We start from the raw sequence: 114,725 nt of genomic DNA, 5'->3' as shown, positions 1-114,725 counted from the left end.
GGCGATGCGCCGCCACGTATTTTCCGGAAGCCAACGTGCTGGTGCCGCTGGGTCATTTCGCGGACAAGAGCCATACGCCGGCATCGAAGAGCGTGGTGATTAGTATTCGAAGCTCGGAAGAAAATGGACAGGATTAACGGGATTCACAAGACTTGGATCTGACATTCTGTGCATTATATTAATCATGTCCCGTCTCTTCGTGACTAAGTAAGGCAAGGCATCCAAACTATTGATGACGACTTCAAAGTCCGAACTCTACGACCAACTCGCGGCGCAACTCTCTGCTCTGCTCGCCGGTGAGCGCGACCTGGTCGCGAACGCGGCCAACTTCTCTTCCGTTGTCTTTCACTCATTGCCTGATTTGAATTGGGCCGGATTCTATTTTGTGAAGGACGGTGAGTTGGTGTTGGGACCGTTCCAGGGCCAACCAGCGTGCGTCCGAATAAAGATTGGTCAGGGCGTGTGCGGCGCGAGCGCAGCGAAAGGTGAAACGGTAATCGTGCCGAACGTGCACGAGTTTCCGGGCCATATTGCCTGCAACAGCGCTTCGAACTCCGAGATCGTGGTACCGTTGCTGAAAGATTCGCATCTGATCGGTGTGCTCGATCTCGACAGCCCCTTGATGGGAAGGTTCGATACGGTCGATGGTGAGGGGCTGGAAAAGTTGACAAGAATTCTGGTTGATGCGAGTGGCTAGTTCGCTCCGTAGGAGCGATAAAGGAGCTAATGATTTAGTCAGCGTTGGGGTTCTATATACATTACGGCCCTAACGGGCCTCCAAACGTTATTGAGAATGAACGATCGCCGTCCCATCATCGTCGCTGTCAGCGGCTTGTCGTCGAACACAGGCAAGACGACGCTCGTGTGTGAATTGCTTGCACGGCTATCAATTGGTACGCATGCCTCCGGCATGCTGCACGCCGGAGGCGTGCGTACCGAATGGGAAGCGATCAAACTGACGCGTGGCCATTACCGTTCTTGCGGCAAAGATCCGAGCGGCTGTTGCGTTAGCGAACTGCTGCGCGATGAGCCGCTGATTCGTTCGGGACGGGCCGGCAATTACGAAACCGGTAAAGATACGGGACGCTTTTGGGACGCCGGCGCGGTGAACGTGCACTGGGTCATCGTCGGCGAAGATCAGGTTGAAGCGGGAATCAACGAGGCGTTATCCCGCGTGCAATCCGCCGGCGTGATCGTCGAAGGCAACAGCTTTCTCGACTATGTCGAAGCGGATTACGCGATCATGTGCGCGCGCGCTGGCGATAACAAATTGAAGACGTCATCAAAAAGAATCCTGGCCAAGGCTGACGCGATGTATCTCTCGACCATCGACGATTCAGATCGAGCGACGGCAATGCGAGACTTCGACCAATGGCGCGCAGGTTTATCGATTGAGTTGGATACTGAAGGGCTGGAGATTTACACGCGCGCGGACTTGTCGAAACTAATCGAGGCGATTTGCGACGTCGCTCAAATTTCCTCGGTGCCCTCTGTGGTTGCTGTTTAATTCGCAGGCAAGATGCCTGCGCTCCGCCCGCAGGGATGCGGGCGCTCCATCATGATTAAAATTCGCAAATCAGAAGAACGCGGCCATTTTGATCTCGGCTGGCTCGACACTTATCACACCTTCTCGTTCGATCAGTATTACGATCCCGCGCATACGCATTTTCGCAGCTTGCGCGTCATCAACGAAGATCGGGTCGCCACGGCGAAGGGTTTTCCGACGCACTCGCACCGCGACATGGAAATCATCACGTACATCCTCTCAGGCGAGCTGGAGCATCGCGACAGCATGGGGAATGGTTCAGTAATTCGTCCCGGCGATGTGCAGCGCATGAGCGCCGGCACCGGTGTCGCGCACAGCGAATTCAATCCGTCAGCGACTGAGGCGGTGCACCTGCTGCAAATTTGGATTATGCCGCGGGCGCGAAATCTGCCGCCAGGCTACGAACAGAAATTCTTTTCGGAAGAAGAACGCAGCGGAGGCTTGCGCCTGGTGGCATCCGAAGACGGTCGCGACGGCTCAGTCACGATTCAGCAGGACGCGCGTCTGTATGCGACGATCTTCCCACCCGGCTCATCGATTGAGCACACGCTAGCCGACAAACGTTACGCCTGGATTCAAGTCGCGCGCGGAAACCTTAACGTCAACGGGCACGAGTTAAAGCAAGGCGACGGCGCCGCGGTCAGCAACGAAAATCAATTGCGACTCGCGGCTAACGACGGAGCGGAAGTGCTCCTGTTTGATCTCGCTTAAGTACGCCGGGGGCTAGCTTTGATTGTTGAGTGCAGTGGATGGCGCCTGCACCGCCCGAAGCTCTCCCACTATTTGTTCGATCCTCTTCGCCTGACTCTCGATAGTTTCCGCGCGCCGCCGCGACTTCTCGCTCAGGTCTTCTTCACGCAAAAGCAACTGCGCCTGGCCCAACAAAGCTGCCAGTGGATTGTTAATCTCATGCCTGACGTGCGCGACTAACGTGGCCGCCTCGGAGAGTCTGTTTTCGTAATCTTGAACAGTGACCCGCAAGCGGTCCAATTCGGTGTCGGGGGATTCTGTTTGGCTCATTTGTCGGGGTAGAACCTTTGAAGTCGACGACCGTGAAGAGTCGGCAAAATCGATGAGGGTGCCGCCACCTCATTCTGCTGATTGTCGGTCTAACGCGCAAGACTTTTTTCACGCACTGTGACCTCGCAACCGCGCACATTTCGCAAGGAATTATGCGAGCCACAGGTACGCGCGCGCCACGCGCGCTAAGCGCCGGCCGAAAAGGACCGCCGTGAGTAACTCCACGGTGCGTCGGTGCGCTGTAATGCAAGTGGTTTGACTTTGGCAGCGTGGCGCTTGTAAATTCGATTTCGCTGCTGGGAGGTCGTCCAATGGTAAGACACCAGACTCTGGATCTGGCTATCGGGGTTCGAGTCCCTGCCTCCCAGCCAATTTCTCGCCTGCTAAAACAATAACTCGCCTGCTAAAACAATAAGAAGAGAAGTTAATGACCCGGGATTTGATCGACGGCGTCAATGACGCGTTCGAGTTGCGTGAGGTACGCGCCGAAGAGCTCGTTTGCCTCAGCTTCATTTAGTTTCGCTTTTGGCGAACCGCTGAGTTCGAGAATCCGGTCAAACGGCGCCACATCCAGACCCAACTCATTTGCCGTGGCATGGATCGCGTCCCGTTTGGCGACGGGAACTTCCCTGCCCCGCAGCATCAACACCGCCCGAAACAGAGCTGCGAAACTGGACAGGCTTTCGACCATCAGCGCGGCCAGCTTTTCCGCTGACTGTGACGCGGGAAAATAGAGCCGCCGCAGCTGGAGAAACTTCGTTCTGAGTTCGTATTCAAGCTGGTGACGCAGGTTGGCGTCCGAAGTCTCGACTAACTCCAACGGATCTGACCCGTGTAGCACCCGCCGCGCCTTCTGCATTTGCAGAAACTCAATGGGAAAAACGTCAGCCGCGCGTTGCAATTCATCGAGCGAGAAATAGACAGGCAGTGGCTGCCTCGCTTTCGTCCAGACGCGTTCCGGCTCAACTGATCGCTGCAGGTCTTCTACAGCCACTCGACGCAGTACCACCAGCACGTTGTGATGTGCGCGGTCGTCAGTTGTTTCTTCAACCGCAGTTGAGCCATACACCGTGATTGAAGCGAGGTTCTGCCCGTGCGCGGCGATTAAGTCTTCGACCAACCGCTGAAGAACCTTAGAATTTGTCTCTTCGGCCATAGTCATCCAGGGAACCCGTCGTCGTTTAGAGCCGGGCTACTTGCCCGACTCTACTCGGCGAGCGGTAGCCGCCTCTAAACGTTAAATACGCATAGCACGCCGCCTCTAAACATTCGGCCCTTTGCGGCTACTTGCTGAAATCGACCGTCGGCGCGCGTTGCGCTCCCGGATCCGCTTGAAAGTACGGCTGCGCTGGAAATCCCAGTAGCCCGGCAATCAGCACGGTCGGAAATCTGCTTCGCGATGTGTTGTAATCCTGCGCCGCCAGAGTGTAGTCGCGCCGGGATGTGGCCAGCCGGTTTTCGGTCCCGGCCAATTCATCCTGCAATCGAAGAAAATTTTCATTAGATTTCAACTGCGGATAATTCTCGGTGATCATCAGAAAGCGGCCACCTGTGCCCAGCAGGCCTCCATCGCGCATCGCGGTGGTCAAATTCTGATCGGCGGCGATCTTCTGTTCCGTGGTGGCGTTCGGATTCTGAATCGTCGAGAGCAGTTGCGAGCGCGCTTCGGCGATTCGCGTGAATACTCGCTCTTCGAGACCAGCAATGCCTTTGACCGTGGCTACGATATTTGGAATCAAATCAGCCCGCCTCTGCATTTGGTTCTGCACCTCGGCCCACTGAGCATCCACATTCTGCCTCTTCGTTACCAGTCCGTTGTAGCTGCCAATTCCCCAGATGGCGAGGATCAGCCCGACCACCACGATGACACCCAGAACGATCAGACCAACTTTCTTACCCATTTGCGAATCTCCTTTTGATGTAGCTTAACTTAACCGCTGTATTTGCTGTAAACGACGCGAATTCGTGTCGTAATGATTACCAGCTAACTCCGGCTCCCCCGCCGCCAAAATCTCCGCCGCCGCCGAAGCCACCGAAGCCGCCGCCTCCACCGCCGCCGCCTCCGCCCCCGCCAAACCCGCCAAATCCGCCGCCCGACCAGCCACTCGAGCTTGAACCCCCGCGGCCACTGAGCAGCATGCTCAAGACCATCCACCCGAGCCAGCCGCTGCCGCCGCCGCTTCCGGGCCCGCCTCTTCCGCCTCTACGCGCCGCGGCGAGAAGCGCGAGTACGACGATCACGATGACGCCGATGACGATGATCGACATGCATCTGTTCGTCTGCGGACGCGCCGCGCGAACCGGTGGCTGCGAGGTGGTTCCGGCAGGAAAAATCTTGTCGGTACTGAATCCCTGTTTCCGCGCCACTGTCCTGATGTATTCGTAGATCGTGTCTCGTATCCCGCGGCCGTACTCACCCGCACGAAAGGCGGGGATGATCTTCTCGCGCTGAATCTGCCCGGCGAGTCCATCCGGAATGTCGCCTTCAAGGTGACGGCTGATCTGCGTGAAGGCATTTCGATCTTTGAGAGCGACAACCAGGAGAAGGCTGGGCTTCTGGGTATCCTTCGAACCCAAGCCCCAGCCACGCGCGACGGCAAGCGAGTAGTCAAAGATAGTCTGACCGCCCGCAGTCTCGACGACCGCGACGGCGAACTGAATTCCCTGCTGGCGATCCAAATTCGTGAGCGTCGCTTCCAGTTCACTCTTTGTCGTGCGATCGATGGCGCCAACGTAATCGTTGACATAGCCAGTGGGCGGCGGCAGTGGCGACTGCGGTGTTTGCGCAAACGAATTCAAGGCCGTGCCCAGAAGCACGGCCAGAATAAGCCAAACGTAGTGTCTCGTTTTCAACGGCAAATAGCGTTCTGGGCTATTGTCCGCAATTTAGATGCCGCGGCAAAACGCAGACGGGATTTGGGGCCTGAGGGCGCGAAAAACCTAAAACTTCCAGATCGCTCCTAATCCCGCGTCCCACATGCGCTTGTTCAGTGCAGGAATGTCTCGGTCGAGAATTTCGGTGGCTCGGGCTTTCAATGAAGCCCACTGCGCGTTCAACTCTCTCATCCGATCGAGCGACGGTTGATTGACTCTGGGTATGTCGCTCTCCGTCGCATTGATCATGAAAAGATAATTGGCGGTGAACTTGTTCGGAAAGTTCTCGACGTCGTCGTACGCCTTCGATTTACGCTGCACCATCTCTTCGTCCCACGCTTTCATCTTCCGGAGAAGCGCTTCGCTCTCCTTCTTAATTGCCGCGTACTTGTCGCCGGAGGGAATCGAGTTGATGAGGGACTCTAACTGTTTCTGTTTCTCGTAGAGGTCGTTCACCATTCGATGCATGGTCGCCAATTCAGTTTCCATGCTCAACATGGTGCTGTGGTACTCGCGGTACGTCGCCGCGTCAGTCGGATAGAGCGGGTTCGCGAGGATCTCGACTTCAGTCGAGAGAGTCTGGCTGCCACTCTTCAACGTGAGCGAGTATCTGCCCGGTGGAGCTTTGTGTCCTGCATAGCCGGCTTCGATGTAAACGCCTGGAATGCCCGGCATCGTCGCGTAACGCGTGTCCCAAACGAAACGGTTCAGGCCCTGCTTTTTTGGAAGCAGTGGTTCGGCTCGTGGACCGCCGTCCCAGCGCCTGAATTTCTCATCGCCTTTGGAAGAAAGAGTGCGCACGAGATTGCCCTCGGCGTCTTTGATCTCGAGCGAGATGTGCTCATCCTTTTTCAACTCTGGCAGGTGATAATGAATGACTACGCCCGTGGCCGGATTCACGCCACGGAAGGTGTTAGCGCCGGTGAAATCTTCGCTGGTGCCATCCTGTTCGCTGGAGCCATTTACGACATAGGGGTTCGCCGGCCGGTAGAGGCTGAAAGCCGGCGTGTCCTTCTTGTACTGGCGCAGCACATTCAAATCGTCAAGTATCCAAAACGATCGGCCCGAGGTCGCGGCGATCAGGTTTCCTTTGTGCACGCGCAGATCTGTTATCGGCGTAACCGGCAGGTTCAATTGAAATGGTGACCAGTTTCTACCGCCGTCCCACGAAATGAACACGCCGAGTTCCGTCCCGGCAAACAGCAGATCTTTGCGGACGTCGTCCTCGCGCACCACGCGCGTAAAAGCGTTCGCCGGAATGCCGTTGTCGATCTTCGACCAGGTCGCGCCATAATCAGTGGTCTTGTAAAGGCCCGGACGGTGATCGTTGAACTTGTAGCGCGTGGTCGCGATGTACGCAGTGGCTTTGTCGTACGGCGAAACCTCAATCGCATTGATGAGAGTCTCGGACAAACCGCGAGGCGTCACGTTCTTCCAATTAGCGCCGCCGTCTCGCGTTAAATACACCAGTCCGTCATCGCTGCCCGTCCAAATCACGCCCTTCTCGTGCGGCGATTCTGTGATGTACGCGAGGGTGCCGTAGTTCTCTGCGCCGACGGCTTCGTTGGTGTACGGGCCGCCGCCTTTCCCCTGCTTCTCTTTTTCGTTACGCGTCAGGTCGGGCGAAGCTTCCTTCCATGTCTTGCCCCAGTCGCTCGTCTTCAGAACGTACTGCGCGCCGTGATAGAAGGTGTTCGGTTCGTGCTTGCTCCAGATGATCGGCGCGTTCCAGTTGAAACGATACTTCAGATCCTTTGCGTCCATTCCCAGGTACTGGATGGGTGCGGCCATGATGCTGGTGCCGCCTTTTGCATTCACGTTTAGCACTTCGATGGTGCCCTGATAACTTCCCCCGAGGACGAGTTTCGGATCGTCAGGATCGAAGGCAAGGAAGGCGCTTTCTCCGCCGGCTGAGTAAGTCCAACTGTTAGTCGAAATGCCTCCGCCGCCAAGTTCGCGGTGGGCAATCGAGACTGAGGTGTTGTCCTGCTGTCCGCCGTAGATACGATACGGAAACTGATTGTCCACGTTGATGCGATACATCTGTGCCGTCGGCATATTGGTCTGCGTGCTCCACGTCTTGCCGCCGTTGAAAGTTATCGCCGCGCCCCCGTCGTTCGAGATGACGAAGTTCTTCGAATCGTCCGGATTGATCCATAGGTCGTGAAAATCGCCATGGGTGCCCGACAACGTTTCCCAGGTTCGGCCGCCATCGATGGATCGCAGCGCGGGCGCGCTTAACACATAGATGGTGTATTCGTCTTTCGGATCGATGAACAGCTCGATGTAGTACCAGGCGCGCTGCACGAGACGATGATCGTTCGTGATGCGGCTCCATTTCTTTCCGGCGTCGTTTGAAACGAACAGGCCACCCGCTTCTTTGTCGGAATCGCTCTCTATCAACGCATAAACTTTTTCCGGATTGGAACGGCTCACGGTGATCGACATCTTGCCCATTTCTTCCGGCAGGCCTTCCTTCAATCTTTCCCACGTCTCGCCCTGATCGGTCGATTTGTATAGTCCGCTGCCCGGGCCGCCGCTAATGACTTTCCAGGGCAAACGTCCGTGTTCCCACATCGCCGCGTAAAGAATTCGCGTATTCGTCATGTCCATGGACAATTCCGCCGCGCCGGTTTTGTCGCTCACGAACAGAACGTTCTTCCACGTCGCGCCGCCGTCAGTTGATTTGTAGATGCCGCGTTCCTTCGAAGAACTGTAAAGCGCGCCCTGCGCGGCGACGATGACAATGTTTGGATTCTTCGGATCAATGACGATGCGAGCGATGTGTTGCGTCGCATCAAGGCCCATCTTCTTCCATGTCTTGCCCGCATCGGTCGATTTGTAAACGCCATCGCCGTGGTGCGTCATCACGCCGCGCACTGCGTGCTCACCCATGCCGACGTAAACCACGTTCGGATCGCTTTCCGCGACGGCGATCGCGCCGACTGAACCCGTCTTGAAATAGCCGTCTGAAATGTTCCGCCAACTCAGGCCCATGTCGTCGGTCTTCCACACACCGCCACCGGTCGTGCCCATGTAGTACGTCTTCGGATCGCCTACGACGCCGGTGCTACTCACTGAGCGTCCGCCGCGAAACGGCCCGATGGAGCGCCACTTAAGCGATTTGAAAATCGCGTTGTAGTCATCAGCCGAAGGCGTCTGTCTGGTTTGCGCGGACAGGGTGGTCAGAAAAAAGCACAGGACGAGCAGGGAAAGGAGACGCTTGGTCATGGATTGATCCTCGAAGCAGCAAAATTTCGCGGGATGATACACCAATCGCTGAAGAGTTTGCAGGGAAACGTTTAGTGTCCGGGGTGTCCTACTTTGCGGCTTCGCCCAATAAGTCTTAGGTGATGCTAAATGCTCTTGATTGATCGCTGATCACTTCAGATCTGGCTGACAGTATTTCAACGAAGTCCCGATTTATCGGGACGGTTGTATTTAAGCCCAAGGCGAAGCTTTGGGCTTAGCTAAGACCGCTGCTACGCAGCTCGGCGAGTTTGTTCGCTCACCCCGGCTTATTAGGCTAGTTCGGAGGCGGGTGACGCCGCGATGGTTGAGTCAATATCCGGAAACGAGTTGCGTCCAAAGAAGACGTGCCACGCAAACGAACGCAACAGTGGCAGACGCATTACTCCGCACCCCAATTCAACCAGCGCTGGTTGGTTAATCGTCTTGAGCACGCGTCGCAACCAAAGACGCGAGATGAATCGCGCGCGAAACTGCTCACCGGAATATTTGGCGAGAGAACAACGTCCGGCCGTCCGTAGATAGTTGGTGATCTCGTTAGCAGCAAAAGTCGAGAGCCTCATGCAGGGATCGAGGCCACCGGCCGTCAGCGGGGAAACAGCACCGGCGGCGTCTCCGACCAACAAACCTTGCTCGTTCGCAATACGTCGCATGACGCCACCCACGGGTATGCGCCCGCCGCGCTTTTCCACGAACCTCGCATTCCTCAGATCAAGAATGCCGTTCAGACTTCCCTTGAATTCCTCCAAAGCTTCCTGCGGATCAAAGCGCGCTGAATAACCGCCGACGCCGACGTGTACCTGCTCTCCATCATGGACCGCCCATGCGAGATAACCCGGCGACAGCCGCGGATCAAGAAAACAGTGAAATCTCGGTGGGCCGTCCAGCGGCACGTCCTCGAGGACTTCCTCGATGCCGACAATCCATTCCCGATTTTGATCGAGCCCGAGGGCGCGCGCCACGCGCGAATTGGCGCCATCAGCGCCCACGATCAAACGCGTTCGCACCTGGTGCGTGGATCCCCGGCCCTCAAGATGCACAACGCGACCGGCTTCAGAGTCAGTCAGGCCGGTAAAACGAGTTTCCGGCATCCATTCGACGCCTGCCTCGAGACAGTGCTCCAGGAATCGTTCGTATAACAAACCCATCCGGCCCACCCGGAACTCATCGTGCGGACTTGAAAGCTCCATCGACCTCCGCGCCGGCGAATAAAGAGTGACGTGCCGCACGGGCGGACCGAGGCAATCTTCGGGAAACTTAAAGTCCTCAAGGGTCCGCCGCACGAAGATTCCGGTCGTATGTACTGAATGCGCGAGCGTCGGTTTTCGATCAACCAGCAGTATGCGAAAACCCTGCGCCGCCAACAGGCGCGAGCACTGTAATCCTGCCAAGCCGGCTCCGATCACCACTACGTCGAAAGTCTTCATCGCTGTCGAATATTAAAGCCTCGTGAAGAAGAATCTTCGGCCGTCGCGGGGTACGCAACAATGTGGGTGCCCACACCTGCGAGGTGTATGCGGACGGAGATCGGCTCGTGAGATTTGCGCGAGACTGAATTTGAATGTGGCCACAAATCGGTGGGAGACGGACGCGCCCGCTATGCATCCGCTGTCGCCGACTTCGAAAAACTGCACTGCTTGCCACAAGCGGACGGTCACGTAAAAAGCTAAGGCACGAGGACAACCTTGCCCGTGTTCTTACGCTGTTCCATGTGCCGGTGGGCGTCGGCGATTTGATCGAAAGGAAATGCTCGATCGACGTGCGGGCGAATCCAGCCTTCAGCGACACCGCGCATGATCTCCTGCGTCCAGTCGCGCACCTTTTCGCCTTCGCGCCACATGTGACCCAGATTCAGACCGAACACGCCTTTGTTTCTGTTCATCAGTCCAAGCGGACTAAAGCGGGGCATTTGCGCAATCGCTTTAAAGGCGCGCAGCTTGCCACGAATTCCTGAAGCCGAAGCCACCGACATTCCAAAGACGCCCATGCGACCCGTGGCGCGGAGGGCGCGATAACTTTTCTTCCAGCTGGGACCGCCTAACGGATCGATAACCAGTTCCACGCCCCGGCCGCCCGTCAGATCCATGAGCACCGGCAGCCAGTCCTGATTGCGATAGTCAATCGCATGATCCAATCCGCGCTGATAAAGAAACTCGTGCTTCCCGGGGCTGGCCGTGCCGATAGTGCGCGCGCCGATGTGTTTGGCAATGTCCAGGGCCGCTAATCCAACACCGCCCCCCGCGTTATGAATCAGGATGGCCTCGTCCTTCCTCAGACCGCCCATCGTCACTAGCAGCGCCCATGCCGTTAAGTAATTCACTGGAATGGCAGCGGCTGCTTCGAATGTGAGCGCGTCAGGTTTCGCAAACACTTGCGCGGCCGAAACGACGAGGAGTTCGGCCTGACCTTTGAAGCGCGTCATTGCGATGACGGCCTTACCCATCAGATTTCGATCGACACCTTCGCCCACGTCCTCGATAATGCCGGAAGCTTCATAACCCATTACGCAAGGCTTGGGAGGGCCGTCGGGGTACAAACCCTGACGCGCGAGGATGTCGGCAAAGTTCAGACCGGCGGCTTTCACGCGAATCAGGACTTCGCCCGCACCTGGTTTTGGATCGGGCGCCTCTTCAACGCGCATCACTCCAACGTCACCGTTTCCGGTGGTCACGATCTGTCGCATTTGTTCCCCCTTCGTGGTTTTGGTGCGAAAAGCTGAGCAAGATTACTCGCAAACCACGTCTTTGTCTTGCCACTCCGCGTGCGTTAGATTGACGGCACCAGTCTGGTTCGAAGAAGGAGATCCTTGATGCTGAGAAAATCATGTTCTTTACTGTTGGCCTTTTTGTTTTGTGGCTTCGCATGCTTGCCTGCACGCGCGCAAAACGCTCCGCACAATCTTGCGCATCTGACGGTTTACAACGCGAACATTGCAGAGTTTCTCGACGAGCGGATGATCGAGTTGCAGCCAGGGCGCAACACGATCGTTTGGCGCAGCTTGATGCCGCGCGCCAGCATCCGCACCGTGCGCGTCATCGCCGAGGACGCGGAAGTCTTACGGCAGGACGTGACCTATGACGGTCCACAGGTGAATAACGAAAAATCGCCGGTGTTGCATCTCGTCATTCAAAATCGCGGGCCTGCGGGGCGCAAACGAGTTCAGGTGGACTACCTCGCGCCGGGCATCTCATGGCAGGCGGATTACTTGCTGGTGTTGGAACCAACGGCCAAGGGCGCGCCACCCACCGCCGCGATGCTGGATTCGTGGGTGTCACTGAACAACAACACCGGCGTGGATCTCGACGCCGGGACAATCGATCTGGTAGCGGGCGAAATCTCGCTGTTGTCCGACGGATCAAGCGATGGTTACCGGCGGGAATACACGACGCAGGCGCAATCAAACATTTCCCGCCCGGACGAGGACCGGCCTAGTGGAACCTCATTCGCGGATGTCTCAACCCTGAGCGCCTTCGATCGCTTCACGCTCGGTAACAACATAAGTCTGAACGCCAATGCCATCATTAGCCGCTTTCCGATTTTTCAGCGCGCGCGGCTGGGGGTCGTCCAACGAAACATCTTCGAGAACACCTACGACGCGCAGACGATGGGACGCGGCGGCTTCATTCTGCTGCCGCGCGGGTTAGAAGTGCGGCTGGTATTGAAAAACTCTGCCGGCGCACCGATGCCCGCCGGACTGGTTACGATATATCAGCGCGAAGGCGCCATTTCGCAGATCGTCGGACAGGATCGCATCGGTTTCGTCCCGCCCAATGGGGAGTTCAGCCTGAGCCAGGGCCGTTCAACCACAATCTTCGGTACCCGGCGGATCTTGGAACGTCGGGTCGTAGACAAGCGCTTAGCAAATGAGAGCGATAACAAACTGGTGACGAGAGTCGAGATCGTTTTGATGAACCGGGGCTCTGCACCCGCCGAGGCTTTCGTGCGGGAGGGCATCGAACGTTACGACGACAACGAATGGAAGATCACCGAAAGTACCGTTGCCGCTGAGACCCTCGGCGCAAACACGGTCCAGTTCAAGGCAACAGTCCCCGCCGGTGGTAAGGTGACGATTACCTACACGGTCGAAAGTGACTAGACCGGCACAGACAGACACAAAAAGGCGCAGAGGGCATTGCCACTCCGCGCCTTTAATTTTTTTGGATTGAGTCCGCTTACGAGCCGGCCGTGGCCGTGTCACTCTTCTTCTTGTTCGGCTGCGGAACGACGCGCAGGTAAGGCTTGATCGTCTTCCAACCGTCCGGAAATTTTTCCTTCGCCGCTTCGTCGTTCAGCGCCGGCACGATGATTACGTCGTCGCCGTCTTTCCAATTCGCCGGCGTCGCGACACTATGATTCGCCGTCAACTGAATCGAATCGATCACGCGCAGAACTTCATCGAAGTTCCGGCCCGTCCCCATCGGATAGACGAACATCAGTTTGATCTTCTTGTCCGGCCCAATGACGAAGACGGTCCGCACCGTCATGTTGTCTGCCGCAGTGCGCCCTTCAGCAGTCCCGGACGTCGAGGCGGGTAACATGTCATAAAGCTTCGCCACGGCCAGGTCGGTATCACCGATCATCGGATAATTCGGCGCGTGACCAGTCGCATCTGCGATATCAGTCGACCAGCGCGCGTGGTTTTCGACCGGGTCGACGCTTAGTCCCATGACCTTCACGTTGCGCTTGTCGAATTCGGGCTTGATGCTGGCCATATAGCCGAGTTCAGTCGTGCAAACCGGGGTGAAATCCTTCGGGTGCGAAAACAAAACCGCCCAACTGTCGCCAATCCATTCGTGAAAATCGATTGATCCCTCAGTGGTTTGGGCCGTGAAATTCGGCGCCGTATCTCCTAAACGTAATGCCATGATGTACTCCTCCTAAAGAAACTTTTTTGAGAACGAAATGCTTCGGAAAGCTGATGATGACCGGGTTATGGTCAGCCTTTTATTCCCATTCGACGCTTAAGTCAAGCTGGTCCTCCGGCCCTAAACAGCCACAATCGCGATCTTGTTTTTGTCCGCGAGCTGACGCATCTGATCCCGTTCAAACATCAGAGTCTTCCCGGCGGTCAGACATAGACAGGTCGCGCCAGCCTCAATCATCGTTTGAATGGTTGAGAGGCCGACCACGGGCACATCGAATCGCATGTCCTGACCGGGTTTGGCGATCTTGACGACGGTTAACCGGCCACGCACCAGTTGGCCGGCGCGACTAATCACGGCGTCCGTGCCTTCCATCGCTTCAATCGCGACACACGCCCGATCGCGAACCACGATTGTCTGGCCGAGATCGAGCCGCGCAATTTCGTGCGCTACTTCGAGTCCGTATTCGATATCGCCCCGCTCGCGTTCGTCAGGTTTCCGTTTGGTCAGGCTCCCCGGTTGCGGCAGATGCTCCTGCAAAAAATAGGTGGAATCGATCAGCTCAATTCCTTCGCTGGCCAGTTCATTCGCGACCGCGCCGATCAAAGCGTCAGTGTTCTTGCGCGGCAGACGCAGAAGCATCTTAACCATGCGCAGATCGGGAATTGAGCTGCTGAAGATCTGAACGTGCTTGACCTGGCCGGCCATGATTGCCTTATCCACGCCTTCCTTTTTGAAAAAGCGCAGCATCTTGCCGAGCTGGCCGACACCAACCCAGGTTACATTGTCCGAAACTTTTTCGATTTGCGGATCGGTCTCTTCACGAATGGCGGCGACCGCGACCTGCGCGCCGGCTTTCTGCGCACCTTCAAGGACCAGGAACGGAAATGTACCGTTCCCCGCGATGAGTCCCAGCTTCATTGAACTGCCATTGCTTTCCGTAGCCCAGGCGTTTACGCCTGGGGAGAAACGAGCAAAAAACCGAGCCTCCTTTAGGAGGCTTCTAAGGCTAATTCAAAAAGCCCCATAAATGGGGCAGAAACTTTCGTCCACGCTTTCCCAGGCGTAAACGCCCGGGCTACGCAAAAGCTCAGAGTCTTACGCCTCGCCGTTTATCACTTCACTACTCCACGTTGCGAAGTCTCGATAAACGCGATCAGTTCCTCAACTTCGGGGATGCCACCAATCTCCGCGCGAATCCGTCCAACGGCTTGTGAAGTGTTGAGTTTTGCAGTCAGCAATAAGTGAAAGGCGTGATGGAGCGCGTCCATCGTCTCACGCGAGTAGCCGCGCCGGCGCATGCCGACTTTGTTCAAGCCATAACACTTTGCGTGATTGCCCACCGTGAGCGCGAAGGGCAGAGCGTCTTTCACCACCACCGAGTAGCCACCGACATAGGCCTCACGGCCGACGCGACAGAACTGGTGCACGCCTGAGTACGCGCCGATGTTGGCGCTGTCCTGCACGATAACGTGGCCCGCAAGCGTTGCCGCGTTGGCCATGATCACGTTATTGCCGATCAGGCAATCGTGCGCGATGTGCGTTTGCGCCATCAGGAAGCAATCGTCTCCGGTGCGCGTGATGCCGCCACCGCCTGTGGTCCCGCGATGAATGGTAACGAATTCACGGATGCGATTGCGGCGGCCAATTTCAGTCTCAGTATCTTCGCCGGCAAATTTCAGGTCCTGCGGCGGCAGGCCAATTGAGACAAACGGATAAATGTGTGTTTCATCGCCGATGCGCGTGCGCCCGTCGATCACACAGTGCGAGTCGATGCGCACCCCGTGGCCGAGTTCAACGTCGTCGCCAATCGTCACGTACGGGCCGATGTAGCAGCCGTCGCCGATGCGCGCGCGTGGGCTGACGATGGCAGACGAATGGATCTGATTCGATTGCGACTGTTTCTCGCTTTGCATGAATGGAGAACTCATCGTGGGGTTTACGGTTCTCGATCGGCGATGACGCTCGTAAGTTCGGCATCCGCGCAAATCTGTCCGTCGACTTTTGCTTCGCCGCGCATGCGCTGAATGCGCGAGCCGGTCCGCAACGCCGTCACTTCCAGCACCAGGGTGTCGCCGGGCACCACCGGGCGTCGAAAGCGCGCTTCCTTTATGCCGGTAAAGAGCACCAGCTTTTGATCGCGATTTTCGATTTCACGCAGCGCCAGGATCGCGCCGCATTGAGCGAGCGCTTCAATTACCAGAACGCCGGGCATTACCGGCGCGCCCGGAAAGTGGCCCTGAAAATATTCTTCGTTGATGCTGACTTGTTTGATCCCGACGACGCGCGTGCGGGGAATGAGTTCGATGATCCGATCGACGAGCAAAAACGGATAGCGGTGCGGGAGGAGTTTTTTTATTCCTTCAGAGTCGAGAACGGTTTCCATTGGAAAGCTCATTTTCCATTTGTCATTTTCTATTTTTCATTTGCTCATTGGCACCACAGCATCTGCTGACCGGGCAATGGCAAATGAAAGCTGTCAAATGACGAATGGGAAATGGTTAGTTACCGGGGCGTTGCTGCTGTAGTCGCCGGGTTTCGGCGGTTGTAATCCGCGATGAACGCCTTGGTTATGTCGATGGTATCGGCAGCGTAAACCAGCGGCACCTGAGTCCCATCGATAATCATGGTAATGCCATTCGCCTTGCCGAACACGTCGAGTGCCTTGCCGACATCTTCCTGTAACGGCATCAGCAATTCGCCGCGGCGTCTTTGATAATTTAGCCGGGCGTCTTCACCCTTGCGATCGTAAGCCTTCTTTTGGGTGTCAAACTGTTCAATCTTCGCCTGAATCTGCTGCGGAGTAGCGGGCGTCGTGCCTCCCTGCATCTTCTTGATCTCTTCCTGCAGGGCGTTCAATCTTTGCGCCGTCTGGTTCAGTTCGTTTTGAATCGGCTGAAACTCGGCGTTCAGTTTGGTAACAGTCGCAGCAAACCGGGTGATGCCCTCTTTCGCATCCTGGAAGGCTCCGGAATAGATGACCGCGATCTTGCTGCGCGGTACCGCCGCCGTTTGTGGTGGGGCCGAAGTGGTCGTGCCGGGCGTCTGGGCAGACGCGGCTGCTGAGATCGTAACGAGCAAAAGTGGCAACAAAATTCGTTTCATGGTTAGTTACTTAACGGCGAAATGCGGAGAGAGGCAACCGGCCAATCTCCGCATCTGTTCGGTTCCTCAAGCTCCGGTTACTTCGGCGCTGTCAACGACGCGGTGGCCGGGTTCTTACTGTTGAATTCAGTAATGAAGGCGCGCGTGATGTCCATCGCGTCCGCCGCGCTCACGATACCCTGAACTTTCGTGACATCCAGAATCAGGGTTATGCCCCGAGCCTTGGCAAAAACGTCGAGCGCTTTGCCGATGTCTTCGTAAATTGGACCCAGGACTTCCTCAAGACGCTTATTGAAAGCCGCCTGCGCGTCTTCACCCTTGCGCTTAAAGTCTGTTTCCATCACGGCGATGCGGTCCTGCTGCTGTTGAGTAACCTTCGCATCCTGTACCGGAGCAGCCTTCTGCAAATCGCTTTTAGCTTTTTCGATTTGTTGTTGCAGGTTCTGCAGCTCGGTCTGGCGCGGCTGAAACTCAGCATTCACTCTCTTCAGTGCGCTGACGAACTTGGCGATGCCTTGCTTCTCATCGGCGAAGGCCGAGCTATCGATCAAAGCGACTTTGCTATCCGGGACGCTGACCGTTGATGGAGCGGTGGGCCCGGGGGTAGCGGCTGGCCGCGGTTGCGTGCCGGTGCCGGCGGCCGGGCGCGTCTGCGCGGAAACCGAAGCGACCGTCAATGCCACGAAAAAAGCGACCGCGGCTGTCGCACGAATTACTTTCATAACCTGTCGTACTACTCCTTAAATTCAAGAGGCGATTGGAACTGAAAACTTAGTTGTCCTGATCGCCGGATTGGTTTGCCTCTGCGGCTTAAGCGTTGACGTTCTGAAACTAGAAGGTGCGGCCGACGCTAAACCGAAACGTGGTTTTCTTCTCGTTGAAAATAAACGGCACGCCGTCAATAATCTGGAAGTCGCCGCGCGCCCTCGGATTATACGCATAAATCAGCCGAAAAGGCACGTTTAGAACCGGCACTTGCACCCGCAGCTCGCCCCCGATACTGGTGTGAAAATCGCTGATTTTGGCGAACTTGGCTTCACCCAGACGCGCGACGGTCGTCGTCTGCGCCTCGCCGCGAAAGAATACCGGCTGAAATCCCGGCGGAAGCCCTGTTGCCGGGTTAATTATCCCAACCTGATTCTCGTCAAGTTCCGTCTGCGTTACGAGGCGATTGTCTCGCGCGACGAGAGCGCCGAAGAAAGGTTGAACCGCCAATTGTGGATTCTTGCAGAAAACCAGCGAACTGAGGGTGACGGGTAGAGTCGCGAGGGGCCCAAACCTGGGGCAAGGCACCGAGCCGACGGTTTGTAGAAACGGCAGATCCGGTAGAAACTCGCTGGAAAAACTTTGGTCGCCACCGGTGCGCCAATTGAAAGACGATCCAATGTCAGCAAACAAGGCGGCCGAGACCGTACTGCCAAAGATGGGAATGCGATACTCAAAATTCCCAAGCAGTTGGGAATCGCCACCCAGGCGGAAGTAACTTCGGCCGAGCTGCGCCACGTTGTTTCCTTCCGGTCCGGTGAACAATCCCATCAGAGCCAACTGCGGCGGCAGTCCCGCGGAAGCGGCCGGGCCTGACGAGTTGGTGGCGATCACAACGTTTTGCGAAGTTATATAAGTGTCGAGCGGATAGAACGGGCTGATACCTCGCGGTGGATACCCGCGAATCGAAAACTCATCGCCGAGGAAGTAGCGCTCGTAAACCGGGACGCCGTCAACAAACGCGAGCGAGTTGGCGCCGCTGACTTTATTGGAAATCGCGAATGCGCCAACGGTGCCGGCCTGAATGCGGAATGCGAAGACCTGCGGGTTATTGCTCTTCTTGTTGCGGATCGGATAAAACTGAGTGAATTCAACCGTCGGTTGATACGTGCGCACGTCGCCGAGCAATCCGGCGAAGGCCAACCCCACCGACAACGAACGGCCCGAGGTCGCGTCGATGCCGCCTTTGTAATCGCGCACGTCGTAGGCAAACGTTCCGGTAATGCGGCTCGTGATGATGTTCGGCTGCCGGTAAACGATGGGAATGAACGCTTCCGCCACCCCGCTCTCGTTAACTTCCGGATCTTTCGTGCTGGACATGCTGAACAGGTACGAAAGTCCGACCCGCGAAAATTGCGTGAACGGCCGTTTGCGATAGAACTCAGACAGCGGCGAACTAGCGAAGACTGAAACGCCGTACGAGTCGCGGGTGAAGAGGTTTTCTGAACTGGCCTGCGCAAAGTCCAAAGCCGAGCCGAATAGCCCCTGTTGCGCGTCGATGTTCGAGGAAAGCGCCGTGCCTTCGCCAAAAAACTTCTGCGAATAGGCGAAGATAGAAAAGCCTGCGGTAATGGGTCGGTTCTTGATGTACGGCTCGGTAAACGAAAGGCTGAAGCTGCGCTGGCGATTGCCCGCCGCCAAATCAATTGAGAGCACTTCGCCCCGGCCGAACAAGTTGTTCGTCGCGTAGTGCAGACCGAAAAACGACCCGCCGATGCCCGATATGCCGCCGTTGAAGGAAATTTCCTGGCGGCCTTTCTCCGAAACTTTCAGAGTGATATCAACCAGCGCTTCTTCTTCATTAGTGCGATAGTCGGCGTCCTTGTCCTTGTCGATCGGGTTGAAGTAGCCCAGCTGGTTCAACCGAATGATCGAATACTCGAAGTTGTTCTGGTTGTAGATATCGCCTTCGTTGATCAGCACTTCACGACGAAGCACGTTGTCGCGCGTGAAGGTGTTGCCCGTGAACTCGAGCCGGCGCAACGTAAACTGCTTGCCTTCGTCGATCGTAACTAGAAAATCCGCGACGCCTTCATCGGGCTTCTGCGGATTATCTTTAAACGTCGGTTGAATTTCAGCCGTGTATTGAATAAAGCCCTGCGCGCCGTAAGCCTTCTTCAAATTCTCGTACAGCGCCTTGCTGATCGCCTCGCCGTTTGCGATGTCGCCTTTCTGAAGACCAATCACGGCCTTGATGAACTCTTCGGAGTAAATCGAGTTGCCTTCGATCTTCATGTCGCCGAGGCGAAACAGTTTTCCTTCGTTGATGGGAACCGTGATGCGCAGCACGTCATCCGTAGAAGAGAGGAAGGGCAAGGGCAAAATCGGAAAGCCCGTGCGGCGACGGCCGAGGCCTTCGATGCGCGGCTCGCCGTGGCGCGCCTGCAGATAACCTTTCGACCGCATAAAGTTATCAACCATATGCAGGTCATAGTCGAGCTTCTCACGATGCAGAATGTCTTGTTCTTTAATTCGTGAGAACAGGCCGGCTTCTTTAACGTACTTCATCTGGCTGCGAAGCTGCCCGCTCTTAAAAACTTTGCTGCCCTCAAACTCAATCTCCGCCACACGCACGCGCGCGCCTTCGTCAATGCGGAAGGTGATCGCCACTGACGTCGCCGAAATCTGCTCTTTCTCTTCGGTGATGACCGCGTTCGGGTAGCCCTTGGCGGCAAGCAATTGCTTTAGTACGCGGATCGCATTGCGAGCTTTGACCGGATCGTAGATGGCTTCTTTGGAAACCCCGACGCGCTGCTCACGAAATGCTTTTAAGACATCTGACTCAGGAACGCTGCTGAGGCCGGCGAAAATAATGTCGCGCAGGATCGGGAGTTCTTTGACATAAAACGTAACGACAACGCCGCCTCGCGGTCCAACCTCTTCGGTGACTCGCGTTTCGACCTTATCAAAGAACCCGTACGAGAGAAGTGCCTGCAGATCCCGCTGCACCTGGGCCGGGTTATAGACGTCGCCGGGACGGGTCTGTACGTAATAAAGGATGTCGTCTTTGCGCAGCCGGCGATTGCCGATGATGTCTACGCTTTCAACGATACGTTGCTGCGGGTCTTGGGCGTACGCGGTTTTCGCGAAAGCCAGTGAAGAAATGCAGATGATGGCGCTCAGAAAAGCGAGCCAAACAACGCGATATGAATGCATAGGTGCCGGTCCCTGGAGGTCTCTTCCGGATACTTATTAGTCAATCCATCTGAGTTTCCAGATGGGGCAAAGCAAGAGCGCTAGTTTGTGCCATTCCACGCCGACGAGCAATCGGGGTTCCGGCACTTAAATTAATCAGCGTTTACTGGGAAAACCGTAACACAAACCTGGGCGTCGCGCAGCCTGGGGAGCACTTGGATTCACCGCCGCCTTCGCTCGTTGCCAGTTTTCAGCTCAACAAAGTGGCGCATTATACCGGCAAAATAAAGCGAAAGTCCAAAGTGGAGCACACTTTGGACAATAGAAACACTTGAATTGCAGTGCGTCTTTACTGCGTCAGCAGCAAATCGCTGGGCTGCTCGACTCCGTTTTCATCGATCATGATCGAGCGAAAGCCGAGTTCGCCACTCTCAACATACATTTCCACCAGCGACGCCTCTCCGAGCTGGCCCTGAATCAAGGCTTCCGAAAGCGGATCTTCGACGTATTTCTGCAGCGCGCGGCGGAGCGGGCGCGCGCCGTATGAGCGATCGGCGCAGGTCTTGTCGAGTATCCAGCGCTTCGCATCGTCAGCCAGGCGAACGATAAAGCCGTGATTCGTCATCGTCCGGTTAATCTGATCCACTTGCAGCTGCAACACGTCGAGCAGATCCGGATCGCCGAGTTCGTCGAACACAATAATCTCGTCGAGCCGGTTGATGAACTCAGGATTGAAGGTCTGGCGCACCGAACTCATCACCATTTCTTCCATCTTCGTCCTCGACATGTCGGCGGTCCCCTGGAAACCGAGCGATGCTCTCTTCTGAATGAAGCGCGCGCCGATGTTCGACGTCATGATGATGATGGTGTTCTTGAAATCAACGGTGTTGCCGAGCGCGTCGGTCAGGATTCCGTCTTCAAAGACCTGGAGCAAAATGTTGAAGATGTCCGTGTGCGCCTTTTCGATTTCATCGAACAGCAACACGGCATAGGGCGAGCGCTTCACGCGTTCCGTCAGTTGCCCGCCTTCTTCATGCCCGACGTAACCCGGCGGAGAGCCGATTAATTTGGAGACAGAATGCTTCTCCATGAACTCGGACATGTCGAAGCGAATCATCGCGCGCTCGCTGCCGAACAGAAACTGCGCGAGTGACCGGGCCACTTCCGTCTTGCCGACGCCCGTGGGCCCCAGAAACAGGAACGACCCGACGGGCCGGTGCGGGTTCTTCAAGCCTGCGCGCGAGCGTCGAATGGCGCGCGCGAGCGCCGAGATTGCCGGGCGCTGTGAAACGACGCGTTTGTGCAACTCGATTTCGATGCGAAGAAGTTTCTTTGACTCGCCCTCTTTCAGCGACGTGATGGGGATGCCGGTCCACCGCGCAATCACCTCTTCAACGTCGCCGCGCGTCACCTCGCCTACCACGATGGGATCTTCTTCTTCGATGGGCGCTTGCGCGCGGCCGTAGGTAGCGCGCTCCCATTCGGTTAACGACGCAGTCAACGCATCGATGCTTCCCTGCTCAGCGCGCACGCGCAGCTTCACTCGCGCTCCCGCTTCGTCGATCACGTCGATAGCCTTATCCGGCAGGAAACGATCGGGAATATAGCGGCTTGACTGGATCACAGCGGCGGCCAGCGCATCATCGGCGTAATGCACCTGGTGAAAACTCTCGTAGCGCTCGCGCACGCCGGACAAAATCTCGATCGCTTCAACCTCGGATGGCGGTGCAACCTTGACGGCCTGAAAGCGTCGTTCCAGCGAGCGGTCGCGTTCGATCGATTTGCGAAACTCCGCCGGTGTGGTGGCGCCGATGCACTGAATCTCGCCGCGCGAGAGCGCCGGCTTCAGGATATTCGCCGCATCAAGCGACCCTTCCGCCGAGCCCGCGCCCACCAAAGTATGCAGCTCGTCGATGAACACGATGTACTGCGGATTGTCGATCAACTCGCGCATGATTTGCTTGAGCCGCTCTTCGAACTGACCCCGATACTTCGTACCCGCGACGATCAAACTGATGTCGAGCGAGAGAATGCGTTTGTTCTCGAGGAACGATGGCACCTCGCCGCGCACGATGCGCTGCGCGAGGCCTTCGACGATTGCAGTTTTGCCGACGCCAGGTTCGCCGATCAGAACCGGGTTATTCTTGGTGCGCCGGCAAAGAATTTGCACCACTCGTTCGATCTCGGGCTCACGGCCGATCAACGGATCGAGGCGATCGTTGGAAGCGTCTTCCGTCAGATCGCGCGAAAACTCGAGCAGGTGCGGAATGTCTTTGCGATGACGCGCGTCGGCGCCGCTCTGTCGCGCGATCTCGTCGCGCACCGCGTTCAGGCGCAAGCCGCGCTCGAATAGAATCTGCGCCGCCATCGAACGTTCTTCACGCAAAAGTCCGAGCAGCAAATGCTCTGTGCCGATGTGCCGGTGCTGCAGGCGATCAGATTCCTCATGCGAGTAATGCAGCACACGCTTCGTTTCCGGCGCCAAAGGTAATTCGACGGAAGTTGGAATCCGTTCGCGCAGCAACGTGCGGCCTTCAATCTCCCGGCGGATTGCTTCGATGGTGATCTGCGCGCGCGGGAAGAAGCGCCCGGTGAGCGTCTTGTCCTCGCGCATCAGGCCGAGCAGCAGATGCTCCGGCTCAATCGCGGGCGCGCCGAATTGCGACGCTTCGTAGCGAGCGAAAAAAATTACCCGTCGCGCTTTTTCTGTGTAGCGTTCGAACATTCGTCTAATTAGTTATGATTGCCGCGGCGTGGCCTGCCACCTCCACGCGCGGGCATTATAACCTAACCACCAAACCCTAAGAAGCCTTTCAATTCCGAAGCCATCGGTTGCGGGGTTAGATGCGCGTATTACCACGCGCGCTTCTCCATCTTAATTTGGCATTCGGTCCATCGCTTAATCACGATGCGTGGTTGAAATGTGGAACCCGTTCCTCGGCTGCGAAACTACCCTTCCCTGCTGGTCGGCGAGCCAGTTAGTTTGACTGCCACCTCGGTCAGCGTGACGAGATTGTGATTGAACCGCGCGGTCGAACTCAGCCCTAATTGCCTCTCTGCTAACGACTTAACTATTTCCAATCAGATGGCACGACCTTCGCACAAGGAATCGCGCCCGTGGAGTGTGGTCTGCGAGCCATGTTCAGGATGCGAAGGATTGAATCAATGATGAGAACACGAACTGCCCCCGCAGTTGCCTTGCTAGTGGTTACGGCTTTACTGCTTTCGATGTCCGCCGGTTTCGGCCTCACCCGAGCCGCAAACGCCCAAGTCTCAGTACCCACGCTTTCGAAGGATGATGCACGCGCCGTGCTTTTCGCGTATGCGACGGACCTTTCCGAGGAAGCGTCGCAAGGAAAGTTCGAATCCGTTCGCGGCTTCGACGCGGAAATCGATAGCGTTATTGATAATCTGGCGAACACTTCAGCGAGAGCGCCGGTGGTGATTGGCGCCTCTGACGTTGATCGCGCGTCGGTCGCACGCGGCGTTGCCTTGCGTATAGCGTCCGGCAATGTCCCCCTGCACCTGCAGGGAAAGCGGGTATTTAGCCTGAACCTCGACGCGCTTGCGAAAGACGCAAAAACGTCCGAGGACTTCAATCTGCGCATTCATTCTGTGTTCGCCGCAGCCGCGGCCACACATGACACAATTATTCTCTTCGTCGATCAGCTGCATCAATACGCGGGCGCACGCGCCACGGCCGCAGCCACCGCGACCGTGCGATCGGCAATAACCGCGAACCACATTAGCGTCATTGGTGGCGCCAGTCCCGAAGCCTACGACTCTTACATCGGCACAGACGAAACGGTCGCCGTCCTTTTCGAAACCATATCTCTGGACGCAGTTGATTCTGCTGAAAACACAAACTCACTCAAAGACAAACGTAAGAGCCCAATCAACCAGAACTTCGAAGGCGAGAAGATCGCGCCTGACATGCGCGACTTGATGGCGTCCGCCGGCCCGAATGGCCAGGTGTCTGCAATTGTGCAGGTCAGTGATGTCAATAGTCGCCAGGTTCGCGCGCTGTTGGCGCGGTACGGAGTTGCCATCGGTGATGGCATGCCGAACCTCGGTGCGATGAAAGTCGATCTGCCGGTCGCAGCAATCGATCCGCTCATGAAGAGCAACTCGATGAATTACATCTCTCCGGATGTAAAGGTGGAGAGTCTTGGTCACGTCACTGCGACGACAGGAACAGATCAGGTTCGCAACGCGCCGGGACTTCTCGCCGGCTTGCTGGGCGCGACGGCCATCGATGGAAAGGGTGTGGGCATTGCGGTGCTGGACTCCGGTTTGGATTCAAGCCACCTGGCATTCACGACCGGGACAAACCGAGTCAAATTCAGCAAGGATTTTACCGGAGAGAAGAACACTGCGACGGACCCCTACGGGCACGGTACTCACGTCGCGGGCTCGGCCGCCGCCGCCAGTTACTCGGACGGAACAAAATATCAGGGTATAGCGCCGGGGGCCTCAGTAATTAACCTCCGCGTTTTGAACAAGAACGGTGTCGGAACGGCTTCAGGATTACTGAGCGCGCTCAACTGGATTCTCAGCCCTGCCGATCCCACCAAAGCGGTTAGTTCGACGAATCCATTGAATAAGGACAAGTACAACATTCGCATCGTTAACATGAGCCTTGGGGCGCCAGCCATTAGCAGCTACAAGAACGATCCGATTTGCCGCGCCTCTCGCGCACTGGCCGATGCTGGCATCGTGGTGGTAGCGGCCGCCGGGAACAACGGCAAGGACGCGAGCGGTCGAAAAATCTATGGACAGATTCATGCGCCGGGCAATGAGCCCTCCGTGATCACCGTCGGCGCCACGAACACGTTTGGCACTGATGTGAGAAGTGATGACGGCGTCGCTACCTACAGCTCGCGCGGGCCGACGCGGAGCCGTTGGACTGATGCCAACAAGACGACTCACTACGACAATATTCTAAAGCCGGATATCGTTGCTCCTGGTAACAAGTTGATCTACGCCGAGTCCGACGCCGGCAGCTCGGGTTTGCTGGGCACGGGACTCCTGGGAAGCGTGGACAAGAATTACCTCGTCACCAAGTATCCCACTCTGGATGCGGGCGTATCGAACAACGAGAACCGCCGATTGATGTACCTCAGCGGCAGCTCAATGGCGACCCCGATCGTTTCCGGCATTGCCGCCATGATGTTGCAGGTTAATCCGAAGCTCACGCCCAACATGGTCAAGGCGATGCTGATGTATTCGGCGCAACCACTGCGGGGCTGGAACACGTTCGAGCAGGGCACCGGTCAAGTGAATGCTGAAGGCGCAGTGCGACTTGCCAAACTGGCGCGCACCGATTTCAGCACGACAACGAGGCCCGGCGATCCGCTACTCACCGTAACGACGGCGCCCACTCCCAGCACGACTATCGCCGGCCAAAAGGTTAACTGGTCCCAGGGAATCATCTTCGAGCACTGGTGGGCCAGGGGCTCGGCTTTGATTACGAAGTATCAGAGCTATTACGCGAAGGGCGTGGTGCTCGGCGACGGCGTCGTGCTCGGAGATGGGGTTGTCCTTGGGGATGGAGTGGTCATCGGCGACGGTGTCGTGATTGGCGATGGCGTGGTCCTTGGCGACACAATTTTCAAGAGCGACGGCGTGGTCATCGGTGACGGCACTATGTTTTGCAGCGGCATTCTGCTAGGTGACGGTGTCGTTATCGGCGATGGCGTAGTTATCGGTGATGGCATCCTCCTGGGCGATGGTGTGGTAATCGGCGATGGCGTAGTTATCGGCGATGCTATCTGGGCGATGTCTTTACAAGCGATGATCTACGGTGATCCCGGTCCCTCAATGCGGCCCTAGGTCCGCTCGACCCGCCGGCAAGGAACAACCATGGCTGTAACTTTGATGAAGCATGAGGCCTCCCCCGGCTCGGCCCACGCGATGCTCGGCGACCGCACATGCAATCAGCTGCAGCCTGGCGAGGAGCCTGAGGCCCTGCGTTTTCTTGCCGAAAGGCCCATTCATGCGGTCTTTCTCGCCACCATCCTGCGGGACAACGGGGCGGTGAGCCCCAATAATCGAGGCACTTTTTACGTCTGCCGCAACGGATCGAAAAAAATTGAAGGCATAGCCCTAATCGGGCATGCTACTATCGTCGAGGCGCGCACCGATCACGCGGTCGCCGCCTTTGCCCAACTGGCTGCTCACAGCCGACACGCTCACCTCATTCGCGGCGAACGCCGCACCGTTGAGACCTTCTGGAAGCATTACTCCGAGGGCGGACAACAGGCGCGCCTTGTGTGCCGTGAAATGCTGTTCGAAAAGATGGAACAGACGCCCCCGTTTGAACCGGTCGCTGAATTACGGTTGGCGACGCTTCAAGAGACCGAGCACGTCGTCGCGATTAACGGGCTGCTCGCTACGCAGGAAGGTGGCAGTGATCCGCTTGAACGTGACGCAGAGGGGTTTCGCGCCCGCACGCGGCGGCGCATCGATCAACAGCGCATTTGGATTTGGATGCGTGATGGAAAAGCGATTTTCAAAGCCGACATCGTGGGCCATACGCCAGAGATGATCTACCTCGAAGGAATTCACGTGCACCCCGACGAACGGAAAAAAGGCTACGGCAAGCGATGCTTGTTGCAGCTCTCGTCAATTCTCGCCCGCCCCGGTCGATCAGTCTGCCTCACAATCAACGAACGAAGGGCAAACGCCGCCGCGTTTTACGTGCGCGCCGGGTTCGACTATCACAGTGAGTACCTAACGATCTATCTGGGTCAGGAATAAGTTCCGCGAGGTTTCCCCGTTAATGAGCGCATCCCCCGTCAGAGGAAAAATTTCTACCGCCTTCCGTTACGTCATCGTCGCGTGCGGCGTTGTATCGCTCGCCTATGCGATGTGGCGCATGCCGTTACCACATCTGGACGTACGGTTCGTGCTGCTGGCCGCGATCACCATGGTCGTCAGCTCGCGCTTCGCGGTGAAAGTTCCCCGCGTCAATACCAACGTCACTGTTTCTGACACCTTCATTTTTCTGGCCTTGCTGGTTTACGGCGGCTTTGCCGGAATCTTTTTGGCGGCGGCGGAAGGGCTGTTTTCCGGAATTAGAATCAGCAAGACGACGCTGACGGTCGCATTCAACTCAGCCATGATGGCTGTCTCGACGCTCCTTACGGTTCTGATCGTCGAGTTCTTCTTTGGTCCCATTGGGAACCTCAGGTTCCAGGAGTGGCAGCACTTCATCCCTGCGGTCGGCGCAATGGCGCTGTCTCAGTACTTCATCAACACAGGCATCAGCGCAATCGGTCTGTCCTTGAAAAAGTGGGACCACATTCTCCGCACGTGGCAGACACATTATCTCTGGACTTCGATCACTTACATCTCGGGCAGCACGGTGGCGGCGATCACTGCCAGCCGTTTCGACAAAGCCGGACTGGCGATCCTGATCGTCGGCACCCCGGTGATTTCGATCGTTTACTTCACCTATCACAAGTATCTCGACGAGATTAAAGCCAGCGCCGAACAGGCGGAACAGGCTGAACGTGAACGAGCTGAAGCTGAGAGCGCCCGCGCCGAAGCCGAGCGCGCGCGCGCGGAACAGGCCGAACGTCACGTCGAAGAGCTGAACCGGCACATCGCCGAACAGGAACGGATCGGCGCACAGCTTCAGGAGAGCAAAGACCACTTCCGTCACGCGGCTTTTCACGACACGCTGACGAACCTGCCGAACCGCGCGCTACTCGCTGAAAACCTGAAGTTCGTCATCGAACGCGCGAAGCAGCACGAGGATTATCAGTTCGCCGTGCTCTTCCTGGACCTCGATCGCTTCAAGAACGTCAACGACAGTCTGGGCCATTCGATCGGCGATCAACTGCTGATTGCGATGGCCCGTCGATTGGAGCATTGCATTCGCGAGAGTGACATGGTGGCGCGGCTGGGCGGCGACGAGTTCGCAATTTTGCTCGACGGCATTGCCGACTCCGGCGACCCGACCAGTATGGCGCGCCGCATTCAGGCCAAGTTGGAGTCACCGTTCAACCTGAGCGGCCATGAAGTTTTCACCACCACCAGCATTGGCATCGCGATGAGCTCAACCGGGTATGACCATCCGGAAGCGATGCTGCGTGACGCCGACACGGCGATGTATCGCGCCAAGGCCCAGGGCAAGGCATGCTACGAAGTGTTCGACAAAGGCATGCACGCGCGCGCCGTTTACCTGCTGCAAATGGAGAACGACTTGCGCCGCGCGATCGACCGTGAAGAGTTCCGCGTCCACTATCAACCGATCGTTTCACTCGATACGGGACAGCTCGCGGGCTTTGAGGCTCTGATTCGTTGGCAGCATCCCGAGCGTGGCTTTGTCAGCCCGGGCGACTTTATTTCCCTCGCCGAAGATACGGGCTTGATTGTTCCGATTGGGATGTGGGTGCTGAAGGAAGCTTGTCAGCAGCTCGCGAAATGGCAGTGGCAATCGCACACGACGCGAAACCTTTTCATGAGCGTCAATCTGTCCAGCAAGCAGTTGGCGCAATCGGCGCTAGTCAATCAGATTCGCGACGTCTTGCAAGACACGCATGTTGAGCCGAAGCATTTGAAACTTGAAATCACCGAAAGCGCCGTCATGGAAAATGCCGAGACCGCCGTGCAGCTTCTGCGGCGACTGAAGGCACTGGGCGTGCAACTGAGCATCGACGACTTCGGCACGGGCTATTCGTCGCTCGGTTATTTGCACCGCTTCCCGGTGGACATTTTGAAGATCGACCGGTCGTTCGTCGGTCGTATCGGCGAGGCCGCTGAGAATATTGAAATCGTGCGCACCATCGTGTCGCTGGCCGACAACATGGGCATGGAAGTCGTTGCCGAAGGCGTTGAGACGCTCGCGCAATTCGGCCAGCTGCGCGCGCTGAATTGTCAGTTCGGTCAGGGCTATCTGTTCTCGCGTCCGGCGGAAGCGAGCGCCATTGACGGCTGGATTGCCCGCACACCTGACTGGCAAGTCGCACTGTTTCCCAAAGGTGAGTTCGCCGCTCCGGCCGCTGCGCCGGTGGTGCAACTAAGATCAGCGTAGTTGTTCGCACTCAAAAACACTTCTTAACCTCTTCCGGACGATTCTCAGGCAACAACTTTTCCAGATGCGGCCGATCTGTCGCTGAAGTGTCATCCGGAAAACGTATCTCGAAAATCGTCGGCGCTAGCTGACGAAAGCGAAAGTGTGGCTCGATCACAGCGAGTTCGCGTATCTCTCCGCTTTGCCACGAGCACGGCTGCCACCAGCGCGGATCGACGTCAATGAAGACGCGCTGATTGGAACGCAAGTGCTGTTCGATTGTCTGTTGCAGTCTGCCGGCGGGAAATCCGGCGCCGGTGCCGATGTGAATCCACTGGCCCACGCGGATGCCGCGCCAGTAGGTCACCGCGACGGTAGCGAACCCGGCCATCACCACCGCGTCATTCGGCAACATTCGCAATCGTTCGATGTAATCCCTGGCGAAGACCAGCCGCTCGCGATAGTCGTAAATGCGCGCGCGCATTAGCAGGCCCATCGTCAACGCGACGACAAGTATCAGTGTGGTTATCGACGCAACGGCGTAACGCGGACTCTTTAGTTTCGTTGTTCCGAGATTTAGAAGATAGTTCGCGGCGAGCGGCGCCATCGCCGGCAAACCCGTCACGAAGTAACGCCAGTTGATTACCGTGCTGTAGTTAAGAATCAGTATCGCGTTGGCGAGCAGACCGACGCCCGCCGCCAACAGCAAGATCGTCAAGCCCCGGCGGCGCCATTCGCTGACGAATGCGAACGGCAGGCTCGCGAACACAACCGGCGAAACGAGGAAGAAGAACGCGAAAAACGGTTTCAGGTTCGCGAGCCCCAGCGGATGACGTGCGGCTTCGCTGCGGCCCGATTCGAACCAGATGTGCCACTGCGCGCGATAGCCCGCGCTCAAAGCGAACCACAACGCGAATGGGCCGACGGCGAACAGAATGAATGCGAACAGCGAAGACGCGACCATCCCAATCGTTCGGCGATCGAGTTTCCATCCAGTAACAAACGGCGCGAACAAGAGCCACGGAAAATAGAATGCGTTCGTCTCGCGCAGATTTACCGCCAATCCGAGCAGTGCCGCGCCCGCTAAAACCAGCCCCAGGCGCCCGCTTCTCAGTCCGCGTAGATGCACGATCAAGGCTGCCGCCAACAACCAAAGCGACGGCACCTCGGTCATTACCTGACTGCCGTAAAGCACGACCACCGGGCACACCGCGATCATCAGCCCGGCAAGCGTCGCCGCTAACAACGAACGCGTCAGATCGCGCGCCAGAATCCAACACATAACGATCGCCAGCGGCACCTGCGCGACCACCGCGAATTTGAAAAGCAGGTAAGCGTTCTCAGGCCCGACGCCGAAAACTTTGTGTGCGAAGGTGTACAGGGCGAAGTTGAAAAGCGTGAAAAGCGATCGCCCCAAAGCCATCGGCGAAGGCTCACCATTTAAAGACGCAATCGTGTAATCGAGCGCGTCCCAATCGCCGATGAACGGGTTCAGGTAAACAACGGCAAGCGCGAGGCCGAGCAACGCCGGCGGCACCCAGTAAGGGTAAGAACTCCAGAACGCCGGCAAGGAAGCATTCGTTTCGGAATGGTCTGAGGCGGGCGACACGGAAGTGCGCTTAATTATCGTGAGGCTCGGCGGCCGAGATTTGATGCAGCACGGACGGGGGCGGTGCAGTGGGCCGTGAAGTCTTGCGGCGGAGGTACTTCAGCGGCCGAATGAATTTCACGTACTTGCCGGCCGCGGGACCAAACATCTTGCCCATCGTTTCCGGATTCATGTCTTCGAATGAATGCAGCCAGAACGGCACGGCACAGCCACAGCGATCGCAATCGGCCTTGGGCCCCAGGATGCACTTCTCTTTGCGATTGCCGCTCACGTCCCACGAGGCCATCTTTGACTCAGCCAGACAATTGTCCGTCACGGCGCGGCAGTTTTCCGAACGCAGCAGTTCCAACGCGTGAGTGGTGCACTCAACCAGGTCCGGATACTTCGCTTTGATCGCGAGCAGGCGATCGATTACGCGATCGCGCTCTTCATAGTTCAGCCAAAGCTTGTCGGCCTCAGGCTGGCCGTGCATGTAAGTGTAGAACTCGAAAATGATGCCGCTGTTGATCGGTTCGTTCTTCCATTCTTCGACGAACTGTTCCAGCTCGCCCTCGTTCTCGCGTGTCAGGACGGTAGCAATGCCAATGCGCAGTCCGCGCTCGGCCGCGTCGCGAATCATTCGCTTGATGCGCTGATAAGTTTTCGCTCCACGCAGACGATCGTGGCGGGCTTCGACGCCGTCAACCGACACTTTAAAGTTCACATGTGGCCAATCCGGAATGCGAATCGTGCCGTTCGTCACGACCATGTTGCGACGAAAGTAGCGCGAACCCATCTCGATGATTTCCTGCCGCATCAATGGCTCGCCGCCGACCCAGGTGCATGAGAAAAAAGGGAAGCCTTCGGCTTTCAACTTGTCGAAGAATGCGCGCCAGCGCTCGACGGCGAGATTTTCGGGCTGCTCGTGCTCAAAGAAGTAGCAATGATGACAGCGCAGGTTGCACTGGTTGGTCACGTCCACCGAACACACAGCGTCCTGGGGGATGCCTTCGAGCGCAAAGCGCGTGAGCTGGCGAATGGGATTGGCTTTACCGGTCATTGAGGTCGCGAATCGAAGTCTAATACAGACGGATGCGGACGGGAAGCTGTCGTTGACTTGATCGGATTTCTCATTCTCGCCGTCGCTTTAGCGCGGCGATCAGCAGCGCAAGGGCGGGAGGAATCCGTTGAAACGGTTTCCGGTTGCATAACCGCGGTGTGCGCACCGGGCTAAAAGCCGTGTGAATGGAAAACTCAAAGTGAACCAGCGGCTGACACCGAGAATTATAAACCCGCGAGTTCGATGCGCTACACTACGCCGTCTTCAGTCTCCATGGCCAAACACGGACAGATCCGAACGAATCTCGAATACTGGCTGGCGCGAACCATTCTCTGGTTCTTTTCGCTGCTGCCGTTGTCGTCCGCGATTCGTGCGGGGCGAGCGTTCGGGCGCTTCGGACTCGCGTTTGGCAAACTGCGACGGACTGGCCGGCGGAATCTCGAGCTGGCTTTTCCCGAAGCCTCACCGCAAGAACGCGAAGAACTTCTGCGCGGTTGTTTTGAGAATCTTGGCCGCGCGTTAGGCGTATTCAGCCACCTTCGAAAAGAGTCGCCGGAATCGTGGCGCAAGTTTGTCGATTGCGATGGTCTCGAGCGGTTGGCGGCGGGACGCGAAACCGGGCGCGGGGTGATTCTGTTCACCGGCCACATTGGCGCCTGGGAGTTGTCGAGTTTTGCCCTCTCGCTGTTTGATCAGCCGTTGAGTTTTCTGGTGCGGCGCATTGATAACCCAAAGGTTGAAGCGCTGGTCGATCGGTATCGCATGAGCCGCGGCAACCGAACGATCGACAAGATGAACGCCGCCCGCGAGATGCTTCAGATTCTGCAAAGCGGCGGCACCCTGGGAATCCTCGTCGATCTGAACACGCTCGATCGCGAAGCAGTGTTCGTTGACTACTTCGGCGTGAAAGCCGCCACCACTTTTATTGTCGCGAAGCTAGCGTTACGAACCGGGGCAGACGTCTTTCCGGTATTCGCCCCGTGGGACAAGGCGCGCGGCAAGTTCGTCGTGCAGGTCGGTGAACCGCTGCGCGTCGATCGTTCTAGCGACGAGACAGAAGACGTGCACCGCCTCACGCAGGCGATGACCGGTGTCGTTGAAGATTACGTGCGCCGTTATCCCGATCAATGGCTTTGGATCCATCGGCGCTGGAAAACGCGCCCGCCTGGCGAACGCGAAATTTATGGTTGAGCATGCCGTCTGTAGCTAACATCGAACGGGCTTATGCGCCTTCCGATCTCTCCTCATATTCGTTCCTTGAACGGATGATGATTCGCGCCATCGGGCTGACGCTATATGCCGTCATGAAACTGCTTGGTTCGACCTTGAAGTTCGAGGTCGAGGGTTGGGAAAACCTGGAAGCGGCATCGGCGGGCAGCCAACTGCCCATCTACACCACCTGGCACAATGGCGTTTTCCTTTCGACGTATTTCTGGCGCGACCGCGGCATCGTCGTCATGAGTTCACGCAGCTTCGACGCGGAATACACGGGGCGTTTGATTAAGCGATTCGGTTACGGGACCGTGCGCGGCTCTTCCACGCGTGGTCATACGGGCGCGACGATTGAGATGATCCGGCTCTTGCAGGTGGGCTGTCCCGCGGGCTTCACGATCGATGGCCCGAAGGGTCCGCGGCACGTCGCCAAAATGGGCGCCGTGTTGATAGCTAAAAAGGCCAGCCAACCGGTCCTGCCATTCGTGATCGTGCCGGCGAAGTCCTGGGAGATCCGCAAGAGCTGGGATCAGACCCAGATACCCAAACCGTTCACCCGCGCTCGGGTAATTATCGCGCCGCCGATCTACGTGGAAGCCGATGCCGCGCCCAGCGTGCTCAACGCAAAACGTGATGAGCTGCAGCGCACCCTGGAGGCATTAGCACAAAAGGGCGAGCAGTGGCGGGCCAGTATTTCCTGAACCTCACTTCGTGTAGTAGGATTGCGGCACCGCAAGTAAGTTCCAAGTTCCAAGTTTCGAGTTTCAAGTTCGCGGCGTTGACTTGAAACTGGGAACTTGTAACTTCAAACTGCGGTAGCGGAGGCCCGATGATCAACCAGGAACGCATCAAAAATCTTCTGCTTGAGTTCGTGCAGATCGACAGTCACTCGCGCAAGGAACGCGAAATCGCCGAGCGCATCAAGAAGTACTGCGAAGAAATGGGCGCACAGGTCGAGATTGACGACGCGGGCGAGAAGGTCGGCGGCAACAGCGGCAATGTGATTGCCCGGTTTCCCGGGACGATCGCCAGCGCCGAGCCGATCATGATGAGCGCGCACATGGACACGGTCGTTCCCGGCGAAGGCGTAAAGCCGATTGTGGAAGGCGACATCATTCGCACGGACGGCACGACGGTGCTCGGCGGCGACGACAAGAGTGGCTGCGCCGTGATCCTCGAAGTGATTCGCTCGCTCCAGGACCACAACATTCCGCACACACCTATCGAAGCGATCTTTTCCATCTGCGAAGAAGTCGGGTTGCTCGGCGCGAAGAATGTTGATGTAACGAAGATCAAAGCCAAGTACGGAATTGTTTTCGATTCCGACGATCCCGGATTTCTTTTCACTAAAGGTCCTTCCGCCAATCACATGGAGTACCGGATTCACGGTCTCGAATCGCACGCCGGCGTCGCGCCCGAGGAAGGCATCTCGGCCATCAGGATTGCGGCTGAAGGCATCGCGGCAATGAAACTCGGACGCATCGATGAAGAGACCACTGCCAACATCGGCCAAATCGAAGGCGGCATGGCGACCAACATCACCCCGAACCTGGTCGTCATGAAAGGCGAGGCCCGCTCGCACAGCGAAGAAAAACTCGAGGCGCAAACCGCGCACATGACTAAGTGCTTTGAAGACGCCGCCGCCAGATACGAAGTCACCGTGGCCGGAAAAACTACGAAGGCATCCGTTGAAGCTCACGTCGTTCGTGAATACTCGTCAATGGACGTTCCCGATGCATCGCATGTAGTTCAACTCGTTCTCAAAGCGGCGCAACGCATGGGTCTCGACGTCAAAACGATGGCGTCGGGCGGCGGCTGCGACGCAAACGTTTTCAATCGCAAAGGGATCGAGTGCGCCAACCTCGGCACGGGCATGCGCGCCATCCACACCGTGAAAGAGTGGCTCGACGTGAAAGACATGTACGCGTCGGCTGAGATGACTCTGGAGATCATGAAGCTGAACGGCGAGCTGGCGATGAAAGCGTCGGCGACGGGCGCTTAGGTTTCAATCTTCTGTTTACCTCGAAAGCGAATATACTGCCGCCGGCGTACCCTGATCTGAGGCTGAACGTCGCCGGATAAAATATGCAGCCTTCCACTTCCACTCGGAACAACATCGAGGTAAACCATGATTCGATTTCACTTGATCCTCCTAACCCTGGCAGCCGCGGTATTCTTAGGCAGTTCGCATGATCCAGCTCAGGAAAAGTCCGCCCAGCCGAAGCTTGCGATAGAGATACTCGACGGCCGTAAAAGGATTCCCGCGCCCATATTCGAAGCTCCTTCTGGGGGTGTAATGGAAATGGGCACGACCGATCCCATTCCCGATTTCAAACCAACTGGCGCTCCGCTCACGCGCATACGGATCCGCGCGGTCATGGAAGGCGACGCGGCCAGAGTCAAGATCGCAGGCGTATTCGACGACTCTGAGCCGGCCGATGCGCCCGGTCCAAAGTACGGTCCGGTGGAAAGACCAATCGGTTCATACCTCGCGCGCGAAGGGGAGAAAATCGAAGTCAATGAACTGAAGTCCCTTGGGTTCAAGCCGCTCGCGCTTAAAGTCGTCCGCTTCGTTCCCGAAGTTGAAACTCCGGGCCCGGCGTTTGCGCCGGTGGTAACTAATAAACTCAAATCAGTTGAAGTCGTAGTTCTATCACCGGTACCGGATACAAGTGCATACCGCCTGACCGTGCGAAATATTTCAAGCAAGAACATTGTCGCGCTGGATGTTTATGTGCCTAAAGAGCGTGGCCGCAGCGGTGTAACGACCAACGGCTCCGCCACGCGTCCGGTGATGAAACCCGGCGGCACGTCTGACACTTTGATCCACGAGAACCGCGGCCGTCGTTTAACCAATCAAGGTTATGTTGCTGAAGAGCCCTCGAACAAAATCATAGTCGGAACGGTGGTATTCGATGACGAGACTTACGAGGGAGAAGCTGCGACAGCATTGCAGGTAATCGGCAATCAAACAGGCCGTCGTTTGCAATTTACCCGAGCCGTGCTTTTACTGAAAAACATTCTGGAGGCTCCCGATCAAGATTCCGCGGCAATGCTTGGACGCGCAAGAAGCGAAGTGTCACAACTTACCATTGATGTGGACAGTAAAACTGTGGACGAGTTGCTTGCTCGTTTCCCGGAGCTTCCCGCGAAATATGATCGTAAGACCCTGGCTTCGATCATGATGCGCGGGTTCCTGGAAGCAAGACAACGCCTGCTTTCCGAAATTACAGAAATCGAGAACGCAGCCCGACGCGATCCAGCCTCAACCACTCTTGTCTGGCAGCGAATCAGTTCCTATAAAGAGCAACTGGAAACCGAGGTACGCGCCACTAAGCAGGCCACGACTTATTGACGGGGGCCCGTGAGTTCTATTTCGTGAAAAGTTAATGCCTCCGCGCTGGACCCACATCACGATCAACTGTAGCGACCTGGAACGGTCAATCGATTTCTACACTTCGCTTTGCGGCCTATCGATCGTTCGCGACCGTCGCCCGGAAGGTCGTCACAACGTTTGGCTGGGACCGAGGACGCCTGCCGGGCAGGATCCCGTCTTCGTCCTGGTCGTGGTGCAGGATGAGGTGAAAGCCCGCCTCGATCATTTCGGATTTCAGTGCGAGTCGCGCGCAGACGTCGATCGCATTGCTGAACTGGCGCGGCAGCAAAACATTCTCGTCGAGCCGCCGGTGGATATTGGCGGAGTCGTCGGTTACTTCACGATGGTGCGCGATCCCGACGGACATCTGGTTGAGTTCACGGCGGGGCAACCGCTGAAAGGATTGTGATACGAAGGAGCTACGAGTGTCATTCACACCGCGCTTTAGCGCGGTGGGTCCCCAGAGCAAGGTTCGGAAACCGTTTAAACGGTTTCCCGTCAGGCCACCACTTCGCAGTCACTGCGCTGAAGCGCGGTGTGAATGAAAAAATCATGATTCGACCTTTCCGCGGTGTTCATCCGCAAATTCACGAAACGGCTTTCATCGCCGACAGCGCGCAAGTCATCGGTGACGTCCACGTCGGCGAACAGGCATCCGTCTGGTTTGGTTCGGTCGTGCGCGGCGATATGTTCTACATCCGCATCGGAGACCGCGCGAACGTCCAGGACAATTGCGTCATTCACACGCGCACCGGCGAGAAGCCCACGATTCTGGAAGAGGAAGTCACCGTTGGCCACAGCGTGACGCTGCACGGCTGCTACGTTGAACGGAAATCTCTGATTGGAATTGGATCGATCCTGCTGGACGACGTTCGTGTCGGCGCTGAATCATTGGTCGCCGCAGGCTCGCTAATTTCGCCCGGCACAATCATTCCGCCGCGAAGCTTAGTGATGGGAATGCCCGCCCGGGTGAAGCGGCCTCTGACCGATGAAGAAGTCTTGAGTCTCGATCGCTTCTGGCAGAACTATGTAGAGTATTCGGCGGCGTATTTGAAGGAGTGACGTTGGGAGTCAACTCGTTTTCTGTAGGAGAGACGTTCACACCGGATGCGTCGAAAGATTTCTGTAGCCCAGGCGTTCACGCCTGGGTCAACGGCGAGATTCCTCAGCTCCTTCAGAAGCTTTAAAAAACTAAAGCCTCCTGAAAAGGAGGCTAATCAAAATTTTCGACACCAGTTTTCCCAGCCGTGAACGTCTGGGCTACATAAAACTCACGCGCGCTTCTCTTGAGTCGGTTGTTCGGGCGGGCTAAGTGGCATCAACTCACTCTTGTATCCGCATCCTTCGGCGTCGGAGCAGTACTTAGTGGTTCCCTTCTTGGTCGTCTTCTCCAGCACAAACGGTTTGCCACATTGCGGACACGGTTCCTGCACCGGCTTGTCCCAATAGACTTCCTCGCACTTAGGATAATTCGCGCAGCCGTAGAAAACTTTTCCGCGGCGCGACTTCTTCACCACGATCTCTCCGCCGCAACCCGGCCTCGGGCACTTCATGCCGATGGTTTCCTGCTTGATGTATTTGCACTTCGGATAATTCGAGCACGAAACGAATTCGCCGAAACGGCCTTGCCGGCGCACGAGTTGCGCGCCATCAACGGGACAGTTTTCATCAATCGGCACCGGCGCCGCGGTCATCTTGCCGCTCTTGGAAATCTTTCGAATGTTCCGGCATTCGGGATAGCCCGAACAGCCGTAGAACGGTCCGAAGCGGCCGCGCTTAAGCTGCATCTGTTTGCCGCAAAGTTCGCACGCTTCAATTTCTTCTTCACCGTCAGCGGCCGGAGCGGAATCCGCCGGGGCTTGCGGTTCAGCATCGCGCGTCGCGCTGCAACTGTTACACTTCAGGTACTTTCCAAAGCGGCCGAGCTTCTGCACCATGCCGGGCGTGCCGCACTTCAGGCACACTTCATCGGTAGGTGTTTCCTTCTCTTTTACCGTCTTTGCGTACTTCTCGAATTGCGCCAGATCTTTGCTGAAGGTCCCGTAGAAGTCTTTGATCGCATCGGTCCACTTGAGCTTCCCCTCTTCGATCTCGTCGAGCTCTTCTTCCATGCGCGCGGTGTAGGTCTCGTTGAAGAGATCGTCAAAGCCGCCTTCGATCAAAACGTCGTTGACGGTCTTCCCGAGTCCGGTGGGATGAAAGCGTCCTTCTTTCTTCTCGACGTACTCGCGATCCTGGATCGTCGTCATGATCGCCGCATAAGTTGAGGGCCGTCCGATACCTTTTTCCTCGAGGGCTTTCACCAGCGTCGCTTCCGTAAACCGCGGCGGCGGTTCGGTGAAATGCTGTTCCGGATCGATTGTGTTCAGCGCCAGGGTCTCGCCCTTTGTTACCAGCGGCAGCGTGCGTTCATCCTCTTCATCTTCGGCCGGTTTCTCATCGCGGCCCTCCTGATAAACCTTCAGGAAGCCGTCAAACTTCTGCACCGATCCGCTGGCGCGGAAAATAAACCGGCCGGCTCCTATGTCGATAGTCGTCTGATCAAAAAGGGCGGGTGTCATCTGGGATGCGACGAACCTTTGCCAGATCAAACGGTAAAGTTTTAGTTCTTCAGGTTTGAGATACTGCGCCAGCGAGTCGGGCGTGCGTGTGACGTCAGTCGGCCTGATCGCTTCGTGAGCATCCTGCGCGTCTTTCTTCGACCGGTAATGAACGGCTTTTTCGGGAAGATAATTCGCGCCGTACTGCTGACCGATAAACCCGCGCACTTCGCCGAGAGCTGTTTCGCTAACTCTGATCGAGTCCGTGCGCATGTAAGTGATCAAGCCGACGGAACCTTCGCTGCCCAGCTCAACCCCTTCGTAAAGATGCTGGGCAATCATCATCGTGCGCTTCACCGCGAATCCGAGTTTGCGCGATGCTTCCTGCTGTAACTTTGAAGTGATGAAGGGCGGAACCGGATTTCGTTTCCGTTCCTTGGTGGTGACTTCGTTAACGACAAACTTTTGTTGCCTGGCTTCGGAAACGATCTCATTCGCCTGCGCATCGTTGCCGATAAGAATCTCAGATTTCTTCAGATCCTGGTCGAAACCGCTGGTCTTAACAGTTTGCTCGCCAACCTTCAGCAAGCGCGCGGCGAACGGCGGCGGTTGTTTACCGGTCAAGTTCGCCGCGATCGTCCAATACTCAGTCTTGACGAACGCCTCAATCTCGCGCTCGCGCTCAACGACCATTCGCAATGCGACGGATTGCACGCGCCCGGCGCTCAAGCGTCCGCCGATCGTGCGACACAGCAGCGGCGAGACTTTGTAGCCGACCAAACGATCGAGTATGCGCCGCGCCTGCTGAGCGTCTACCAGGTTTTCGTCGATTTGCTTCGGATGGTCGAACGCGGCCTGCACCGCGCGCTTCGTAATTTCATTGAACATCACGCGATACGTCGGGACGACCGGTTTCTTGGGAACAATCTCTTCCGCGAGGTGCTGGCAAATCGCTTCCCCTTCACGATCCGGGTCGGCCGCGAGATAGATCGCGTCCGCGGTTTTCGCCGTTTTCTTCAGGTCGGCAACAATTTTCTTATTATTTCGCTTCCTTGTATCGGGGATAACTTCGTAACTCGGCTCAAAGTTGTTTTGGATGTCGACGCCGAGACCCTTCGAAGGCAGATCTTTGATATGCCCAATTGAGGCCTTCACGATGAAGTCCTTGCCGAGATATTTATTGATCGTTTTCGCCTTGGCCGGCGATTCGACGATTACGAGGTTCTTTGCCATTTATCTGTTACGCGCCGTCTCTCCAAAAACTGACCGTGATTCCATCTAATTGCGACATCCGATTAAGTGCGCCCGTCCGGTCACGCACAAATGTTGGTTGGATGACCGGGTTGCTTTGCCGATTTACGCGGGGTCGAAGGCGGCATGAAAATACCACTAACCTTGACTCGCGTGTCAAACCGGCGTCACCGCAAGCTGCGAAATTATGCCTAACAGTGTATTCTCAGTCAGGCTTCCCTAACACATTCAGCTACGAGGTAAGACATGGCAAAACCTTTAGGAATACTAGGCGTTCTGGTCCTTTGCGCGTCTGCAATTTTCGCGTTGAGTCCGGCCGAGCCACCCGCAGTCGGGAGCGTTGCTCCGGAATTCACCCTCACGACCAATGAAGGCAATCAGGCCTCGCTGAAGGACTTTCGCGGAACCTGGGTCGTGCTTTATTTCTATCCGAAGGACTTCACCAGCGGCTGCACGCTGCAAGCCCGCAACTTCCAGATGGATGGGGAAAAGTACAAAGCAGCCAAGGCCGTCGTGCTCGGAATCAGCGTCGATACTGCGGAATCGCACAAGAGTTTCTGTCAGAAAGAAGGCCTGACTTTCAAACTGCTTTCCGACACCGAAACCAAGGTCTCTGACGCGTACGGCTCCTTGATGGAGTACAACGGGATGAAGCTCTCGGCGCGCAACACTTTCATCATCGACCCGCAGGGCAAGATCGCTAAGGTCTTCCTGAAAGTGAAGCCGCTGGGCCACAGCGCAGAAGTTCTTGCCGCACTGGCTGAACTCCAAAAGTAACTTCGGCTACATCCGGCGCACAAAACACTTGCCTGGCAATGCGCGAATTAACTCGCGCATTTCCAGCGCGAGCAGCGCGCTGGTGAGTTGGGTGATCGAGAGCTTTGTCGCATCCGCGAGCGCGTCGATTTGCTGCGGCGTATCCGTCACCAGCAACCTGAAAATCGCCCGTTCATTCTCTGACAAATCCGCAGGCGTAAGTTGGAGCTGATCGACCAGCTCGCCCTTCTTTGTGCGCTTCCGACTTGGCGGCGGGAGAAGTTGCGCTGCGATTTCCGCCGGCAATTCGCCTGCGACATCCTGCCATTGCTGCACCAGCTTGGCTCCCGCCCCTTTGATCAGATAGTTCGTGCCGAAGGAATTTCGTGAAGTGATGTTTCCGGGGACCGCGAACACTTCGCGGTTCTGCTCCATCGCGAGGCGCGCAGTGATCAGAGAACCGGAATTCTCGGCCGCTTCAATGACGAGCACTCCCAGACTCAATCCGCTAATCACGCGATTGCGATAAGGAAAGTTTTCTGACACGGGAGGTGTGGCCAGCGGAAACTGCGTCACTAATGCGCCGCCGTTTTGCAGAATCTCCAATGCCAGTTTGCTGTGATCGCGCGGATAAAACCGATCGAGGCCGGTTCCCATCACGGCGACAGTTTTCCCGCCGGCCTCCAACGCGCCGCGATGCGCAGCCGCATCGATGCCCCGCGCCATTCCGGAAATGATCGTGACGCCGCGCTGGGCCAATTCGCGAGACAACATCAACGCGGCGTTTTGGCCATACGTCGAACAACGACGCGACCCGACGATCGCGACACATGGCCGCTCGAGGCATTCTGCCCATGGGCCGCGCACGTACAGCACCACCGGTGGATCGTAAGTCTCGCGCAGAAGCGTTGGATAGACCCCGTCGTCAAGCACAATGATGTCGCCGCCGAGCTTGCGGACGCTTTCAATCTCACGTTCAGCGCGTTCGAATAGCTCGCGGCTCGCGATGCTCTCGATTGCCTCGGGTGTCAGACGCAGCAAGGCGAGCTCTCGTCTGGGCGCATCAAAAATCGCTTCCGCCGATCCGAAATGTTCCAGCAGGCGCGCAGTCACACGCGGGCCCACACCGGGAGTCATGTTGAGGGCAATCCAGTCTTTCATGGTAAGGCGTGAGTTTAGCGTTTGTGCGTGATTCTTTCGGGCGAGCCGGCCGTTTCACTTCTAAGTGTCGGGCGCGACCGCAGTTCCTTTCGTTCGACAAAATCAGCGCAAAGTCGTTAATCTATCCACCCATTTCCGCAACGGAGGCGCATCTGTTCTGGTGAATGGCGCGGTCTTCAAAACCGTTAGTGAGACTGCGAGAGCAGGCTCAGGTAGGTTCGATTCCTACACGCCTCCGCCAATTTTCTTTCGCCAAAATCTCTCCGCCCTGCGTCTGAAAGTCTGATTGTCACGATCAATAAAGCGGCAACCGTTTAGAGGCGGGCTGCCGCCCGCCTGAGCGATTTCCAGAACTGCGGGCAGTAGCCCGCCTCTAAACAAGCATTCGTTATTTAAATGCATAAGGAGAGAACATGAAGACCTACTTTTCGAGATTTGCTTTGGCTTTGGCAGCTGCCTTCCTGCTGGTTCCCGCTATTACGCAGGCACAACCGCGCGTCGCGCGTGGGCGCGTCCACACCAAAGCCGACGTGGATCGCATCATCAAGCGCGTCGAAGATCGTGGCGACAAGTTCGAAAAAGAGTTTGACAGGGCTCTGGATCGCAGTCGCCTCAACAACACGCGGCGCGAAGATCAACTGAACGATTACGCAGAGGATTTAGAGAAAGCGACCGATGAACTGCGCCGCGAATTCGATCGTCGCGATGCGTGGGCTGAGAACAAGGCTGAGGTGCGAAAGTGTTTGGACATCGCGACGAAGCTAAATGTCGCGATGCGTAGCCGGCGTTTGGGACCAAAGGTCGAAAGTACATGGTCCGCGCTGCGTTACGAGTTGAACACCCTGGCCGGCGTTTACAACCTGCCGCCGGTTGGCTCGGCCCAATACTGAGTGACACAGACTTCAGTCTGTGTTTTGAAGATCAGAAGACATTTCAATCGCAGGCGCGGAGTGACTCTCAAAGTTCACTCCGCGCTTTTGTTTTGGAGTGCTGGTTCAGTTTGAGAGTGTCTCATTCCGCCGTCGCTTTAGCGCGGCGATAAATTGTCGACGGGAGAAGGAAACCGTTTAAACGGTTTCCCTTGAATGGCCGCAGGCAGCCACGGGCTAAAGCCGCGGCGTGAATGAGAAAGCTTCAAGCCAACCAGGCGTCTGTTTACCGCCGCTTGACCCGCCCTCCTCGTTCTCCTATCATTCTCGTTTTCGAACGAGCGTTCGAATTTCGGCACAGACTTTAATCTGTGCCGCGCTTGAACGCAGATCACAGACTGAAGTCTGTGCCACATACATGATTAACTTTCAAACTTCTCCGGACCAATACAAGCACTGGAAGCTGTCGTTTGGCGGCGCTGTCGCAAAACTTTCCATGGACGTCGCGGAAGACGAGACGCTGGCAGATGGCTACAAGCTGAAGCTGAATTCGTACGACCTGGGCGTCGATATCGAGCTCGCTGATGCGATTCAGCGAATTCGGTTCGAACATCCCGAAGTGCGCGCCGTCGTGGTCACCAGTTTGAAGCCGCGCATTTTCTGCGCCGGCGCCAACATCTACATGCTCGGCACGTCGTCGCACGCGTTCAAAGTCAATTTCTGCAAGTTTACAAACGAAACGCGCTGCGCGATTGAAGACGATTCAAGAGCTTCAGGACGGCGCTACCTGGCGGCCTTGAATGGAACCGCGTCCGGTGGCGGTTACGAACTCGCGATCGCCTGCGACGAGATTTACCTGGTTGACGACGGCAACTCGGCCGTTTCCCTTCCCGAAGTTCCTTTGCTCGGCGTGTTGCCGGGTACGGGCGGACTGACGCGCCTCGTGGATAAGCGCAAGGTGCGGCGCGATCGGGCTGATGTTTTCTCCACGCTGGCCGAAGGTTTGAAAGGCAAACGCGCGAAAGAGTGGGGGCTAATCGACGATTCGTTTGCGACCAGCAAGTTTCAGGAGTCGGTTGATGAACGCGTAGCCCAGATTGTGGGAGCTGATGGTCAGCCAAAGCCTGTTACTGGAATCAAACTTAACCCTCTCAAATTCGAATCAACTGACAACACCCGCGATTACAAATACGTCTCGTTAAAGCTTTCGCGCGACAAACGCTATGTCGATTTGACCCTGCGCGCGCCTGAAGGCGACCTCCCAACTTCAGCCGATGAGATGCAGAAGCTGGGCGAAGATTACTGGCCGTTGCGCGCGTACCGAGAGCTGGACGATGCGCTCCTGCATCTGCGCGTGAACGAAGCCGAGATCGGTTTGGTTTGTATTCGCACCGAAGGAAACATTGAAAGCGTTCTCGCGGTTGATAAGGCCATCGCGGCCAATCGCGATAACTGGCTGGTGCGCGAAATCATCCTTTACATGTCGCGCGTCCTCCGCCGGCTCGATCTAACGGCCAAGAGTTTCTTCTCGATCATCGAGCCCGGCAGTTGCTTCGCCGGTAATTTGTTCGAGTTGGTGCTCGCCTCTGACCGCAGTTACATGCTGAACAATCCGGATGACGAGGTTGAGGTCGCCTTGAGCGAACTGAACACCGGCGCGTTTCCGATGAGCAATGGATTGACGCGTTTGCAGTCCCGGTTCCTGGCCGAGCCCAAGAAAGCTTACGAAGCGTTCGCGCGCGAAGGCTCGTTCGACACTGAAGCCGCGGACGAAGCCGGGCTCGTAACTTTCGCGCCTGATGATCTGGACTGGGAAGACGAAATTCGTTTGGCGATTGAAGAGCGCACTTCGCTTTCGCCAGACGCTTTGACCGGCATGGAGGCGTCGTTGCGCTTCGCCGGACCAGAAACGATGGACACGAAGATTTATGGGCGACTGACCGCCTGGCAGAACTGGATCTTTCAGAGACCTAATGCCGTTGGCGAACATGGGGCGCTGACAAATTATGGAAAGCCGACGCAGGCGAAGTTTGATTACAAGCGGACCTAGCTAGTGATGTCCGGAAATTTGATTATCACTGTCTGGGATCGCGATCCTGACTACCTGGGCATCGATATCCGAGCGACGAACGAAAGGTACTCCGGCACGGCGCGACTCTATGCTGGAATCAATGCAATGTCGGAACTCGCGGATGTCATTACCGGGTTTCCCACAACGCCGCACGACGAACGAGAGTATGTGTTCGGCACTCAGAAGCCCGGCTTTGCTGGCGGTTTTTGCTCTTTGCAATTTCGATGCACCGACGGGGTGGGCCATGCGCACGTCGAAATTATGATGCAAGACGATGCTACCTATCACGAGCCGGCGAATGCCAGCTTTGGTTTTCCAGTGACCGCTGCCGGCATAGATCTCTTTGTGCCGAAGCTGCGCCAAATTGATCAGAACCTACTTAATGAGGCTGAGCTTTCATAACGAGTGTTGAGATGAACTTAAACGAACGCATTCCTAACAACGTTAACTTGAGCGAGGACAAACGTCTTCAACGCGCTCTCGAGAAGTGGCTGCCGAACTTTCTCGATTGGTGGCAGGACATGGGGCCGGAAGGTTTTCAGCAGAAGGATGTCTGGTTGCGCACGGCGATCGACGTGGGCAGTGAAGGCTGGGCCCATTTCGATTACGTGAAGATGCCCGAGTACCGCTGGGGAATTTTTCTCGAGCCCGCGCAGCCCGACGCAAAGGTTGGCTTCGGCGACAACTTTGGCCAGCCCGTTTATCAGGAAGTGCCGGGCGAGTTTCGCAACCCTTTGCGCCGCATCATCGTCACCCAGGGCGATACCGAACCGGCTTCAGTCGAGCAGCAACGCCTTCTCGGCAGCACCTGTCCGTCGCTTTATGACATGCGGAATCTGTTTCAGGTGAACGTTGAAGAAGGCCGGCATCTCTGGGCGATGGTTTATCTGCTACACGCGTACTTCGGTCGCGACGGGCGCGATGAAGCCGATGCATTGCTCGAGAGGCGCAGCGGCAATCCGGACAAGCCACGCATCCTGGAAGCGTTCAACCAACCGTGCGATGACTGGCTGAACTTCTACGCGTTCACGATGTTCACGGATCGCGACGGCAAGTATCAGTTGTCGGCCCTCGCTGAATCGGGCTTCGAACCGCTCGCGCGCACGTGCAAATTCATGCTGACTGAAGAAGCGCATCACATGTTCGTGGGCGACACGGGCTTGAGCCGCGTCGTCAAACGCACGGCGCAATTGATGAAACAGAGTCCGAACGAAGAGGTGCGCGACCTCGGCGGCATCCCGCTCGAAATTATTCAGAAGTACATCAACTTCTGGTTCAGCTATTCGCTGGATCTGTTTGGCGGTGAAATCAGTTCGAACTCGGCAGACTTCTTCGCGGCCGGCTTGAAAGGCCGTTTCAAAGAGCAGGAGCAGTACACGGATCACATCGCGGCCGAAGGCTCCTTCACGATGAACGTCGTCGAAAATGGCAAGCTCTTGCCGCGTGAAGTGCCGCTGCGAAATGCTCTGAACGAAGTCCTGCGCGGCGAGTACGTGAAAGACTGCGAGAAGGGTTTGGCGCGTTGGAACAAGGCGCTCACGGATGAAGGCCTCAGCCAGCGTCTGTACCTGCCGAATATTCGTTTCCACCGGCACGTCGGCGAGTACGCGGGGCATCACTTCGATATCGAGGGCAATCTCATTTCGAAAGGGCAGTTTGAGACTATGAAAGATCAATGGCTGCCGACAATGGAAGATCGTGAATACGTGCGCAGCTTGATGAAGCCGGTGACGGAAATCGGCAAAATCGCGAACTGGATCGCGCCACCGACCTCAGGAATTAAAGGCAAGCCGTTCGAGTTTGAATATGTAAGATTGTAGCTGGGAACGCGGGCGCCCTCGCCCGCATTGAGCGGGAAGCGCGAACCAGCTTTGTGAGTTAATGGCCTAAGTGTGCTGCGCACGGTTTGCGGACGAGGGCGTCCGCGCTCCCAAACTAAACATGAGTGACATTTCGAAGTACGACAAAAAGCTCGAGCACATCCTGCGCACGTCCGCGCGTATCTTCGCCGAAAAGAGCTATCACTCAACCTCAATGCGCGACATCGCGCGCGAGACGGAAGTGAGTCTGTCCGGACTCTATCACTACTGCAAATCCAAAGAAGAGCTGCTTTACCTAATCCAGGATCATTGCTTCGGACGCGTGTCTGAGCGGCTCGAAGAGCGAATCAAGACGGTCAGCGATCCGTTCGAGAAGCTGCGGATTCTGATCGACAATCATCTGTCATTCTTCGCCGCGAACATGGCCGAGATGAAGGTTTTGTCGCACGAAGCGGAATCGCTCGCGGGCGACCTGCACAAGCACGTGACCACGAAGAAAGAGCGTTACGCTAGACTCGCTCGCAAGATTCTCAGGGAGATTCAGGAACAGAATGGCAAAGGCGCCGGCGTAGATGTGACGATTGCGACTTACGCGCTCTTTGGCATGATGAACTGGATTTACAACTGGTACGATCCGACGGGCAAGTTGTCTGTGCACCAACTCGTCGATAACATTACGCGGCTGTTCCTGAACGGATTTCTGTCTTCGTCAAACGAACGCGTCGCGATGCCGGCGCCGCGGGCTGAGAAAGTCAGCGTCTGGCGCACAGCGTAGTCTCAATTTTTTATGTCAACACAACCAGCAAAACAAAGGCTCATCGATTACTCCGTTAACGAAGGCGTCGCGCTCGTCACGCTGAATGATCCGCCGGCTAACACATACTCGTACGAGATGATGCAGCAGCTCGACGCGCGCATTCTCGAAGCGCGAATGGATGAGAATGTGCAGGTGATCGTCATCACCGGCGCAGGCGAGAAATTCTTTTGCGCGGGCGCAAACATTGCGATGCTCAGCGAGGTGACGCCCGAATTCAAATACTACTTTTGCCTCCACGCGAACGAGACGCTGGGTCGTCTCGAGCAGACGCCGAAGCTCGTCATCGCGGCCATGAACGGTCACTGTGTCGGCGGCGGTTTGGAAGTCGCGATGGCGGCAGACATCCGCCTTGCGCGGCGTGGCGCGGGCAAGATGGGTCTGCCGGAAGTTTCGCTCGGCGTTCTGCCGGGAACAGGCGGCACGCAACGTTTGGCACGTCTCGTCGGCAAATCCAAGGCGATCGAGTTGATGGCCACGGGCGAGTTGTTTGACTTTGAAAAGGGCGAGCAACTTGGTTTGGTTAACCGAGTCATCGACGCGGCGGACGGCGCAGATTTCATGAAGCAGGTTATGGACTACGCGGGTCAGTTCACCACGCCGAACAAAGCGTCGCGCGCGGTCGGCCGCATTAAACGCGCGGTGCAGACCGGCGCCGAGATACCGTTCGAATCCGCGCTGGCCCTGGAGCGCGAGCTTCAGCAGCAGTTGTTCCAGTCAGAAGATGCAAAAGAAGGACTGGACGCTTACGTGAACAAGCGGAAAGCGCAATTCAAAGGAAAGTGATCGCGAGGCAATGCAGTCAGTACCGGGAGCGGTAGCGACCGGGTGTGGCGCTGTCACAGGCACGCGTAACACATGACGTGACCGCTTCCGGTACTGACCTCGTACATCGCACCCTCTTATGTCTGACGATTTCATCAAAGTCACGGAAGACTCCGGTATCGTCACAATCACTTTGAACCGGCCTGAACGCCTCAACTCGTTCGTCGGTCATATGCGACGCGACCTGGCTGAAGCTCTCGAAGAAGCCGGCAGCGATCCTGCCGTCCGCGTCGTGATCATCACAGGCGCGGGCCGGGCGTTCTGTGCGGGCGGCGACGTGAACTTCATGGCTGAGCTGGTCGAGCGTAACGACTCGGAAGAGTTTGCGCGCCTGCTCGGCGCCTCGCGCCGTGTGATCCTTGCGATTCGGCACATGAACAAGCCGGTGATCGCTCAGATAAATGGACCAGCTTCCGGCGCCGGGTTCAATCTGGCGCTGGCGTGCGATCTGCGATTTGCTTCAACCGACGCCACCTTCAGTCAGTCATTCGTGAAGATCGGTTTTCATCCTGATTGGGGCGGCAGCTATTTCCTGCCGCGCACGCTGCCATCGAATATCGCGTGCGAACTATTTTTCCTGGGCGATTCGATTGACGCGCAGAAAGCCTTTGAACTTGGGCTCTTGAATCGGGTCACGGCGCCGGAAGAACTCGAAACGGAAACCCGCAAGTTTGCTGAGCGGCTTCGCGATAGCGCTTCTGTTTCAATCGCCGCCGCGAAGCAAGCGGTGTACGCAGGCGAGCACAATTCGCTCGAGCAGATGCTTCAGTACGAGGTGGACGCGCAGCTTCGCTGTTTTGAATCAGAAGACGCGCGCGAAGGCCTGAGCGCGTTCCTTGAGAAGCGTCCGCCGAAATTTACGGGAAGATAGAATTCAGTTTCGAGTTTTGGGTTTTGAGTTTCGGGTTCCGATCCGAACTCGGAACTCGAAACTCGGAACTCGAAACTATTCATGAAACTTGAGGGACGATTAGCATTCATCACCGGTGGCGGCCGGGGTATTGGTCGCGCGATCGCGCACGCCTTTGCGGCTGAAGGCGCCGGCGTTGCCGTCGCCGCGCGCACACTCGACGAAGTGAATGCGGTCGCGAAGGAAGTTGCCGCGGAATTCAAAACTGACGCGTTGGCCCTGCAGTGTGACGTGCAGCAAAGAGAATCAGTAAACGAAGCTCTCGACAATTTTCGCGCGCACTTTGGCCGCGGTCCCGACATAGTCGTCAACAACGCGGGGGTGGCCAAGTCCGAATTATTCGTCAAAACCGACGAACCTTTTTGGGAGCTTCACCTCAACACGAATCTCGGCGGCACGTTTCGTTGCACGCACGGCGCGCTGCCGGAAATGCTCGAACGAAATTGGGGACGGATCATCAATGTAGCTTCCATCGCCGGGAAGACGGGCGCGCCCTATGTTTCGGCGTATGCGGCTTCAAAGCATGGCGTGCTGGGATTGACGCGGTCGCTGGCGTTGGAAGTGGCGACAAACGGGATCACTGTGAATGCGATCTGCCCGGGTTATGTCGAAACCGACATGACCACACGCGGGATTGAAAACATCGTGGCGAAGACCGGCAAGTCCGCCGATAGCGCGCTCGACATGCTAAGAAAGATGAGCCCGCAGAACCGTCTGGTGACGCCGGAAGAAGTTGCCGCCGTGGCGCTGCTCCTCGCTTCCGAAGAAGGCCGCGGCATTAACGGGCAGGCGATAAATGTTGATGGCGGAACGGTCCTTTTCTAGGAACTAGCAGTTGTCAGTAGTCAGTTGTCCGTCGCTCCAGCCCACAACTGACCACGGACAACTGACAACGGACTATCTATGATTGAAAACCTCGGAAACCTGCAACGCACGCATTCATGCGGCGCTCTGCGTAAAAACAACGTCGGCGAACGCGTGACGTTGATGGGCTGGTGCGGGCGGCGGCGTGATTTCGGTCCGCTGACGTTCATTGACCTGCGTGACCGCGACGGCATCACGCAAATCGTCGTCAACCAGGAAAATGCGCCGGAAGCGCACGCGAAGGCCAAGGACGTGCGCGGCGAATATGTGCTGGCGGTAATCGGTGAAGTGGTGCTGCGCGACGAAAGCGCCCGCAATCCTAAACTCGAGACCGGCGATGTTGAAGTTCAAGCCACAGAGATTCGCATTCTTAACGACGCGCGTACGCTTCCTTTTCAGCTCGATGCTTCGGAAACAGCGCTCGCCGCCGAAGACCTGCGTTTGAAATACCGTTATCTCGATTTGCGGAGGCCGCAGCTTCAATCGAACCTGCGACTTCGTCACCGCCTGCTTTTGGAAATCAATCGGTACATGGACGAACAGGGCTTCACCCAAATCGAAACGCCGAACCTGATCAAATCCACACCCGAAGGCGCGCGCGACTACGTCGTACCGTCGCGGGTGCAGCCCGGGAAGTTCTTCGCTTTGCCGCAATCACCGCAGATTCTGAAACAGATTTGCATGATTGCGGGACTCGACAAGTACTACCAGATCGCGCGCTGCTTCCGCGATGAAGACCTGCGCGCCGATCGGCAACCGGAATTTTCGCAGCTCGACGTTGAGATGAGCTTTGCGACGCCCGACCAGGTCTACGCCCTCGTCGAAGGTCTCTTCGCGCGCATATTCCGGCTGATTGAGGTCGAGTTACCGACGCCCTTTCCGCGCCTCACTTATGCGGAAGTCATGCGCCGGTTCGGCTCAGACAAACCGGACCTGCGCATTCAGGGAATGGAGTTGCAGGACTTTTCAACGGCACTTGCCGAAACTATCTTCGCGCCCTACGAATCGGTTTTGTCGGCCGGGGGAAAGATCAAAGGAATCGTGGTCAGCGGCGGTGCTTCGATGTCGCGCAAAGTCCTGGATGAATTGCAGGAGTTCGTGAAGAGGTATGGCGCGACCGCTCTGGCCTGGATCAAACTTGGCGATGAAGTGTCGTCATCGCTTCTGAAGGCGCTCGGCAAAGACAAGGTTATCGAACTCGCGGGTGTCGCAGGCGCGCAAAAAAGCGATGCCGTTCTAATCGTGGCCGGTAAACCGGATGTCGTCACGGCGAGTCTCGGCGCTTTGCGCAATGAACTCGCGAAACGTGAAAACCTTATTCCCGAAGGCGTGTACACACCGCTCTGGGTGACCGAGTTCCCGATGTTCGAGTATCACGAAGACGACGATCGCTACTATGCGATGCACCATCCGTTCACTTCGCCATTAGATGAAGACGTGCCGGCGTTGGAGCGCGCGGTGAACGGAACCAGGGAACTATTCGGACAACTTCGCGCGAAAGCGTACGACGCTGTCATCAACGGCGTTGAGGTGGCCGGCGGCTCGATCAGAATTCACCGCCGCGACGTGCAGGCACTAGTCTTCAAAGCGCTGGGGATGACTGAAGAACAGGCGCGCGCGCGGTTTGGATTTTTTCTCGACGCGCTGGCTTATGGCACGCCGCCCCACGGCGGCATTGCTTCCGGTATTGAGCGCACGATGATGGTGCTGGTGCCGACCGACAACATTCGCGACGTGATGGCCTTTCCCAAAACTGCTTCTGCTCAGGACCTGATGATCGACGCCCCGGGCGAAGTCGATCCGAAGCAGTTGGCAGAGCTGCATCTAAAGATTGTTGATGAGGATTAGCCTGGGCGTCGCCCCGTAGGGGCAGGATGTTTATAGCCCAAAGTTCAAATTCAACTGTTAGCTCCGGAGGAGCGCAACGTCCCTTTCTTGATTGCGCTCCTAACGGAGCGCTTTCATGTTGGGTCGAGGTTTCTATAAACATTTCGCTCCTGACGGAGCGAAACGACGTGCCTAATTCGTGATGAAGATCCAGCTCTCCAAAGTCCAGTTCGACCAAATCATCGCGCATGCACGCGAAGCCTCGCCGCAGGAATGCTGCGGCCTAATCGGCGGCGCCTCAGATGGCCAGGCCCAGACGATTTACCGGTCACGGAACATCGCAGGGAATCCTCTCACCAACTACGAAGCCGCCCCCGAAGATCTATTCGCGGCGCAGCGCGCCATGCGCGAAAGCGGAGAGCAACTGCTGGCGATTTATCACTCGCATCCGCGCTCAGCCGACCCGCAACCGTCGGCGACCGACGTCCGTCTTGCCTACTACCCTTCAGCGGTTTACCTTATTGTTGGACTCGGGGACCCGGAGCCTTGCCTGCGCGCATTCCGCATCGATGAACGCGAAGGACAATGGACGCGAGTCGAATATCAGATAGTAACGAGTTGAATCGCGGAAACCTGAAACAACCGGCGCTCGTAGAACTCTCCAATGCAGCCAAAGCGCAGTAAGTACGACACAAATCCGCTGGACGGAAACGTCGCGGAGCGCGCCGAAGAGGACTGGGGTCGAGATACCGGCACGCGCGACGATCCGCCGACGCAGTCGATGAGTGGCGGGGTGACGAGCGAAATCGGCCGCACGTCCCACGACGCAGCGCGCAGCAACCCAGAGACTGAAGCTCCCACGCGTCGCATAGACGATTCGTATCGTTCGGTATTCGCGTATGGCCAATCTCAGGCCACGACCTATCAGCCACCGCGCATGCCGGACGCGAACATCTATCAACCGCCACCGGGGCCACACCCTCAGATTTATCAACCACCGCCAGCGCCGGCTGGAGCCAAGCCCGGCTCGCATAAAGTTGCCGGCTTGGGCATCCCTGAAAAATGGGCGGTGATGATTCCTTACATTCCGTTTTTCCTCGCGATGATCGGCTCGATAATCGAACTGCTGCTTGTCCCGCGCACGGAGAAGCGCGTGCGATTTCACGCGGCGCAGGGACTGGTGCTGCAAATTGGTGTCACCGGGATCAGCACTATCCTCGGATTTGCCAATTTATTTTCCGGCAGATTCACCGGAGCAAGTCTGTTTTCCGGAGCCACTTTTGTGTTTCTGATTATTTCGATGATTCGGGTGTGGCAAGGCAAGCCGCACCACATCGCGCTGCTGGATCCAGCCACAAATTGGGTCGAGGATAAGATCAATCCGCGGAAGTAGTGGCTCCTTAGCGTAGCTCTATGCCCTGGACGAAGCTTTGCCCAAAAAGTCTTAGGTTACGCTAAACGCTCTTGATTAATCGCTGCTCACTTCAGATCTGGCTGACATATTCAACGAAGCTGCGAAGCCGCGGATCTATTTAAGCCCAAGGCGCGGCTTTGCGAGCCTTGGGTTACGATGGTTAATAAATTTTGGAGGAGCCGCGGAGCGGCGACCTTGAGTTAGGCTATCGGAAGGATCGTGGAGCAAAGATTTCTCTTCAGAACGGACCACTCAATGAGGCACTCGCGTTGGTCTGACTCGAAACTCAAGGCTCTGGACTCGGGACTGAGATGTCGCCCGCTTCGCGGGCTCCGCTGATCTATAACGGCATGGTTCCCAAGGCCCGCAAAGCCTCGCCTTGGGCTTAGCTAAGACCGCTGCTACGCAGCTCGGCGAGTTTGGTCGCTCCCCCCGGCTTTTTGGCAAACCCACTGGACGACGCACGGCAGTTGTGCGATGCTCACCTTCCATTCCTCGTAAGTAGTCTGATTTAACGTCCGCTTTCACGCACCGATGAGTACCGTCTTCGACGAAGCAGTTCTCGAAGAGCGACCTGAGATAGATCTATCGACGCTGCCTTCCCTGCGGGCGGAACCAGACCCAGTCGTGGTCCTGGCTCTCGACATCGGCACGTCCGGAACGCGCGCGGCCTTGTTCGATCGCCGCGGAGATCAAATCGAAGGCTCGTTCCTGCACGTGGCGGCCGGCGAATATTCAGAGCTGCTTTCCGGCAATGACGTGAACGCCGACGCGCTGGTTGCGTCGGTCGCGGATCTGCTTGATGTCGCGGTCGAGCGCGCAGAGGAGTTTGTCGCGCGCATCGACTACGTGGCCGCGGCGTCCTTTTGGCACAGCCTGATCGGAGTTGACGATGCCGGTCGCGCCATCACGCCTTTGCTCGGCTGGGCCGACACGCGCGCTTCAGCAGCCGTGCATGAGTTGCGCGAGCTGCTGCCGGAAACTGAAACGCACGCGCGCACGGGTTGTCGTTTTCATCCGAGTTATTGGCCCGCCAAGTTGCTGTGGCTAAGAAAATCTTCTCCCGACGTTTTCGGTCGCGTCCGCGTGTGGCTGTCGTTCGCTGACTATTTGTATCTGCAGCTCTTCGGGAATTCGGCGACCAGTGTCTCGATGGCGTCGGCCACCGGGTTACTGAATCAGAGCTCATGCGAATGGGATCATAAAACACTGGCCGCTTTGGAAATCGACGAAAGTCTCTTGCCGCCAATCGTCGCGCCGCGCAGGACTGCCGGGGGATTGCGTGACGAGTTTATGTTGCGTTGGCCGATCCTTGAACGCGCCACCTGGTTTCAGGCAATAGGTGACGGCGCGGCAAATAACATCGGCGTCGGATGCGTATCGCGCGACCGCGTCGCGTTGACAGTGGGAACATCCGGCGCGATGCGCATGCTGTCCAGCCGTGCCGCTCCGACAACCTTGCCGCCCGAATTGTTTTGCTATCGCGCCGATCGCGAGCGTGTCGTGATTGGCGGCGCGTTATCCGACGGCGGTGGATTACTGCGATGGCTTCAGGAGTCGCTCAAGCTGTCTGCCGACGCCGCCGAACTCAACCGTTTGCTCGAAGAGTATGAGCCTGACTCGCACGGCCTCACGATTCTGCCCTTCTGGTCAGGCGAACGCGCGCCGGGTTGGTCGAGCTCGGCCACCGGAACCATTCACGGCCTGACCGCAGCGACGAAACCGCTGGACATAGCGCGCGCGGGGCTTGAATCGATTGCTTACCGATTCGCGTTGCTTGCGGATCCGCTCCAGTCCTTTGCGCCGGCCGCTTCGATCACGATCGCCGGCAAGGCTTTCTTGTTATATCCGTTCTGGGCGCAGATGATGGCCGACGTTCACGGCCAGCCGGTCGAGCTTTCTGCCTTTCCCGAAGCCACAATTCGGGGCGCCGCTTTGCTTGCGCTCGAAACGATTGGCACAATAGACACTCTCGAAACAATAAAGTCCGAGCCCGTCCGAACTTTTCAGCCTGACATGCAGCGGCATGAGGTTTATCGGCGAGCGATAGAGCGACAGCAGGATCTGTATCGTCGCCTGCAACCTGAAACTTGAAACCTGGAACCTGGAACTTAACTAATGAGCGCAAGAATGCAGCAAACACTCGAGACGACACCGGAACTGGATCAACTGTGCATTAACACGATCCGCACGCTGGCGATTGACGCAGTGCAAAAAGCGAACTCGGGCCATCCCGGCTTGCCTTTGGGCGCCGCGCCGATGGCTTATGTTCTGTGGACGCGCTTTATGCGCTACAACCCGAAGAATCCTAAATGGGAAAACCGCGATCGTTTCCTCTTGTCCGCGGGCCACGGCTGCATGCTGCTCTACGCGCTGTTGTATCTCACCGGGTATGAACTTTCGCTTGATGACATCAAGAATTTTCGCCAATGGGAATCGCAGACGCCGGGCCACCCGGAGAATATTTTGACTCCGGGCGTAGAAGTCACGACCGGCCCGCTCGGTCAGGGTTTTGCCAACGGCGTGGGCATGGCGATGGGGTCGGCGCATCTGGGCGCGAAGTTCAACGAAAAGGATTTTCCGCTCGTCGATCATTATGTTTACGCGATCGTGTCAGACGGTGACTTGATGGAAGGCGTAGCTGCCGAAGCCGCGTCGCTCGCGGGCCATCTGAAGCTGGGCAAGCTCATTTACCTTTATGACGACAACAAGGTAACCATCGAAGGCTTTACCGACCTTGCTTTTTCGGAGGACGTGCCGAAACGATTTGAGTCATTAGGCTGGCACACTTCAACCGTTGAAGACGGCAACGACCTGGCCGCAATCGAAGCAGCCATTCGTGACGCACAAGCGGTCGCCGATCGGCCCTCGCTGATTTCAGTGCGGACGACGATCGGTTACGGCATGCCGACAGCCGGCACGCGCAAAGCTCACAGCGATCCCCCGGGTGCAGAGGCCGTACGTGAGACGAAACGACATCTCGGCTGGCCGGAAGACAAAGAGTTTTATGTTCCCGAAGAAGCGTTGACGCACTTTCGGAAGGCGATCGATCGCGGCGCGCAGCACGAAAGTAAATGGCACGCGCTGGTCGATGAATACCTCAAGAAGAACCCGGAACAAGGCAAACTTTGGCAGGAGATGATGAGCGGCGAACTGCCGGCTGATTGGGAGAAGCACCTGCCTTCATTTGCAGATGCTGAGGCGATGGCCACGCGCGTCGCCAGTGGCAAAGTCATCAACGCACTTGCGCCGCATCTGCCGATGCTGATTGGCGGCTCTGCCGACCTCGGCGTTTCGAACAACACCGACATCAAAGATGGTGGAAGTTTTGGAGCCGGTAACTACGCAGGCCGCATCATTCACTTCGGCGTCCGCGAGCACGCGATGGGATCGACGATGACGGGAATGTCTCTGAATGGCGGCTTGATTCCGTTCGGCGGAACGTTCATGACGTTTTCCGATTACATGCGGCCGGCGATTCGGCTGGCGTGCCTGTCTGAGGTGCAAGTCATTTACGTCTTCACGCACGATTCGGTCGGCTTGGGCGAAGACGGCCCAACGCATCAGCCGGTCGAACATCTTCCCGCGTTACGCACCATCCCACACTTGTTTGTTGTGCGGCCTGCCGACAATCACGAGGTCCGCGAGGCATGGCGGCTGGCAATTCTGCGACGCGAAGCGCCTACCGCGCTTGCTTTGACGCGCCAGAAAGTACCTTTGATTGATCGAGAGAAGTTTGCGCCGGCTGAAGGATTGAGGCGCGGCGCTTACATCCTGGCGGAAGCCGAAGGTGTCGCTGGCGATGAGGTCAGTACCGGGAGCGGACCGGGGTCCCTGCGCGGGCAGCCCGCGCGGGGTGGTGGTAGCGACCGGGTAATGCCCGCGTTGATCCTCCTCGCCACGGGTTCAGAGGTTTCACTCGCACTGGAAGCCCGCGAACAACTTCAAAGTGATGGGATTCCCACCCGCGTCGTCTCAATGCCCTGCCTCGAACTTTTCGAAGAACAATCGAAGGAGTATCGCGACGAAGTCCTGCCTCCTTCAGTGACCGCGCGGCTGTCAATCGAAGCGTCAGTCGGACAGGGTTGGGATCGTTACGTGGGATTCAAGGGAGACAAGATTTGCCTGGATCGCTTTGGCGCGTCCGCGCCGGGCGACGTGGCGCTGAAGAACCTCGGCTTCAATGTCGAGAATGTAGTGAAGCAAGCGCGGGCGTTGTTGTAGTGCTAGAATGCGCCCACGCTTTTATTAACTGAGTCTTTCAGGGGGACAACATGGCAGACGTTTCTATTCGTCCGAAACCAAATGGCCCGTATCTCGTCGAAGGGGACGTCGATATTTACGACACCGCAGGCAACAAGATTTCCACCGAAGGCCGGCCGAAGATTGCACTGTGCCGGTGCGGTGCCTCATCAAACAAACCCTTCTGCGACGGCACACACAGCCGGATTGGCTTTCAAGCCGCTGAGACTATCAATCCCGAGAGCGCCGAGCCGCAGACGTAACTAATGCGCTTTCTGTCAGAATGGCGAGCGGACCGGGGTCCCCTCGCGGGCAGCCCGCGTGGGGTGGTGGTAGCGACCCGATCAAGGTGACACTTGAATGGATGGTCCCATCGCTATCGCTCCGGGTTCTGACACACCGCGCGCCCAAGCCCCGACTAAAGCCGGAACTCTGACGCCTTTTCTTTTTCGCCTCGCAGTTCTCACCGCATTCTTCGTTCTGGTTCCCCACGCTTTTGCGAAAACCATCCGCGTGATGACCTACAACATCCATGTAGGCATCGGCATGGACAAGAAACTCGACCTGCAGCGCATCGCCGGCGTCATCAACAAAGAAAAGCCTGACCTGGTTGGTTTGCAGGAAGTCGATCGTGGCGTTCAGCGCACGCAACGAATCGACGAGATCGTCGAGCTGTCCAAGCTAACGCGCATGGAGTACGCCTTCGCCTTCAACCTTCCGTATCAAGGTGGACAATACGGCGTCGCAATTCTTTCGCGCTTTCCAATCAGAGCCACCGAGCACCGGCTGTATAAGAACCTGCGCGAAGCCGAACGACGCGGCTTCATCCGCGCAGAACTTAGGATAGACGGGCGCGTGGTCCATTTTGTGACTACGCACCTGGACTATCAGCACGACGACGGCCGTTTGTTTGAAGCGCAACAGATGCTGGCGTCGCTCAGTGATGTGAAGGGGCCTTTGATTGTGGTCGGCGACTTCAACGACCTCCCCTCGGGCCAAACGTATCAATTGATGCGTAATGCTTTTGACGACGCCTGGATTGACGGTCGTGGAACCGGTGAAGGATTCAGTTATCCCGCGGACAAACCCGCTAAGCGGATTGATTACATCTTCACGCGGCGGACCGATGGATTTAAAACTAAGCGGGCCTGGGTGGTTAACACGCTGGCTTCCGATCACATTCCCGTCGTGGCGGATCTGGAACTCACTAAACCCTAAGTTGTTTAGAGGCGGGCTACTGCCCGCCCTGCTCGCATTTTCAGGACGGCGGGCGGTCGCCTTTAAACGACTCGGAAGGCCTGATTTCAGAGATCAGCCACCCGCTACCGCAGGTGGTTCCGACACTCTCTCAAACGGCCACTCTCCGCGCATCCGCGCACGGATGAAATAGATCGTCAAACCGACCACGACCAGCACCGCTGCATAGCGCACTTCTTTCAAGAAATTCCGGCGCGAGATAAGAACGTAGATAAATCCTGCCAGCGCGAGCAGGGCCGGCAACGGATAAAGCCACATGCGAAATGGTCGCGGCAAATCAGGGCGGCGCACGCGCAGGACAATCACGCCCACGATCTGCGCGAGGAATTGCACCAGAATCCGAATCACGACGAGGGCCGCGATCACGTCGGCCAGGCGGAAGAAACAGAACACCGCCGCGATGCCGCCCATCACCAACAGCGAGACATAGGGAAAGCGATGACGCGGGTGGACTTTTTCGAATACGCGGAAGTAGTTCCCATCGCGCGCGGCGGCGAACGGCACGCGCGAGTAGCCCAGCAGCAGTGAGAACACTGACGCAAACGCCGTCCACATGATCAGCGCAGTGACTACGACGCCCGCCTTGGTCCCATAAAGTCTCTCCATAAACGACGAGATGACGTAACGCTGCGCCGGCGTGTTCGCGGTGCCCGCAAACTCGCGCCAGGGGATCACGCCCAGAATCGAAATGTTCATCACGATGTAGATGATCGAGACGAACAGAATCGACAACAGCAGAGCGCGCGGAATTGTCCGCGCCGGGTCTTTCACTTCGCCGCCGAAGAAGCAGACGTTGTAATAACCCCAATAGTCGTAAACCGCGACCAGCAGCGCCGCCCCAAGTCCGGTAAAGAACTCAGGCCGCAGCGTAAATGCGTCCGGTGGAAAATCGAGTGCGAGTTTCAGGTCGAAATGTGTGACGCCGGCGAAAATAATCCAGAGGATGGTGAGCATCACACCGATCCAAAGGAACTTTCCGAGGCGCTCAATCAAGGTGATCCGCCGATAAAGCAAAAAGACGGCGATGCTCACTGCTCCTATCGCAACCAGAATGACTGGGAATGCGTTGATTTCAACATTTCCCAAAATCGGAATCGCCACTCTCGTTTCGTGACCCATGCCGGGGAAAATGTAGGTCGCGTATTGCGCCAAGCCGATGCCGCCAGAAGCAATCGACAGCGGCGCGCTGAAGGTGAGCTGCCAGATGAACAGAAACGACATCATGCGGCCCAGCTTTCGTGGACCGTAGATCTCGGAAAGATAACGATAAGACCCTCCGGAACCCGGGAACGCCGCGCCGAGCTCCGCCCAGACAAGTCCGTCACAGGTGACCAATATCGCGCCGATGATCCAACCGAGCATCGCCTGCGGTCCACCCATCGCCGCGATGATCAGCGGGATGGTGATGAACGGGCCGACGCCGATCATGTCAATCATGTTCAGTGTCGTCGCGCCCCAAAGTCCGACGCCACGAATCAGTTGCGGTTCATCATGGCTCGACGTCGTCGCGGCCGGCGGCTCAGTTTGGTTGGACATTTTTGACAGACTGTTTACGTGAAAAACTGGGAGTTGTCGAGTGGTGTGACGGGTAGGTATTGACCTAATCTAACGCGATAAGGTCAGTACAGGGAGCGGTAGCGACCTGGTAAGACTTACGGTAAGGTCGACTTAATTGGCAACTTAAACCCGGTCGCTACCGCGCCCGGTACTGACTCCATGACGTGGCCGGCAACCACCTGGCTAAAGCCAGGTATGACTAACAGACTCGACCCGCGATCTACATTTCGCTCCTAAAGGAGCTTCATGTTGTAATTGGCGTTCGTTACTATAAACATCTCAGTCCTAAAGGACTAAAAACCCGGAACGCTCGTCATGAGAATCCTTAACAGGAGAATTAGATTTGTCGTCGTCGCAGCGCTTGCATTCGCATCGATCGTCGCCTCATCACGCGCGCAACAACCGGCCGTAACTCAACCCACTCGCGACGATCGCATTGCCCTTTATCAAGCCCTGCTGGATCTCACAAATCCCTGGACAGTCATGTGCGTCGCCGCGCATCCGGACGATGAAGACGGCACTTCGCTGGTCGTGATGCGGCGCAAGTACGGCGCACACACAGTCAGTCTGTTTTCGACGTTCGGCGAAGGCGGACAGAACGCGATTGGCCCGGAGCTTTACGAAGAACTCGGCGCCATTCGCGCGCGCGAAACCATGGCCGCGTCTGAGATTCAAGGCTCAGAGCCTTACTTCCTCGGCTTAAGAGACTTTGGTTTTTCGAAATCGCGTGACGAGACTTTTCAGAAGTGGGGACAGGAAGAAGCTCTCCGGCGAATGGTCCTGCAGATTAGGAAGCTTCGTCCCGACGTCATCATCACGAATCATTCAACGACAAGCAACGATCACGGTCATCATCAAGCGACCGCGCGGTTGGTTGTCGATGCTTTCGATGCTGCCGCCGATCCAACTAAGTTTGCTGATCAGTTGAAAGATGGTGTGACGACCTGGCAGGTACAGCGACTGTTTGTGCGGCAACGTGGGACGCAGGCGACGCCGGCCGACGCTCAACTTGTGACCATCGATCCGAATGAACGCGATCCTGTTCGCGGCACCTTGTTCGCCGAACAAGCGCTGTCCGCTTTGCAAAAGCACGCGACGCAGGGCCCCTGGCCAAAGACCTTCGCTGAATTTACGGCGCGCTTCCGCGCCTTTAGCGGGCAAGGCGGTGCGGCGGGCCAGATGCCTTTAATTCGTTACCGGCTTGAACGTGAAGCGAAAGGCGCGGCTCCGCTAGGTAAACAGTCGCCGACCTTCTATGCTGGCCTAAGACTGCCTGAAGATTTCAACCGTGAGATACAGCTTCCCACAATTGGCGGCCAGCCTCTTATCGAATTCATTGACGATCGAACGAAAGTCCTGGGGGAACTGGTAAAATCCGCCTCACTCTACTATGGCGCCCCATCGCCGCTAAGTGCTCGTGCTTCACTAATGAGGGCGCGAATCAGCACTGCAGCAGGGGTGGCGGCGGGCGCAAACTTCGAGGTGGAGACAACTGATCCATCACTTGTCGCCGGAACAACCTCGGCGGTGAGGATTACATTTAAAAACACATCGACTCGCCCTCTGAACGTGTTCGGTTGCAGTTCGACCGTTCCGAGTCTCGGCATTAGTGACTCTCGACGTCGTGGGCAAAAGCGTCATCCATCGATAGTCGGGAGCTGGCAAATCAGTTCCGGCGCATCACATCAAGAAGGCCATCCGCTCACCATTCCGGTGACTGCGCCGGTCAATCTTCCAATCTCCGAACACCTATACCAGCCGACGGCTCTCGGCCACGAGGTGAAGACTCAGTGCACGATTGGTTTGCGCCAGGGGTCTGCGGATCGATTTGTCATCAGTCATACCAGACGCATCGGCGTAGCTCGGTCGCTCGACATCGCGGAAATCAGTCCCGCTCCCCTGGTAATCATGCGTCCTCGAGTCGGCGTAAGCAGCGCCGGGACAGACATCTTTCCCGCGACACCGCCGAAGGTCAGCATAAAACTTATCAATCACCGGAAACAATCTTTCAAAGGAGAAGTCGCTTTTGGCTTTGAGAATCGATCGCCGGAAACCAGAGTGCGAGTCGATCTTCTTCCGGAACAAACTACCGCGCTCGAGGTCACGATTCCTAACACCGAAGAAAATCGCGCCGCGCACCTGCGTCGTCCAGAGTTGGCCAATAGCTTGTGGTTTAGTTTGCGGCACCCCGGCCTGCACGAAAACCTGATCAAACGCAGCGTGCCAGTGGTTTGGCTTGACGCTCGGGTTGCCGGAAGCGTCAGCGTGGGCTACGTCCGCGGGTTCGATTTCAGTTTGCCCAATGCCTTGAACGCGCTCGGCGTCGAATCAAAAGAGCTTAGCGTTGATGAAGTTAAGACTTCGGATCTGTCGAAGTACTCATCCATCATCGTTGACAATCGTGTCTATGAATCACAGCCGGAACTGATCGCGGCGAACCAGAAGCTGCTTGATTATGCGAACGCGGGCGGCAACCTGATCGTCTTTTATCACCGGATCGATGAATTCAATCCGAACCCGCAGCGCAACCGGCCGCAGCTATCGCCTTACAAACTGATTCTCGGCAACGAACGCATCACGGATGAGAATGCGCCGATCAGCTTTCTCGAACCAGAGCATCCCCTTCTAAACAGTCCGAACAAGTTGAACCAGGATGATTTCAAGGATTGGATTCAGGAGCGTGGGCTCTATTATCCGCGAGAGTGGGACCCGCAATTCAAAGCGCTGCTGCAATCAAACGATCCGGGCGAGGCGCCTTTGAAGGGTGGATTGCTCGTGGCTGATTACGGGAAGGGTCATTACATCTACTCGAGCATGGTCTGGTATCGCCAGTTGCGCGCCGGCGTGCCGGGCGCGTATCGCATGCTGGCGAACATGATTAGTTACGGGCGGTGATGGGAACGCGGACGCCCTCGTCCGCAGTTATCGAATAGCTCGAACTCCGGAGTTAAGCGGGCGAGGCGCCCGCGTTCCCGGCCTCCAGCCTCTCTTTCACACGCAGCAGAAAATCATCGACGGCCGCGTCAATCCGCCTTTGCAAAGCTGAATTCAATCGCGCCTCGCTCATAAAAGCCACGCCGGGATGCAGTTCCCAGGCACGCTTCCGTCGCAGCTCCACCTGCTGCGAGATGTCCACGCGAGTTAGGCCTTCGCTGTTTTCAAACTTCAGTGAGTAACGCAAAAGGTTCTGCGTTTCATTTATCGCCGGCGACCACTCAATCGTGTTCAGGTTGGGTGACGTATCGCGCACCGGAAAAGAAAAACGAATTCGGCCCACCGGCGTGTCAGTCGCAATCGTCCAGCGCGCCAGCCCCGGCTCGCGATGAATGCCTTCAATGCCCCAGAGCATGTCGGCGAGGTTGTTGAGATTAGCGAAAAAGTCGCGCACCTTCTGGAGCGGCGCTCTTATTTCGAGTTCCCTTTTGAATGAAGATTTGACGCGAAACATGGAAAGACAGAGGTCACAGATCAGACATCAGAAGTCAGTGGTCAGACATCACAAGTAAATCCGATGTCTGACGTCCGACGTCTGATGTCTGCCGTCTGACGTCTGACGTCTGATTTTCAAGCTTGTCGCGACTCACCGCCCTTATCCTCGTACCAACAGCGCGTGCACCAACGATGACGGGCAGATCGTTCTTCAATTGAATAGTCTTTTGAAGCGGGCAGACGCAACGCGACTTCGCGCTCTTCGTCGTTGAGTTCGCTCCAGCCGCGTAATCGGCCGGTTTCGCATCGCCGGCATTGGTTTTCAGGCTCTATCATAAACTCAATCCAACTCGCATGATTCGTTCGTAGGCCGCGCGAATGTCTTTCATACGCGATCGCAACTCAGCGCTCAATGTCTGCTCCGATTCACAGTCGAGTCGTCGCGCGATGTCGGCGAACGCCGCATGAGACGTATCGGGCAACGTCGCCGATCGTCCCACTACCAGCCGCGTTTCGTGATCAACCGCACGCAGCAACCGGTAACCGTCGCGCAACGCGCGAAAATTCTCGTCATCGATCGAACCCGCGTCGCGCAACCGCTTCAACATCCCGAGCGTCGTTCGATCCTCTTCATCATCGGGCACGTTGTCGCGCAACTGCAAGTAGCGCACAGCAAAGTAAACGTCGAGCATGCCGCCCGCGCCATACTTGATATTGATGCCCGACTTGCGACGAGACGTCTTCTCTTTCTCCAGCCGCGCCCGAACGCGATGAGTTTCTGCCAGCAACTCAGCCGCGTCAGTTTGGCTGGCCAGGTCGTGAATGCAGTGCCGCGCTTCCGCTTCCGTGCTCGCGCCAAAATCCCGGTCACCCGCGACCGCGCGGAGCTTTACATACGCCAGCCATTCCCAAATTGCCGCGCGCTCTTTCAAATAAGCAGGGAAACTTTGGGCGCTGGAAACGATTGGTCCTTTCTGACCGTCCGGACGCAGACGCAGGTCAACACGGTAGAGCGAGCCTTCGCGCGTCACGTTCGCCAACGCCGCGATCATCAGCTCGACAAGCCGCGCGTAGGTTTCATCATGAGTTTGTCCCGCCACCGGAGATGGCGCCGCCGCGTCGTAAACGACGACCACGTCGAGATCCGAGCCGTAGTCCATGCCGCCACTGCCAAGCCGCCCCAGGCCAAGAACCGCGACGCGGGGCTCAGCCGCGAGCTCTCCGTAACGACGCTCGAGTTCGTCTCGCGAGATCCGCAGCGCAACATCAATGCTTTCGGCCGCCAGGGCCGTCAGCCGGTGATTGACTTCATCGAGAGCCATGTCACGCGCGGCATCGCGCGCAGCAATCCGAACCAGAGCCTCGGACCAATGACGGCGCAACGCGTCAAGTTCCGCGCGAAAGCTGTCCTCCGGTAAAAGGGATCTTTGAAATTCGCGCGCGTAGTTTCGCGGTCGAACCGAATCGCCTTTTGTTTCGACCGCGTGAATCAGAACGGGGCGGCTGGCGATCATTTCACCGAAAACGTCTGAAACGCTGCAGAGCTGAATCGTCGATTTCAGCTCCGACAAAGTAACCTTGGCGTGTTCAGCTTCCTTCTCCAGCGAACGGGCAATTCTCAGGGCGAAAGACAGACCGCGGCGCGGGTCAGTTGCCGCCGCTGTACTGCGCAGCCACGCCGCGAGTTCATCAACGCCAGCCAGCGCGCCTGCGCTTTCAGTATCAGACGGAGCGACATGTTGGATTAAGATCGAGGCGGCCTTAGCCGCGGCCATGGCTTCAGGATCAGGTGAGTGCGCACTGGCCCGCGACAACCGGCTCAGGTGCTGCTCTTCAACCGCGCCGGGGTCTGTGTCGGCGAACACGCGATCAAAGACGACGCGTACATTAGTCGCATGACGTGTCATTGCGGCGTCAAAACCGCTGGTCGAATTTTTCTCCGCGAAACCCATGCGCCGGGCGATCAATTCCCGTCGCGCTTCATCCTTCGGCACCGAGTGAGTTTGCAGGCCGTGCTCCATTTGCAGACGGTGTTCGAGGCAGCGCCAGAACTGATAAGCAGCGGACAACTGCGTGTGTTCGAATTCTGTTATTAACGATCGATCTGCCAGGCGCGCGAGACTGATCAAAGTATGGGGAGTGCGCAGCCAGGGGTCACGACCGCCGAAAGCAAGTTGAAGCGCCTGGGCGATGAATTCGATTTCGCGGATCCCGCCGCGGCCGAGCTTTACGTTAAAGCCTTTGTCGCTGCGCTCACGTTGAATGTCGATCTTTTCCTTTGAGAGCCGAACATGGGACAGCGCGGCGCTGACGCTGACGTCTGTGCGATAGATGCGATCAATGACTGAGGCTGCGAACCGGTGGAAAAGCGCTTCGGAACCGGCGGCAGAGCGCGCGCGAATCAACGTTTGTAACTCCCAATCGTCGGCCCGCTTCTCGTAATAGAGAGTTGCTTCATTCAACGCGCAGGCCAGTGTGCCTTCGCGGCCATGCGGTCTCAACCTGACGTCCGTGCGATAGGCGGCGCCTTCGCCGCTCGGTTCGCCAACCAGACGCAAAATGTGTTCAGCCAGCTTCACGTAATATTCTCGATTCGTGACCTGCCCACGCGTCCCGCCCACGGCTGTCATCCCTTCATCCGAAAAAAGGAACATCAAATCGATGTCCGAAGCATAGTTGAGCTCCCGGGATCCGAGCTTTCCGAGCGCGATAACGCAAAACTCAGTGGCGACCACGCGGCCTTCCGAATCAATTCGTTGGGGTGATCCAAATCGGTTGTCCAATCTTTGGCGCGCTAAACGGAGCGCATATTCAAGAATTGCGTCGGCAAGATTCGACAACTCCTCAGTTGTCTCGGCCACTGTGTGCGCGCGGCGGATGTCGTGCAGGTAAATCCGCAGCAGCTCGCGGCGCCGAAAACGCGCGAACACATCGTGCGGATCGAGCTGTGAGTGCGTGAGCGCAAATCGCGCCAGCGCTTCGCCGATGTCTTCGCGACTGCGAACACGCGGGTCGAGGCGTTCGCGTTGTAACCAGCTCAGGTAGTCCGGATTCTGTTCCAGCGTTGCCGCCAACCAGGGGCTCCAAGCCGCCAGCGCCAGCACATCCAGGAACAGGCCCTTGTCGCGCTCAAGCAATTTCGCGATCGAGGCGTCGCGTTCGACGAGCCGATCGTAGAGAACTTGCGGCGTGTGCGAGTCAGGTAATTTGTCGAGCTGGTCGAGCATTCACGCCATTCTACGCGGACGTGAGAAACCAGCGAAGCAGGGGTCGCGTAAATGGACCCCCTTAGTGTCTCGGTGGTCTCAGTGTCTCTGTGGTGATCTCATCATGCGCGGACACACACCACAGAGTCACAGAGCAATCACAGAGACACAAAGAAAAAGAGGCAGAAGGCGCTTGCCTCCTGCCTCAGAAAACATCAACTCACTCGCAAATTACACGTCGTAGTACATGGAATACTCCAACGGATGCGGCCGCATGCGCAGCACCTGAATCTCACGCTCGCGTTTATAAGAAATCCAGCGATCGATCATTTGCGGTGTGAACACGTCGCCTTTCAAAAGGAAGTCGTGATCGTTCTCCAATGCGGTGAGCGCATCATCGAGCGAGCCGGGAAGACTCGGAACATCCTTCAGTTCTTCGGGTGAAAGATCGTAGATGTCCTTGTCGAGGGGCGCGCCGGGATCGATGCGGTTCTGGATGCCGTCGATTCCCGCCATCAGCATCGCCGCGAACGCGATATAAGGATTGCACGACGGGTCGGGCGGACGAAACTCGAGGCGTTTCAGCTTTGGATTCGTCGAGAACATCGGAATGCGAATCGCAGCCGAACGATTCCGCGCTGAATAAGCCAGGTTTACCGGCGCTTCGAAACCGGGAACCAGACGCTTGTAGCTGTTGGTGGTCGGCGCGGCAAAGGCGACGATGGCCGCCGCGTGCTTCAGCAAGCCGCCGATGTAATGCAACGCAGTTTCCGACAATCCGGCGTAGCCGTCTCCGGCGAACAAAGGCTTGTCGCCTTTCCAAAGCGACTGGTGGCAGTGCATGCCCGAACCGTTGTCGCCATACAGGGGCTTCGGCATAAACGTCGCAGTCTTGCCATACTCGTACGCGGTGTTCTTGACGATGTACTTGAATAATTGCAGGTTGTCGGCCGTACCCAGCAGCGTCGCGTAGCGGAAATCAATTTCGCACTGGCCGGCGGTGGCAACTTCGTGATGATGACATTCGACATTGATGCCGCACTCAGCCAGCGTCAGTGAAATCGCCGAACGAAGATCGGCGAGCGTATCGATCGGCGGTACCGGCACGTATCCCTCTTTCGCGCGAATACGATGACCGAGGTTCGGTCCCCACGTATCGTTGCCGTCACGGCCCGTATTCCAATGCCCTTCGTCTGAATCAATTGCGTAGCCGGCTTTGTGCGGCTCGTTATGAAACTGCACGCTGTCGAAAACAAAGAACTCGGCTTCGGGGCCGAAGTTTGCGACATCGGCAATGCCTGAACTCTTGAGATAGCTCTCCGCACGCACCGCGACCATGCGCGGATCGAAGGCGTAGCCCTGACGCGAAAGCGGGTCAACTGCATTCGCAACCAAACACAGCGTGGGCTCGTCCGCAAACGGATCCATCCAGTGGCGACTAGCGTCCGGGACCAGGAGCATGTCTGATTCGTGAATGGCCGCCCAGCCCCGAATAGACGAAGCGTCAAAGCCGAATCCGTCTTCGAACGAATCTTCGTTCAGCTCGCTGATCGGAAAAGTCAGGTGCTGCCATGAGCCGGGTAAGTCGGTAAATCGCACCGAGACAAATTTCGCCTTGTGCTCAGAGGCGTACTTCAACACAGTTTTAGCGTTCATCTGATCTCCTGTCTGGAAAAGTGAGTGATGTGCTTGACCTTCGCCCCTTACGGCTGTTTGGTGCGAAGACTTTCGTGGACCGGACGGTGTGTAGCGCGCGAAGAAGCGTCATGAACCGCGCATCAAAAAACGTGCATTATAACCTCGGAATTAGTTCTGTCAACAGTCTGTTTGGGTTTTATTTGCGGACTACAGATTATGGTTCGCGCTGACATGTCTTCGGCAAAACATACGAGTTTTTGCATTTAGCGAAGAAAACAACACACTAGTGGCGGAAAAAAGTTATAGACCGACCCCCCGTTTTCTGTTAAATTTTCCGCTTAAGGTTCCAACCCCAACATATCCGCTCGGAAATGCAGTCCCGACCGTCGGGATTGTTGCGCGGACAAACGCGTTAAAGAGAACTCCAGGGAGAAACCGCTAGTTGACCACAGCTATCGAACAGACCGTCGAAACCTACGGAATAGAGAATTGGGGCGCAGGCTACTTCGACGTAAATCGCAAAGGAAATTTGATTGTCCGGCCCGCCGAAGGCGATCCCCGCGCGGCGGACGTGCGCGAGATCATCGAGGATCTGACGCGCAGAGGAATTTCCGCGCCCGTGCTGCTGCGGTTTCCCCAACTGGTCGCCGGGCAAGTGCGCAAGCTGCAACGCGCCTTCAGCAAATCAATTCGCGAATTTGAGTACCAGGGCGCGCACATGTGCGTGTATCCAATGAAGGTGAACCAGCAACGTGCGGTCGTCGAAGAGTACCTGCGCGAAGGATCGCGTTACGACTTTGGCCTCGAAGCGGGGTCGAAAGCTGAGTTGTATGCGGCGATGGCGCTCGAGCAATCGCCGGACAGCCTACTCGTGCTCAATGGTTTCAAAGACGAAGAGTTCATCCAGTTGGCGTTCGGCAGCGCGAAGTCGGGCAAGCGGGTGGTCATAGTCATCGAGAAACTGAGCGAGCTCGATCACATTCTCAGGATCGCCGAAACCCATGAAGGCAACTCGCCGATCATCGGCATGCGCGTGAAGCTCTATTCGAAGGGCTCAGGGCGCTGGGAAAAATCAGGCGGCGAAGCGGCGAAGTTCGGATTGACCACGACTGAGCTGCTCGAAGTTATCAATCGGCTAAAGGAAGCCGACCGCATCGACATGCTGAAGCTGCTGCACTTTCACATCGGTTCGCAGCTCACCGACATCAAGCGGATCAAGAACGCGATGAAGGAAGCCGCGCGCGTGTACGCGAAGGTCTTCCAAATGAAAGTGCCGGTTGAGCTGCTGGACGTGGGCGGCGGCATGGCCGTGGATTACGACGGCTCGAAAACGGCGTTCGATTCATCGGCGAATTACACGGCCCAGGAATTTGCGAACGACGTCATTTACACGATCAAGCAGGTCTGCGAAGACGAAAACGTGCCGCATCCGACGATCATCCAGGAGTCAGGCCGTTTTCTTTCGGCTTACCACGCGATTCTCGTGACCAACGTGCTCGACGAAATCGAAACGGTGGTCGAAGACATCACGCCGATCGAAATCGAAGAAGACGATCCCCAGGTGGTGATTGAACTCGCCGATCTGCGCGAAACGATCACGATCAAAAACTATCGAGAGTACTACCACGACGCCCTCGAGCATCGGGAAGAACTGTTCACGATGTTCAACCTCGGTTTGATTTCGCTGGAAGACCGCGCGAAAGGCGAGGTGCTTTTCTGGGACGTCTGCGAGCGCGCGGATCGATACGCGCAGCAATCGAAATACGTTCCTGAAGAATTCGGCGAACTGCGCCGGCTGTTGTGCGCGAAATACCTGACGAACTTTTCCGTTTTTAAGTCCGTTCCCGATCACTGGGCGTTGGATCAGCTGTTTCCCATCGTGCCCATTCAGATGCTGAACAAGCCGCCGACTGAATTTGCCACGCTCTGCGATATCACCTGCGACTCAGATGGTGTGGTCGACAAGTTCGTGGACCTGCACGACGTCAAGCAGACTTTAGAGCTGCACAAGCTCGATCCGAACGAACCGTACTATCTCGCATTCATGCTGGTCGGCGCCTATCAGGAAGTGATGGGCAACAATCACAACCTGTTCGGCACGCCGAATGAAGCGCAGATTCATATCGATGAAGAAGGCTATCTGATCAAGAAGGTGATTCGCGGAACGACGGTCGGCGAAGCCGCGGGGCGCGCGCGTTACGAGCGCGGATTGCTGCACGATGGCTTTCGCCGGCAGGTAACGCAACGAATTAAAGACGGTGAACTGAGCGAAGCGGAAGGCGCGGAACTTGTAGATTTTTACGAATCGCGTTTCGACGCATACACCTATGTGGCAGTTAACGGTAACCGAAACAAGGGCCGCCGTCGTCATGATTATTAGACGTCCCAGAGTTTAGAGCGGGCTACTGCCCGTCGGCGGGCGTGAGCCAGCCGCTAAACGTTTTTCAAAGAAGCGAGAAAATTATGGTAACCCAACGTAAACCTAAACCAAGCAAGTACCTGACAATCCCCACTCGGCCCGTGCAAGTTGATCGCGATCGGTCTGTCGCCGGACTGCTGGAAAAGATGGAAGGCGCCGGCTTTGGCGGACGACAACTCGCGGAAGCACACCGTATCTGGCTCGACATGCTGGGCGACGCAACCACGATCACCGTCACTGCTTCAGGGGCATTGATCCCGGCGGGCATGCGTCGCCTGCTGGCTTATGTCATCAAGAACCGTTTCGTGGATGTGCTGGTGCTGTCCGGTAATGTGATTTTTCACGACCTGCACGAAACGCTCGGGCGTCATCACTTTCAGGCGCACCCAAACATGACTGACGCTGAGTTGGAAGTGGCTCAGATTAATCGCATGTGGGATTTGCTGGCGAGCGAAGAGGAGTATCACGAAGCGGAAGAGTGGGTCGGCGGGTTTGCCAGCCAGCTTGACCAGTCGCGGCCTTATTCAACCCGTGAGTTCCTCCATTTGCTCGGTCGTGAACTGGCTGAGATCGCCGCGGAAGATGGCGTGCTGACCGCGGCTTACAAATCGCGCGTGCCGGTCTTCTGTCCGGGTATCGGTGACAGCGGGATCGCCGTAGGCATTGCCGGCTCGCGCTTTGAAAAGAAGAACAACTTCACGTTCGATCTGGTTCAGGACGTGCTCGACCTGACGCAGATCTCCCTGCGCGCGCGCGTTTCGGGCCTCATCAGCCTGGGTGGCGGCATGTCGAAGAGCTTCCTAAAGCAATCGGAAATGGCGGCGCACATCTTCAAACAACAGGTGCTCGGGCACAAGTACGCGATTCAGATCGCGGCTGACTCGCCGCATCCCGGCGGCCGCTCCACCGCTGTGCTCTTTAACGAGCAGGAGATCTACGGAAAACTTGCCCGCAATGCGCTGACGGCTTACGTTAACTGCGACGCCACGATCGCTTTGCCGATCATCATCACCGCGCTTTCCCAGACGGCTGCGAAGTACATGAAGGGCCGCCGGCGACCGAACTTCACGTTTGCCGGTAAAGACCTGATGATTGACGTCCCTTAAGATTACTGATTGATTCATTGAGCCATTGAGTCATTGAATCAGTGAGGTTGGTAAGAACTTGATGAGTCAATGAATCAATGACCCGATGACTCAATCTTATGTCTGAATCGCAGTCCCTACCGATGAACTTCGGCGGTATCGCCGAAGAAGAATTTTCCAGTTTCGAAAACTCACGCGTCCTGGTTTGGCCGATTGCGTACGAAGGCACTGTGTCTTACGGCGGCGGCACGGGCAAAGGCGCCGCGGCAATCATTGACGCTTCGCGGAACATGGAGCTGTACGACGAAGAGACCGACGCTGAAGTTTACAAGCTCGGCATTCACACCCTGGATGAGTCGCCCTCAATCGATCCTCCGGAGCGAATGATGAATTCGCTTTACGATCGCGCAAAGGAACTTATTAGCAGCGACAAATTCGTCACCATGATCGGTGGCGAGCATTCGGTGAGCGCGCCCGTGATTCGCGCGCATGCCGAGAAGTATCCAAACCTCTCAATCCTGCAGATCGACGCGCACGCTGACTTAAGAGACACCTACGACGGCACACCCTATTCACACGCTTCCATCATGGCGCGCGTGGTCAAGGACCTTAACATTCCGGCGGTGCAGGTTGGCATCCGATCCATTTCCGTCGATGAAGCGCGCGTCCTCGATCAACTGCCGACGCGAATCTTCTGGGCCAAAGACATCGTCGGTCGCGACGATTGGTGGGATGAAGCGGTCGATGGGCTGACTGAGAACGTCTACCTCACCGTGGATATCGACGGTCTCGATCCCTCGCTGGTCTCAGCGACGGGAACGCCTGAACCGGGCGGTTTGGGTTGGTACGAGACGATTGGGCTGCTTCGCACCCTCGCGCGCAAACGCAACGTCATCGGGATGGATCTGACTGAGTATTCTTACGTCGAAGGCCAAAACGCTTCCGCGTTTCTATGCGCCAAGTTGATCTATAAGACGCTGGGGTTTGTTTTTGAAAAAGAGACTGAAAAGATCCGAAATGTTTAGAGGCAGGCTACCGCCCGCCTCGTTCCAAACCATGATGGCGGGCAATAGCCCGCCGCAAAACAGCCCTAGGACCTAAATCTCCTTCTTTTTGTAGCTCTCCTTCAAGCCTTCCTGGGCCTGTTCGTGCGCGTCGTAGACATTCGGACGGGAAAGCACGGCGCGATACTGCGTTAGAGCGTCATTTCGTTTTCCACCCAAATCCAAAGCACGACCGGCGTAAAGCAGGGACATCGTCGCCAAGCCCGGATGCCCGCCAGGAGCGCTGGCGGCAGCCATAAATTGTTTCGCCGCCCGATCGTGCTGGCCCGCCGTCATCAGCGCTTCGCCATATTTGAAGTGAATCAGATCCAGGGCCTTCCCGGCCGTCTCACGCAATGTCTTGTCGCGCAGAAGGGTTTCAAATGTCGCGAACGCTTCCGTCTCAGCCGCACTCGTCGCCGACGCCTGATTCGTTTTTCGTTCGAGCGCTGCCTGCGAAACGAGCGCCTCAGCGGTTTCCAGCTTATACAGGTAATTTCGCGGATACTTCGCGCCTAACTCACGCCCGAGCGCGACGGCATCAGTGAATCGGTTCTCGCGCTTGTACAGCATGATGAGCAACGTCTTCGCGTCTTCCTTGACCCAATTGCCTTCGCGTGCGACGCGCTCAATCGTAGCGATGCCGCGCTTCTTCGATCCGCGATGTCCCATGAAACCGACTGCGATCTTCGTCGGCAATGGCAGTGCGCCAATCGTGTAGTCGTAAAGGCCGATCGTCATTTCTGCGTCCCGGTAATTCGGGTCGAGCTTGATCACTGTTCGATGCTTATCAACCGCATCGTTGCCGTCTTTCAGCGCCGCTAGATGCCGGCGCTCAACCGTTTCTTCAAACGATGCCTTCAATCCTTCAATGGCGCCGAAGAAGTACAGCGCCTCAGTGTCATTTGGACTCTGCTTGAGGCGCGCTTCCACCATCTGACGCGCCTGACGCGTGTAAGTGCGAAACTGATCGATCAGCTTCGGATCGGCCTTGTCTTCGTTCTTCGAATAAAACGAATCGCTGTTGTAAAGCGACGCCTGCAAACGCCGCGTTTGATACAGCGCTTCAATCAGCAGCGTGTCCGCCAGAAACTGCGGACCGGCAGGATAATCCGGAAAAGCGACGGCCATCTCCTTGAAGATCTTGCGCGCGCCTTCGTAATCAAGGTTGTAGAGCGCTTCCGAGCCCGAGATGCGAAGCTCCTCGAATTTCGCGCGCTCGGCCTGGGTGAGCCAGGTCGAATTGGCGGGTTGCGCTTGCGCGACAAAAGCCAGCGTTAGAATTAGGCATACAATGTAGATGAATTTCATAGAACCTATCCTGTTTCTCAATTGAAGATTCCCGTCGCGATCTCAAACAGAGCTCCGACACCGGCGGCGGTGAACATGATTCCCTGCCAGGGCTTGTCGAAAACGCCGAGCTTTTCCTTTTGCCTCGAGACCCGGAACACCTCCGCATAGGCAATGGCTGACGCGGCGCCTTTGGAATCTGTGACGACGAAATGATCGGGAGCAAAGCCGGTGATGCGACCGTTGGCCTTTTTCCCGTCCTTTAACTTCACATTCACGCGCTTACCGAAACCCAGTTTGGTAATTTCGGCTTTGGCTGAGGCCGCGTCCGCGGCGAACGAACGTTGACTTCGATCCTGAGCCACGATCGCCACCGTGTACAGCAGGCAAAAAAGAAATACGACGATTGTAGCTGTCACTTGCTTCCCCATTTCTGTTTCGTGTCAGGACCCGGAGCGGTAGCGATGGGATCGTCCACTCAACTTGAATCATGATCCGGTCGCTACCGCTCGCGGTTCTGACACCTCCTAGGAAAAACTCTCTACGTACTTCACGCCGCTGCCGGTGTTGAAAAGCACCACTCGCTCGTTCGGTTTCACCGCGCCTTCAGCCATAAGCCTCTTTAAGGCCGGCAAGCACGCCGCGCCTTCGGGCGCGCAGAAGATTCCTTCCGCCGCGCCGATCTCTATGGTGGCGGCAATCAATTCATCGTCTGTAACCGCGAGCGCAGTCCCACCGGATGAGCGCAACGCATCAAGAATCAGAAAGTCCCCGATCGCCTTCGGCACGCGCAGGCCTGACGCAGTGGTATGCGCATTGGGAAACTCATCTGCGAAGCGCTTCCCTGCTTCGAAGGCGCGCACGATTGGGGCACACCCGGCCGCTTGCACTGTCACCATCCGCGGCCGCTTCGAATCGATCCAGCCCATCTGCTCCATCTCATCAAACGCTTTCCACATCCCGATTAATCCTGTGCCCCCGCCCGTGGGATACATGATCACGTCCGGCAACTGCCAATCGAACTGCTCGGCAAGTTCATAACCCATCGTTTTCTTGCCTTCGATTCGATAAGGCTCTTTCAAAGTCGAAACGTCGAACCAGCCTTCAGCTTCTTTCCGCCTGCCGACTTCAGCGCCACAGTCCGTGATCAAGCCATCCATCAAAGTCACGTGCGCGCCCGTCTGTTCACATTCGATCACGTTGGCGCGCGGCGTGTCCTTCGGCATGAAGATGTGCGCCTCCAGCCCTGCGCGCGCGGCGTACGCGGCCAAAGCCCCGGCCGCGTTACCCGCCGACGGGACCGCCAGTTTCTGCGCGCCTAACTCTTTAGCCATCGAAACCGCCGCCGTCATGCCACGCGCTTTGAAACTCTGTGTCGGGTTCTGGCCCTCGTCCTTGATGTAAAGCTCGTCCATGCCCAGCGATGCGCCGAGCCGCGACGCGTGCACGAGCGGCGTGAAGCCTTCGCCCAACGTGATTACGTTCTCGGACCGGTCGACCGGCAAAACCTCGCGGTAGCGCCACAGATCGGCCGCACGGTGCCTGAGACTCTCCTTTGTCAGAGACCGCCCCGCCTGCGCCAAATCGTACCGAACTAACAGAGGCTTTCCGCATTGCGTGCAAAGGTTGTGCAACCGTCGTGCCTCATGCCGCAGGCCACACGCGCCGCATTCCAGATGAGTAACATTCATGAAATTCGCAGAGTCCTTTCGCAAAAACGCCCGCGTCATGATAGCCGTTTGCAGCCGTGTCCGTCAGGTGGAGCATGGATGCTGCGCGTCGGCGTGCACTTTCCCTGCGCACCAGCTAATCTTGTCAAAACCAAATTAAAACAGGAGAAGCAAATGGCAAATCGCACTGCAGTTATTGAGACCAACAAGGGGACTATTAAATTCGAACTGCTGGAAGAGGACGCACCCAAAACGACTGAGAATTTTCGCTTGCTCGCGGAAAAGGGTTATTACGACGGCATTATTTTTCATCGTTGTATCAACGGCTTCATGATTCAAGGCGGCGATCCGACGGGTACCGGACGCGGCGGCGCGTCGGCGTGGGGCGGAAAATTCGATGATGAAATCAATCCTTCATCAGAAGTTTACAAACGCGGCTACAAAGCCGGGACGGTAGCCATGGCTAACGCCGGCCCGAACACCAACGGCTCACAGTTCTTCATCATGCACGTAGATTATCCGCTGCCGCCGAGCTATTCGATCTTTGGCCGCGTGACCGAAGGTCAGGATGTGGTGAACGCGATTGCGACTACAAAGACTGCCTCAGGCGATCGGCCGGTGGAGGAAGTGCGGATGGAGAAAGTTACGATCGAATAAGTTACTTTGTCAGTCGGCAGTTAGTTTCAATTCGAACCTCGGATTCGGGCGGTAACGAAGCGCTTGGCGGCGGCCACGGATTCTTCTAACTCAGCGCCTTGGGCCAGGCCCGCGGCGATCGCTGATGACAGCATACAGCCGGTGCCGCGGACGTTCGGCGCTTCGATCCATTCGCTGCGTAAAATGGTCTCTTGACCATTGTCATCCAAAAGGTCAACCGCTGCTCGCTCAGTTCGCTCTGACCTCTGACCTCTGATGTCTGATCTCTGCTGCACGAGGTGGCCGCCTTTGATCAGCACAGCCAGCGCGCCAAGTTCGCGGATCCGCGCGGCCGCTTGCCGCATCTCGTCTTCATCACGAATGTTCATGCCCGCAAGCTTTTCAGCTTCGGGAATGTTTGGCGTGACTACTCTCGCCAGCGGTAATAGTTCAGTCACGAACACTTCAAAAGCGTCGTCTTCCATTAACTTGCCGCCGCTCGTCGACTCAATTACCGGATCAATCAAGGGCGCGGGCAGCTTTTTCTCGCGAATGAGTTGAGCCACCGCGCGCACGACTTCGGACGTCGGGAGCATCCCGATTTTGACTGCCGCAATTGTCGTCGCCCCGATGATCGCTTCGACCTGTGCGCGCACAGAATCAGCCGACTGATGATTCGCGCCGAAGAACTCCTCGGCGTTCTGAAAAGTCACTGAGGTGATTGCGGCCACGGCGGTGCAGCCGAACGATTCAATCGTCCGGATGTCGGCGATGATTCCCGCGCCGCCGGACGGATCGAAGCCGGCGATCGTCAGCACTACAGGTTTAGATTGTTCAAGAGTCGTCATTCGCTCCGCAGCTTCCCAACGACCTCACCGATTCTGTCAGGTTCTGCAAAAAGACTGATTCCAGCAATGCCGCTCGCGCCGGCTCGCAAACACTCGCGCGCATTCGTCACCTCAACTCCACCGAGCGCCAGTACCGGAAATGGCGTCAGATGATTGGCTACACTTTCTAAGTTTCCGAGTCCGGCCGGCGGGCCGTAGTTTTCTTTCGACGATGTCGCGAACACGGGACCGAAGACGACAAAGTCGGCGCCATCTTCGTTCGCAACTTCGGCCTTGGCAAGCGAGTGCGTTGACACACCGATCAGGAAATCTTTCCCGAACGTGCGGCGGACTGTCCCAGCGTCGATTGAATGCGTCGTCAAATGAACGCCGTCAGCGCCAGCCGCCGCGGCGACGTCAGCGCGATCATTCACCAACAAACGCGTCGCCGACCCACGCGTCAGCGCCACGCTCTGCTGAGTCAACTCAAACAGAACACGCGCCGTCAGACGCTTTTCTCTCAGTTGAATTAGTTCGAGGCCGGCAGCAACCGCCGCGGACACTTGGGCGAGGATTTGCCTGAACTCAGGACTCCGGGGCGTCGTCGCTTCCGTGCTTGCGCCGCGGGTAATCAGATAAAGGATCGGTTTGGACAGGTCGAATCTCATTGGGTGCGACGGCTTGTGACCGCGGTTGGGGCGAGCTTTCCACAATAGGACCGCCGCCGTCCAGCGCGTGCACGGTCTTGCGAAAGTGAAACAGCTCCCCAAGTCCCATCGCGATGTTCAATAGTCCGATGCCCGTGACGGTCCCACGCACCCACCCCGAAGAGACGAAACGCTGTAGGCCGTAACCGGTCTTACGCGCGGCCAGCAGCAGAAAATAGTTGTTGCCCCAGTCGCTCAGACCCCACCAGCCGTGCGGCACCCAGGGCAGAACGGTGAGCACAATGCCGATCTCAAGGCATAAGATTATGTAGAAAACTACCGTGAGTCTTGATGACATCGTTTGAGACTGGAGCGCCAGCGTCCTCGCTTGCATGCGCGGTAAGGTCAGTACCATCTGCGTGAGCAGATGGAATGAAGACTCAATTCGCATTTCGAGTCTTTAACTCAAGTGCTTACGCGGATGTATGGACTTCGCTTGAGCAACCGACACGGTTGCGCTCCAGTCGTATGATGCCGAATAAATGCAGGAAAGAGAAATGCTCAGTTGACCAGGTGCTCTGAGTGACTGACAGGTGACGCAATCGTGCTCTTTTCGCCAAGGCGCGCCTTCAATGTCTTCAGCCGCTCTTTCACGTTCCGGTATGAAACGTTATTTCCGTAAACTTCGGTAAATGATTCCAGGGCGTGATGCAAATCGCCGGCTTGTTCATAAGCAGCCCCAATCTCGTACGTCAGCGCCATGCGCTCTTCGTCTGAGGCGTTCGCGGCGCCCAAGCCTTTCGCAAACCATTTGACGGCCACTTCGGGCGCTCCGGTCTGCACGAAACAATGTCCCAGCAGGTTGCAGCATTGCAGATAGCGCCCCGTGCCGTCTGCCGGCGACGAGAGATTCGCGGCCATCTGAAATTCTTCGAGCGCGTCTTCGAACAAATCCATGTCCTTGTACGCGAGTCCCAGGTTGTAGTGTGTTTCGTAGTCGCCATTTGTGGCCGCATCGCCTTCTTTTTCACTCGACGCGCGGTATTCTTCGAAGATTTCCGCCAAGCCTGCGTCGATGCCTATAGCCACGGGCTCGGCTTCCTTCTCTGGCGCAGCGGCTATCGGCACATTGAGTGAAATTTCAGGCTCGGGCGTCGGTGCTGTCGGCTCGATGTCGAGGTCGTTTGTGATCATCACTTCGCCGTGCTCGATAACGGGCGATGCGTTTGTCTCCGGAACTGCCCCGGTCTGAAGCTGATTGATCTGCTCGCGCCGCGAAACGATGTCCGGGTGGGCACCGCATTGCTGTTCCAGCAACTCCAATGTATCAACCGCTATGTCGACGTAGCCTTGCGCGATGTAGAAATCGACGCTTTCCAACTCCTGTCGCAGCATTGCGGCGATACGGTCTTCCTCGGCAGGCTGTTCGGTCGCCGTTTCAGACGTCGTGTTGGGCAGCTCCTGGGCAACGATGCTTTCAAAGTTAAAGCCGGTTTCGATCTCGGGGTCGGCGGGCGCCGTTGGCTCCTCTGAGACTTCGGCTACCGGGTTCCAGTCAAAAACTGTTTCGTCGCTGACAGGAACGGCCTCCTCTGAGTTCAAGACAAACTCTTCCGCTGATACCACAGGCATCTGCTCTCGCTCGACAACCATTTCGAACTTCGGCAAGGCCTCAACCACTTCTTCTTCGATGGCGCCGCCAAGTTCGTTCAGCCTGGCGACATGTTCCTGCTGGGCCGGATCCAGTCGCGTGAGTTGTGTCAGAGCGTAGCGCTCGTCTTCAGTGAGATCCTGAGTCTGTGCTGCTTCCGCCAACCGCTCGAGCGAGGCCTTAAGTCCGTCCATATCGCGCAGCCACCAGTGGGCGCGCGCCACGAGACGCAATGCCTGAACGTTGTCGGCGTCGCTGGCCAGCAGTTCGTCAATCAGCCCCAACAATTGCTGATGCTGGCGTTCGGCCAGCATCTGCTCAGTGATCTTCGCGACGACGCTCACTGCCTCAGCAATCTTGTTTTGACGCACGTACAGGCGCGCCACTTCCGTGAAGCGCAAGTACGAACCCGGCTCGCCCCCGACTAATGAGGCAATCGCACGCTCAGCTTGTTCCGGCTCTTCCGCTTCGAAATACGCGTCGGCCAATAACATCAACAGCTCGCGGTCTTCGCGGTTGCTCTTGAGTGCTTCCTCAATCAGCTCCGCAGCCTCGTCGGCGGTACCACGTGCGCTATGGGCCGCGAGCATCCCCTTGAGAGTCGCGTAATCATCGGGCTGGATGACCAAAGCCCGGCCAAAAACTTCGAGGGCTTCGTCGCAGGCTCCACGCGCGACCAGCGCCTGACCGGCTTCAGCGAAACATTCTGCCGCTTCTATTTTTGATCCCAGGTTGAGATAGCCGTCGGCCAGCTTCGTGCGAATCTGTGTGTTCTGCGGATCGAGGTCGGCAATCTTCCTGAGTGTTTCCAACGCGCTTTGCGCTGAGCCCGCGCGATTGTGGGCGTCGACAACTGCGAGATAGTGAGCGCGCGCTTCCACGATCAGATCCTGTTGCGCGTAAAGGTCGGCCAGGTCCGTAGCGATCTCGATGTCGTTGGGCTGTAAACGATCGATCTTCTTGTACATCGCGATCGCTTTCAGACCGAATCCCTGTTCGCGGTAATGTTCAGCGATGCGACGGAAACAGGTTATCGCTTCCGCTGTGTTGCCGACGCGCGTATACAGATCGCCCAACATGTTGAGCGCCGTAAAGTCATCCGCATCAACGGCAACGATCTGGCAGTATTCTTTTATCGCAGCCGCGATCTTTCCCGATTCGAGATACTTCTCGGCTGTGCGCAGAGTCTTTGCTTTATCAAGAACCATTTGAACCCGAGGGACTGGAAAACTATTGAGAACTGTCGTGAGGCTGGATGGCTTGAAGCGAGCCGTGAATCAAGCCGCGCGTGAACCCCTTTGCGGCACTAACTAAACTAACACTTCCTAACCGGGAGTGTCAACGATGTTTTTCACCAAAAAGCCCATAAATATTGGCGAAAAACGCACAGTTACACCACATCGGCGAAGTTCTTGCGGGTCCGCGCAAACCACCAGTAACCAAAGACAAAGACGATAAGCGCAAAGGCAGAAAAATATGCCAGCCCCGCCCAGTCGGGGGCCATACCCTCGAGCATAATGCGCCGGTAACTGCGAACCAGCGGCGTAAATGGATTGAGGTTGATGAAGGGACGGTAAGCCTCAGGCACGATCGTTTCGGGATAAATGATCGGCGTCAGGTACATCCAGGCCATCAGCACGAGACCAATTCCCTGCACGATGTCGCGAATGAAGACGCCCAGCGAAGCCAGCAGCCACGCGCCTCCGAGCATCACGAGCAGCTGCGGAATTAAGAGGATGGGCAGGTAAAGCATCGTCCAATGCAGTTCCTGACGAATCAACAGAATGCCGAGTAGCAGAGCGACCGTGCCGAACATTTGATTCGCGATGGCCGCCACCGTTTGTGAGACCGGCAAAGTCTCAAGCGGGAAGACAACTCTTTTGACCAGATTCGCGCGATTAACCACCGCAGTCGCCGACATGTTGAGGGCTTCCTGAAAAGCATTCCAGGGCAAGAGACCACAGAAAAGGTACAGCGCGAAATCCCATTGCGAATCGCTGGCGTTGAATTTGGCTTTGAAGACTCCCGCGAACAGGAGAGTGAAGATCGCAATCATCACGATCGGCGTCAGTACTGCCCAGACGATTCCGAGGACTGATCCTTTGTAGCGCGCCGCTAACTCTCGCTTCGCGAGCGACCAAATAAGGTCGAATCGTCGAGGCAATTCCCACAGCGGTCGCCAAACGGCGCGTCGTGCAGTCTGAGCGGAAATCATTCGCGCTCATTGTAGGTTGTCAGCGAAAGGTTGTCAGGTGTGCGTCGGATCACGGAGGGGTGCGGCGCTCGTCCGGGGCACTAGCCCGACCGTTAGGGAGGGCTCATTAACTTTCATTCAGAGCCCTCCCTAACGGTCGGGCTAATGCCCCGTCTGTGGTACCTTTTTCAAAGCAATGCCAAAACCGCGCTCTTCAAGACTTTTCCCGGAAATGTCTGAGCCGAACAACACCATGGCAGGTTCGGCGACCGCTGGTCCGCTCGCGGATCGCATGCGCCCGCAGGAGTTGTCGGAGTTTGTCGGTCAGGAACATTTAGTCGGGGAAGGCCGAGTTCTGCGCCGGCTGATCGAGGGCGGTGGCACGCTGCCCTCGATGATCTTTTGGGGTCCGCCCGGCACGGGTAAGACGACGTTGGCGCGGCTGCTGGCGGATCGAACCAGCGCCAACTTTGTGGCTCTGTCCGCAGTCTTCTCTGGCGTGAAAGAGTTGCGTGGCGCCATTGCGCAGGCGCGACTCGATCGACTACGCGGCAACCGCACGATTCTTTTCATAGACGAGATTCATCGCTTCAACAAAGCGCAACAGGACGCGCTGCTGCCGGCCGTTGAAGACGGGACGGTGACGTTGATTGGGGCGACGACTGAGAATCCTTCATTCGAAGTAATCAGCGCGTTGCTGTCGCGTTCGCGCGTGCTGGTGTTAAACCCTCTAAGCGAAGAAGAGGTTGGAACGATTTTGGACCGTGCGGTTTCTGACGAAGAACGCGGACTAGCGAATCTTCATCCGCAGATTTCTGACGAATTGATTAAGCGCCTTGCGCACCTGGGCGGCGGAGATGCGCGCGTGTCGTTAGCAGCTTTGGAGGCGGCGGTTCATTCGACGAAGCCGGACAAAGACGGAACTCGCGTCATCACCAACGAGACACTAATCGAGGCTCTCGGCCGCACGCAGTTTGGTTACGATAAGGGCGGCGAAGAGCATTACAACCTCGCATCGGCACTCATTAAGTCGCTTCGTAACTCAGACGTAAACGCTTCCCTGTATTGGTTGGCCAGAATGATTGAAGGCGGCGCCGATCCCGTTTTCATCGCACGCCGTCTTTGCATTCTGGCTTCTGAAGACATCGGGCTCGCCGACCCGCAGGCCATGGTACAGGCTGCGGCCGCGGCGGACATTGTGCAGCTGATCGGCATGCCTGAAGGATTGTTTCCGTTAGCCCAAGCGACGATGTACCTCGCGCGCGCGCCCAAGTCGAATACCGTCCTGCGTGCTTATTCTGCGGCGCATGCTGACGCCGTTGAGACATCTCGCGAACCCGTGCCGTTGCATCTGCGTAATGCGGCGACGCCGCTGATGAAGCATCTTGGCTACGGCAAAGATTATCGGTACGTGCACAGCGATACGGCAGCGAAAGACGAGATGGCGTGCTTGCCGGAAAAATTGGCAGGTCGCGTGTATTTCGAAGACGGGGAAACCACAAAGGACAACGAGCAAAGAGCAAAGGGCCAAGCGCAAAGCGACAAGACCAAGAAGTCTTAGCTCTTTGCTCTTAGCCCCTCGCTCTTCAAGTTGAAATGACAACCAAGTCACCAAAGGAACTCGCTTTTCTTCACGACCTCTACGTCGCGCCGGATTGGGGCGAACGCTTCGCCGAGCTTGTCGATGCACACGTCAAGCTGCCGAAGGAAGGACGCGCGCTTTACGTCGCGGCGGGGACCGGTAGTCACGCGCTGGCTTTGAAGGAGCGCGCGGGAGAAAAGCTCCAACTCCTGTGCGTTGATGAAAGCGACGAGTGTCTCGAGTTGGCCCGCGCCAAAGGCGCCGCGATAAACGAGAAGACGGAGTTCCAGCGCGCAACGCCGTCGTCACTGCCACAGGCCGACGATCAGTTCGATTTGGTTTTGGGGAATACGTCTATGACGCGGCCGGGAGATCTGCGCGTTATCTTGTCAGAACTGGTGCGCGTCGCTGCGCCAGGCGGAACGGTCGCATTTTGGCTTCCGACGGCCGCCAGCTTCGGCGAATTCTTTTCAATTTTTTGGGAGGCTTTGCTCAATGCGGAGCTTGAAGACCACGGTGTCGATGTCGAACACATGATCACCGAGCTGCCGACTGCATCAGAGACTGAAAAGCTCGCGCAAAGCGAAGGGCTGGACGCTGTGCAGTCGTGGACGGCGGTCGAGGAGTTCGACTATGACTCAGCCGAGCAGTTTTTGAACTCGCCTTTGATGACGGATTTCCTGTTGCCGGGTTGGCTCGGTTCAGTTCCGGAAGCGGCGAAAGAACGGGTGATCGAGGAACTCGCGAGAATCATCGACGAAGAACGCCACAGCGGCGCGTTTGTCTTAAGCCTGAAAGCTACGTTAGTGGTAGGAAAAAAGGGGCGGGTCCAATAACTCTACCCATCAATCTTCTTAGCCTGCTGGGCACGCCGGCGCGCCTCGTCAAACAACGCTTCGTCGTCAACTGAATTGAGTTTGCTGCGCGAATCTGCTTCGCCTTCATCGATGCCTTCTTTGAAGGCTTTCTTGCTTTGCCCGAGCGCCTTCGCCAATTGCGGAAGCTTGGTGCCGCCGAACAGCAAAAGGATAGCCACGACCACCAGTACGACGATCCATTCAGTCCCAATCACAAACAGCAGAAGTTTCATCACGTTCTCCTTGCGCAGGTTCAGGCGCGTTATTCGCGCACGCACAACGCGCTGTGGCCGTCAGATTCGTAGAACAGGTACTTCCGCCAAACCTCGTCAGCGCGACCGATGTAGCGCATGATTTGCCGATTCACGTGCAGTGAAAACGCGCGCGGTCGCCGCAGCAGGTGCATCCCGGACTCTTCCGGCGTGCGATTGCCTTTCCGGTGATTGCAGCGTTTGCAGCACGCCACCAGATTGTCCCAGGACGATTCACCGCCGCGCGAACGCGGAGTGATGTGATCCAGAGTCAGTTCCGCCGGCGAAAACTGCTTGCCGCAATACTGGCAGCACGAATGATCGCGCAGCAGAATGTTCTTGCGCGACAGCGAGCGTCGCTCAAAAGGAATGTGCCGGTATTCGGTCAGGCGAATCACCGACGGCGCATGCATCTCGATTCTCTGCGAGTGCAGCATGTGGCCGTTGTGCTCTTCCATGCGCGCCACGCCTTTAAAGATCATGACTACCGCGCGCCGCTCAGTGCAAACATTGATCGGCTCGAACGAAGCATTCAGGACCAGGACGCGCGCGTTCATGGTAGAGGCGATATTACGCGAGCCTGTCGGAAAGTGTCAAAAAATCGTGTCAGAGACAGCGCGGAAGGCCCACACGAGTCAGCGGTTTAGCGATCGCGCTGAAACCTCGAGAGCCCAAGCGCGAAGTGTGCGCCGCGCATCATGTACGCCGTGAGCTGAAACGGAAACCGCGGCAGGTCATTGAACAGGGCGCGGCTGACGATCGTCCCTTCGATGGCATTGGGCCAGCGATGCCGAAAACCGGGCAGCAGGGTGCGGGGCGAACGGAGGTGACTGGCCATCGGTGACCGGTGCCTCAAGGTCATGGAAGGCGCGGTCGTTGCCCACTCTCTCAACACCGTGCCGGTGAGCCATTGCGGCAGAGGCTTCGCATCGTCGGCCGCCGGCGTGCCGGTTATCTTCGCACCAAGTAACTCATGCGCCAGCTTGAGCGCGCAGTTTATCCAGTTGGATGTTTGCCGGCTTTGACCCACACAAATGTTCCAATCGAAATTGGCTGGTCTTGATTCAACTGCGGCCGCGACATCGCACAACCAGAGTGGCCGCCACGCGCCCTCGCGCAGCATGTGAATCGACAATATGCGGAGGTGATCTTCGGCGCTCGGAATACGCACTTCGCTCTCGCCAAGCTTCACTAACTGCGAGCGGGAGTAGATGGCTTCCCAGTCCCCGCCACCGAGCGTCATGAACTCGCGGTGCAGATCGACCGTCACCCCGGTGCCGGACAATTCCTTCAACGCGACTTGCGCGGCTTCTATTTGCCGTTGCGCGACGCATACATCAGCGTCAACGTAAGGTCTCAATCCTTCGTCACCGTAGAGGCGCGCAGCCGCCAGGCCCTTCACCAGCATCGACTCGATACCGGCGGAATTCAGTGCGCCAATGATCGATTCAATTCCCTGTCGCTGAATTACGGCCTGAACCGTATTCCGCTCGTATTGGCTGCGAAGTTCAGCGGCTGAAGGAGTTTCTTTGAGATGCGAATTACGCACACGCCGCCATGCCAACCCCGCCACACCAGCGCCCAACAATTGCGCAGTGATTGCCGAAAGTTTGCCGGCTTCAAGTTCTAACGGAGGAGGAACTGTGCGCCACGAGCCGGTCAGCGTTTGAGCTATCAATCGACCAGCCGATGCTTTGGGGTGATTGAACATCGATGTTAAGCGCGCTTGGAGTGTGCGAGACTATTTTCGGAACCGATCCGTCGCCTCAATCAACGCGCTCAGGTTGCCGGGCTCCAGGACTGAGTGACCAGCGTCGGGCGTGATGTGCAGATCCGCTTCAGGCCACGCACGATGCAGATCCCAGGCGCTTGTCATCGGACAGACGACGTCATAGCGGCCCTGCACGATGACACCGGGAATATGCCGAATCTTTCCGACGTTCTCAATCAGGAAATTTTCCGTTGGAAAGAAACAATTGTTCATGAAGTAATGACACTCGATGCGGGCAAAGGCCAACGCGAACTCCGGATCGGCGAACCTTTCGATCGAAGCCGGGTCGAAAAAGAGTTTGGACGTACTGCCTTCCCAGATGCTCCACGCGCGCGCCGCCGCCACCTTCTCTTCTTCATCCTTGCCGGTGAGTCGCCGGTAGTAGGCGCTCACCAGGTCGTGGCGCTCATCTTCCGGAATGACTTTCAGATACTCTTCCCAAACGTCGGCGAATAACCAGCTTGTGCCTTCCTGATAAAACCACTTGATCTCTTTCGGCCGGCAGAGAAAGATGCCACGCAGCACTAACTCGGTCACTCGATCGGGATGCGTCTCGGCATAAGCCAAGGCCAGCGTGCTGCCCCACGAACCGCCGAACACCTGCCACTTGTCGATCCCAAGATGCGCGCGCAGCTTTTCGATATCAGCCACGAGGTCCCACGTCGTGTTCTCTTCAAGCGACGCGTGGGGCGTGCTCTTACCCGCGCCACGCTGATCGAACAGCACCACGCGGTAGCGGTCGGGATCGTGAAACTGTCGATATTCGGGAATCAACCCGCCGCCGGGCCCGCCGTGCAGAAACACGACCGGCTTGCCTTTGGGATTCCCGCACTGCTCGTAGTAGATGTTATGAGTGTCCGAGACCTTCAAGTGTCCCGAATCGAATGGTTCAATCGGAGGGTAGAGATTTCTTGTTTCAGCCATTTGTAAACCGTTGTTCTTGTTAATTGTGTGAACGCTTAAGCTCGCGCAATCGTGAGCACGTAAACGTCCGTCCCGCCGGCTGACTTCAAAACTGCCGCGCATTCGGAAACAGTCGCGCCGGTCGTAAAAACATCATCGATGAGAAGTACACGCCGGCCCGCGATTGGTTCTGCTCGCCGGATTTCAAAAGCACCTTCGACACTGTCGAGCCGAGCACGTGCGTCCATTCCGGCGCGGTGACGTTCGGTGTACACGCGTCTCACCAAACTGTATTCATCAATTGGCAGCTTTGTCGCGCGAGCCAGTTCGCGCGCCAACACTACCGCCTGGTTGAAACCTCGCTCGCGTTCGCGCGAGGCGTGCAACGGAACCGGAACGATCAGATCAACCTCGGCCAAAGGCGCGCGTTGTTGGGTCTGTCGCAATGTTTGAAGCAGCCGCCGCGCCACGGTTGGCTCGCGTTTCAACGCCAGGATCGAAGCCCGCAAAGCCCCTTCGTACAATCCGCAGGCGCGCGCGCCGGTGAAACTGTCCGCGTCACATCGTCCACAACGAACCGTCTGCCGCTTCTCTTCGGCAACAGTGGCCGTGCTTAAGGCCCCGCATTTCCAGCACAGCGTATCACCCTCCCCGAAAATGCGCGTCGCGTCCCAACAGCTGGAACAAGCGACTCCATCGTGACGCGAATCAACCGATCGATCGCATGCACTACATCGCTGCGGATAGACCAGTGCCAGCACTGAGTCGTAAGCACCGCTGATTACGCTGGCAGTCACATTCGACATCGTTCACACAAAAAACGCGGCCACCCGTTGGGAGGCCGCGGATTATGTCACAGCTAGCGAAATACGGTGAAGCTTACTCCTCGTCTTCGGCCAACTGGCCACGCTCAATCATATCCTGGCAACGGATGCAGTGACGGGCCCACGGCACCGCTTCCAGACGCTTCTCGAGAATCGGTTCGCCGCAATTTATGCATTTACCGTACTCGCCCTCAGAAATGCGCGCGAGTGCGGCATCAATCGAATCCAGGAGTTGCCGATCGTTGGTGGACATCGACATCAACAACTCTTTCGTGTAAGCGTTCGCGGCCATGTCGGCCGGATCCTGCGTAGCTTCAGCATCGCGTTCACGGCTGTAGGCTTCGGCCGCCTGTACCTGGCCCACCAGCGCTACGCGCCGCTCGGTCAATTTGTCCTGATACGTTTTTGCTTTTCTCTTATCCATTAGTGCGTTCAAACTCCTCAAATGAAATTATTTCTGATAAGGCAATCCGCGATTAATCGCAAAGGCGCGATAAAGCTGTTCGACGGCGAGCACGCGCGCCATTTCATGCGTCAGAGTTAGCCGCGACAAACGCCAACGCACATTCGCTCGTGATTGCACCTCCGTCGAAACTCCTTCGGGACCACCAATCACAATCGCCACTTCCTTTGTCCCGTCGTTCTCCCAGCGCTGCACCTGCCTGGCCAAGTCATGCGAACTCCAATCGCTGCCATTCAAATCCAGCAAGACCGCGGCGGTTGAATCTCCAATCGCATCGATTATCCTTTGCGATTCTTTGGTAACTGCCCCTGCGTCTCGGGTCCGGCTCTCTTTGACTTCGACAATCTCACTGCGCGCAAATCGCGAGAGCCGTTTTAAGTAATCCTCAATCAGCGACCGCAGCCGCTCATCCTTAGTCTTGCCCGGCCAGATGAAGCGAAGCTTCATAACAGACGTTAGATATCAGACATCAGATGTCAGACATCGCCTTGTCTTTGCTGTCGTCGGACGTCTGATGTCTGACCGCTGAAGTCTGTTCTTCCCGCGCCAGCCGCTCGTACAAGTTCTTGCGGCTGATACCGAGTATGCGCGCCGCTTCCGTTTTGTTCCCCTTCGCCGCCGCCAGAACCTCGCGGATGTAGTTCGCTTCGATCTCCGCCAGCGTCAGCGGGCGATTCTCTCGGGCGCGGCGCTCGGCGGCAGCGCGCAAGCCTTCCGGCAAATGCGCAGGCTCAATGCTCAAACCATCAGCCACGATCACCGCGCGCTCAATGATGTTCGCAAGCTCGCGAACGTTGCCGGGGAAATCATAACTTTTCAAAAATCGCAGCGCCTCCGGCGAAATCTTTTTCGCGCGCGTGCCGTGCTTCTGCGCGTACATGGCCGCGAACAACCGCGCCAATGGCTCCAAATCCTTCTGCCGGTCGCGTAACGGCGGCACCACAATGTGGACGACGTTCAGCCGATAAAACAGATCGTCTCGAAACGCGCGACGCTCGACTGCATTTTTCAAGTCAGCGTTCGTCAGTGCGATTAGCCGCGCATCCACTGAAATCGTCTTGCGACCGCCGAGCCGTTCAAACTCGCGCTGCTCGATCACGCGCAAAAGCTTCGCCTGCGCGTCGAGCGGCAGGTGCGCAATTTCATCCAGCACCAGCGTCCCGCGATGCGCCGCTTCCAAACGCCCGGGCTTCGCTTCCCCAGCGCCGGTAAACGCGCCGCGTTCGTAGCCGAATAACTCGGCTTCGAGCAGGTCCGCCGGCAAGGTCGCGCAATCAATCTTTACGAAAGCCTGGTGCGCGCGCCGCGACTGCGCATGGATGAAGGTAGCCAAGGCGTCCTTGCCTGCGCCTGACTCGCCGGTGACCAGCACGTTGGCGTCAGTGGCGGCGACGCGTTCGGCCATCGCAGCCGCTTCGCGCATCGCTTCCGACAACGCCACCAGTTCGAGCACTATTCCTCTTTCAAAGAACTCTGGGTCGCAGAATTTGAGCTCTCAGATTTCAGATTTGAGATCACAGATTCCAGCAACTCCGGCGACACGTTCAGACGCTTCGCTTCACGCCACAGATACTCAAGGTCATAAAAGCGTCGCGACTTCTCATCGAACACATGCACGATAAAGTCGCCGTAATCCACCAGAATCCATTCGGCGCCCTGATAGCCTTCGACGCGCGCCGCCCGCGAGCCGCGCCGCTTCAACTGATCGACAATTTCATCAGCGATCGCCTGCATCTGCCGCTTGTTCGCGCCCGTCGAGATGATGAAGTAATCCGTGAACGTCGCAACGCCGCGCAGATCCAACACCGTCAAATCAAGCGCCTTCTTTTCGGCGGCCGCGTGCAGCGCGCGACGAATCCGCTCGTCGAAATCAGCCGGATTCGCAGGCTCGGACGCACCGGCGCGCCGGCCGGTGCTCGCTGCCTGCACTTCAGAACTCAAGACCTTTTCTTTCAAATTCTGACTCATCTAATTCCTGTAAAGTCTGTATTTCTCAATGTAGCTCGCCACTTCGGGCGGCACCAATTTTATTAATGCGTTCGTGTCTCCCTGTCTCGCCGCGGCCCGAATCGCAGTAGCCGAAACGTCCTCGAACACCGCATCCGTCACAAACACTCGAGGCGATTCTGACTCACTGACCAGAGCGTTAATCTCTTCATCGGTCGTTCCCCGAAGATCGATCAGGTTGGCTACCGCCGCCGACTTATTCAGTTCGTAGCCTGGCCGGGTGACGACGATGTGATCGCACATTGTCAGCAACCGCTGCCATTCGCGCCAGGTCGTAATCTCTGACCACGAATCAGCTCCCATGACAAAGAACAAACGGTAATCAGCGCCGAGTTGTTCCTGCATCCGCGCGACGGTCTCAACTGCGTACGGCCGCTCCGGACTATCCAGTTCGACTGTCGAAACTCGCAGCGGCTCATCCTGCTGCGTCGCCAGCGCCAACATCGCGAACCGGTGAAACGCGGAACTGATACCTGCACCACGTTTATGCGGAGGCACGCACGCCGGAACAAAAAATAATTCGTCGAGCCCGAACAACTTCTGCACGCGGCGGGCCACTTTCAGGTGGCCGTTGTGCAACGGATCAAACGTGCCGCCGTAAATCGCTGCGCGTTTCGCTTCCATCACTGATGCAAAAGCCTGCGCACGCCGTACTAATTCAGAACCGCGTCGCACTGCTGCTAACCAGCAGCGATTCGTCCGCGTGATACGGCCGGTCAGTGTTCACATTCGCGCGCATTTCCTCAAGCTCGCGCGCGATCGCCGATAACAACTCGCGCACGCCAGTCCCGGCAACCGCGGAAATAGCAAAGAACGGCCGGCCATCCTGCTGGGCGCGTTCCCGTAATCTTTCGAGCCGCGAAGGATCGTCGAGCGCATCCATTTTTGTGGCCACGACGAATTGCGCCCGTTCCCCAAGCTGCTCATCGTAAGCTTCCAGTTCACGATTGATCACTTCGTAGTCGCTGACCGAATCCCGGCCGGACGCTGACGAAACATCAACCAGGTGCAGCAGCAACTTTGTTCGTTCGACGTGCCGCAGAAACCGATCGCCGAGACCGTGCCCTTCGTGCGCGCCTTCGATCAACCCGGGAATGTCGGCGATGACGAACGTGCGAAAGTCACCCAAATCAACCACGCCGAGATGCGGCTCCAAAGTCGTAAACGGATAGTCGGCAATCTTCGGGTGCGCCGCCGACACGACCGAAATGAACGTTGACTTTCCGGCGTTCGGGAACCCGACGAGGCCAACATCAGCGAGCAATTTCAGCTCAAGCTGAAACTCGAATTCTTCGCCCGGACTGCCTTCCTGGTGATAACGCGGCGCGCGATTAGTCGAAGTCGCAAAGTGCGCGTTGCCGAATCCACCGCGTCCGCCACGCGCCGCCAGCCAACGCGCGCCATCTTCCTGCAGGTCGCAGAACAACTCGTTCGTTTGCGGATCAAAGATCTGTGTGCCCAGCGGCACGCGAACGATGGCATCGCCGCCCTCTTTGCCTGAGCGATTGCTGCCTTCACCGTGCATGCCCCGCCCGGCGACGTGCAGCGGGTTATACCGCAAATGCAGCAAGGTGTTGAGCGAGGCATCAGCGACCAGCCAGACGTCGCCGCCGCGGCCGCCATCGCCTCCTGACGGACCACCGCGTGGCACGAACTTCTCGCGACGAAAAGCCGTCACGCCGTTTCCGCCGTTGCCACCCTGCACCCGAATCTTTGCTCTATCGATAAACATTTGTCAGTGCGGCTGTAACTCCGCCAAATAGAAAATGCGAGCCCGCGTACCTGAAGGTCGGCGAGCGTCGCATTCGAATGAATCGTCTTAACAATTCTTAACTTGCCGTTGCCTGAGCCGGATACACGCTGATGAACTTGCCTGAGCGCCCTTTGTCCTCAAACTTAACGAAGCCGTCAATCATGGCAAACAAAGTGTCGTCCTTGCCGCGGCCAACGTTCTGACCCGGCTTCCATTTCGTGCCGCGCTGGCGCGCGAGGATGTTGCCACCCAGCACGCGCTCGCCGCCAAACTTTTTCAAGCCCAGCCGCTGCGAGTTTGAGTCGCGCCCGTTTCGAGATGAACCTACGCCTTTCTTATGAGCCATAAAAACCTCTTAATTAACCGATCGAATCAATCTTCAAAGTGGTATATCCCTGGCGATGACCCTTCGTCCGCTTGTAATGCTTACGCCGCTTTTTCTTAAAGACTACGATCTTCGCCGCCCGGCCATGATCAACGACGGTCGCTTTCACCACCGCGCCCTCACCGAGCGTCGAGCCCACCTTTGTTTCGGAGCCTTCGCCGAGGGCCAAAACCTCAAGATCCAGCGAAGACCCGACGTCAGACCCAATTGACGGCACCCGCAGGGTGGCGCCTTTTTCCACGGTGAACTGCTTACCGCCTGTTCTAATGATTGCGAACGACATATTGCTTCCTCACCCTCTCAGACAGCGCAACACGCAACTGAAAAGTCGATTATTATAAAGTCACGCCGCAGCGCCAGTCAAAGCCGCAGAAGCGGTGGGGGCGCTGCGATTTCCATTCGTGCTCAGAAAGTCGTCCAGAAACCGCGTCGAGATGTTTCCGGCCTGAAAATTTGGGTCATTCATGATCTTCAAATGCAACGGAATTGTCGTTTTGATGCCTTCGATCACCATGGCTTCCAGGGCCCGGCGCATGCGCGCAATCGCCAACTCGCGGGTGCGCGCGTGCACAATCACCTTGGCAATCAGCGAATCGTAAAACGGCGGCACGCGGTATTCGGGATAGACGTAAGTATCAACGCGCACGCCCGGCCCGCCGGGCAGATTGAAAGCAGTAATCTTTCCAGGTGAGGGCACGAACGTTTCCGGATTCTCGGCGTTGATCCGGCATTCGATCGCGTGTCCCACCATGATCACGTCGTCCTGCGTAAAACCGAGCGGCTCGCCTTCGGCGATACGAATCTGATTACGCACGATGTCGGTCAGCGTCACCATCTCCGTCACGGGATGCTCAACCTGGATGCGCGTATTCATCTCCATGAAATAAAACTTATTGTCTTCGTCGAGCAGAAACTCGAAAGTGCCCGCGCTCGAGTAGCCGATTGCTTTACACGCCGCTACGGCTGTGTCACCCATCTGTTGACGCAACTCGGGCGTCATCATCGGGGCCGGAGCTTCTTCAAGCAGTTTCTGATGACGGCGCTGAATCGAGCATTCGCGTTCGCCGAGGAAAACACAATTGCCGTGTTCGTCGGCGAGCACCTGAATCTCGATGTGCCGCGGCCGTTGGACGTAGCGCTCAATGTAAACGTCGCCATTCTTGAAGGCCGCCGCCGCTTCGTTGGACGCCGTCTCGAGGGCGTGGCCAAGCTCATCTTCGGAGTTGACGATGCGCATCCCGCGGCCGCCGCCTCCGCCTGAGGCTTTTACAATCACCGGATAGCCAATTTCGCGCGCGACTTTGATCGCATCTTCGTCGGACGTCAACGCATCCGGGCTGCCCGGCAGAATCGGCACGCCTGCGTTTTGCATCGCGCGCCGCGCTTCGACTTTTTCGCCCATCAACTGAATGAGGTTTGGCTTGGGACCGATGAATTTGATGTTGCAGGCTTCGCAGATTTCGGCAAAGTAGGCCGATTCTGCGAGAAATCCGTAACCGGGATGAATTGCGTCAACGTTGAAGAGCTCAGCCGCACTGATAATCGCCGGAATATTCAGGTAGCTTTGCGCGGATGGCGCGGGGCCGATGCAGACAGATTCGTCGGCGAACCGGACGTGCAGCGAATCGCGATCGACGTCACTGTGCACCGCCACGGTGCCGATGCCCATCTCTTTACATGTCCAGATGATGCGGCAGGCAATCTCGCCGCGATTAGCGACGAGGATCTTGCGAAAGCGGCGTAGTCCGTTGTTCATAAATTAAAGTCCAATGCCCAGCGTCTAAAGTCCAAAGTCATAAATCTCAAGTGACGTTGGACTTTGGACGCGGGACCTTGGACTATCCTTGCTTGATTCCGAAAAGCGGCTGGCCGTACTCAACAGCCTGACCGTTCTCGACATAGATTTTCGCGACTTCGCCAGAGGCCTCAGCCTGAATTTCATTCATCAGCTTCATGGCTTCAATGATGCAGACGACAGTCTCGGGCTCCACGTTGCTGCCGATGCGCACGAAGCTCTCGGCCGTGGGCGAGGGCGAGCGATAAAAAGTTCCGACGATAGGAGAAGTTATGATGTGCAGTCCTTGATCTTCTGATGCAGCCTCTTCGGCCTGCGCTCCCGGATGTGGCGGACCTGCATGCGGCACACCGTGCACGGCGCTGGGTGGAGCGGCCGGAATCGCGTGATGTTCCGCGACCGGCGGAACGGAAGGGATGGCTGGTGACGGGGGATACAGGTTCCGGCCAATCTTTACGTGGAACCCTTCACGTTGAAGTTCGAAGTCGGTTAACGCGTTTTCATTGATCAGGCCGATCAATTCGCGCAACTCGTCCATGTTAATGGAAGCTTCCAGATGCTTCGGCAACGGACGATGCCGGCGCCGACCGCGATCACGATCGCGCTGGCGCTCAGCCCGCGGATCGGTCGATGGTTCACCTGAAGGTTGCTGGCTTTCCTGATCGTTCATCGCTCTTTTAGCTCCAACCGACATAGAAACCTCCGGGGGTTGGTTTCGCCGCAAACCAGCGGGGCGTCATTATGCGAGCAGCTTCTATTAAAGCAAAAGCCCCGCGATGGCAAAAGGCCAGACGGAGCTTCGCGCTGACTGGTTTTTACTCTTCGGATGCGGACGCTTCCTTGGACTCCGCGGCCTTGGGTTCGGCGCCCTTCTTCTTTGCGCCGCCCTTGGCGCGCTTCTTCTGTGCCTCTTCGACGGCGGCATCGCGCGGATTACCAAGCAGCTCGATAATCGCCAGCTCAGCGCCATCACCGGCACGGCGGCCGAGCTTGATGATACGCGTATAGCCACCTGGCCGATCCTTGAAACGCTCGCCCAGCTCGTCGAACAAGCGCTTCAACGCCGCCACTCCCGCGGTGCGCGGGGGAACCGCCTGTCCGCGCCGGCCGGCCACTGAGCCCCGGCCAAAATTGCCCGAGTGAAAGAACGCAGCCGCCTGACGACGCAGATGCACGCCACGCGCTTCCGATCCGTTGCCCTCAAGGCTCGCCGCATGACGCGACAGAGTGATGGCGCGCTCCACGAATGGGCGCAGCTCTTTGGCTTTGGGGACCGTCGTGATGATGCGCTCGTCGCGCGAATTGATTAGGGACGTCGCGAGGTTTCGCAGCAACGACATGCGATGCTCCGAATCTCGTCCCAGTTTTCGATGTGCCTTTCGATGACGCATAACCTTGCTCTACTGCACTGCCGTTTCAAATTCGTCTTCGCCGTCTTCGTCGTCGCCGCCTTCGCCTTCGAGGGTCAGTTCACCGTCGCCTGTGCCGGGAATCGGATTGCCCTGCTCGTCAAACTGCATTCCGAAATCCAGGCCCATGCTGCGGAGAATGTCGCGAATTTCGCCCAGCGACTTCTTGCCAAAATTTTTCGTAGCCAGCATCTCGCGCTCAGAACGCTGCACCAGATCGCGAATCGATTTGATGCCGGCGTTCTTCAAACAATTGTAAGAGCGCACCGACAGCTCCAGCTCATCCACCGAGCGATCGAGTTGATCGTTGCGCGGCAAGGGCGCGCGCTCGGCTTGCTGATAGCTGTAGTCCTCCATGTCCTCTTCAAAGTTAATAAAGATCGCCATGTGATCCTTAATTAACTTTGCCGCCAGCCCAATCGCGTCGTCGGGTTTCACCGAACCGTCAGTCCACACTTCAATCGTGAGCTTGTCGTATTCGGTGTTCTGCCCGAGACGGGCGGCATCAACCGAGTAGTTCACTTTTTTGACCGGCGTGTGCACCGAATCGATCGGGATGTAACCGAGCGAGAGATCTTCGTCGAAGTTGCGATCCGCCGACACGTAACCGCGGCCACGCTTCAGGCGCATCTCGATGTTCAACGATCCGCCGGCGCTCAGGGTGGCGATGTGCAAGGTCGGATCGAGAATCTCGATGTCCGCGTCGCCCTCAATGTCGCCGGCAGTAACTTCGCCGGGCCCATTCTTGGAAATCGTGAGCGTCTTCGGCTCGTTGCCGTGCAGCTTGAACGGCACCTGCTTCAAATTCAGGATGACGTCCGTCGCATCTTCAACCGTGCCCTTAATCGACGAAAATTCGTGCTCAACGCCTTCGATCTTCACGGCCGTAATCGCCGATCCTTCGATTGAAGAAAGCAGCGCGCGGCGCAGCGAATTGCCGACCGTCGTGCCGAAACCGCGCTCAAACGGTTGCGCCGAAAACCGGCCGTAACGTTCCGTCAGTGTGTCGCCGTCTGCCGCCAAACGTCGCGGCATCTGAAAACCTGTCCAAAGATTATTTTGATCCATAACTTACCGTCAGATGTCTGAGGAGAAGCGATGCGGCCGCGCCAATCGCGTGACCGCTCGCGCGTTAACTACTTGCTATAAAGCTCCACAATCAGTTGCTCGTTGATCGAGCGATCGATGTCGTCGCGGGTCGGCAGACCGGTCACCGTCGCCGCCATGTCTCCGCCCCCGGCGGAAACCCACGACGGGCGACCACGACCTGCGGCCGTTTGCCACGCGCCTTCGACGTGCGGGTTCTTGCGGCTCGCGTCCTTGATCGTCAGCGAATCGCCGGGCTTCACCTGGTACGAAGGAATGTCCACCTTGCGGTCGTTGACCAGCACGTGCCCGTGGTTCACGAGCTGCCGCGCCTGACGTCGCGACGTCGAAAAGCCGGCGCGATAGATTGCGTTGTCCAGACGTCGCTCCAGCAAGAACAACAGGTTCTCGCCGGTGATGCCTTTCATGCGCGCGGCGCGTTCGAAATAATTTCGAAACTGCCCTTCGAGGATGAAATAAATTCTTTTAACCTTCTGCTTTTCGCGCAGCTGCTGGCCGTAACCTGCCAGAGCTTTACCGCGTCGCATGGAATTGCCGTGTTGTCCGGGAGGCTGAGTGCCCCGCTTTTCAATCGGACAAGATGGTTTGTAGCAACGGTCGCCCTTGAGGAAAAGTTTTGCGCCTTCGCGGCGGCACAAACGGCACACCGCATCTCGATACCTAGCCAATCGTTTCTGCCTCCAGTCTACGAATTACTTAGACGGAAAAGTTTACAGGTCGCATCTTCGATCTGAGATCCCAATCTGAGATCTGCGATCTCAAATCTGAGATCGTCTTGATGAGACCCTTCATCCTTTAGGTCAATACATTGTCAATTCTAAATTGCCGATTGCCATTCTTTAGGCCGCTTTAAAATAAGCGGCCGTTGGCCATCGACAATCTCTACACTCTCCGCCGTTTCGGCGGTCTACATCCGTTATGCGGAATCGGCGTCGTGTCCCGAATCGCCATCACGCGAATGCCCGCGTTGTTGATGGCGCGAATCGCGGACTCGCGACCACCGCCCGGCCCTTTGACGCGGACTTCGCACTGCTGCATGCCGGCTTCCATGGCTTTTTTAGCCGCTTCATAAGCTGCTTGCTGGGCTGCGAATGGCGTTCCCTTGCGCGAGCCCCGAAAGCCGCGCGCGCCGGAAGACGACTGCGCCACCAGGTTCCCTTCGAGATCGGTAATCGAGATCATCGTGTTGTTGAACGTGGCCGCGATATAAACGATCCCGGAAGGAATGTTCTTCTTCTCTTTCTTGCGAAAGACTTTCTTTTTGCCGCCGGCTGATGCTTTTGCCATTACTTCTTACCTGGTGCCTTTTTCTTGGCGACGGTTGCGCGTCGCGGGCCTTTGCGCGTGCGCGCGTTCGTGTGCGTGCGTTGTCCGCGAACGGGCAGGCCACGGCGATGCCGCAGACCGCGATAAGCGCCGATGTCCATCAAACGTTTGATGTCCATCTGAATGCGCTTGCGGAGGTCGCCTTCGATTTCGCCCTGGGCTTCCAGGATCGCGCGAATGCGACTGAGCTCTTCTTCGCTCAAGTCACGGACGCGCGTGTCGAGATTGATTTGCGCCTCGGTCAGAATCGACGCGGAGCGCGATCGGCCAATACCATAAATGTAGGTAAGACCGATCTCGGCGCGCTTATTCGGCGGAAGATCTACACCTGCTACACGAGCCATGCTTTTGAATTTTGAATTTCGAATCTGGAATTCGCTTCAACGACGAATTGAATCCGGATACGGAACTTCACTCCTATTTCTGTCTCTGCTTGTGCTTCGGATTGGTGCAAATCACCCGGACCACGCCCTTGCGGTGGATGACCTTGCACTTATCACAAATTTTTCTGACGGAAGCTCGAACTTTCATTTTAACTACCGATCACTTGTAACGATACGTAATGCGTCCCCGATTAAGATCGTAGGGAGATAACTCAACTAAAACTCGATCACCGGGAAGAATTCTGATGAAGTGTTTGCGCATCTTTCCCGAAATGTGCGCGAGCACCTGATGCTGATTGTCTTCAAGTTCGACGCGAAACATGGCATTCGGCAGAGTTTCCAAAACCTTGGCCATGACCTCTATCGCTTCTTCCTTCGCCATACAGCCGCGGGGCGCAATTCCGCCTTTATCGGCAAACTTCGGATAGTAGCATGCTGCTCAAGCAAAAGCCAAGCCGCGACGCTGGTTACGCCGCTACCGTCCGCGAGTCCGCAGTGACCTCTTCTTTAACCAGCGTAAGGACTTCCGGCCCTTCTTCGGTAATGGCAATCGTGTGTTCGACGTGCGCGCTGGGGCGCCCATCCACGGTCACAACGGTCCAGCCATCCGCCAAAGTTTTAGTGTGCTGCGAGCCGATATTGATCATCGGCTCGACCGCGAACACATAACCCTTCTTGATTTTCGGCCCCTTACCGGGTTTGCCATAGTTCGGAATCTGCGGATCCTCATGCATCTGCCGGCCAATCCCGTGCCCTACGTACTCACGGACGATCGAGTATCCATGCGATTCAGCGTGCTGCTGCACCACGTATCCGATATCACCGATGTGATTGCCCACGCGACACTTGTCGATCGCCAATTGTAACGACTCTTCGGCGACGCGAATCAGCTTCAAGAGGTCATCGCTAACCTGACCGACAGGCACTGTGGTCGCGGTGTCGCCGACAAACCCTTCGAGGGTGGCCCCCACATCGATTGAAAAGATGTCGCCTTCCTTCAATTCATACTTTGAAGGGAAGCCGTGCACGACCTGTTCGTTGACCGACGCGCAAATCGAATAGGGAAAACCGTTGTAGCCTTTAAACGTCGGATACGCCCCGGCGTCGCGAATCATCCGGTCGGCAGCATCGTTGATTTCGATCGTGGTGACACCCGGCGCAGCCATGCTGCGCAATTCGCGCAGCACGCGTCCCACAAGCTGCCCGGAGGCGCGCATCTTCTCGATCTCTTTTTGCGACTTGCCGATGATCACTTCAAAATGCCTCTTTACGCTTTGATCACCTGTTCGATCTGCTCATAAATAGCCGCGGGCGACTTCGCGCCGTCTACTCTTACCAACCGGCCACTGTGATCGTAGTAATCCAGGAGCGGCGCTGTCTCTCGCTCGTATGTCTCAAGCCGCACGCGAATTTTTTCCGGCGCGTCATCAGCACGAAACGTCAAATCCTGCTCCGGATGCAGATCGCATCGATTGTCGACCCGCGGCGGCTTGAAATAGATGTTGTAAATCTCGCCACAGACCGGACATGTGCGCCGGCCCGTAAGTCGCTGCTGCAAAACGTCGTACGGCACATCGACAAAAATTGCCTGAATTGAGTTCCCCTGTTCGAGGGCGAGCTTTTCGAGCATTTCCGCCTGCACCGTGGTGCGCGGAAAGCCGTCAAGCACATAGCCGTCCTGGCAATCTTCGCCGGCGGTCCGCTTCCGGACCATGTCGATCACAACATCATCTGAAATCAATCGTCCGGACGCCTGGGTCGAGTGGATGTCTTCCGCGGCCATGGCTCGCAGCATGTCGCCGGTCGAAATCTGCGGGAGATTCATCCGCTCTTGCAGCAAGCGCGCCTGTGTGCCTTTGCCGGCACCGGGCGCGCCCATTAAGACGATGATCTTTGACATGGAGTTTGGTTATGCCCTGCGACCGCGCAATCTTCCTCCGCTGCCCAGGAAACCTTCGTAGTTACGCATCACCAATTGCGCTTCAATCTGGGCGACGGTGTCCATCGCGACGCCCACAAGAATCAGCAACGACGTGCCGCCAAAGTAAAACTGATAACCCATGCCGGTCGGTATCCAGCCCAAACCTGGCGTCGTGCTGACGAAGGCGTCAAGCCACGTGCCAATGAACGGCAACCGACCGACGCGATATCCACTCAACATGAACTGCGGCAGGAAAGCCACCGCGGCAAGATAGACGGCGCCCACTACAGTCAGTCGCGTCAGAATCGTGTTCAGGTATTCAGCCGTAGCGCGGCCGGGACGAATGCCCGGCATGAAGCCGCCGTGCTTGCGCAGGTTGTCAGCCACTTCCTCAACATTGAAAACGATCGAAACGTAAAAGAAGGTGAAGAAGATAATCAGCGACAGGAAAATCAATTCGTAATACGGATCGCCCGCATGGAACACCTGGAAAAAGGCGAAGATTTTACCGTACCAATTGTCCGGGTTCTTGGGCGGCAAAGCCGAGAACAGACTCTGTGGCATCGACAACACGGACGACGCGAAGATTACCGGAATAACCCCACCCATGTTGAGCTTTAGCGGCATCGTCGTTTGCTGCCCACCTACCATTTGCCGGCCTACGTGACGCTTCGCATAGCTGACGGGAATTTTTCGCCGCGCTGATTCGACAAAAACGATAAAGGCGATAACCAAAACGATCGCCGCCACCATCACGATGACGCCGAGGATTTCGAGCGTGTCGCCGCTACTGACGCGACCCATAACCTGCTGGACGCCATTCGGTAAACCAATCACGATACCCGAGAAGATCAGCAGTGAAATGCCATTGCCCACGCCGCGTTCCGTAATTTGTTCGCCCAGCCACATCACGAAGATGGTCCCGGTCGTCAGCGTCAGCACCGTGGTGAGCATAAAGGCCCACGTCGGCGCGCCGACGCCATTGATTTGCAGCCAGTGCGCGACAAACGAGGTCTGTAAAGCTCCGAGACCAACCGTCAGATATCGCGTCCACTGGTTAATCTTCTGCCGGCCCATCTCGCCTTCTTCCTGCAGCTTCTTCAACTGCGGAGAGACGACCGTCATTAACTGAAGAATGATTGACGCGGTGATGTACGGCGTTACGCCGAGAGCAAAAATTGAAATGACGCGGAAATTGCCACCCGAAAAAAGATCCAGCACCCCCAGCAGCGTGCCGCTGACGTCCTGCCAGACCTGATCCAGACGTTCGCGGTTAATGCCGGGCGTCGAGATGTGGGCGCCCAGGCGATAGACCGCCAGCAAGCCCAAAGTGAAAAAGATCCGCTTGCGCAGATCCGGCACACTGAACATGTTGCGAACGGCAGCTAGGAATTTTTCCATAAGGGTGGCACAGACTTCAGTCTGTGCGTTCTAAACTGTAGTCACAGATTAAAATCTGTGCCACTAAGCACCAATCAACGTCGCGGTTCCGCCCGCCTTCTCGATCTTTTCGCGCGCGCTCTTCGTAAAGCGATGCGCCGAAACCTTCAGTGCCTTTGAAATTTCGCCGGTGCCGAGCACGACGATGTCGTGTTTCGCCTTCTTGATGACGCCGCGTTTATGAAGGACTTCCGGCGTGATCTCGTCATCAGCACCGAAATTCTTTTCCAGCGCTTCCAAGCTAACTTCGAGCCACTTCTTTTTGAAAATGTTCGTGAACCCGCGCTTGGGCAAACGGCGATGCAGCGGCATCTGGCCGCCTTCGAAACCGGTCTTCGAAGAGTAGCCGGAGCGCGACTTCTGTCCCTTTTCACCGCGACCGGAGGTTTTTCCCAAACCCGTGCCGGGACCGCGACCGAGACGCTTCTTCTTGTGCGTCGAACCTTTTGCCGGGCGTAGATTGTTAAGACTTAATGTCATGACTTTTGATCTTTGGTCTTTGGACTTAGGTCTTTGGTTTTCCGAAGGCCAAAATCCTAAGACCCAAGACCTATTCAATAATTCTTATTAGGTGCGGCACCTTTGCCACCGCGCCGCGCATGGACGGCGTGTCCGGGCGCTCCACGATTTGGTTTAGCTTCGTCAGCCCGAGGCTGCGCACAATTTCTTTCTGCGTTCCGGGACATGCAATGGAGCTGCGATAGTACTGGATCCTGATCTTCGCATCAGACTCTGCCTTCTTGGTGGCCTTAGCCCGTGCCTTCGATTCCGCGCTCTGTCTGTGTCGTGGCATTAACTTGAAACCTTAAACTTGAAACTTGAAACTTATAATTCTTCGACTTGCTTACCGCGCAGTCGCGCTACTTCAAACGGATCCTTCATCCGCAACAAACCGTCAAAGGTCGCCCGCACGACGTTGTGCGGATTTGTCGAGCCCAAAACCTTTGTGCGCACGTCGTGCACACCCGCAGCCTGCATCACAGCGCGCACGGCGCCTCCAGCGATTACGCCCGTTCCTTCAGAAGCTGGCTTCATCATGACTCGGCCAGCGCCAAATCGTCCGATCAGTTGATGCGGCAGAGTGTTCTCGATTAGCGGGACGCGGATCAGGTTTTTCTTGGCGGCCTCTACGGCCTTTTTGATCGCCAGCGGAACTTCACGCGCTTTACCCGTGCCAAAACCAACGTGGCCACCTTCATCACCGACCACGACCAGCGCCGCGAACGAAAGGTTCTTGCCACCCTTCACAACCTTGGTCACGCGGTTGATCGAGATGACCTGATCCTTCAGATCCAAACCCTGCGCCGTAATTCTCTGTTTCGGTTGTCTCATTTACTCTTCTTTCGCTTTAGCCTGGTCGCCATTCTCTACGACGTCATTTGATTCAGCCTTCTCTGGCGATGAACCGGCTTCGGCCTCTTTGGCTTCTTTCGGAGCTTTCTCCTTCTTCGCCTTGGGCTCGGCACTGGCTTCACCGGCGCCAGCGTCTTCCTTCGGAGCCTTCTCTTTTTTGGCCTTTGGCTTAGCAGCTTCCCCGTCGCCAGCCTCAGCAGTCGCGTCTTTCGGAGTGGCTTCCTTCTTGCTCTTTGCCTTGGGTTCTTTCTCCTTGCCCTTGGGCTTAGCAGTTTCCGCTTCCGCGGCTTCAGGCTTTTCTGCCTCGGCTGCTTCCGCCTCTACGACTTCGTTCTTGTTGAGTCCGGCGGCGCGGGCGGCATCGGTCAGCGCCCGGATACGGCCGTGATACAGATAGCCGCCGCGATCAAAGACCACGCTTTCAATTCCCGCCGCCAGCGCGCGCTCGGCAATCGCCTGGCCCACGCGTTTGGCCGCTTCAATGTTGCCGCCCTTGGCCACGCCTAAACCTTTTTCAGTCGTTGAAGCCGAGGCCAGCGTCTGCGACTTCTGGTCATCGATAACCTGCGCGTAGATGTGGTTCAAGCTGCGATAGACAGCCAGTCGCGGCCGCTCAGTCGTACCACGAACCTTGCGCCGTATGCGGCTGTGCACCGCGTTCCGAACTTCTGCTCTGTTTCTGTTAGCCATTACTGAATTTCAGATCTCAAATCTGAGATCGCTGAATCCTATTTACCAGTCTTGCCGGGTTTCAATTTCAACGGCACGTCCGCGTAACGCACGCCCTTGCCTTTGTACGCGTCAGGCTTGCGCAGCTTGTGCATCTCAGCGCAGACCTGACCGAGCTTTTGCTTGTCGATACCCGAAACCGTCAGCGTGGTCTGATACTGCTGAATGCTTCCTTTGGTCGTCATACGCTCAGCTTTAGCTTCAATGCCTTCCGGCAGCGAAAACTCGATCGGATGCGAGTAGCCGAGTGAAAAGACAATCTTCTTTCCCTGTACGTCAGCTTTGTAACCGACGCCGACCACGTCCATCTGCTGCGAAAAGCCTTCCGTCACGCCTTTGATCGCGTTGTTCGCGAGCGCGCGGGCCAAGCCATGCAGCGCGGCCATCTGATCCGAACCGCGCTCAGCGATCAGCGATTCTTCTTCCTGCTTGAACGTAATTCCTTCGGGAATCGGCGTCTTTAAAACGCCTTTCGTGCCTTTTACTTCCAGCTCACGATCCTTGATCGTGACGGTGACACCCTTCGGAATCGAAATCGGTTTTTTACCAATACGAGACATAACGATTAATAAACTTCCGCGAGAACTTCGCCGCCAATATTTTCTTTGCGCGCGGCCTTACCGCTCATCAGTCCGCGCGAAGTCGAAACGATGTTGATGCCATAGCCGCCCAGCACGCGCGGAATCTTTTGCGAAGGGACATACACCCGGCGGCCCGGTCGCGATACGCGCTGCAGGTACGTGATCGAAGAAGTGCCGCGCGCGTCGTAGCGCAGAAAAATCCGGATCAGGCGCTTCGGGCCTTCGCCCTTGAGGACGAAGTTATTGATATAACCCTCCTCTTTGAGGATGCGCGCAATCTCCAGCTTCAGTTTTGACGCCGGGACATCGACACGCGAGTGTTTGGCCGCGACGGCATTTCGAATTCGCGCCAACATGTCGGCAATAGGATCAGTCATTCATTAACTCCAAAAACTTGTCAGTTGTCCGTGGTCCGTAGTCAGTTGCTATTGACTACTGCCGATGACTACTGGCCGTTCACTACCAACTCGATTTCACGACGCCGGGAATCTGTCCCTCGAGCGCCAACTGGCGAAAGCAAATACGGCACAGATGAAACTTGCGCAAATAAGCCCGCGGCCGGCCGCAACGGCGGCAACGCGTGTAAGCGCGCACAGCAAACTTCGGCTTGCGATTAGCTTTCGCGATTAATGATTTTTTTGCCATATCAATTCAGATATCAGACATCAGAAGTCAGATATCAGAATCAAACTCGGCTTGCGCCTGACGTCTGACGTCTGATTTCTGACGTCTGGATTTAAGCCCTGAACGGCATTCCCAATGCCTTTAACAGTGCCCGCGCCTCTTCGTCATTGCGGGCGGTTGTCACAATCGAAATATTCATGCCCCGCAGCTTGTCGACTTTGTTGAAATCGATCTCGGGGAAAATGAGCTGCTCGCGAATGCCGATGGTGTAATTGCCGCGTCCATCGAAAGCTTTTGGCGACACTCCGCGAAAGTCCCTGACGCGGGGCAGCGCCACCGACACCAGGCGATCGAAGAACTCGTACATTCGTTCGCCGCGCAACGTCACCATCACGCCAATCGGCATTCCCTGCCGCAATTTGAAACTCGCGATCGATTTCTTGGCTTTGGTGATCACCGGCTTCTGGCCCGCGATTGACGTCAGCTCAGCCATGGCGGTGTCCAGGATCTTCGCGTTCGCGATCGCCTCGCCCATGCCCATGTTGAGCACAATTTTCTCGAGCCGCGGAACAGCCATCGGGTTCTTGATCGCAAATTCCTTCGCGATTGCCGGCGCGACGTCCTTCTGATAACGCTCTTTAAGTCTTGCTGCCATTTTCGTTAATCGTTAATCGTGAATTGTGAATAGACCGCTTGCTAAACTCGTCCATTTACCATTTACGATTCACTATTTACTTTCTATCTGGTGACCGCTCGAGGCTGCCACTCGCGTCTTGGTGTCGCCGTCAATGTGATAGCGCACGCGTGAAGGCTTGCCTGATTGCGGATCGACAATCTGCACGTTCGACATGTCGAGCCATGACTCACGGTCGATGATGCCGCCCCCACGATTCCCCGCCGGCTTCTGATGACGCTTGATCATGCCAATGCTTTCGACTTTGATCTTGCCTTTCACCGGCGCCACGGCCAACACGCGGCCACGCTTGCCCTTATCGCGGCCGGCGATGACAACGACCTGATCGTTCTTTCGGATTTTGGCTCGTTTAGTTCCCTTCAACTCATTACCTCTCGTCGCGGTCCCGGTTCAGCGGGATTGCGCACTAGATCACTTCCGGCGCCAGCGAAACAATCTTCATGAAATTTTTGTCGCGCAGTTCGCGCGCCACCGGCCCGAATACGCGCGTGCCGATCGGGGTTCCGTCTTCTTTAATCAGCACCGCCGCGTTCTGATCGAACCGGATGTAAGTCCCGTCCCGACGGCGCACTTCCTTGCGCGTGCGCACGATGACGGCGTCCTGCACCGTGCCTTTTTTCACGGCACCGTCGGGCGTCGCCTCTTTCACGGTGACCTTGATTCGATCGCCGAGACTGGCAATTGCGCCGGTCGACCCGCCAATGCCCATGATCATCTCGACGCGCCGTGCTCCCGAATTGTCAGCGACCTCCAGAGAGGTCTGCATCTGTATCATGATTTAAACCCGTAAATCGTTAATCGTGAATCGTAAATGGATGTCCTGGATAACCGCTCTATTCACTATTTACGATTTACCATTCACTACTTGGCTGCCTTCTGAACGATTTCAATTACGCGCCAACGCTTTTTGGCGGACAGTGGCCGCGTTTCCACGATGCGCACGCGGTCGCCGACCGTCGCTCCCAGGTCGTCATGCGCCATGAACTTCGAAGTGCGCCGGACGTAACGACGATACTTCGGGTGCAGCACCTGGCGATCGACTCGCACCACGACCGTCTTCTGCATCTTGTCCGACGCCACCGTCCCGATCTTCTGAACTCGATTGCCGCGCCCGCCCTTCGCCGGCTTGCCATTAGCTGCCGCTGCGGATTCCGCACCGTTGCCGGCCGCAGCCTCGTCAGTGCTCGCCGCCGAAGTCTCCGCCGGAGCATTCTCTGCCACCGGAGTCTCAACTGCTGCCAGCTCGGCTGCAGCCGTCTCGCTCGCCGCTTCCGGCGCTACTTCCGGCCCTTGCGGCGCATCAGTCGGTTCGTCTTTTTTCTTTCGTCTGAACATCTATCCTCAACAATCTGTGGCGCTTACTTGCCGGCCTTTATCTCGCGCTCGCGCGCAATCGTGCGGAGCCGCGCCATCGACCGCTTTTCCTGGCGCATCTTCTTCACCGCGTCGATTTCGCCCAGCGCCAGCTTGAAATTCAAGCGGAACAGAGACTCTTTCAGGCGCGCTGCTTCAGCCTGCAAATCCTCGTCAGCCATGTCGCGTAACTTATCTACTTCTTCGCGTCTCTTCATAACTTTGAGATCTCAGATTTCAAATTTGAAATCTCAGATCGCGCCTCCCTCTTGCTCGGCGCGCGTGACAAACTTCGTCTTCACGGGCAGCTTCTGCGACGCCAGCTTCATCGCGTCGCGCGCGGTCTTTTCATCCACCCCCTCGATTTCGTAAAGAATCCGACCGGGCTTTACCACCGCCACCCAGTATTCGGGAGCGCCCTTGCCTTTACCCATGCGCGTTTCGGCCGGCTTCTTGGTCACCGGCTTGTCGGGAAACATGCGAATCCAAATCTTGCCGCCGCGTTTGATGTGACGCGTCATTGCAATACGCGCCGCCTCGATCTGGCGGTCCGTGATCCAGGCCGCTTCCATAGTCTTCAGGCCGTACTCGCCGAAGCTGATCATGCTGCCGCGCTGGGCGACGCCTTTCATCCGGCCGCGCATCTGCTTGCGATGCTTAACTTTTTTCGGCATCAACATAGCGTCTTATCCCTCGGTTCTTTCTCGGCGCGGACGCGGCCGGGCGCGACCTTCGCGCGGGCGCGGTGTTTCGTTTATCGGATCCGTACCGGTGCCGCGCGCCATCGCCGCCTTCGCATCCAGAATCTGGCCGCGATAAATCCAAACCTTCACGCCAATGATGCCGAACGTGGTGTGCGCTTCAGCAAATCCGTAATCAACATCCGAACGCAAAGTATGCAGGGGAAGCTGGCCCTGCAAGTGCCACTCACTGCGCGCGATTTCCGCGCCGTTCAGACGGCCACTGACTTTGACTTTGATTCCCTGCGCCCCAAAGCGCAGCGACTCTTCCACGGCCTTTCGCATGGCGCGGCGAAAAGCAATTCGCTTTTCGAGCTGCGCCGCAATCTTCTCAGCCTGCAACTGCGCGTTCAGCTCGGGCTTGTGAATCTCCTGAATCGAAACCAGCACTTCGCGGCCCGTGCGCGAAGAGATGTCGCCCTTCAGCTTGTCGATCTCCGCGCCCTTGCGACCGATGATGATGCCGGGTCGCGACGTGTAGATGATGATCTTCAGACGGTTGGCCGCGCGTTCGATGTCCACATGCGACACGCCGGCGCCGGTAAAGCGTCGCTTCAGCTCACGCTTCAACCGCAGGTCTTCGATCAGGAAATCGCCGTATTGCTTTTTCGCAAACCAGTGCGAATGCCAGTCCTTGTTATAGCCAAGGCGAAAACCGTATGGATGAACTTTTTGGCCCACTCAATTACTCCGTTCGAATCTGCATCCTGAATCTCAAATTCGAGATTCAGCATTCGCTACTCTTCGTCCGTCTTCTTCTTTCTTTTCAGTGCACTGCCCAGCTTTGACGCCGCCTTCTTGGCGCCTGTCTTCTTCGGCGCCGCCTTTTTCTCAGGCGCTTCACTCACTTCCGGCGCGGCTTCAGCCGTGTCCGTTTTCGATGTCCCGCGTTTCGCTCTGGGCGCCGCCGCGGCACCGCCGCGTTTGGCTTTCTTACTCACCTTCGGCGTCAATCCCGATTCTTTCTTCCCGTTTTCGCCGGGCTGATCGCTCGTCAGCAGGATCGTCACATGACAAAAGTGGCGTTGCTGGCGAAACGCTCGACCCTGCGGCGCCGGGCGCAGACGGCGACGGCCCTTGGTCGGACCGTCATCGACGTAAGCCGCTTTCAGCCAAAGCTCGTCCGGATCGACCGAGATGTTTGCCTTCTCAGCCGCTTCGTTCGCATTCGCGATTGCCGACTTGACGCACTTCTCAATGCCGAGCGCGGCCCGCTTGTTCGAGTAACGCAGGATCGCCAACGCCTGGTTGACGTTCTTGCCGCGGATCATGTCGATGACCAGCCGCGCCTTTTGCGGCGACCCACGTAGAAACTTTGCGCTTGCTCTTGCTTCCATTGCTTTACCAAATAGGTCCTATAGGTCCCATGCGACCTATGCGTCTTATGCGGCCGGGGCAGCGGGTGCTGATCCTCCGCCAGCCGGCGAGACCTTCGCGGTCTTTTCTGCCTTATCGGCCTTGGTTCCTGAATGGCCCTTAAACGTGCGCGTCGGCGCGAACTCGCCGAGTTTGTGCCCGACCATGTTTTCGGTGATGTAGATCGGAATGTGTCGTTTGCCGTTGTGCACGCCGAACGTCAGCCCAACCATGTCGGGCGTAATCGTCGAGCGACGCGACCAGGTCTTAATCACCTGCGGCCGTTGTCCGCCCGCGCGCACCCGCTCGACCATCTTCCGAACGCCTTTGTCGATCCAGGGACCTTTTTTTAGTGAACGTGGCATATGCGTTTTATTTCGAATTCCGAAATTCGAATTTCGAAATTATTTGACTCTCCGATCCCTCACAATCATTTTCTTAGTCCGCTTGTTGTGACGCGTCTTGTAGCCGCGAGTCGGCTGCCCCCAGGGCGTTACCGGATTGCGGCCGCCCGAGGTTTTTCCTTCACCACCGCCGTGCGGGTGATCGACCGGATTCATCGCGACGCCGCGTACGTGCGGTCGAATTCCCTTCCAGCGGGTGCGACCGGCTTTGCCGAGCGAGACGTTTTCGTGCTCGACGTTGCCGACCTGGCCGACCGTCGCGCGACACTCAACCGGCACGCGCCGAACTTCACCCGAAGGCATGCGCAATTGCGCGTACAAACCTTCTTTTGCGAGCAGCTGCGCAAACGAACCGGCCGCCCGCGCCATCTGTCCGCCTTTGCCCGGACGCAGCTCAATGTTGTGAATCTGCGTACCCAGCGGAATATTCCGAATCGGCAAAGTATTGCCCGGGAGAATGTCAGCGTCCTCGCCACTGGCGATCGTCTTGCCGACTTCCAATCCGACCGGCGCGATGATGTAGCGCTTCTCGCCATCAAGATAAGTAATGAGCGCGATGTTCGACGACCGATTCGGATCGTATTCAATCTGTGTCACGCGTCCCGGCACGCCGTCCTTGTCGCGCTTGAAATCGATGATGCGATAAAAGCGCTTGTGACCGCCGCCGCGACGCCGCACCGTGATGCGCCCGTCGTTGTTACGCCCCGAGATACGCTTCTTCGGCTCGAGCAGGGCCTTCTCAGGCACCGCATTAGGCGTGAGCTCGTCGCGCGTCAGGTAGGTTTGATACCTGCGCGCCGGCGATGTCGGTGTTAGTTTCTTAATCCCCATATCAACTATTTCGAAATTCGAATTCCGAAATTCGAATTCTTAGATTGCCTCACCGTAGTCAACCGGCTTCTCACCCTTCTTAAGGGTTACGTAAGCTTTCTTCCAGGAAGGCTTGCGGCCTTCGAAGCGTCCGCGGCGCGCCATCTTGCCCATGAAATTAGCCGTGCGCACTGCATCGACCTTCACCTGAAAGATGGTCTCGACCGCGCTTTTGATCTCAGGCTTGGTTGCGCGTCGATCGACGCGGAACGTCAAAAGCTGCCGATGATCCTGCGTCTCTTCCTTCGCCACCAGTGCCTTTTCGGTAATCACCGGCGACTTAATAATGTCCCAAACAGTTCGCATTGCTTACGCTTGCGCTCCTCTGTTCCCCGGCATTCTGCGCGCGGGTCGCGCTTCGCCATCTTGAACGTCGCGCGGACGGAAGCCTCGCTCCTCGTCGTCCTTGGCGCGCGGCTGCAAAATCCCGGTCAGCTCTTCCACCGTCTTCGGCGTCAGCACGACTTTCTGATGATTCACAATGTCGTAGATGTTCACGCCGTAGCTGTTTACCACCTTCGTGCTCTGCACATTGCGCGACGCGAGCATCAGGTTCGTATTCTTGAGCGAATCAACGATCAAGGTCTTCCCACCCAACTTCAGACTGCCCAGCGTGCTGATGAATTCACGCGTCTTGGGGGAATCGAATTTCAACTCGCTTACGATAATTAAGTTTCCTTCACGCAACCGTTCAGAGATCGCCGAACAGATCGCGCGCTTGCGCATCTTCTTCGGCAGGCTGTACGACCAGTCGCGCGGTTGCGGTCCGTGCACGTTACCGCCGCCTTTCCAAAGCGGCGAACGCAGGCTGGCGATGCGCGCGCGGCCCGTGCCTTTCTGCTTCCACAGTTTGCGGCCGGCGCCCGAGACATCACCACGCGTTTTTGTCGCGGACGTGCCCTGTCGCCGATTCGCCTGATAGCTCCGTACCGCTTCGTGAATCAACGGCTCGTTGAGAGGCACGCCAAAGACCATGTCATTCAACTCGATCTCGCCGATTTCTTTGCTCGTTAGATCGAGAATTTTAACTGTTGGCATATGCGAACCCTCCTTCACCCGCCGCGACGCGGGGTGCTTACCGTTTTCCCTTCGTGGCTTTCTTAACGATCACAACGCTGCCGTTCGCGCCCGGCACGGCGCCGCGGATCATCAGCAAATTATTTTCAGCATCGACGCGAGCAACGGTTAACCCTTTAGTCGTGATGCGCGCATCGCCCATATGGCCCGAAGATCGCATGCCCTTAATAACCCGCGAAGGATATGCTGACTGGCCAATCGAACCGGGCGCGCGCACGTTCATCGAACCATGCGACTCAGGCCCGCGATTGAAGTTGTGACGCTTGATCGTGCCCGCGAAGCCGCGACCTTTCGATTTGCCGACCACGTCCACCACGTCCCCGTCCGCAAACTGATCGACCAGAATCTTGTCACCGACGTTCGTGCTGTCGTCCGAAGCTTCGACCCGAAACTCTTTGAGAATGCGCGTCGGAGGCATGCCGCCGCCAGTCTTCTCGAAGTGGCCACGCATTGGCTTGGTCACGTTCTTCAGCTTCACAGGGCGATCCTCAACCAGACCGATCTGCACCGCGTCATAACCGTCCTTGCCGCCCGCCGATTTCTTCTGCACGACGATGCACGGCCCGGCCTTAATGACCGTCACCGGAGTGACCGCGCCATCTGCCGCAAAGATCTGCGTCATGCCGATTTTCTTGCCGATGATTCCGTTAATCATTTCGTTTAAATGGATCAATGAACAAATGAATCAATGAACCAATGCTCTAGCTCTTTCCAAAGGCCTTAATCTCAACATCAACACCGGCCGGCAGATCGAGCTTCATCAGCGCATCAACCGTCTGCGGGGTTGGGTCGAGAATATCCATCAGGCGCTTGTGCGTTCTGATTTCAAACTGCTCGCGCGACTTCTTGTCGACGTGGGGCGAACGGAGCACCGTCCACTTGTTCTTCACCGTCGGCAAAGGAATCGGTCCAGCCACGCGCGCGCCGGTGCGCTTCGCAGTCTCGACGATTTCCGTCGTCGATTGATCCAGCACGCGATGATCGTAGGCCTTGAGCCTGATTCTGATTTTCTCGTTCAGCATATTCGGTACGCGCGCCTCCGGCGCGCTTCTGTTACTGCACGCCAGAGGCGTGCGCACCTACCTATTCCACAACTTCAGCAACGGTGCCGGCGCCGACGGTGCGGCCACCTTCACGAATGGCGAAGCGCAGACCTTTCTCCATGGCGATCGGGGCAATCAACTCGATGTCCATCTGAATGTTGTCGCCGGGCATCACCATCTCCACGCCCTCCGGCAGATGCGCCACTCCCGTCACGTCCGTGGTCCGGAAGTAGAACTGCGGCCGATACCCGGTGAAGAACGGGGTATGGCGTCCGCCTTCTTCCTTTGTCAGCACATATGCTTCCGCCTTGAACTTCGTGTGCGGCGTTATCGAGCCCGGCTTTGAAACTACCTGCCCACGCTCAATGTCTTTTCTTTCCACCCCACGCAGCAGCAACCCAACGTTGTCGCCGGCCGTGCCTTCATCCAGCAGCTTCTTGAACATCTCCACGCCCGTCACCACCGTCTTGGTGGTGGGCCGGATGCCGACGATCTCAACCGCTTCGTTCACTTTCACCTTGCCGCGCTCAACTCTTCCCGTGGCCACCGTGCCGCGGCCCTGAATCGTGAAGATGTCTTCCACCGGCATCAAAAACGGCTTGTCGATGTCGCGGGCCGGCGTCGGAATATAAGAGTCAACCGCGTCCATGAGCTCGATAATCGTCTTTTCCCATGTCTCGTCGCCGTCCAGGGCTTTCAAGGCCGAAACCTTCACCACCGGAATGTCGTCACCCGGGAACTCATAAGCGCTGAGCAGTTCTCTGACTTCCAGCTCCACCAGCTCGAGCAACTCCGGATCGTCAACCGCATCGACCTTATTCAGCGCCACCACCATTGCCGGCACCCCTACCTGGCGCGCGAGCAGGATGTGCTCTCGGGTCTGCGGCATCGGACCATCGGTCGCGGCCACCACCAGAATCGCGCCGTCCATCTGCGCCGCGCCGGTGATCATGTTCTTCACATAGTCGGCGTGACCCGGACAGTCCACGTGCGCGTAGTG

112 protein-coding genes, 2 tRNA genes and 3 pseudogenes (1 of these 117 running past the window's edge) are annotated in these 114,725 nt (G+C 56.9%); 39 read left to right on the top strand and 78 right to left on the bottom strand.

Features of this window, described 5'->3' with window-relative positions; genetic code table 11:
* The 4 genes from VFX97_00590 to VFX97_00575 form a co-directional block, all read left to right on the top strand.
* Positions 1-137, top strand: the 3' portion of a protein-coding gene (locus tag VFX97_00590) for an FdhF/YdeP family oxidoreductase (protein ID HEX5701695.1). It extends 2,212 nt beyond the left edge of the window; the window shows 137 of its 2,349 coding nt (coding positions 2,213-2,349); its start codon lies off the left edge, out of view; it ends in the stop codon at positions 135-137.
* A 95-nt stretch (positions 138-232) separates the two neighbouring features.
* On the top strand, positions 233-697 hold the full coding sequence (locus VFX97_00585; GenBank protein HEX5701694.1) for a GAF domain-containing protein: 465 nt from the start codon (positions 233-235) through the stop codon (positions 695-697).
* Positions 698-793: 96 nt separating this feature from the next.
* Complete coding sequence (locus tag VFX97_00580; protein ID HEX5701693.1) at positions 794-1,507, top strand: hypothetical protein; 714 nt, start codon at positions 794-796, stop codon at positions 1,505-1,507.
* 51 nt (positions 1,508-1,558) lie between these two features.
* Positions 1,559-2,257, top strand: a complete 699-nt coding sequence (locus tag VFX97_00575) for a pirin family protein (protein HEX5701692.1) — start codon at positions 1,559-1,561, stop codon at positions 2,255-2,257.
* Positions 2,258-2,269: 12 nt separating this feature from the next.
* On the opposite strand, the gene VFX97_00570 is transcribed toward VFX97_00575, so the two are convergent.
* Entirely contained in the window at positions 2,270-2,566 is a 297-nt protein-coding gene (locus VFX97_00570) for a histidine kinase dimerization/phospho-acceptor domain-containing protein (GenBank protein HEX5701691.1), read from the bottom strand.
* Positions 2,567-2,863: 297 nt separating this feature from the next.
* Here VFX97_00570 and VFX97_00565 point away from each other — a divergent pair.
* Positions 2,864-2,937 (top strand) — tRNA-Gln (locus VFX97_00565).
* A 53-nt stretch (positions 2,938-2,990) separates the two neighbouring features.
* Here VFX97_00565 and VFX97_00560 read toward each other — a convergent pair.
* The 6 genes from VFX97_00560 to VFX97_00535 form a co-directional block, all read right to left on the bottom strand.
* Positions 2,991-3,722: a hypothetical protein gene (locus tag VFX97_00560; GenBank protein ID HEX5701690.1), complete on the bottom strand. Its 732-nt coding sequence runs from the start codon at positions 3,720-3,722 to the stop codon at positions 2,991-2,993.
* A gap of 127 nt (positions 3,723-3,849) precedes the next feature.
* Positions 3,850-4,467, bottom strand: a complete 618-nt coding sequence (locus VFX97_00555) for a LemA family protein (GenBank protein ID HEX5701689.1) — start codon at positions 4,465-4,467, stop codon at positions 3,850-3,852.
* 76 nt (positions 4,468-4,543) lie between these two features.
* Positions 4,544-5,419 carry a TPM domain-containing protein gene (locus VFX97_00550; protein HEX5701688.1) on the bottom strand — a complete coding sequence of 292 codons (876 nt, stop codon included), beginning with the start codon at positions 5,417-5,419 and terminating at the stop codon, positions 4,544-4,546.
* Positions 5,420-5,506: 87 nt separating this feature from the next.
* The gene (locus tag VFX97_00545; GenBank protein ID HEX5701687.1) at positions 5,507-8,671 is read right to left on the bottom strand and encodes a hypothetical protein; all 3,165 of its coding nucleotides are present in this window, start codon (positions 8,669-8,671) and stop codon (positions 5,507-5,509) included.
* Positions 8,672-8,961: 290 nt separating this feature from the next.
* Positions 8,962-10,116 (bottom strand): NAD(P)/FAD-dependent oxidoreductase, encoded by a 1,155-nt coding sequence (locus VFX97_00540; GenBank protein HEX5701686.1) that lies wholly within the window; start codon positions 10,114-10,116, stop codon positions 8,962-8,964.
* A 239-nt stretch (positions 10,117-10,355) separates the two neighbouring features.
* The gene (locus VFX97_00535) at positions 10,356-11,372 is read right to left on the bottom strand and encodes a medium chain dehydrogenase/reductase family protein (GenBank protein ID HEX5701685.1); all 1,017 of its coding nucleotides are present in this window, start codon (positions 11,370-11,372) and stop codon (positions 10,356-10,358) included.
* 126 nt (positions 11,373-11,498) lie between these two features.
* On the opposite strand from VFX97_00535, the gene VFX97_00530 reads away from it, so the two are divergent.
* Positions 11,499-12,785 (top strand): hypothetical protein, encoded by a 1,287-nt coding sequence (locus tag VFX97_00530; GenBank protein HEX5701684.1) that lies wholly within the window; start codon positions 11,499-11,501, stop codon positions 12,783-12,785.
* Positions 12,786-12,861: 76 nt separating this feature from the next.
* Here the strand turns inward: VFX97_00530 and VFX97_00525 are convergent, their stop codons facing one another.
* The 8 genes from VFX97_00525 to VFX97_00490 form a co-directional block, all read right to left on the bottom strand.
* On the bottom strand, positions 12,862-13,554 hold the full coding sequence (locus tag VFX97_00525; GenBank protein HEX5701683.1) for a peroxiredoxin: 693 nt from the start codon (positions 13,552-13,554) through the stop codon (positions 12,862-12,864).
* A gap of 120 nt (positions 13,555-13,674) precedes the next feature.
* A complete protein-coding gene (gene lpxI, locus VFX97_00520; protein ID HEX5701682.1) occupies positions 13,675-14,472 on the bottom strand; it encodes a UDP-2,3-diacylglucosamine diphosphatase LpxI in 798 nt (265 codons plus the stop codon).
* 194 nt (positions 14,473-14,666) lie between these two features.
* Positions 14,667-15,482, bottom strand: a complete 816-nt coding sequence (gene lpxA, locus VFX97_00515) for an acyl-ACP--UDP-N-acetylglucosamine O-acyltransferase (GenBank protein ID HEX5701681.1) — start codon at positions 15,480-15,482, stop codon at positions 14,667-14,669.
* Between the two features lie 8 nt (positions 15,483-15,490).
* Complete coding sequence (gene fabZ / locus VFX97_00510; protein ID HEX5701680.1) at positions 15,491-15,937, bottom strand: 3-hydroxyacyl-ACP dehydratase FabZ; 447 nt, start codon at positions 15,935-15,937, stop codon at positions 15,491-15,493.
* Between the two features lie 119 nt (positions 15,938-16,056).
* Positions 16,057-16,656, bottom strand: coding sequence for an OmpH family outer membrane protein (locus VFX97_00505; protein HEX5701679.1), 600 nt, complete (start codon positions 16,654-16,656; stop codon positions 16,057-16,059).
* Positions 16,657-16,733: 77 nt separating this feature from the next.
* On the bottom strand, positions 16,734-17,378 hold the full coding sequence (locus tag VFX97_00500; protein ID HEX5701678.1) for an OmpH family outer membrane protein: 645 nt from the start codon (positions 17,376-17,378) through the stop codon (positions 16,734-16,736).
* A 109-nt stretch (positions 17,379-17,487) separates the two neighbouring features.
* Positions 17,488-20,577 (bottom strand): outer membrane protein assembly factor BamA, encoded by a 3,090-nt coding sequence (gene bamA, locus VFX97_00495; GenBank protein ID HEX5701677.1) that lies wholly within the window; start codon positions 20,575-20,577, stop codon positions 17,488-17,490.
* Positions 20,578-20,905: 328 nt separating this feature from the next.
* On the bottom strand, positions 20,906-23,281 hold the full coding sequence (locus VFX97_00490; protein HEX5701676.1) for an ATP-dependent Clp protease ATP-binding subunit: 2,376 nt from the start codon (positions 23,279-23,281) through the stop codon (positions 20,906-20,908).
* Between the two features lie 440 nt (positions 23,282-23,721).
* On the opposite strand from VFX97_00490, the gene VFX97_00485 reads away from it, so the two are divergent.
* From VFX97_00485 to VFX97_00475, 3 genes are read left to right on the top strand one after another with little or no spacing between them, the layout of a single operon-like run.
* The gene (locus VFX97_00485; protein ID HEX5701675.1) at positions 23,722-26,388 is read left to right on the top strand and encodes a S8 family serine peptidase; all 2,667 of its coding nucleotides are present in this window, start codon (positions 23,722-23,724) and stop codon (positions 26,386-26,388) included.
* Positions 26,389-26,418: 30 nt separating this feature from the next.
* Positions 26,419-27,315: a GNAT family N-acetyltransferase gene (locus VFX97_00480; GenBank protein ID HEX5701674.1), complete on the top strand. Its 897-nt coding sequence runs from the start codon at positions 26,419-26,421 to the stop codon at positions 27,313-27,315.
* Positions 27,316-27,337: 22 nt separating this feature from the next.
* Positions 27,338-29,596, top strand: a complete 2,259-nt coding sequence (locus VFX97_00475) for an EAL domain-containing protein (GenBank protein HEX5701673.1) — start codon at positions 27,338-27,340, stop codon at positions 29,594-29,596.
* A gap of 10 nt (positions 29,597-29,606) precedes the next feature.
* On the opposite strand, the gene VFX97_00470 is transcribed toward VFX97_00475, so the two are convergent.
* Entirely contained in the window at positions 29,607-31,184 is a 1,578-nt protein-coding gene (locus VFX97_00470) for a glycosyltransferase family 39 protein (GenBank protein HEX5701672.1), read from the bottom strand.
* Between the two features lie 10 nt (positions 31,185-31,194).
* Positions 31,195-32,223: a radical SAM protein gene (locus VFX97_00465; GenBank protein ID HEX5701671.1), complete on the bottom strand. Its 1,029-nt coding sequence runs from the start codon at positions 32,221-32,223 to the stop codon at positions 31,195-31,197.
* Positions 32,224-32,496: 273 nt separating this feature from the next.
* Here VFX97_00465 and VFX97_00460 point away from each other — a divergent pair, with 273 nt between their 5' ends.
* The 6 genes from VFX97_00460 (at position 32,497) to VFX97_00435 (ending at position 37,873) form a co-directional block, all read left to right on the top strand.
* On the top strand, positions 32,497-33,414 hold the full coding sequence (locus tag VFX97_00460) for a lysophospholipid acyltransferase family protein (GenBank protein HEX5701670.1): 918 nt from the start codon (positions 32,497-32,499) through the stop codon (positions 33,412-33,414).
* Positions 33,415-33,416: 2 nt separating this feature from the next.
* Positions 33,417-34,136 carry a lysophospholipid acyltransferase family protein gene (locus VFX97_00455; protein HEX5701669.1) on the top strand — a complete coding sequence of 240 codons (720 nt, stop codon included), beginning with the start codon at positions 33,417-33,419 and terminating at the stop codon, positions 34,134-34,136.
* Between the two features lie 128 nt (positions 34,137-34,264).
* Complete coding sequence (locus VFX97_00450) at positions 34,265-35,437, top strand: M20/M25/M40 family metallo-hydrolase (GenBank protein HEX5701668.1); 1,173 nt, start codon at positions 34,265-34,267, stop codon at positions 35,435-35,437.
* 126 nt (positions 35,438-35,563) lie between these two features.
* Positions 35,564-36,790, top strand: coding sequence for a hypothetical protein (locus tag VFX97_00445; protein HEX5701667.1), 1,227 nt, complete (start codon positions 35,564-35,566; stop codon positions 36,788-36,790).
* A gap of 34 nt (positions 36,791-36,824) precedes the next feature.
* Positions 36,825-37,220: a VOC family protein gene (locus tag VFX97_00440; protein HEX5701666.1), complete on the top strand. Its 396-nt coding sequence runs from the start codon at positions 36,825-36,827 to the stop codon at positions 37,218-37,220.
* 143 nt (positions 37,221-37,363) lie between these two features.
* The gene (locus VFX97_00435; GenBank protein ID HEX5701665.1) at positions 37,364-37,873 is read left to right on the top strand and encodes a gamma carbonic anhydrase family protein; all 510 of its coding nucleotides are present in this window, start codon (positions 37,364-37,366) and stop codon (positions 37,871-37,873) included.
* A gap of 209 nt (positions 37,874-38,082) precedes the next feature.
* Here VFX97_00435 and topA read toward each other — a convergent pair whose 3' ends face one another.
* The gene (gene topA / locus VFX97_00430) at positions 38,083-40,584 is read right to left on the bottom strand and encodes a type I DNA topoisomerase (protein ID HEX5701664.1); all 2,502 of its coding nucleotides are present in this window, start codon (positions 40,582-40,584) and stop codon (positions 38,083-38,085) included.
* A 264-nt stretch (positions 40,585-40,848) separates the two neighbouring features.
* Between topA and VFX97_00425 the strand changes: the two genes are divergently transcribed.
* Positions 40,849-41,379, top strand: a complete 531-nt coding sequence (locus VFX97_00425) for a peroxiredoxin (protein ID HEX5701663.1) — start codon at positions 40,849-40,851, stop codon at positions 41,377-41,379.
* 6 nt (positions 41,380-41,385) lie between these two features.
* On the opposite strand, the gene dprA is transcribed toward VFX97_00425, so the two are convergent.
* Complete coding sequence (gene dprA, locus VFX97_00420; protein ID HEX5701662.1) at positions 41,386-42,519, bottom strand: DNA-processing protein DprA; 1,134 nt, start codon at positions 42,517-42,519, stop codon at positions 41,386-41,388.
* Between the two features lie 142 nt (positions 42,520-42,661).
* Between dprA and VFX97_00415 the strand changes: the two genes are divergently transcribed.
* The 16 genes from VFX97_00415 (at position 42,662) to VFX97_00340 (ending at position 59,393) form a co-directional block, all read left to right on the top strand.
* Positions 42,662-42,760: transfer RNA gene (locus VFX97_00415), tRNA-Sec, on the top strand.
* 172 nt (positions 42,761-42,932) lie between these two features.
* The gene (locus VFX97_00410; GenBank protein ID HEX5701661.1) at positions 42,933-43,409 is read left to right on the top strand and encodes a hypothetical protein; all 477 of its coding nucleotides are present in this window, start codon (positions 42,933-42,935) and stop codon (positions 43,407-43,409) included.
* A 397-nt stretch (positions 43,410-43,806) separates the two neighbouring features.
* A complete protein-coding gene (gene boxC, locus VFX97_00405; GenBank protein ID HEX5701660.1) occupies positions 43,807-45,438 on the top strand; it encodes a 2,3-epoxybenzoyl-CoA dihydrolase in 1,632 nt (543 codons plus the stop codon).
* A gap of 6 nt (positions 45,439-45,444) precedes the next feature.
* The gene (locus VFX97_00400) at positions 45,445-45,861 is read left to right on the top strand and encodes a hypothetical protein (GenBank protein ID HEX5701659.1); all 417 of its coding nucleotides are present in this window, start codon (positions 45,445-45,447) and stop codon (positions 45,859-45,861) included.
* An 11-nt stretch (positions 45,862-45,872) separates the two neighbouring features.
* A complete protein-coding gene (boxB, locus tag VFX97_00395; protein HEX5701658.1) occupies positions 45,873-47,279 on the top strand; it encodes a benzoyl-CoA 2,3-epoxidase subunit BoxB in 1,407 nt (468 codons plus the stop codon).
* A gap of 121 nt (positions 47,280-47,400) precedes the next feature.
* Positions 47,401-48,054: a TetR/AcrR family transcriptional regulator gene (locus VFX97_00390; GenBank protein ID HEX5701657.1), complete on the top strand. Its 654-nt coding sequence runs from the start codon at positions 47,401-47,403 to the stop codon at positions 48,052-48,054.
* A 12-nt stretch (positions 48,055-48,066) separates the two neighbouring features.
* Positions 48,067-48,879, top strand: a complete 813-nt coding sequence (locus VFX97_00385) for an enoyl-CoA hydratase/isomerase family protein (GenBank protein HEX5701656.1) — start codon at positions 48,067-48,069, stop codon at positions 48,877-48,879.
* Positions 48,880-48,997: 118 nt separating this feature from the next.
* The gene (locus tag VFX97_00380) at positions 48,998-49,789 is read left to right on the top strand and encodes an enoyl-CoA hydratase (protein HEX5701655.1); all 792 of its coding nucleotides are present in this window, start codon (positions 48,998-49,000) and stop codon (positions 49,787-49,789) included.
* A gap of 81 nt (positions 49,790-49,870) precedes the next feature.
* Positions 49,871-50,653 (top strand): SDR family oxidoreductase, encoded by a 783-nt coding sequence (locus tag VFX97_00375; protein ID HEX5701654.1) that lies wholly within the window; start codon positions 49,871-49,873, stop codon positions 50,651-50,653.
* A gap of 78 nt (positions 50,654-50,731) precedes the next feature.
* On the top strand, positions 50,732-52,540 hold the full coding sequence (gene aspS, locus VFX97_00370) for an aspartate--tRNA ligase (GenBank protein ID HEX5701653.1): 1,809 nt from the start codon (positions 50,732-50,734) through the stop codon (positions 52,538-52,540).
* Between the two features lie 181 nt (positions 52,541-52,721).
* Entirely contained in the window at positions 52,722-53,141 is a 420-nt protein-coding gene (locus VFX97_00365) for a M67 family metallopeptidase (GenBank protein HEX5701652.1), read from the top strand.
* Positions 53,142-53,183: 42 nt separating this feature from the next.
* Positions 53,184-53,912 (top strand): hypothetical protein, encoded by a 729-nt coding sequence (locus tag VFX97_00360; protein ID HEX5701651.1) that lies wholly within the window; start codon positions 53,184-53,186, stop codon positions 53,910-53,912.
* 555 nt (positions 53,913-54,467) lie between these two features.
* Complete coding sequence (locus tag VFX97_00355) at positions 54,468-56,027, top strand: gluconokinase (GenBank protein HEX5701650.1); 1,560 nt, start codon at positions 54,468-54,470, stop codon at positions 56,025-56,027.
* Between the two features lie 24 nt (positions 56,028-56,051).
* Entirely contained in the window at positions 56,052-58,157 is a 2,106-nt protein-coding gene (gene tkt, locus VFX97_00350) for a transketolase (protein HEX5701649.1), read from the top strand.
* A 50-nt stretch (positions 58,158-58,207) separates the two neighbouring features.
* On the top strand, positions 58,208-58,438 hold the full coding sequence (locus VFX97_00345) for a CDGSH iron-sulfur domain-containing protein (GenBank protein ID HEX5701648.1): 231 nt from the start codon (positions 58,208-58,210) through the stop codon (positions 58,436-58,438).
* A 97-nt stretch (positions 58,439-58,535) separates the two neighbouring features.
* A complete protein-coding gene (locus VFX97_00340) occupies positions 58,536-59,393 on the top strand; it encodes an endonuclease/exonuclease/phosphatase family protein (protein ID HEX5701647.1) in 858 nt (285 codons plus the stop codon).
* A gap of 93 nt (positions 59,394-59,486) precedes the next feature.
* Here the strand turns inward: VFX97_00340 and VFX97_00335 are convergent, their stop codons facing one another.
* Positions 59,487-60,968 (bottom strand): amino acid permease, encoded by a 1,482-nt coding sequence (locus VFX97_00335; protein ID HEX5701646.1) that lies wholly within the window; start codon positions 60,966-60,968, stop codon positions 59,487-59,489.
* 336 nt (positions 60,969-61,304) lie between these two features.
* Here VFX97_00335 and VFX97_00330 point away from each other — a divergent pair, with 336 nt between their 5' ends.
* The gene (locus tag VFX97_00330; GenBank protein HEX5701645.1) at positions 61,305-63,884 is read left to right on the top strand and encodes a PIG-L family deacetylase; all 2,580 of its coding nucleotides are present in this window, start codon (positions 61,305-61,307) and stop codon (positions 63,882-63,884) included.
* 52 nt (positions 63,885-63,936) lie between these two features.
* On the opposite strand, the gene VFX97_00325 is transcribed toward VFX97_00330, so the two are convergent.
* From VFX97_00325 to glnA, 3 genes are all read right to left on the bottom strand, one after another.
* The gene (locus VFX97_00325) at positions 63,937-64,437 is read right to left on the bottom strand and encodes a hypothetical protein (GenBank protein ID HEX5701644.1); all 501 of its coding nucleotides are present in this window, start codon (positions 64,435-64,437) and stop codon (positions 63,937-63,939) included.
* A 313-nt stretch (positions 64,438-64,750) separates the two neighbouring features.
* Complete coding sequence (locus VFX97_00320; protein ID HEX5701643.1) at positions 64,751-67,645, bottom strand: hypothetical protein; 2,895 nt, start codon at positions 67,643-67,645, stop codon at positions 64,751-64,753.
* A gap of 210 nt (positions 67,646-67,855) precedes the next feature.
* Entirely contained in the window at positions 67,856-69,280 is a 1,425-nt protein-coding gene (glnA, locus tag VFX97_00315; protein HEX5701642.1) for a type I glutamate--ammonia ligase, read from the bottom strand.
* A 424-nt stretch (positions 69,281-69,704) separates the two neighbouring features.
* On the opposite strand from glnA, the gene speA reads away from it, so the two are divergent.
* From speA to speB, 3 genes are all read left to right on the top strand, one after another.
* A complete protein-coding gene (gene speA / locus VFX97_00310; GenBank protein ID HEX5701641.1) occupies positions 69,705-71,642 on the top strand; it encodes a biosynthetic arginine decarboxylase in 1,938 nt (645 codons plus the stop codon).
* Positions 71,643-71,725: 83 nt separating this feature from the next.
* Positions 71,726-72,787, top strand: coding sequence for a deoxyhypusine synthase family protein (locus VFX97_00305; GenBank protein HEX5701640.1), 1,062 nt, complete (start codon positions 71,726-71,728; stop codon positions 72,785-72,787).
* Between the two features lie 98 nt (positions 72,788-72,885).
* Complete coding sequence (gene speB, locus VFX97_00300; protein HEX5701639.1) at positions 72,886-73,791, top strand: agmatinase; 906 nt, start codon at positions 72,886-72,888, stop codon at positions 73,789-73,791.
* 72 nt (positions 73,792-73,863) lie between these two features.
* Here speB and VFX97_00295 read toward each other — a convergent pair whose 3' ends face one another.
* The 3 genes from VFX97_00295 to VFX97_00285 all read right to left on the bottom strand — a co-directional run bounded on the left by VFX97_00295 (position 73,864) and on the right by VFX97_00285 (position 76,790).
* Positions 73,864-75,120: a hypothetical protein gene (locus VFX97_00295; protein HEX5701638.1), complete on the bottom strand. Its 1,257-nt coding sequence runs from the start codon at positions 75,118-75,120 to the stop codon at positions 73,864-73,866.
* 17 nt (positions 75,121-75,137) lie between these two features.
* A complete protein-coding gene (locus VFX97_00290; protein ID HEX5701637.1) occupies positions 75,138-75,518 on the bottom strand; it encodes a hypothetical protein in 381 nt (126 codons plus the stop codon).
* A gap of 108 nt (positions 75,519-75,626) precedes the next feature.
* Entirely contained in the window at positions 75,627-76,790 is a 1,164-nt protein-coding gene (locus VFX97_00285; GenBank protein ID HEX5701636.1) for a threonine synthase, read from the bottom strand.
* Between the two features lie 153 nt (positions 76,791-76,943).
* On the opposite strand from VFX97_00285, the gene VFX97_00280 reads away from it, so the two are divergent.
* Entirely contained in the window at positions 76,944-77,426 is a 483-nt protein-coding gene (locus VFX97_00280; protein ID HEX5701635.1) for a peptidylprolyl isomerase, read from the top strand.
* A gap of 26 nt (positions 77,427-77,452) precedes the next feature.
* Here the strand turns inward: VFX97_00280 and thiD are convergent, their stop codons facing one another.
* The 5 genes from thiD to VFX97_00255 form a co-directional block, all read right to left on the bottom strand.
* Entirely contained in the window at positions 77,453-78,253 is an 801-nt protein-coding gene (gene thiD / locus VFX97_00275; GenBank protein HEX5701634.1) for a bifunctional hydroxymethylpyrimidine kinase/phosphomethylpyrimidine kinase, read from the bottom strand.
* Positions 78,250-78,900, bottom strand: coding sequence for a thiamine phosphate synthase (thiE, locus tag VFX97_00270; GenBank protein HEX5701633.1), 651 nt, complete (start codon positions 78,898-78,900; stop codon positions 78,250-78,252). Before thiE ends, thiD begins: the two co-directional genes overlap by 4 nt.
* Entirely contained in the window at positions 78,818-79,237 is a 420-nt protein-coding gene (locus tag VFX97_00265; protein ID HEX5701632.1) for a hypothetical protein, read from the bottom strand. The genes thiE and VFX97_00265 overlap by 83 nt, the downstream gene beginning before the upstream one ends.
* A gap of 203 nt (positions 79,238-79,440) precedes the next feature.
* On the bottom strand, positions 79,441-81,738 hold the full coding sequence (locus VFX97_00260; protein HEX5701631.1) for a tetratricopeptide repeat protein: 2,298 nt from the start codon (positions 81,736-81,738) through the stop codon (positions 79,441-79,443).
* 182 nt (positions 81,739-81,920) lie between these two features.
* The gene (locus VFX97_00255) at positions 81,921-82,745 is read right to left on the bottom strand and encodes an ABC transporter permease (GenBank protein ID HEX5701630.1); all 825 of its coding nucleotides are present in this window, start codon (positions 82,743-82,745) and stop codon (positions 81,921-81,923) included.
* Between the two features lie 211 nt (positions 82,746-82,956).
* On the opposite strand from VFX97_00255, the gene VFX97_00250 reads away from it, so the two are divergent.
* Both VFX97_00250 and VFX97_00245 read left to right on the top strand, forming a co-directional pair.
* The gene (locus tag VFX97_00250; GenBank protein HEX5701629.1) at positions 82,957-84,285 is read left to right on the top strand and encodes a replication-associated recombination protein A; all 1,329 of its coding nucleotides are present in this window, start codon (positions 82,957-82,959) and stop codon (positions 84,283-84,285) included.
* 35 nt (positions 84,286-84,320) lie between these two features.
* Positions 84,321-85,142, top strand: coding sequence for a class I SAM-dependent methyltransferase (locus VFX97_00245; protein HEX5701628.1), 822 nt, complete (start codon positions 84,321-84,323; stop codon positions 85,140-85,142).
* A 98-nt stretch (positions 85,143-85,240) separates the two neighbouring features.
* Here the strand turns inward: VFX97_00245 and VFX97_00240 are convergent.
* From VFX97_00240 to tuf, 47 genes and pseudogenes are all read right to left on the bottom strand, one after another.
* A pseudogene (locus tag VFX97_00240) lies at positions 85,241-85,396 on the bottom strand (twin-arginine translocase TatA/TatE family subunit).
* Positions 85,397-85,425: 29 nt separating this feature from the next.
* Positions 85,426-85,971: an HNH endonuclease gene (locus VFX97_00235; GenBank protein ID HEX5701627.1), complete on the bottom strand. Its 546-nt coding sequence runs from the start codon at positions 85,969-85,971 to the stop codon at positions 85,426-85,428.
* Between the two features lie 86 nt (positions 85,972-86,057).
* Positions 86,058-87,125: a nucleotidyltransferase family protein gene (locus tag VFX97_00230; GenBank protein HEX5701626.1), complete on the bottom strand. Its 1,068-nt coding sequence runs from the start codon at positions 87,123-87,125 to the stop codon at positions 86,058-86,060.
* Positions 87,126-87,155: 30 nt separating this feature from the next.
* On the bottom strand, positions 87,156-88,109 hold the full coding sequence (gene pip / locus VFX97_00225) for a prolyl aminopeptidase (GenBank protein ID HEX5701625.1): 954 nt from the start codon (positions 88,107-88,109) through the stop codon (positions 87,156-87,158).
* Between the two features lie 35 nt (positions 88,110-88,144).
* Positions 88,145-88,894, bottom strand: coding sequence for a ComF family protein (locus VFX97_00220; protein ID HEX5701624.1), 750 nt, complete (start codon positions 88,892-88,894; stop codon positions 88,145-88,147).
* A gap of 73 nt (positions 88,895-88,967) precedes the next feature.
* Positions 88,968-89,336, bottom strand: coding sequence for a TraR/DksA family transcriptional regulator (locus tag VFX97_00215; GenBank protein HEX5701623.1), 369 nt, complete (start codon positions 89,334-89,336; stop codon positions 88,968-88,970).
* 27 nt (positions 89,337-89,363) lie between these two features.
* Positions 89,364-89,822 carry a 23S rRNA (pseudouridine(1915)-N(3))-methyltransferase RlmH gene (locus VFX97_00210; protein HEX5701622.1) on the bottom strand — a complete coding sequence of 153 codons (459 nt, stop codon included), beginning with the start codon at positions 89,820-89,822 and terminating at the stop codon, positions 89,364-89,366.
* Between the two features lie 22 nt (positions 89,823-89,844).
* Entirely contained in the window at positions 89,845-90,828 is a 984-nt protein-coding gene (locus VFX97_00205) for a sigma-54 dependent transcriptional regulator (GenBank protein HEX5701621.1), read from the bottom strand.
* Positions 90,828-91,343, bottom strand: coding sequence for a ribosome silencing factor (rsfS, locus tag VFX97_00200; protein HEX5701620.1), 516 nt, complete (start codon positions 91,341-91,343; stop codon positions 90,828-90,830). The genes VFX97_00205 and rsfS overlap by 1 nt, the downstream gene beginning before the upstream one ends.
* Complete coding sequence (nadD, locus tag VFX97_00195; protein HEX5701619.1) at positions 91,344-92,006, bottom strand: nicotinate-nucleotide adenylyltransferase; 663 nt, start codon at positions 92,004-92,006, stop codon at positions 91,344-91,346.
* A gap of 34 nt (positions 92,007-92,040) precedes the next feature.
* Positions 92,041-93,114 (bottom strand): GTPase ObgE, encoded by a 1,074-nt coding sequence (gene obgE, locus VFX97_00190; protein ID HEX5701618.1) that lies wholly within the window; start codon positions 93,112-93,114, stop codon positions 92,041-92,043.
* A gap of 97 nt (positions 93,115-93,211) precedes the next feature.
* Positions 93,212-93,481, bottom strand: a complete 270-nt coding sequence (gene rpmA / locus VFX97_00185) for a 50S ribosomal protein L27 (GenBank protein ID HEX5701617.1) — start codon at positions 93,479-93,481, stop codon at positions 93,212-93,214.
* A gap of 13 nt (positions 93,482-93,494) precedes the next feature.
* Complete coding sequence (gene rplU / locus VFX97_00180; protein ID HEX5701616.1) at positions 93,495-93,803, bottom strand: 50S ribosomal protein L21; 309 nt, start codon at positions 93,801-93,803, stop codon at positions 93,495-93,497.
* Positions 93,804-93,863: 60 nt separating this feature from the next.
* On the bottom strand, positions 93,864-95,276 hold the full coding sequence (accC, locus tag VFX97_00175) for an acetyl-CoA carboxylase biotin carboxylase subunit (protein HEX5701615.1): 1,413 nt from the start codon (positions 95,274-95,276) through the stop codon (positions 93,864-93,866).
* 82 nt (positions 95,277-95,358) lie between these two features.
* A complete protein-coding gene (gene accB, locus VFX97_00170) occupies positions 95,359-95,985 on the bottom strand; it encodes an acetyl-CoA carboxylase biotin carboxyl carrier protein (GenBank protein ID HEX5701614.1) in 627 nt (208 codons plus the stop codon).
* Between the two features lie 229 nt (positions 95,986-96,214).
* A pseudogene (gene rplQ / locus VFX97_00165) lies at positions 96,215-96,706 on the bottom strand (50S ribosomal protein L17).
* 9 nt (positions 96,707-96,715) lie between these two features.
* On the bottom strand, positions 96,716-97,792 hold the full coding sequence (locus tag VFX97_00160; protein ID HEX5701613.1) for a DNA-directed RNA polymerase subunit alpha: 1,077 nt from the start codon (positions 97,790-97,792) through the stop codon (positions 96,716-96,718).
* Positions 97,793-97,860: 68 nt separating this feature from the next.
* Positions 97,861-98,499 (bottom strand): 30S ribosomal protein S4, encoded by a 639-nt coding sequence (rpsD, locus tag VFX97_00155; protein ID HEX5701612.1) that lies wholly within the window; start codon positions 98,497-98,499, stop codon positions 97,861-97,863.
* 214 nt (positions 98,500-98,713) lie between these two features.
* Positions 98,714-99,118, bottom strand: a complete 405-nt coding sequence (gene rpsK, locus VFX97_00150; GenBank protein HEX5701611.1) for a 30S ribosomal protein S11 — start codon at positions 99,116-99,118, stop codon at positions 98,714-98,716.
* Positions 99,118-99,501, bottom strand: coding sequence for a 30S ribosomal protein S13 (gene rpsM / locus VFX97_00145; GenBank protein HEX5701610.1), 384 nt, complete (start codon positions 99,499-99,501; stop codon positions 99,118-99,120). The genes rpsK and rpsM overlap by 1 nt, the downstream gene beginning before the upstream one ends.
* A 73-nt stretch (positions 99,502-99,574) precedes the next feature.
* Positions 99,575-99,688, bottom strand: coding sequence for a 50S ribosomal protein L36 (rpmJ, locus tag VFX97_00140; GenBank protein HEX5701609.1), 114 nt, complete (start codon positions 99,686-99,688; stop codon positions 99,575-99,577).
* A gap of 12 nt (positions 99,689-99,700) precedes the next feature.
* A complete protein-coding gene (gene infA, locus VFX97_00135; GenBank protein ID HEX5701608.1) occupies positions 99,701-99,922 on the bottom strand; it encodes a translation initiation factor IF-1 in 222 nt (73 codons plus the stop codon).
* Between the two features lie 85 nt (positions 99,923-100,007).
* Complete coding sequence (gene map, locus VFX97_00130; protein ID HEX5701607.1) at positions 100,008-100,793, bottom strand: type I methionyl aminopeptidase; 786 nt, start codon at positions 100,791-100,793, stop codon at positions 100,008-100,010.
* 14 nt (positions 100,794-100,807) lie between these two features.
* The gene (locus VFX97_00125) at positions 100,808-101,440 is read right to left on the bottom strand and encodes a nucleoside monophosphate kinase (protein ID HEX5701606.1); all 633 of its coding nucleotides are present in this window, start codon (positions 101,438-101,440) and stop codon (positions 100,808-100,810) included.
* 9 nt (positions 101,441-101,449) lie between these two features.
* On the bottom strand, positions 101,450-102,862 hold the full coding sequence (gene secY, locus VFX97_00120) for a preprotein translocase subunit SecY (protein ID HEX5701605.1): 1,413 nt from the start codon (positions 102,860-102,862) through the stop codon (positions 101,450-101,452).
* A 63-nt stretch (positions 102,863-102,925) separates the two neighbouring features.
* The gene (gene rplO / locus VFX97_00115; protein HEX5701604.1) at positions 102,926-103,381 is read right to left on the bottom strand and encodes a 50S ribosomal protein L15; all 456 of its coding nucleotides are present in this window, start codon (positions 103,379-103,381) and stop codon (positions 102,926-102,928) included.
* A 70-nt stretch (positions 103,382-103,451) separates the two neighbouring features.
* On the bottom strand, positions 103,452-103,694 hold the full coding sequence (rpmD, locus tag VFX97_00110) for a 50S ribosomal protein L30 (protein HEX5701603.1): 243 nt from the start codon (positions 103,692-103,694) through the stop codon (positions 103,452-103,454).
* Between the two features lie 32 nt (positions 103,695-103,726).
* Positions 103,727-104,233, bottom strand: a complete 507-nt coding sequence (gene rpsE, locus VFX97_00105) for a 30S ribosomal protein S5 (GenBank protein HEX5701602.1) — start codon at positions 104,231-104,233, stop codon at positions 103,727-103,729.
* Positions 104,234-104,590: 357 nt separating this feature from the next.
* A pseudogene (rplR, locus tag VFX97_00100) lies at positions 104,591-104,944 on the bottom strand (50S ribosomal protein L18).
* A 38-nt stretch (positions 104,945-104,982) separates the two neighbouring features.
* A complete protein-coding gene (gene rplF / locus VFX97_00095) occupies positions 104,983-105,543 on the bottom strand; it encodes a 50S ribosomal protein L6 (protein ID HEX5701601.1) in 561 nt (186 codons plus the stop codon).
* A gap of 5 nt (positions 105,544-105,548) precedes the next feature.
* Positions 105,549-105,941, bottom strand: a complete 393-nt coding sequence (gene rpsH, locus VFX97_00090) for a 30S ribosomal protein S8 (GenBank protein HEX5701600.1) — start codon at positions 105,939-105,941, stop codon at positions 105,549-105,551.
* An 82-nt stretch (positions 105,942-106,023) separates the two neighbouring features.
* On the bottom strand, positions 106,024-106,209 hold the full coding sequence (locus VFX97_00085; protein ID HEX5701599.1) for a type Z 30S ribosomal protein S14: 186 nt from the start codon (positions 106,207-106,209) through the stop codon (positions 106,024-106,026).
* A 91-nt stretch (positions 106,210-106,300) separates the two neighbouring features.
* Positions 106,301-106,843: a 50S ribosomal protein L5 gene (gene rplE / locus VFX97_00080; protein ID HEX5701598.1), complete on the bottom strand. Its 543-nt coding sequence runs from the start codon at positions 106,841-106,843 to the stop codon at positions 106,301-106,303.
* Positions 106,844-106,915: 72 nt separating this feature from the next.
* The gene (rplX, locus tag VFX97_00075; GenBank protein ID HEX5701597.1) at positions 106,916-107,245 is read right to left on the bottom strand and encodes a 50S ribosomal protein L24; all 330 of its coding nucleotides are present in this window, start codon (positions 107,243-107,245) and stop codon (positions 106,916-106,918) included.
* A gap of 43 nt (positions 107,246-107,288) precedes the next feature.
* Positions 107,289-107,657 carry a 50S ribosomal protein L14 gene (gene rplN / locus VFX97_00070; GenBank protein ID HEX5701596.1) on the bottom strand — a complete coding sequence of 123 codons (369 nt, stop codon included), beginning with the start codon at positions 107,655-107,657 and terminating at the stop codon, positions 107,289-107,291.
* Between the two features lie 86 nt (positions 107,658-107,743).
* Entirely contained in the window at positions 107,744-107,971 is a 228-nt protein-coding gene (rpsQ, locus tag VFX97_00065) for a 30S ribosomal protein S17 (GenBank protein HEX5701595.1), read from the bottom strand.
* A 269-nt stretch (positions 107,972-108,240) separates the two neighbouring features.
* Positions 108,241-108,453 carry a 50S ribosomal protein L29 gene (gene rpmC, locus VFX97_00060; GenBank protein ID HEX5701594.1) on the bottom strand — a complete coding sequence of 71 codons (213 nt, stop codon included), beginning with the start codon at positions 108,451-108,453 and terminating at the stop codon, positions 108,241-108,243.
* Positions 108,454-108,486: 33 nt separating this feature from the next.
* Positions 108,487-108,915 (bottom strand): 50S ribosomal protein L16, encoded by a 429-nt coding sequence (gene rplP, locus VFX97_00055; GenBank protein HEX5701593.1) that lies wholly within the window; start codon positions 108,913-108,915, stop codon positions 108,487-108,489.
* A 6-nt stretch (positions 108,916-108,921) separates the two neighbouring features.
* Positions 108,922-109,656: a 30S ribosomal protein S3 gene (gene rpsC / locus VFX97_00050; protein ID HEX5701592.1), complete on the bottom strand. Its 735-nt coding sequence runs from the start codon at positions 109,654-109,656 to the stop codon at positions 108,922-108,924.
* A gap of 56 nt (positions 109,657-109,712) precedes the next feature.
* Positions 109,713-110,312, bottom strand: coding sequence for a 50S ribosomal protein L22 (gene rplV / locus VFX97_00045; protein ID HEX5701591.1), 600 nt, complete (start codon positions 110,310-110,312; stop codon positions 109,713-109,715).
* Positions 110,313-110,357: 45 nt separating this feature from the next.
* Positions 110,358-110,696: a 30S ribosomal protein S19 gene (rpsS, locus tag VFX97_00040; protein ID HEX5701590.1), complete on the bottom strand. Its 339-nt coding sequence runs from the start codon at positions 110,694-110,696 to the stop codon at positions 110,358-110,360.
* 39 nt (positions 110,697-110,735) lie between these two features.
* Positions 110,736-111,566, bottom strand: coding sequence for a 50S ribosomal protein L2 (gene rplB, locus VFX97_00035; GenBank protein ID HEX5701589.1), 831 nt, complete (start codon positions 111,564-111,566; stop codon positions 110,736-110,738).
* Between the two features lie 39 nt (positions 111,567-111,605).
* Positions 111,606-111,911 carry a 50S ribosomal protein L23 gene (gene rplW / locus VFX97_00030; protein HEX5701588.1) on the bottom strand — a complete coding sequence of 102 codons (306 nt, stop codon included), beginning with the start codon at positions 111,909-111,911 and terminating at the stop codon, positions 111,606-111,608.
* Between the two features lie 3 nt (positions 111,912-111,914).
* The gene (rplD, locus tag VFX97_00025) at positions 111,915-112,643 is read right to left on the bottom strand and encodes a 50S ribosomal protein L4 (GenBank protein HEX5701587.1); all 729 of its coding nucleotides are present in this window, start codon (positions 112,641-112,643) and stop codon (positions 111,915-111,917) included.
* A 37-nt stretch (positions 112,644-112,680) separates the two neighbouring features.
* Positions 112,681-113,334 carry a 50S ribosomal protein L3 gene (rplC, locus tag VFX97_00020; protein HEX5701586.1) on the bottom strand — a complete coding sequence of 218 codons (654 nt, stop codon included), beginning with the start codon at positions 113,332-113,334 and terminating at the stop codon, positions 112,681-112,683.
* 49 nt (positions 113,335-113,383) lie between these two features.
* The gene (gene rpsJ, locus VFX97_00015; GenBank protein ID HEX5701585.1) at positions 113,384-113,704 is read right to left on the bottom strand and encodes a 30S ribosomal protein S10; all 321 of its coding nucleotides are present in this window, start codon (positions 113,702-113,704) and stop codon (positions 113,384-113,386) included.
* A 61-nt stretch (positions 113,705-113,765) separates the two neighbouring features.
* The coding region (gene tuf, locus VFX97_00010; GenBank protein ID HEX5701584.1) for an elongation factor Tu at positions 113,766-114,725 on the bottom strand (960 nt) is incomplete at its 5' end.

The sequence above is a fragment of the Pyrinomonadaceae bacterium genome (genome assembly GCA_036277115.1).
Lineage (GTDB): Bacteria > Acidobacteriota > Blastocatellia > Pyrinomonadales > Pyrinomonadaceae > UBA11740.
This window is presented reverse-complemented; position numbering and strand designations above follow the sequence as displayed.

Excerpts from the sequence above, each read along its gene's own strand:
- VFX97_00255 (HEX5701630.1), bottom strand. The coding sequence starts at position 82,745 with ATGATTTCCGCTCAGACTGCACGACGCGCCGTTTGGCGACCGCTGTGG.
- VFX97_00385 (HEX5701656.1), top strand. The coding sequence starts at position 48,067 with ATGTCAACACAACCAGCAAAACAAAGGCTCATCGATTACTCCGTTAAC.
- VFX97_00580 (HEX5701693.1), top strand. The coding sequence starts at position 794 with ATGAACGATCGCCGTCCCATCATCGTCGCTGTCAGCGGCTTGTCGTCG.
- thiE (HEX5701633.1), bottom strand. The coding sequence starts at position 78,900 with ATGAGATTCGACCTGTCCAAACCGATCCTTTATCTGATTACCCGCGGC.
- VFX97_00295 (HEX5701638.1), bottom strand. The coding sequence starts at position 75,120 with ATGAAATTCATCTACATTGTATGCCTAATTCTAACGCTGGCTTTTGTC.
- VFX97_00440 (HEX5701666.1), top strand. The coding sequence starts at position 36,825 with ATGCCTCCGCGCTGGACCCACATCACGATCAACTGTAGCGACCTGGAA.
- rplD (HEX5701587.1), bottom strand. The coding sequence starts at position 112,643 with ATGCCAACAGTTAAAATTCTCGATCTAACGAGCAAAGAAATCGGCGAG.
- obgE (HEX5701618.1), bottom strand. The coding sequence starts at position 93,114 with ATGTTTATCGATAGAGCAAAGATTCGGGTGCAGGGTGGCAACGGCGGA.
- rplW (HEX5701588.1), bottom strand. The coding sequence starts at position 111,911 with ATGCGAACTGTTTGGGACATTATTAAGTCGCCGGTGATTACCGAAAAG.
- nadD (HEX5701619.1), bottom strand. The coding sequence starts at position 92,006 with ATGGAAGCGAAACGCGCAGCGATTTACGGCGGCACGTTTGATCCGTTG.
- VFX97_00235 (HEX5701627.1), bottom strand. The coding sequence starts at position 85,971 with ATGAACGCGCGCGTCCTGGTCCTGAATGCTTCGTTCGAGCCGATCAAT.
- VFX97_00280 (HEX5701635.1), top strand. The coding sequence starts at position 76,944 with ATGGCAAATCGCACTGCAGTTATTGAGACCAACAAGGGGACTATTAAA.
- VFX97_00285 (HEX5701636.1), bottom strand. The coding sequence starts at position 76,790 with ATGAATGTTACTCATCTGGAATGCGGCGCGTGTGGCCTGCGGCATGAG.
- VFX97_00535 (HEX5701685.1), bottom strand. The coding sequence starts at position 11,372 with ATGCGACAGATCGTGACCACCGGAAACGGTGACGTTGGAGTGATGCGC.
- accC (HEX5701615.1), bottom strand. The coding sequence starts at position 95,276 with ATGAACAACGGACTACGCCGCTTTCGCAAGATCCTCGTCGCTAATCGC.
- thiD (HEX5701634.1), bottom strand. The coding sequence starts at position 78,253 with ATGACGACTCTTGAACAATCTAAACCTGTAGTGCTGACGATCGCCGGC.
- VFX97_00540 (HEX5701686.1), bottom strand. The coding sequence starts at position 10,116 with ATGAAGACTTTCGACGTAGTGGTGATCGGAGCCGGCTTGGCAGGATTA.
- rplP (HEX5701593.1), bottom strand. The coding sequence starts at position 108,915 with ATGTTGATGCCGAAAAAAGTTAAGCATCGCAAGCAGATGCGCGGCCGG.
- VFX97_00160 (HEX5701613.1), bottom strand. The coding sequence starts at position 97,792 with ATGGATCAAAATAATCTTTGGACAGGTTTTCAGATGCCGCGACGTTTG.
- rpmD (HEX5701603.1), bottom strand. The coding sequence starts at position 103,694 with ATGCCACGACACAGACAGAGCGCGGAATCGAAGGCACGGGCTAAGGCC.
- VFX97_00485 (HEX5701675.1), top strand. The coding sequence starts at position 23,722 with ATGATGAGAACACGAACTGCCCCCGCAGTTGCCTTGCTAGTGGTTACG.
- rpsM (HEX5701610.1), bottom strand. The coding sequence starts at position 99,501 with ATGGCTCGTGTAGCAGGTGTAGATCTTCCGCCGAATAAGCGCGCCGAG.
- rplE (HEX5701598.1), bottom strand. The coding sequence starts at position 106,843 with ATGGCAGCAAGACTTAAAGAGCGTTATCAGAAGGACGTCGCGCCGGCA.
- VFX97_00330 (HEX5701645.1), top strand. The coding sequence starts at position 61,305 with ATGAGAATCCTTAACAGGAGAATTAGATTTGTCGTCGTCGCAGCGCTT.
- VFX97_00380 (HEX5701655.1), top strand. The coding sequence starts at position 48,998 with ATGTCTGACGATTTCATCAAAGTCACGGAAGACTCCGGTATCGTCACA.
- VFX97_00230 (HEX5701626.1), bottom strand. The coding sequence starts at position 87,125 with ATGTTCAATCACCCCAAAGCATCGGCTGGTCGATTGATAGCTCAAACG.
- VFX97_00265 (HEX5701632.1), bottom strand. The coding sequence starts at position 79,237 with ATGTCATCAAGACTCACGGTAGTTTTCTACATAATCTTATGCCTTGAG.
- accB (HEX5701614.1), bottom strand. The coding sequence starts at position 95,985 with ATGAACGATCAGGAAAGCCAGCAACCTTCAGGTGAACCATCGACCGAT.
- rpsJ (HEX5701585.1), bottom strand. The coding sequence starts at position 113,704 with ATGCTGAACGAGAAAATCAGAATCAGGCTCAAGGCCTACGATCATCGC.
- rpsH (HEX5701600.1), bottom strand. The coding sequence starts at position 105,941 with ATGACTGATCCTATTGCCGACATGTTGGCGCGAATTCGAAATGCCGTC.
- dprA (HEX5701662.1), bottom strand. The coding sequence starts at position 42,519 with ATGAAAGACTGGATTGCCCTCAACATGACTCCCGGTGTGGGCCCGCGT.
- rpmA (HEX5701617.1), bottom strand. The coding sequence starts at position 93,481 with ATGGCTCATAAGAAAGGCGTAGGTTCATCTCGAAACGGGCGCGACTCA.
- rpsK (HEX5701611.1), bottom strand. The coding sequence starts at position 99,118 with ATGGCAAAAGCATCAGCCGGCGGCAAAAAGAAAGTCTTTCGCAAGAAA.
- VFX97_00505 (HEX5701679.1), bottom strand. The coding sequence starts at position 16,656 with ATGAAACGAATTTTGTTGCCACTTTTGCTCGTTACGATCTCAGCAGCC.
- glnA (HEX5701642.1), bottom strand. The coding sequence starts at position 69,280 with ATGAACGCTAAAACTGTGTTGAAGTACGCCTCTGAGCACAAGGCGAAA.
- aspS (HEX5701653.1), top strand. The coding sequence starts at position 50,732 with ATGATTGAAAACCTCGGAAACCTGCAACGCACGCATTCATGCGGCGCT.
- VFX97_00545 (HEX5701687.1), bottom strand. The coding sequence starts at position 8,671 with ATGACCAAGCGTCTCCTTTCCCTGCTCGTCCTGTGCTTTTTTCTGACC.
- rpmJ (HEX5701609.1), bottom strand. The coding sequence starts at position 99,688 with ATGAAAGTTCGAGCTTCCGTCAGAAAAATTTGTGATAAGTGCAAGGTC.
- VFX97_00525 (HEX5701683.1), bottom strand. The coding sequence starts at position 13,554 with ATGGCATTACGTTTAGGAGATACGGCGCCGAATTTCACGGCCCAAACC.
- pip (HEX5701625.1), bottom strand. The coding sequence starts at position 88,109 with ATGGCTGAAACAAGAAATCTCTACCCTCCGATTGAACCATTCGATTCG.
- VFX97_00570 (HEX5701691.1), bottom strand. The coding sequence starts at position 2,566 with ATGAGCCAAACAGAATCCCCCGACACCGAATTGGACCGCTTGCGGGTC.
- VFX97_00125 (HEX5701606.1), bottom strand. The coding sequence starts at position 101,440 with ATGTCAAAGATCATCGTCTTAATGGGCGCGCCCGGTGCCGGCAAAGGC.
- VFX97_00365 (HEX5701652.1), top strand. The coding sequence starts at position 52,722 with ATGAAGATCCAGCTCTCCAAAGTCCAGTTCGACCAAATCATCGCGCAT.
- VFX97_00305 (HEX5701640.1), top strand. The coding sequence starts at position 71,726 with ATGGTAACCCAACGTAAACCTAAACCAAGCAAGTACCTGACAATCCCC.
- VFX97_00455 (HEX5701669.1), top strand. The coding sequence starts at position 33,417 with ATGCCGTCTGTAGCTAACATCGAACGGGCTTATGCGCCTTCCGATCTC.
- VFX97_00335 (HEX5701646.1), bottom strand. The coding sequence starts at position 60,968 with ATGTCCAACCAAACTGAGCCGCCGGCCGCGACGACGTCGAGCCATGAT.
- rplF (HEX5701601.1), bottom strand. The coding sequence starts at position 105,543 with ATGTCTCGTATTGGTAAAAAACCGATTTCGATTCCGAAGGGTGTCACC.
- secY (HEX5701605.1), bottom strand. The coding sequence starts at position 102,862 with ATGGAAAAATTCCTAGCTGCCGTTCGCAACATGTTCAGTGTGCCGGAT.
- VFX97_00435 (HEX5701665.1), top strand. The coding sequence starts at position 37,364 with ATGATTCGACCTTTCCGCGGTGTTCATCCGCAAATTCACGAAACGGCT.
- VFX97_00355 (HEX5701650.1), top strand. The coding sequence starts at position 54,468 with ATGAGTACCGTCTTCGACGAAGCAGTTCTCGAAGAGCGACCTGAGATA.
- fabZ (HEX5701680.1), bottom strand. The coding sequence starts at position 15,937 with ATGGAAACCGTTCTCGACTCTGAAGGAATAAAAAAACTCCTCCCGCAC.
- tkt (HEX5701649.1), top strand. The coding sequence starts at position 56,052 with ATGAGCGCAAGAATGCAGCAAACACTCGAGACGACACCGGAACTGGAT.
- VFX97_00475 (HEX5701673.1), top strand. The coding sequence starts at position 27,338 with ATGAGCGCATCCCCCGTCAGAGGAAAAATTTCTACCGCCTTCCGTTAC.
- rplV (HEX5701591.1), bottom strand. The coding sequence starts at position 110,312 with ATGGAAGCAAGAGCAAGCGCAAAGTTTCTACGTGGGTCGCCGCAAAAG.
- boxB (HEX5701658.1), top strand. The coding sequence starts at position 45,873 with ATGAACTTAAACGAACGCATTCCTAACAACGTTAACTTGAGCGAGGAC.
- VFX97_00575 (HEX5701692.1), top strand. The coding sequence starts at position 1,559 with ATGATTAAAATTCGCAAATCAGAAGAACGCGGCCATTTTGATCTCGGC.
- VFX97_00320 (HEX5701643.1), bottom strand. The coding sequence starts at position 67,645 with ATGCTCGACCAGCTCGACAAATTACCTGACTCGCACACGCCGCAAGTT.
- VFX97_00585 (HEX5701694.1), top strand. The coding sequence starts at position 233 with ATGACGACTTCAAAGTCCGAACTCTACGACCAACTCGCGGCGCAACTC.
- VFX97_00390 (HEX5701657.1), top strand. The coding sequence starts at position 47,401 with ATGAGTGACATTTCGAAGTACGACAAAAAGCTCGAGCACATCCTGCGC.
- rplO (HEX5701604.1), bottom strand. The coding sequence starts at position 103,381 with ATGACATTAAGTCTTAACAATCTACGCCCGGCAAAAGGTTCGACGCAC.
- VFX97_00210 (HEX5701622.1), bottom strand. The coding sequence starts at position 89,822 with ATGAAGCTTCGCTTCATCTGGCCGGGCAAGACTAAGGATGAGCGGCTG.
- VFX97_00555 (HEX5701689.1), bottom strand. The coding sequence starts at position 4,467 with ATGGGTAAGAAAGTTGGTCTGATCGTTCTGGGTGTCATCGTGGTGGTC.
- rplN (HEX5701596.1), bottom strand. The coding sequence starts at position 107,657 with ATGATACAGATGCAGACCTCTCTGGAGGTCGCTGACAATTCGGGAGCA.
- rplB (HEX5701589.1), bottom strand. The coding sequence starts at position 111,566 with ATGGGGATTAAGAAACTAACACCGACATCGCCGGCGCGCAGGTATCAA.
- VFX97_00465 (HEX5701671.1), bottom strand. The coding sequence starts at position 32,223 with ATGACCGGTAAAGCCAATCCCATTCGCCAGCTCACGCGCTTTGCGCTC.
- bamA (HEX5701677.1), bottom strand. The coding sequence starts at position 20,577 with ATGCATTCATATCGCGTTGTTTGGCTCGCTTTTCTGAGCGCCATCATC.
- VFX97_00500 (HEX5701678.1), bottom strand. The coding sequence starts at position 17,378 with ATGAAAGTAATTCGTGCGACAGCCGCGGTCGCTTTTTTCGTGGCATTG.
- boxC (HEX5701660.1), top strand. The coding sequence starts at position 43,807 with ATGATTAACTTTCAAACTTCTCCGGACCAATACAAGCACTGGAAGCTG.
- VFX97_00345 (HEX5701648.1), top strand. The coding sequence starts at position 58,208 with ATGGCAGACGTTTCTATTCGTCCGAAACCAAATGGCCCGTATCTCGTC.
- VFX97_00530 (HEX5701684.1), top strand. The coding sequence starts at position 11,499 with ATGCTGAGAAAATCATGTTCTTTACTGTTGGCCTTTTTGTTTTGTGGC.
- VFX97_00375 (HEX5701654.1), top strand. The coding sequence starts at position 49,871 with ATGAAACTTGAGGGACGATTAGCATTCATCACCGGTGGCGGCCGGGGT.
- rpsS (HEX5701590.1), bottom strand. The coding sequence starts at position 110,696 with ATGCCACGTTCACTAAAAAAAGGTCCCTGGATCGACAAAGGCGTTCGG.
- VFX97_00425 (HEX5701663.1), top strand. The coding sequence starts at position 40,849 with ATGGCAAAACCTTTAGGAATACTAGGCGTTCTGGTCCTTTGCGCGTCT.
- VFX97_00480 (HEX5701674.1), top strand. The coding sequence starts at position 26,419 with ATGGCTGTAACTTTGATGAAGCATGAGGCCTCCCCCGGCTCGGCCCAC.
- rpmC (HEX5701594.1), bottom strand. The coding sequence starts at position 108,453 with ATGAAGAGACGCGAAGAAGTAGATAAGTTACGCGACATGGCTGACGAG.
- VFX97_00325 (HEX5701644.1), bottom strand. The coding sequence starts at position 64,437 with ATGTTTCGCGTCAAATCTTCATTCAAAAGGGAACTCGAAATAAGAGCG.
- rsfS (HEX5701620.1), bottom strand. The coding sequence starts at position 91,343 with ATGAGTCAGAATTTGAAAGAAAAGGTCTTGAGTTCTGAAGTGCAGGCA.
- lpxI (HEX5701682.1), bottom strand. The coding sequence starts at position 14,472 with ATGAAGCTGGGACTCATCGCGGGGAACGGTACATTTCCGTTCCTGGTC.
- VFX97_00450 (HEX5701668.1), top strand. The coding sequence starts at position 34,265 with ATGATCAACCAGGAACGCATCAAAAATCTTCTGCTTGAGTTCGTGCAG.
- VFX97_00560 (HEX5701690.1), bottom strand. The coding sequence starts at position 3,722 with ATGGCCGAAGAGACAAATTCTAAGGTTCTTCAGCGGTTGGTCGAAGAC.
- VFX97_00445 (HEX5701667.1), top strand. The coding sequence starts at position 35,564 with ATGATTCGATTTCACTTGATCCTCCTAACCCTGGCAGCCGCGGTATTC.
- VFX97_00220 (HEX5701624.1), bottom strand. The coding sequence starts at position 88,894 with ATGTCGAATGTGACTGCCAGCGTAATCAGCGGTGCTTACGACTCAGTG.
- VFX97_00410 (HEX5701661.1), top strand. The coding sequence starts at position 42,933 with ATGAAGACCTACTTTTCGAGATTTGCTTTGGCTTTGGCAGCTGCCTTC.
- lpxA (HEX5701681.1), bottom strand. The coding sequence starts at position 15,482 with ATGAGTTCTCCATTCATGCAAAGCGAGAAACAGTCGCAATCGAATCAG.
- VFX97_00340 (HEX5701647.1), top strand. The coding sequence starts at position 58,536 with ATGGATGGTCCCATCGCTATCGCTCCGGGTTCTGACACACCGCGCGCC.
- speB (HEX5701639.1), top strand. The coding sequence starts at position 72,886 with ATGTCTGAATCGCAGTCCCTACCGATGAACTTCGGCGGTATCGCCGAA.
- VFX97_00400 (HEX5701659.1), top strand. The coding sequence starts at position 45,445 with ATGTCCGGAAATTTGATTATCACTGTCTGGGATCGCGATCCTGACTAC.
- VFX97_00085 (HEX5701599.1), bottom strand. The coding sequence starts at position 106,209 with ATGGCAAAAAAATCATTAATCGCGAAAGCTAATCGCAAGCCGAAGTTT.
- rplU (HEX5701616.1), bottom strand. The coding sequence starts at position 93,803 with ATGTCGTTCGCAATCATTAGAACAGGCGGTAAGCAGTTCACCGTGGAA.
- VFX97_00215 (HEX5701623.1), bottom strand. The coding sequence starts at position 89,336 with ATGGATAAGAGAAAAGCAAAAACGTATCAGGACAAATTGACCGAGCGG.
- VFX97_00460 (HEX5701670.1), top strand. The coding sequence starts at position 32,497 with ATGGCCAAACACGGACAGATCCGAACGAATCTCGAATACTGGCTGGCG.
- rpsE (HEX5701602.1), bottom strand. The coding sequence starts at position 104,233 with ATGAGACAACCGAAACAGAGAATTACGGCGCAGGGTTTGGATCTGAAG.
- infA (HEX5701608.1), bottom strand. The coding sequence starts at position 99,922 with ATGGCGAAGGAAGAAGCGATAGAGGTCATGGCCAAGGTTTTGGAAACT.
- topA (HEX5701664.1), bottom strand. The coding sequence starts at position 40,584 with ATGGCAAAGAACCTCGTAATCGTCGAATCGCCGGCCAAGGCGAAAACG.
- VFX97_00250 (HEX5701629.1), top strand. The coding sequence starts at position 82,957 with ATGTCTGAGCCGAACAACACCATGGCAGGTTCGGCGACCGCTGGTCCG.
- VFX97_00245 (HEX5701628.1), top strand. The coding sequence starts at position 84,321 with ATGACAACCAAGTCACCAAAGGAACTCGCTTTTCTTCACGACCTCTAC.
- VFX97_00490 (HEX5701676.1), bottom strand. The coding sequence starts at position 23,281 with ATGTTCGAACGCTACACAGAAAAAGCGCGACGGGTAATTTTTTTCGCT.
- VFX97_00260 (HEX5701631.1), bottom strand. The coding sequence starts at position 81,738 with ATGGTTCTTGATAAAGCAAAGACTCTGCGCACAGCCGAGAAGTATCTC.
- VFX97_00360 (HEX5701651.1), top strand. The coding sequence starts at position 53,184 with ATGCAGCCAAAGCGCAGTAAGTACGACACAAATCCGCTGGACGGAAAC.